This window comes from Acidobacteriota bacterium, from assembly GCA_035529075.1.
GTDB lineage: Bacteria > Zixibacteria > MSB-5A5 > GN15 > FEB-12 > DATKXK01.
In genome coordinates this window covers 173,015-288,357 of record DATKXK010000014.1, presented here as the reverse complement: position 1 = coordinate 288,357, position 115,343 = coordinate 173,015, and the positions used below count along the sequence as shown (strand labels likewise).

95 protein-coding genes (2 of these 95 running past the window's edge) are annotated in these 115,343 nt (G+C 59.4%); 35 read left to right on the top strand and 60 right to left on the bottom strand.

Annotation, left to right across the window (positions count from 1 at the left end):
• The 3 genes from VMY05_08795 to rpoZ all read right to left on the bottom strand — a co-directional run.
• A protein-coding gene (locus VMY05_08795; protein HUV31169.1) for a tyrosine-type recombinase/integrase crosses the window boundary here: on the bottom strand, positions 1-382 show its beginning. 533 nt of this gene lie to the left of the window's left edge; 382 of the gene's 915 nt are visible here — the first part of the coding sequence; the start codon lies at positions 380-382; its stop codon lies beyond the left edge, outside the window.
• A 126-nt stretch (positions 383-508) separates the two neighbouring features.
• A complete protein-coding gene (topA, locus tag VMY05_08790) occupies positions 509-2,794 on the bottom strand; it encodes a type I DNA topoisomerase (GenBank protein HUV31168.1) in 2,286 nt (761 codons plus the stop codon).
• Positions 2,795-2,832: 38 nt separating this feature from the next.
• On the bottom strand, positions 2,833-3,060 hold the full coding sequence (gene rpoZ / locus VMY05_08785; protein HUV31167.1) for a DNA-directed RNA polymerase subunit omega: 228 nt from the start codon (positions 3,058-3,060) through the stop codon (positions 2,833-2,835).
• Positions 3,061-3,086: 26 nt separating this feature from the next.
• Between rpoZ and VMY05_08780 the strand changes: the two genes are divergently transcribed.
• Entirely contained in the window at positions 3,087-3,602 is a 516-nt protein-coding gene (locus VMY05_08780) for a hypothetical protein (GenBank protein ID HUV31166.1), read from the top strand.
• A gap of 143 nt (positions 3,603-3,745) precedes the next feature.
• Here VMY05_08780 and VMY05_08775 read toward each other — a convergent pair whose 3' ends face one another.
• From VMY05_08775 to VMY05_08705, 15 genes are all read right to left on the bottom strand, one after another.
• Positions 3,746-4,621 carry a YicC/YloC family endoribonuclease gene (locus tag VMY05_08775; GenBank protein HUV31165.1) on the bottom strand — a complete coding sequence of 292 codons (876 nt, stop codon included), beginning with the start codon at positions 4,619-4,621 and terminating at the stop codon, positions 3,746-3,748.
• Positions 4,622-4,699: 78 nt separating this feature from the next.
• A complete protein-coding gene (locus VMY05_08770) occupies positions 4,700-5,407 on the bottom strand; it encodes a histidine kinase dimerization/phospho-acceptor domain-containing protein (protein HUV31164.1) in 708 nt (235 codons plus the stop codon).
• Positions 5,407-7,278 (bottom strand): ATP-binding protein, encoded by a 1,872-nt coding sequence (locus VMY05_08765; protein ID HUV31163.1) that lies wholly within the window; start codon positions 7,276-7,278, stop codon positions 5,407-5,409. The genes VMY05_08770 and VMY05_08765 overlap by 1 nt, the downstream gene beginning before the upstream one ends.
• Before the next feature lie 471 nt (positions 7,279-7,749).
• Positions 7,750-10,593, bottom strand: a complete 2,844-nt coding sequence (locus tag VMY05_08760; protein ID HUV31162.1) for an AsmA family protein — start codon at positions 10,591-10,593, stop codon at positions 7,750-7,752.
• Between the two features lie 162 nt (positions 10,594-10,755).
• Positions 10,756-11,433, bottom strand: coding sequence for a metal-dependent hydrolase (locus tag VMY05_08755; protein HUV31161.1), 678 nt, complete (start codon positions 11,431-11,433; stop codon positions 10,756-10,758).
• Positions 11,434-11,534: 101 nt separating this feature from the next.
• Positions 11,535-13,184, bottom strand: a complete 1,650-nt coding sequence (locus VMY05_08750) for a pentapeptide repeat-containing protein (GenBank protein ID HUV31160.1) — start codon at positions 13,182-13,184, stop codon at positions 11,535-11,537.
• 109 nt (positions 13,185-13,293) lie between these two features.
• The gene (gene mnmA, locus VMY05_08745; GenBank protein ID HUV31159.1) at positions 13,294-14,382 is read right to left on the bottom strand and encodes a tRNA 2-thiouridine(34) synthase MnmA; all 1,089 of its coding nucleotides are present in this window, start codon (positions 14,380-14,382) and stop codon (positions 13,294-13,296) included.
• A gap of 54 nt (positions 14,383-14,436) precedes the next feature.
• Complete coding sequence (locus VMY05_08740; GenBank protein HUV31158.1) at positions 14,437-15,606, bottom strand: IscS subfamily cysteine desulfurase; 1,170 nt, start codon at positions 15,604-15,606, stop codon at positions 14,437-14,439.
• An 82-nt stretch (positions 15,607-15,688) separates the two neighbouring features.
• Complete coding sequence (locus VMY05_08735) at positions 15,689-17,614, bottom strand: BamA/TamA family outer membrane protein (protein HUV31157.1); 1,926 nt, start codon at positions 17,612-17,614, stop codon at positions 15,689-15,691.
• The gene (locus VMY05_08730; GenBank protein HUV31156.1) at positions 17,614-21,132 is read right to left on the bottom strand and encodes a translocation/assembly module TamB domain-containing protein; all 3,519 of its coding nucleotides are present in this window, start codon (positions 21,130-21,132) and stop codon (positions 17,614-17,616) included. The genes VMY05_08735 and VMY05_08730 overlap by 1 nt, the downstream gene beginning before the upstream one ends.
• Positions 21,132-21,761 carry a carboxymuconolactone decarboxylase family protein gene (locus tag VMY05_08725; protein ID HUV31155.1) on the bottom strand — a complete coding sequence of 210 codons (630 nt, stop codon included), beginning with the start codon at positions 21,759-21,761 and terminating at the stop codon, positions 21,132-21,134. The genes VMY05_08730 and VMY05_08725 overlap by 1 nt, the downstream gene beginning before the upstream one ends.
• 83 nt (positions 21,762-21,844) lie before the next feature.
• A complete protein-coding gene (locus tag VMY05_08720; protein HUV31154.1) occupies positions 21,845-23,044 on the bottom strand; it encodes a S1C family serine protease in 1,200 nt (399 codons plus the stop codon).
• The gene (locus VMY05_08715) at positions 23,028-23,723 is read right to left on the bottom strand and encodes a zf-HC2 domain-containing protein (protein ID HUV31153.1); all 696 of its coding nucleotides are present in this window, start codon (positions 23,721-23,723) and stop codon (positions 23,028-23,030) included. The genes VMY05_08720 and VMY05_08715 overlap by 17 nt, the downstream gene beginning before the upstream one ends.
• On the bottom strand, positions 23,680-24,282 hold the full coding sequence (locus VMY05_08710; GenBank protein ID HUV31152.1) for a sigma-70 family RNA polymerase sigma factor: 603 nt from the start codon (positions 24,280-24,282) through the stop codon (positions 23,680-23,682). Before VMY05_08710 ends, VMY05_08715 begins: the two co-directional genes overlap by 44 nt.
• Before the next feature lie 172 nt (positions 24,283-24,454).
• Complete coding sequence (locus tag VMY05_08705; GenBank protein HUV31151.1) at positions 24,455-25,669, bottom strand: DUF401 family protein; 1,215 nt, start codon at positions 25,667-25,669, stop codon at positions 24,455-24,457.
• 250 nt (positions 25,670-25,919) lie between these two features.
• On the opposite strand from VMY05_08705, the gene VMY05_08700 reads away from it, so the two are divergent.
• On the top strand, positions 25,920-26,720 hold the full coding sequence (locus tag VMY05_08700) for a hypothetical protein (protein HUV31150.1): 801 nt from the start codon (positions 25,920-25,922) through the stop codon (positions 26,718-26,720).
• Positions 26,721-26,806: 86 nt separating this feature from the next.
• On the opposite strand, the gene VMY05_08695 is transcribed toward VMY05_08700, so the two are convergent.
• The 7 genes from VMY05_08695 to VMY05_08665 form a co-directional block, all read right to left on the bottom strand.
• Complete coding sequence (locus VMY05_08695) at positions 26,807-27,541, bottom strand: creatininase family protein (protein ID HUV31149.1); 735 nt, start codon at positions 27,539-27,541, stop codon at positions 26,807-26,809.
• On the bottom strand, positions 27,542-28,291 hold the full coding sequence (locus tag VMY05_08690; protein ID HUV31148.1) for a DUF2064 domain-containing protein: 750 nt from the start codon (positions 28,289-28,291) through the stop codon (positions 27,542-27,544).
• Between the two features lie 98 nt (positions 28,292-28,389).
• Complete coding sequence (locus VMY05_08685) at positions 28,390-29,136, bottom strand: cytochrome c biogenesis protein CcdA (GenBank protein HUV31147.1); 747 nt, start codon at positions 29,134-29,136, stop codon at positions 28,390-28,392.
• Positions 29,137-29,223: 87 nt separating this feature from the next.
• Positions 29,224-30,477: a hypothetical protein gene (locus tag VMY05_08680; GenBank protein HUV31146.1), complete on the bottom strand. Its 1,254-nt coding sequence runs from the start codon at positions 30,475-30,477 to the stop codon at positions 29,224-29,226.
• Positions 30,478-30,489: 12 nt separating this feature from the next.
• The gene (locus VMY05_08675; GenBank protein ID HUV31145.1) at positions 30,490-31,332 is read right to left on the bottom strand and encodes a rhomboid family intramembrane serine protease; all 843 of its coding nucleotides are present in this window, start codon (positions 31,330-31,332) and stop codon (positions 30,490-30,492) included.
• 339 nt (positions 31,333-31,671) lie between these two features.
• On the bottom strand, positions 31,672-31,998 hold the full coding sequence (gene trxA, locus VMY05_08670) for a thioredoxin (protein HUV31144.1): 327 nt from the start codon (positions 31,996-31,998) through the stop codon (positions 31,672-31,674).
• Between the two features lie 163 nt (positions 31,999-32,161).
• Positions 32,162-36,427, bottom strand: coding sequence for an acyl-CoA dehydratase activase (locus tag VMY05_08665; protein ID HUV31143.1), 4,266 nt, complete (start codon positions 36,425-36,427; stop codon positions 32,162-32,164).
• A gap of 123 nt (positions 36,428-36,550) precedes the next feature.
• Here VMY05_08665 and dtd point away from each other — a divergent pair, with 123 nt between their 5' ends.
• Genes dtd through VMY05_08625 form a run of 8 tightly spaced genes read left to right on the top strand, consistent with a single transcriptional unit; the run spans position 36,551 to position 44,623 of the window.
• On the top strand, positions 36,551-36,997 hold the full coding sequence (gene dtd, locus VMY05_08660) for a D-aminoacyl-tRNA deacylase (GenBank protein HUV31142.1): 447 nt from the start codon (positions 36,551-36,553) through the stop codon (positions 36,995-36,997).
• Complete coding sequence (locus VMY05_08655) at positions 36,984-37,589, top strand: Maf family protein (protein ID HUV31141.1); 606 nt, start codon at positions 36,984-36,986, stop codon at positions 37,587-37,589. The genes dtd and VMY05_08655 overlap by 14 nt, the downstream gene beginning before the upstream one ends.
• A gap of 17 nt (positions 37,590-37,606) precedes the next feature.
• Positions 37,607-38,563 (top strand): helix-turn-helix domain-containing protein, encoded by a 957-nt coding sequence (locus VMY05_08650; GenBank protein ID HUV31140.1) that lies wholly within the window; start codon positions 37,607-37,609, stop codon positions 38,561-38,563.
• A gap of 15 nt (positions 38,564-38,578) precedes the next feature.
• Positions 38,579-39,157, top strand: coding sequence for a hypothetical protein (locus tag VMY05_08645; GenBank protein HUV31139.1), 579 nt, complete (start codon positions 38,579-38,581; stop codon positions 39,155-39,157).
• A 15-nt stretch (positions 39,158-39,172) separates the two neighbouring features.
• Entirely contained in the window at positions 39,173-42,835 is a 3,663-nt protein-coding gene (smc, locus tag VMY05_08640) for a chromosome segregation protein SMC (protein ID HUV31138.1), read from the top strand.
• Positions 42,836-42,847: 12 nt separating this feature from the next.
• On the top strand, positions 42,848-43,762 hold the full coding sequence (gene ftsY / locus VMY05_08635) for a signal recognition particle-docking protein FtsY (GenBank protein ID HUV31137.1): 915 nt from the start codon (positions 42,848-42,850) through the stop codon (positions 43,760-43,762).
• Positions 43,759-44,160, top strand: coding sequence for a secondary thiamine-phosphate synthase enzyme YjbQ (locus VMY05_08630; GenBank protein ID HUV31136.1), 402 nt, complete (start codon positions 43,759-43,761; stop codon positions 44,158-44,160). Before ftsY ends, VMY05_08630 begins: the two co-directional genes overlap by 4 nt.
• Positions 44,153-44,623, top strand: coding sequence for a 23S rRNA (pseudouridine(1915)-N(3))-methyltransferase RlmH (locus VMY05_08625; GenBank protein ID HUV31135.1), 471 nt, complete (start codon positions 44,153-44,155; stop codon positions 44,621-44,623). The genes VMY05_08630 and VMY05_08625 overlap by 8 nt, the downstream gene beginning before the upstream one ends.
• A gap of 73 nt (positions 44,624-44,696) precedes the next feature.
• Here VMY05_08625 and VMY05_08620 read toward each other — a convergent pair whose 3' ends face one another.
• The gene (locus tag VMY05_08620) at positions 44,697-54,929 is read right to left on the bottom strand and encodes a T9SS type A sorting domain-containing protein (GenBank protein ID HUV31134.1); all 10,233 of its coding nucleotides are present in this window, start codon (positions 54,927-54,929) and stop codon (positions 44,697-44,699) included.
• Positions 54,930-55,737: 808 nt separating this feature from the next.
• Here VMY05_08620 and VMY05_08615 point away from each other — a divergent pair.
• The gene (locus VMY05_08615) at positions 55,738-56,370 is read left to right on the top strand and encodes a hypothetical protein (protein ID HUV31133.1); all 633 of its coding nucleotides are present in this window, start codon (positions 55,738-55,740) and stop codon (positions 56,368-56,370) included.
• 50 nt (positions 56,371-56,420) lie between these two features.
• Here VMY05_08615 and VMY05_08610 read toward each other — a convergent pair whose 3' ends face one another.
• From VMY05_08610 to uvrB, 3 genes are all read right to left on the bottom strand, one after another.
• On the bottom strand, positions 56,421-57,233 hold the full coding sequence (locus VMY05_08610) for a prohibitin family protein (protein ID HUV31132.1): 813 nt from the start codon (positions 57,231-57,233) through the stop codon (positions 56,421-56,423).
• Positions 57,234-57,399: 166 nt separating this feature from the next.
• The gene (locus VMY05_08605; GenBank protein HUV31131.1) at positions 57,400-58,350 is read right to left on the bottom strand and encodes a hypothetical protein; all 951 of its coding nucleotides are present in this window, start codon (positions 58,348-58,350) and stop codon (positions 57,400-57,402) included.
• Positions 58,351-58,385: 35 nt separating this feature from the next.
• Positions 58,386-60,428, bottom strand: a complete 2,043-nt coding sequence (gene uvrB / locus VMY05_08600) for an excinuclease ABC subunit UvrB (GenBank protein ID HUV31130.1) — start codon at positions 60,426-60,428, stop codon at positions 58,386-58,388.
• A gap of 239 nt (positions 60,429-60,667) precedes the next feature.
• Here uvrB and rplU point away from each other — a divergent pair, with 239 nt between their 5' ends.
• Genes rplU through lpxD form a run of 4 tightly spaced genes read left to right on the top strand, consistent with a single transcriptional unit; the run spans position 60,668 to position 65,058 of the window.
• Positions 60,668-60,982 (top strand): 50S ribosomal protein L21, encoded by a 315-nt coding sequence (rplU, locus tag VMY05_08595; GenBank protein HUV31129.1) that lies wholly within the window; start codon positions 60,668-60,670, stop codon positions 60,980-60,982.
• Positions 60,983-61,005: 23 nt separating this feature from the next.
• The gene (bamA, locus tag VMY05_08590; protein HUV31128.1) at positions 61,006-63,480 is read left to right on the top strand and encodes an outer membrane protein assembly factor BamA; all 2,475 of its coding nucleotides are present in this window, start codon (positions 61,006-61,008) and stop codon (positions 63,478-63,480) included.
• A 23-nt stretch (positions 63,481-63,503) separates the two neighbouring features.
• Positions 63,504-64,043: an OmpH family outer membrane protein gene (locus tag VMY05_08585; protein HUV31127.1), complete on the top strand. Its 540-nt coding sequence runs from the start codon at positions 63,504-63,506 to the stop codon at positions 64,041-64,043.
• On the top strand, positions 64,024-65,058 hold the full coding sequence (lpxD, locus tag VMY05_08580) for a UDP-3-O-(3-hydroxymyristoyl)glucosamine N-acyltransferase (GenBank protein HUV31126.1): 1,035 nt from the start codon (positions 64,024-64,026) through the stop codon (positions 65,056-65,058). Before VMY05_08585 ends, lpxD begins: the two co-directional genes overlap by 20 nt.
• Here lpxD and VMY05_08575 read toward each other — a convergent pair whose 3' ends face one another.
• Together VMY05_08575 and VMY05_08570 are read right to left on the bottom strand one after the other, a co-directional pair.
• Complete coding sequence (locus tag VMY05_08575) at positions 65,059-65,637, bottom strand: hypothetical protein (GenBank protein ID HUV31125.1); 579 nt, start codon at positions 65,635-65,637, stop codon at positions 65,059-65,061. It abuts the gene before it with no gap.
• A gap of 205 nt (positions 65,638-65,842) precedes the next feature.
• Complete coding sequence (locus tag VMY05_08570) at positions 65,843-66,262, bottom strand: single-stranded DNA-binding protein (protein HUV31124.1); 420 nt, start codon at positions 66,260-66,262, stop codon at positions 65,843-65,845.
• A 125-nt stretch (positions 66,263-66,387) separates the two neighbouring features.
• Here VMY05_08570 and VMY05_08565 point away from each other — a divergent pair, with 125 nt between their 5' ends.
• From VMY05_08565 to lgt, 4 genes are read left to right on the top strand one after another with little or no spacing between them, the layout of a single operon-like run.
• On the top strand, positions 66,388-67,197 hold the full coding sequence (locus VMY05_08565; GenBank protein ID HUV31123.1) for an NAD+ synthase: 810 nt from the start codon (positions 66,388-66,390) through the stop codon (positions 67,195-67,197).
• A 10-nt stretch (positions 67,198-67,207) separates the two neighbouring features.
• Positions 67,208-67,930 (top strand): 16S rRNA (cytidine(1402)-2'-O)-methyltransferase, encoded by a 723-nt coding sequence (gene rsmI, locus VMY05_08560; protein HUV31122.1) that lies wholly within the window; start codon positions 67,208-67,210, stop codon positions 67,928-67,930.
• Complete coding sequence (locus VMY05_08555; GenBank protein ID HUV31121.1) at positions 67,914-68,840, top strand: phosphatase PAP2 family protein; 927 nt, start codon at positions 67,914-67,916, stop codon at positions 68,838-68,840. Before rsmI ends, VMY05_08555 begins: the two co-directional genes overlap by 17 nt.
• Positions 68,830-69,654: a prolipoprotein diacylglyceryl transferase gene (gene lgt, locus VMY05_08550; protein HUV31120.1), complete on the top strand. Its 825-nt coding sequence runs from the start codon at positions 68,830-68,832 to the stop codon at positions 69,652-69,654. The genes VMY05_08555 and lgt overlap by 11 nt, the downstream gene beginning before the upstream one ends.
• Positions 69,655-69,674: 20 nt before the next feature.
• Here lgt and VMY05_08545 read toward each other — a convergent pair whose 3' ends face one another.
• The 25 genes from VMY05_08545 to VMY05_08425 all read right to left on the bottom strand — a co-directional run bounded on the left by VMY05_08545 (position 69,675) and on the right by VMY05_08425 (position 97,494).
• Positions 69,675-70,421, bottom strand: coding sequence for an SDR family oxidoreductase (locus tag VMY05_08545; GenBank protein ID HUV31119.1), 747 nt, complete (start codon positions 70,419-70,421; stop codon positions 69,675-69,677).
• 40 nt (positions 70,422-70,461) lie between these two features.
• On the bottom strand, positions 70,462-71,166 hold the full coding sequence (lipB, locus tag VMY05_08540; protein ID HUV31118.1) for a lipoyl(octanoyl) transferase LipB: 705 nt from the start codon (positions 71,164-71,166) through the stop codon (positions 70,462-70,464).
• Positions 71,166-72,500, bottom strand: a complete 1,335-nt coding sequence (locus VMY05_08535; GenBank protein ID HUV31117.1) for a dihydrolipoamide acetyltransferase family protein — start codon at positions 72,498-72,500, stop codon at positions 71,166-71,168. Before VMY05_08535 ends, lipB begins: the two co-directional genes overlap by 1 nt.
• Before the next feature lie 115 nt (positions 72,501-72,615).
• Positions 72,616-73,695 carry a quinolinate synthase NadA gene (gene nadA / locus VMY05_08530; protein ID HUV31116.1) on the bottom strand — a complete coding sequence of 360 codons (1,080 nt, stop codon included), beginning with the start codon at positions 73,693-73,695 and terminating at the stop codon, positions 72,616-72,618.
• Between the two features lie 6 nt (positions 73,696-73,701).
• Positions 73,702-74,784: an NAD(P)/FAD-dependent oxidoreductase gene (locus VMY05_08525; protein HUV31115.1), complete on the bottom strand. Its 1,083-nt coding sequence runs from the start codon at positions 74,782-74,784 to the stop codon at positions 73,702-73,704.
• Between the two features lie 85 nt (positions 74,785-74,869).
• On the bottom strand, positions 74,870-75,379 hold the full coding sequence (locus VMY05_08520) for a redoxin domain-containing protein (protein ID HUV31114.1): 510 nt from the start codon (positions 75,377-75,379) through the stop codon (positions 74,870-74,872).
• Between the two features lie 71 nt (positions 75,380-75,450).
• On the bottom strand, positions 75,451-75,951 hold the full coding sequence (locus VMY05_08515; GenBank protein HUV31113.1) for a ferritin family protein: 501 nt from the start codon (positions 75,949-75,951) through the stop codon (positions 75,451-75,453).
• Positions 75,952-76,040: 89 nt separating this feature from the next.
• A complete protein-coding gene (locus VMY05_08510; protein ID HUV31112.1) occupies positions 76,041-77,762 on the bottom strand; it encodes a glutamine--tRNA ligase/YqeY domain fusion protein in 1,722 nt (573 codons plus the stop codon).
• 173 nt (positions 77,763-77,935) lie between these two features.
• The gene (gltX, locus tag VMY05_08505) at positions 77,936-79,390 is read right to left on the bottom strand and encodes a glutamate--tRNA ligase (GenBank protein ID HUV31111.1); all 1,455 of its coding nucleotides are present in this window, start codon (positions 79,388-79,390) and stop codon (positions 77,936-77,938) included.
• 20 nt (positions 79,391-79,410) lie between these two features.
• Positions 79,411-79,896, bottom strand: a complete 486-nt coding sequence (locus VMY05_08500; GenBank protein HUV31110.1) for a DUF3566 domain-containing protein — start codon at positions 79,894-79,896, stop codon at positions 79,411-79,413.
• A gap of 108 nt (positions 79,897-80,004) precedes the next feature.
• Complete coding sequence (locus tag VMY05_08495) at positions 80,005-82,119, bottom strand: acetate--CoA ligase family protein (protein ID HUV31109.1); 2,115 nt, start codon at positions 82,117-82,119, stop codon at positions 80,005-80,007.
• Positions 82,120-82,353: 234 nt separating this feature from the next.
• Positions 82,354-85,170: a pyruvate, phosphate dikinase gene (ppdK, locus tag VMY05_08490; GenBank protein ID HUV31108.1), complete on the bottom strand. Its 2,817-nt coding sequence runs from the start codon at positions 85,168-85,170 to the stop codon at positions 82,354-82,356.
• A 144-nt stretch (positions 85,171-85,314) separates the two neighbouring features.
• Entirely contained in the window at positions 85,315-85,656 is a 342-nt protein-coding gene (locus VMY05_08485) for a hypothetical protein (protein ID HUV31107.1), read from the bottom strand.
• Between the two features lie 419 nt (positions 85,657-86,075).
• Entirely contained in the window at positions 86,076-86,912 is an 837-nt protein-coding gene (locus VMY05_08480; GenBank protein HUV31106.1) for a hypothetical protein, read from the bottom strand.
• A gap of 2 nt (positions 86,913-86,914) precedes the next feature.
• Positions 86,915-87,793 carry a hypothetical protein gene (locus tag VMY05_08475; protein HUV31105.1) on the bottom strand — a complete coding sequence of 293 codons (879 nt, stop codon included), beginning with the start codon at positions 87,791-87,793 and terminating at the stop codon, positions 86,915-86,917.
• A gap of 11 nt (positions 87,794-87,804) precedes the next feature.
• Complete coding sequence (locus VMY05_08470; GenBank protein ID HUV31104.1) at positions 87,805-88,620, bottom strand: hypothetical protein; 816 nt, start codon at positions 88,618-88,620, stop codon at positions 87,805-87,807.
• A gap of 13 nt (positions 88,621-88,633) precedes the next feature.
• Complete coding sequence (locus VMY05_08465; protein ID HUV31103.1) at positions 88,634-90,202, bottom strand: DUF6754 domain-containing protein; 1,569 nt, start codon at positions 90,200-90,202, stop codon at positions 88,634-88,636.
• Positions 90,203-90,232: 30 nt separating this feature from the next.
• Positions 90,233-91,048, bottom strand: coding sequence for a hypothetical protein (locus VMY05_08460; protein HUV31102.1), 816 nt, complete (start codon positions 91,046-91,048; stop codon positions 90,233-90,235).
• Positions 91,045-91,962 (bottom strand): hypothetical protein, encoded by a 918-nt coding sequence (locus tag VMY05_08455; protein ID HUV31101.1) that lies wholly within the window; start codon positions 91,960-91,962, stop codon positions 91,045-91,047. The genes VMY05_08460 and VMY05_08455 overlap by 4 nt, the downstream gene beginning before the upstream one ends.
• On the bottom strand, positions 91,955-92,632 hold the full coding sequence (locus tag VMY05_08450) for a hypothetical protein (protein ID HUV31100.1): 678 nt from the start codon (positions 92,630-92,632) through the stop codon (positions 91,955-91,957). The genes VMY05_08455 and VMY05_08450 overlap by 8 nt, the downstream gene beginning before the upstream one ends.
• A 7-nt stretch (positions 92,633-92,639) precedes the next feature.
• A complete protein-coding gene (locus VMY05_08445; GenBank protein HUV31099.1) occupies positions 92,640-93,905 on the bottom strand; it encodes a DUF6754 domain-containing protein in 1,266 nt (421 codons plus the stop codon).
• Complete coding sequence (locus tag VMY05_08440) at positions 93,905-94,528, bottom strand: hypothetical protein (GenBank protein HUV31098.1); 624 nt, start codon at positions 94,526-94,528, stop codon at positions 93,905-93,907. Before VMY05_08440 ends, VMY05_08445 begins: the two co-directional genes overlap by 1 nt.
• Before the next feature lie 16 nt (positions 94,529-94,544).
• A complete protein-coding gene (locus VMY05_08435; GenBank protein ID HUV31097.1) occupies positions 94,545-95,555 on the bottom strand; it encodes a hypothetical protein in 1,011 nt (336 codons plus the stop codon).
• 3 nt (positions 95,556-95,558) lie between these two features.
• Positions 95,559-96,206 carry a hypothetical protein gene (locus VMY05_08430; GenBank protein HUV31096.1) on the bottom strand — a complete coding sequence of 216 codons (648 nt, stop codon included), beginning with the start codon at positions 96,204-96,206 and terminating at the stop codon, positions 95,559-95,561.
• Between the two features lie 4 nt (positions 96,207-96,210).
• Positions 96,211-97,494: a fibronectin type III domain-containing protein gene (locus tag VMY05_08425; GenBank protein ID HUV31095.1), complete on the bottom strand. Its 1,284-nt coding sequence runs from the start codon at positions 97,492-97,494 to the stop codon at positions 96,211-96,213.
• A 677-nt stretch (positions 97,495-98,171) separates the two neighbouring features.
• Here VMY05_08425 and VMY05_08420 point away from each other — a divergent pair.
• Genes VMY05_08420 through VMY05_08410 form a run of 3 tightly spaced genes read left to right on the top strand, consistent with a single transcriptional unit; the run spans position 98,172 to position 101,951 of the window.
• Positions 98,172-100,025 carry a glutamate mutase L gene (locus VMY05_08420; GenBank protein HUV31094.1) on the top strand — a complete coding sequence of 618 codons (1,854 nt, stop codon included), beginning with the start codon at positions 98,172-98,174 and terminating at the stop codon, positions 100,023-100,025.
• A gap of 11 nt (positions 100,026-100,036) precedes the next feature.
• Positions 100,037-100,798 carry a hypothetical protein gene (locus tag VMY05_08415; GenBank protein ID HUV31093.1) on the top strand — a complete coding sequence of 254 codons (762 nt, stop codon included), beginning with the start codon at positions 100,037-100,039 and terminating at the stop codon, positions 100,796-100,798.
• Between the two features lie 31 nt (positions 100,799-100,829).
• Positions 100,830-101,951 (top strand): hypothetical protein, encoded by a 1,122-nt coding sequence (locus tag VMY05_08410; GenBank protein HUV31092.1) that lies wholly within the window; start codon positions 100,830-100,832, stop codon positions 101,949-101,951.
• 98 nt (positions 101,952-102,049) lie between these two features.
• On the opposite strand, the gene VMY05_08405 is transcribed toward VMY05_08410, so the two are convergent.
• Positions 102,050-102,265: a hypothetical protein gene (locus VMY05_08405; protein ID HUV31091.1), complete on the bottom strand. Its 216-nt coding sequence runs from the start codon at positions 102,263-102,265 to the stop codon at positions 102,050-102,052.
• 225 nt (positions 102,266-102,490) lie between these two features.
• On the opposite strand from VMY05_08405, the gene VMY05_08400 reads away from it, so the two are divergent.
• The 9 genes from VMY05_08400 to VMY05_08360 all read left to right on the top strand — a co-directional run bounded on the left by VMY05_08400 (position 102,491) and on the right by VMY05_08360 (position 110,272).
• Positions 102,491-103,207 (top strand): MotA/TolQ/ExbB proton channel family protein, encoded by a 717-nt coding sequence (locus VMY05_08400; GenBank protein ID HUV31090.1) that lies wholly within the window; start codon positions 102,491-102,493, stop codon positions 103,205-103,207.
• Positions 103,207-103,626, top strand: coding sequence for a biopolymer transporter ExbD (locus VMY05_08395; protein ID HUV31089.1), 420 nt, complete (start codon positions 103,207-103,209; stop codon positions 103,624-103,626). The genes VMY05_08400 and VMY05_08395 overlap by 1 nt, the downstream gene beginning before the upstream one ends.
• Before the next feature lie 16 nt (positions 103,627-103,642).
• Positions 103,643-104,338, top strand: coding sequence for a TonB family protein (locus VMY05_08390; protein HUV31088.1), 696 nt, complete (start codon positions 103,643-103,645; stop codon positions 104,336-104,338).
• A gap of 10 nt (positions 104,339-104,348) precedes the next feature.
• Positions 104,349-105,662 (top strand): Tol-Pal system beta propeller repeat protein TolB, encoded by a 1,314-nt coding sequence (tolB, locus tag VMY05_08385; protein ID HUV31087.1) that lies wholly within the window; start codon positions 104,349-104,351, stop codon positions 105,660-105,662.
• A gap of 166 nt (positions 105,663-105,828) precedes the next feature.
• The gene (pal, locus tag VMY05_08380; protein HUV31086.1) at positions 105,829-106,353 is read left to right on the top strand and encodes a peptidoglycan-associated lipoprotein Pal; all 525 of its coding nucleotides are present in this window, start codon (positions 105,829-105,831) and stop codon (positions 106,351-106,353) included.
• Between the two features lie 20 nt (positions 106,354-106,373).
• Positions 106,374-107,162 carry a tol-pal system protein YbgF gene (ybgF, locus tag VMY05_08375; protein ID HUV31085.1) on the top strand — a complete coding sequence of 263 codons (789 nt, stop codon included), beginning with the start codon at positions 106,374-106,376 and terminating at the stop codon, positions 107,160-107,162.
• Positions 107,159-107,701, top strand: coding sequence for a hypothetical protein (locus VMY05_08370; protein ID HUV31084.1), 543 nt, complete (start codon positions 107,159-107,161; stop codon positions 107,699-107,701). Before ybgF ends, VMY05_08370 begins: the two co-directional genes overlap by 4 nt.
• Positions 107,702-107,743: 42 nt before the next feature.
• Entirely contained in the window at positions 107,744-109,753 is a 2,010-nt protein-coding gene (gene ligA, locus VMY05_08365) for an NAD-dependent DNA ligase LigA (protein ID HUV31083.1), read from the top strand.
• A 42-nt stretch (positions 109,754-109,795) separates the two neighbouring features.
• On the top strand, positions 109,796-110,272 hold the full coding sequence (locus tag VMY05_08360) for a hypothetical protein (GenBank protein HUV31082.1): 477 nt from the start codon (positions 109,796-109,798) through the stop codon (positions 110,270-110,272).
• Here VMY05_08360 and VMY05_08355 read toward each other — a convergent pair whose 3' ends face one another.
• The 3 genes from VMY05_08355 to VMY05_08345 form a co-directional block, all read right to left on the bottom strand.
• Positions 110,273-110,875 carry a polyhydroxyalkanoate synthesis regulator DNA-binding domain-containing protein gene (locus VMY05_08355; GenBank protein ID HUV31081.1) on the bottom strand — a complete coding sequence of 201 codons (603 nt, stop codon included), beginning with the start codon at positions 110,873-110,875 and terminating at the stop codon, positions 110,273-110,275.
• A 75-nt stretch (positions 110,876-110,950) separates the two neighbouring features.
• Positions 110,951-111,352 carry a response regulator gene (locus VMY05_08350; protein ID HUV31080.1) on the bottom strand — a complete coding sequence of 134 codons (402 nt, stop codon included), beginning with the start codon at positions 111,350-111,352 and terminating at the stop codon, positions 110,951-110,953.
• A gap of 65 nt (positions 111,353-111,417) precedes the next feature.
• Positions 111,418-111,831 carry a response regulator gene (locus VMY05_08345; protein HUV31079.1) on the bottom strand — a complete coding sequence of 138 codons (414 nt, stop codon included), beginning with the start codon at positions 111,829-111,831 and terminating at the stop codon, positions 111,418-111,420.
• Positions 111,832-112,037: 206 nt separating this feature from the next.
• On the opposite strand from VMY05_08345, the gene smpB reads away from it, so the two are divergent.
• The 4 genes in view from smpB to VMY05_08325 are tightly spaced (at most 41 nt apart) and all read left to right on the top strand, a layout consistent with a single transcriptional unit that may run on beyond the window.
• Positions 112,038-112,508: an SsrA-binding protein SmpB gene (gene smpB / locus VMY05_08340; protein ID HUV31078.1), complete on the top strand. Its 471-nt coding sequence runs from the start codon at positions 112,038-112,040 to the stop codon at positions 112,506-112,508.
• Positions 112,505-114,016, top strand: a complete 1,512-nt coding sequence (locus VMY05_08335) for an N-acetylmuramoyl-L-alanine amidase (protein HUV31077.1) — start codon at positions 112,505-112,507, stop codon at positions 114,014-114,016. Before smpB ends, VMY05_08335 begins: the two co-directional genes overlap by 4 nt.
• Positions 114,017-114,057: 41 nt before the next feature.
• Positions 114,058-114,876, top strand: coding sequence for a glutamate racemase (murI, locus tag VMY05_08330; GenBank protein ID HUV31076.1), 819 nt, complete (start codon positions 114,058-114,060; stop codon positions 114,874-114,876).
• 18 nt (positions 114,877-114,894) lie between these two features.
• Positions 114,895-115,343, top strand: the 5' portion of a protein-coding gene (locus VMY05_08325) for an XTP/dITP diphosphatase (GenBank protein HUV31075.1). It continues 157 nt past the right edge of the window; only the first 449 of its 606 coding nucleotides appear in the window; its start codon is at positions 114,895-114,897; its stop codon lies beyond the right edge, outside the window.

The window sequence follows — 115,343 nt, the reverse complement described above, 5'->3', positions numbered from 1 at the left end:
GCGCGTTACGATGTTTGAAGAGGCCGGCGGCCTCGGCCTGCGGGATGAAACCGGGCAGATTCACGCTGTATTTGATCCGTGGGAGCTTGAAACAGTACACCCTGGCCCGAAGATCGACAGCCAGGAACTTCTGAAAGCTGGACAGCGCCGCAACGAAGCGGGCAAGCGAACGGTTGGATACCCCGGCTTCCGAGCGCTGTCTGAGGTAAACCCGCAGAAAGACGGGGTCATTTTTCAACGCGTGGGGTTGCCGGGCATGCTGCTCTTCGAGGAAGGTTAGCCACGGCGAGAGGTCCCGCCGGTAGGCTTCGACCGTCCGGGCGGAGCGGTGCTTTGTCTGGGCAAGGTCCGCGAGAAATCTGGAAAACTCTTCTTGCAGCATACAGGAGCATGATATTCAAATCACCAAAACAGGTCAAATTGTTTTGTGGCGCGATGCAGGCGAGTTCAACGGTCGCCGCGAAGGAATTAGGGAATAACTGCCGGGGGGACTTCGGGATTGCGCAGATCAACCTACGGGGTTCTTTTCTGCGGCTTCTTCGGCCACCTGGTGCTTGCATTCGGGACAGCGCAGGTGCTCGCCCCGGGCCTTGGAAACCTTCGAATACATGAACGGGTGTTTGCACACTGGACATGCCTGATTCACCGGCCGATCCCAACTGGCGTAATCGCACTTGGGATAGTTGCTGCAACCATAAAAGACACGGCGATTCCTGGATTGCTTTTCGACGATCTGCCCGCCGCAGCCCTCCTTGGGGCAGGCCACCCCCACCTTGATCGGCTTGGTGTTCCTGCAGTCAGGGTAGGCAGAGCAGGCCATGAACCGGCCGTATCGTCCGGTCTTGATGACCATGGCGGAACCACACTTTTCGCACTTCTCATCGGTGCGGTTCTTGGCTTCCTCTTCGGGCAGCGGCTTGGTGGATTTGCAGTCCGGCCACGTTGAGCAGGCAAGAAAGCGCCCGTTACGACCCCACTTGATGACCATCGGAGAACCACACTTCTCACAGGAAATGTCAGTCTTCTCGATCAGTGAGGCCTTGATCTGGGATTGCCTGGCTTTAAGGGCGTCAAGAGTCTTGACAAAAGGCTTATAAAAGTCGCTAACCACTTTGACCCAGTTGTCAGCACCCTCTCCCACCTGGTCCAGTTCCCGCTCCATTTCAGCAGTGAAGGAGACGTTGAAGAGCTTGGGGAAGTGCTTGACCAGGATTTTGCTGACGGCCTCGCCCAGTTCCGTGAGATGCAGCTTTTTCTGAACCAGCTCCACGTATTTCCGCTCCTTGAGCGTTGAAACGATCGTGGCGTAGGTGGAAGGCCGGCCGATACCGTCTGCTTCAAGGCGCTTAACGAGCATCGCCTCAGAAAACCGTGCCGGCGGTCTGGTCACTGACTCGACCGGCTTCAGCTCAACGAGATTGAGAGTTTCCCCGGTCTGAAGATCGGGCAGGGTTTCCATCGCACCGTTACCATTGCCGTTCTCGTCGGGTTCTCTGGCTTCACGGTACACGTGCAGGAATCCGTCGAAGACCAGCTTTTGGGCCGAGGCCCGAAACAGGTAATCGCCGGCAGAAATATCGGCGGTTTCGACGTGATACCGGGCGTTGGTCATCTGCGAGGCGACAAAGCGCTTCCATATGAGAGCATAGAGTTTTAACTGCTGCGGCGTCAGGTGCGTCTTCACCTCGTCGGGCGGAAGACTGACTGATGTCGGCCGAATGGCCTCGTGAGCATCCTGGGCCGACTTGCGCCGACCATAGACGTTGGCCTTGGCCGGAAGATACTCTTCTCCGAATTCGCTGGCGATGTACTTGCGGACGGCGGCCTTGGCCTCTGATGCCACCCTGGTGGAGTCGGTTCTCATATACGTGATCAGGCCCGTCGGACCCTTCTTGCCGATATCGATTCCTTCGTACAGGCGCTGTGCGATCGACATCGTCTGCTTGGGGGAAAAACCGTGTACTTTGGCCGCTTCCTGTTGCAGGGTCGAAGTTATAAACGGCGCTGCTGGCTTGCGCAGGCGACTGGTTCGCTTGATCCCGGTAACGGTGAAGTCCTGTTCCGTAAGATCAGTGATGAGCCGGTCGGCTTCGGCGCGGGAGTCAATCGTCATTTTGTTCTTCCCGCGCTGGCCCGCATTGACCACGGTTTTCTGGCCAATCCTGTAAAGCTGAGCCTGAAACTTCGCCCCGTCGCGGTTGGCCAAAACCGCAAAGATGTTCCAGTAGGCCTGCTGCACAAAATCCCGGATCTCGGTCTCCCGCTCACAGACGAGGCGCAAGGCTACGGATTGAACTCGACCGGCCGACAGATTGCGGGCCACGGTTTTCCACAGGAACGGGGACACCTGGTACCCCACCAGGCGATCAAGCACGCGGCGGGCCTGCTGGGCATTGACCAGGTTCAGATCAATGGCCCGAGGTTTCCGGATCGCCTCGGTCACCGCCGTCTTGGTAATTTCGTTAAAGGTAACCCTCAGGAAATCGGACTTGGCCCCCTTGAGGGCATTGGCCACGTGCCAGGCTATAGCTTCGCCCTCTCTATCCGGATCGGGCGCGAGGTAGACAGTGCCCGCCTTCCGCGCCGCCTTCTTCAGCTGCGCGATGATCTTCTCTTTACCTTTGATGACGGTGTAGGCGGGCTCGAAATCGTGCTCAACATCGACTCCCAGTTTCGATTTGGGCAGATCAACAATATGACCGACGGTGGACAGGACATCGAAATCCTTGCCCAGGAACCGGGCGAGCGTTCGAGATTTGGCGGGCGACTCTACAATAACTAAGTTTCTGGCCATTACCGTTCCTGTGCAAGTGCTCAGAAGTACGTCGATGGTTATTCGATATCGGAACGCTGGAAATTTACTTTACCTTCAATAAGATCCTTAAGTGCGACCATCGTTATTTTTCGCGCCTCGATGTCTACTTCCCCGCCTTCTTCAAGCTGCTCTAGCCTTCTGAGACGGCGGGCATTGAGGTGACGGGCATGCTGAGCGGCAATGATCACGGCTTCGTATCGATTCCTGGTGATCCTGTCGAGCTCATCCATAGGTAAAAACGGCATAACGGTATATCTCCTGCAAGACTTAGGTGTTAACCAATTATTCTGCTTATTTGTTCCGTATCGGCAAATTCGGTGCGGCACTCATGGGCGTGAATAATCGCCAATACCTGCCGTACTGCCTTGTCAAGGTCTTGATTGATAACAACATAGTCGAATCCGTAGCGGCGAAAGGCCCGCATTTCCCGCCGGGCGTTCTCGAACCGCACGCTCAGCTGCTCGGCCGTCTCGGTGCCGCGCTTTCTCAAACGCTGTTTCAGGGCGCTGATCGACGGCGGCAGAATAAACACGGCTATGGCTTCAGGATAGGCCCGCCGCAGCGACCGCGCACCCTTCACGTCGACGTCAAAGAGCATGACACCGCCGCGCCGTCGGACGGCTTCTATCGGAGCCCGTGGGGTGCCGTAACTGTACAGGTGGACGCGGAAGCTCTCCGCGAAAAACCTTCGCTTTTCAAGGCGGAGGAATTCTTGCTCGCCAACGAAGAAGTATTCGCGGCCGTTGCGTTCGCCGCGACGCGGACGGCGCGTGGTGTACGATATTGAAAAATTCCACCCTTTCCTGCGCCGGGTGGGGCTTAGCAGCTTTCGGCAAATAGAAGTCTTCCCGCCACCCGACGGCGACGAGATAATCACGATTTTACCCGGCTTCATATACATCTACATCATGAATCTCTCCGCGCGGAGAGTCATTCAACGTTTTGCACCATTTCCCGGAGTTTCTCGACCTCTTCCTTCAGTGAAATGACGGCACCGGCGATACCGAGGTCGGCGGATTTCGACCCGATGGTGTTGACCTCCCGGTTCATTTCCTGGAGAATGAAGTTGAGCCTGCGTCCCGACGCACTTTTCGCCTTGAGCGTAGCCGCAAACTGGTCGAGGTGGCTGTCCAGGCGGACACATTCCTCGGCGATATCGGTGCGGTCGGCGAAAAGGGCGACTTCCTCTTCGAGGCGAGCGGCGTCACAAACCGGTCGCTGGAGGAGACTTTCAATGCGTTCGTGCAGCTTGTCGGCATATACCTGCACCGAGTCTCTTGTTTGCCGTTCGACCCGCCGGAGGAGTCCGGCCATTGATTTCAGGCGTTTGTTCATATCAGCGGCCATCGCCCGGCCTTCCCGCTTTCGCATCTCGACAAGCTGCCCCGCGGCCCGGTGCAGGCCTTTTCGCAGGGTCTTCCAGATGCGTTCCGGGTCCGGTGCGTTGCGGTCCGCTTGAACCACGTCCGGCAACGATACCAGGCTGCTCAGGTTAATATCCCCATCCAGCTTCAACTCTCGGTGTAATTGACGAAGTTGACGTACGTAGGCTCGGACGGCCCGATCATTGATAGCATACTTCCCGGTCGCATCCTCCGGTTCGTCAAGATTGACCGTCACGGTCACCTTGCCACGACTAAGGATCTCCGAAAGGTATTCGCGCACGCGCGGTTCAAGTGAGAAATAAGGTTTCGGGAGCCGGACGGTGAATTCCAGAAAGCGGCTGTTGACCGTGGCTATCTCCACGGTCAACCTGCCCAACCGTCCGGGTATCTCGGCCCTGCCGAATCCTGTCATAGAGTACATAGCTTATCCAGCCCGTAAACAAGGCTCCAAAATAGAGGCTTTCATCAGAATGTCAACCGCAATTGTGGAGCGGATCGGCTAACCCTCAGGCCCGGAAGTGCCTGACGGCCGATTGGTGTCAATCAGGCTGCCGGCAGCCGTCGGCCGGAGAGTCGCTCTGGAAAGGCTGCCGAGGTGATGCAGGGCGGATTCAATACGCCTGGCCGACTCCTGTATCACGCGAACCTTCTGTTTCACCTCGGCATCGCAACCGTTGGAGTCACCGAGCAGCAGTTCCGTGATTCCGAGTATGGCCATCAGCGGGTTGTTTATCTCGTGCGCCAGGGTGTTGGCCGTGATATTGATCATATCGGCTTTCCTCCTGGCCGTGAGTCTCGGCCTGAGCGGCCGGCCGTCGCGGTAGAAACTGCCTTGCTCAAGAACGTGGGCCACGAGTTGCGGAATGAGGATATGAAAGGTACTGTCTTTGACAACGAAGGCGGTGAGCCCGTTATCCCCGGGGTATACATCCGGCAGAACCGTGCCCGGCGGGGTCGTCAGCAGGATCGGCAGGTGCCGGCGACAACGCCTCACGGCTTCTACTATGTTGCTGTCGCTGTTGGCGGCACACGTGCAGTCGATGACGGCGGCATCGTAGGTAGTCTTCTGGAGTTCCTCGATTGCCTGGTCAGCGGAGCGAAAAACGGCCACGATGGACGCAGCAAAGCGGTTGCGCAGGCCCCGCTCGATCAGCAGCGCGTGGTACCGGTTCTTATCGGCAATCAGGATGCGCAGATTCCGATCCATCAGGCCTCCTCCCCCGCGCCTCGACCGGCGGGGATCGAGACCGTCACGGTCGTACCCTGCCCGCTTCCGGATGTGACCGTGATATCACCGCCGAGACTCCGGGCCAGTTGCCGTGTGATGGCCAGCGAAGTGCCGTGTCCCGAAGGCGACGCCGCCTCCTGCCCCGGAGGTCTGGCGAAGAAACGGAAAGCGCGCCCGAGAGCGCCTTCGGATATGCCCGGCCCGTTATCCGATACAGTGATGGCGGCAACGCCGTCATCTACGGTAGCGGCGATTCGTATGTGCAGTTCTCCCGGGGCAAACTTAAAGCAATTGCTTACAACATTGCCGAGGATCAGGCAGAGCCGGTGCCGACACGTCACGATCTTCGGCAGTTGGCCGACCTCTGCCGACACCTTGACTGCCGGGTAAGCGGTGCGCTGATCGTCAAGCGCCTTGGAGACGACGGCGTCAAGATCCGTGAGATGCATATCCTCGGTGCGGGCGATATTCTCAATCAGACAGGAAAGGTCGGCCAGCATCCTGAAGTGTCGGGCGGTCTGACCTTCAAGTCGGCGCCGATGAAAACCGGCATTCTTGTCCGGGTCGGCATCGGGAAGACCGGGCAGCTGGTCGCAGAGTGACGTTACCACGTCATGAGACGTCTGAAGTTCGGTGACAATCTGCCGCAGCGCCGAGTTCTCGACGTGACAGTCAATCGTCTCTCGCCCGGGCAGCGCGTCGGGCACAAGGACAAAGCTGAAGCGACCTCGTGTCTCGCCGGCCGCCTGTCTTGTAATTGCCAGCCTGGCGGACCGGCCCGACGGCGTGTTCACGTTCGTCCGGAACTGCCCCGGGTCGTCATCAGCCGGGTCAGTTTCGCAGAAATTGCGGATAGCCTCAACAACGTGCGGCGGGTTGCAATCGGACAGGAGCTCAACGAACTCGTCGTAGTGACCGGCAGGTCGCCGGCCCTCGAAACTCTCGGACAGGACCGAATTGTAGGCCGCTATACGACCATCGGCACTGGTTTGGAGAAGCCCGATGCCGAGCTTGCCGAGCGCCTCTACAAGTCGCGTGACGTCGTGCGGGACACCCGTCTCACTCGCAGCGGTACCGAGCCGAGCCAGGCATCGCGAGGTCAGGTCGACGGCAAAGCGGGCACGCTGGATGCCGCGTGCGGCCGAACTCCTGTCCATGTCATCCTTGAACACCACCCGCACCAGCAGCGGCGACTCGCTCTCAGGTTGCAGGCACGAAACGAATTCGCTCGGCGCTTTTCCGTCAAGCTCAACCGCACGCTGAACGTCCTGCTCGGATGCAAAATCGTAGGCCTGGCCGGTTTCGGCCACGGCCTGGTGAATCTTGAGCAGAGAAGGAACCTCTTGCAGGGAGTCCCGCCCGATATCCTCAATAAGTTCCGGTTTGCCATCCCGAAGACGGTACAGCAGCACCTGATTGCCGCCACAGAACGTCCGCACGGCACGGGCGAGTTCGGTCCACTGGACGGAATCAGGAAAGCGCAGCAGTTCGGCTATGAGATCCTGCAGTTCGGCAAAGCGTTCACGTGGTGCACGACCGCGATCCGAGGACGTGCCGGCATTGATGATGAACTGGTAGTTGACCGGGCTGCCGGCGATGAAATTAAGCGAGATGACGACCGTGGCGGGGACCCGTTGCCCGTCCTTGTGGATCAATCCGATGCGGGTGGTCTTGAAGAAAGTCTCGAAGTGATAACGCCTGGATATAATGCTGTTGATCACTTCCTGATCGTCTTCGGCCAGGAAGTCAAGAAAGGGGCGACCGAACAACTCCTCGCGTGTAAAGCCGAGCAGCTCTTCGGTCTCGTCATCGATAAACACAAAACGACCTTTAAGGTCGATCTTGCACACCGCACAGCGAATGACCCGAGTGTTGTGTGAGCGGGAAGACTTCATTATGCGGAATCTGTTTAGATGCCCTCGTACACTATATAGGCCGGCCCGTGGCACGCCGCTTCCGACCCGCCCGGACATCCGACGTCCCGGCAGGCCGCATCACGGCCACACGGCGACCGAAGAACCTAACACTGTCTTATGGGATACATCGGCCTTTCCTGTGGAAAAGTTGACCACCGCACACCGGTTTTATGAGCGTGAGTGCATGCGGGATCACACCGGCGGGCAGGTGCGCCGTCAGGACTGACCGTAACACGAATACCACCACCTGAATAGCAACATTAACTTAGACTTGTTAAGTCACTGTTAAATAACATATTGCGGCGCGCGAGTAATTGAGGGCTACTTGCCCCCTGCGGGGGCTGTCAAGGCTGAGTGCGGGCGGGGCGAACCCCCCGGGACCGGCGCAAAGCGGCAAATGACAGGCTACTTCTTGTCTTTCTTCTTCAACAAGTCCTCAAGAAGGTTGCCCGCCTTCTTGCCGAGATCGTCGCCGGCGGTTTTGGTCAGCGCACTGTAGTCCAACTCCGCTTTGGGGCTGTCCGCCGTCCCGGATATTTTCAGCGGCAGTGCAAGGCGGGCCGTCGTCTTGTCGGTGAGCAGACCGGCCAGGCCGCCCAGCAGGCCGCCTTTCGAGACCAGCTTCTCCGTCACTTCCTGGCTTAACAGGAGGCTGCCGGAATAGCCGATGCTGCCGTCAAAACCGTAAAACCCGCCGATCTCGATATCGCCGACTTGCGTAAGCCGTGTCTTGAGATTGTCCAGCACAATCTTGCCGTCTTTGACGAGAATGTCCGTGCCAAGATTCTTGATCGGCTGTTCCTCGGAAAAGCTCTGACCGGCCTTGTCGGCCAGCCCGCTGATCAGCTTGTAGAGAGTGCCCGAAGTGACAATCTTGCCGTCGAGCATGTTCCCCCTGCCGTTCATGGTCAGCGAATTGAGAAACTCGTCCGGCTCCCAACCGCGCGCCGTATAGCCGCCGGTCAGATCGCACTTGCCGAAGACGTGACCGCCGAACCGGGTAAACCGGGACATGAAGTCGTCGACGTCGACCTGGTCGCCCTTGAACTCTCCGGTGTAAACGGGGTTGTCAAAGTCGTTCAGGTCGATCGTCGTAGTCCCGGAGACCTTGCCGGAGTATACGTTGCCGGTGACGTCGTAGCACTCGATCCGGCGATCCTTGATCCTGACCTTGCCATCCAGATCCGTGAACTCGACCTTGCTGTAGATCAGCGTGTCGACGTGCAGCGTCCCCCGACCGTCGATATCGGGAAGGATGACGAGGGACACCGAGTCCACCGGTTTTGACGCCCGGTTCTCACCGGAGCCGGGAACGGCCTCGGGAAAGAGCCGATCGGTGTCAAACCGCCGCGACGACAAAGTAAAGAGAAAGAGGGGTTTTGTCATCGCGGTGCGATCGAGACCCTTTACGGGCAGAAGGTACGGGAACGGGTTGACCAGCTTGCCGGTGAAAGTCACGTCGCTGGACGTGAACTTGAGATACATGCGGTCAATCGCGATGGTGTCCGGCTGGAGGGCCATCTCAACGGCAAAATTCGTGATCGGCTCAGGCATGAGCGAATCGGTGTAGGTACCCTTCGTGACCGTAAGCCTGCCCCGGGGCTTGATGTCCGCAAGGCGGGCGGCGCCGCCGGCAACCTTGACGTCAACCGCCAGCCGTCCGGTCAGTTCCGGCTGCCCTTTCTCAGGCAGGTAGCGGCCGAGCATGGCCAGGTCAAGCTCCCCTTTGAACGTACCGTCGACCGACGGTGAAACCTTCCGCGCCTGGACCGAGTCGGCCATCAGGTAGGCAACGAGATTGTCAATCCGGCCCGAGAAATTCACGTATCCGGATTTGAACCGCGCTTCGAACGTGCGTACGTTTACCAGCTTGTTGTCAAAGTAGGCGTCGACCGAGAGCGCCTCTATCGGTTCGGGCATCTGCGGTGAGTTGTACCGGCCCTCGGTGACGGTCAGATTGCCGGAAAAGCTCATGCTCTTGACGTCGCCGGTGCGGCCGGAGAATTTCAGGTCCGCCCTGGCCCGACCGGCCACCTCGTGCCCGCCCTCGGGAGGAAGAAACGGCTGCGCAAAGGCGAGATTGACCGACCCGGCCAGTTCGCCGTTGACGACCGGGTCGTCGAAATTGTCGACCACGAGATGCCCCTTGAACGGCTCGCCGTCAAAGGTGCCGTCCTCGATGTTCATGCGCAGGTTGTCCGGCTTGAAATCAAGGAGCGCCCGCCGGAACCGCAGTTCCCCCTCGATCCCTTCCCGGGCCATGGTCATGTCCGAAATGACCGCCGTGCCCGCGTAGGTGAGGGCGTTCTCGGTAACGGAGGCATCGTATTGGACGTCGACGTCAAAAGAGAAATCGCCGTCCAGCCTGAACTCGGCAATCTCGTCACGCTGTTTCTGCGGCAGAAGCTTAAACAGGTCGGCTACGGTGATACGGTCGGACTTGACATTGCCCGTGGCTCTCGGTTCGCCCAGCGGGTCGGACACTTCGGCGGTCATGTTGAATTTCAGGCCGTTGACCTGCAAATCAGCCTTCTCGACGGAGAGGCGCTTTTCATTCAGGTCATACTCACCGGCGTAGTGTAAATCGAGCGACACGGCCGGATAGGTCTGCCCACGCGTTACGGCCAGGCTGTCGATGCTCACCCTGCCCTGCGAGGCGTACCGGCCGGGCGCCGGGTTCTCCAGCGCCGTCGAGAGGTTCAGGTCGGTCAGGACCAGCGCAAGCCCGGAACTGTCGTCACGATAGCTGAGGCGGCCACCGTTGATTTCCAGGGCGTCGAACGACACCGCCGCTCCGGCGGCTTTGGCCGCTGCCGGCTGCTCGGCGACCTCGGGCGGCATTGCCGAATCCACCGTCGGGAATTCGTAGTTGGTGCGGCCCTGTTTCGTTTTCACGAGGGCAATGCGGGGGCGGTTGACAATAAACCGGTCGACCCGGATTTCGCGTTTCAAGAGCGGCCACAGCCGCAGTTTGACGTCAACATTGTCGGCCTCGAGCAGGTTGTCCGTCGTGATGTCCTCGGGACTGGCCACGGCCACGTCCACGAGCTTGACGCCGAGGCCGCCCCAGAGGGAGATGTCGATGTCCTGCACCGAGACCTCGCGCCCGAGGGCCTCGCTGCCGCGCTCGATGGCCAGTTGGCGGGCCCGCTCTTTCGGGAAAAAGAGTTCAAAACCGACAATGATCAGGATGACCAGCAGGACGATAATACCTGCCAGCCAGGCGAGAATCTTGAGTAATTTCTTCATCGTTTCTTCTACACGTGATTAGTCCGGCAATCGCCGTAATCTTAGCAAGGTCTTCTCGATCAATCAATATAAAACGGATTTCCACCCGTTTGGTTCACGGGCAAAGCAAGGCAGGCCACTCCGTTCGGGCGGCCTGCGGCATGCGCGCCGGTAGCTGAGAGTCTAAAAGTCGAGCGAGTCGCCGGGTTTGAGGATCACCACCTGTGATCCCTTGACCTTGTCGGAGAACTCCTGCGGCGAGGCCTGGATGACGTCGAAGGTGTCGTAGTGGACCGGGACCACCCGTTTGGGCTTCAGGAACTCGACCGCCTTGACGGCGTCGTCGATGCCCATAGTGAAGTTGTCGCCGATGGGCAGGAAGGCCAGGTCGATCTCGTTCATCTCCCCTATCAGTGTCATGTCGTAGAACAGGCCGGTGTCGCCCGGGTGGTAGACGGTGCGCCCGCCGATGTTGATGAGAAACCCGACCGCCGGGCCGGTGTAGACCGAGGCGTCCTCGCCGTAGCCGCCGCCGTGATGGGCGATAGTCAGCTTGACGCGGCCGAAGTCGAATTTCCGCGCGCCGCCGATGTGCATCGGGTGGATGGTCGCGCCCCCCCTGGCGCACAGGCTGGCCAGCTCGTAGTTGGCGATGATAGTCGCCCCGGTCCGTTGGGCGATAGCCAGGGCGTCCCCCACGTGGTCGCCGTGCCCGTGTGTCAGGAGCACGTAGTTTACGTCGATCTCCGTGGCCGCCACCGGCGCCTGCGGGTTGCCGGTGATATAGGGGTCGATGATCAGCCGGTGCTCTCCCTCGGTCAGCATGACGCAGGAATGGCCCAGGAATCTCGCTTGTGGCATGGTCAACTCCTCTGACAACTGTTATGTGTGTGCTGTGCCCGCAAAGTAATGCCGGTCGGGTCGGCTGTCAAATGGAATGGGCGGGCCTGCCTCTGCCCCGCTCAGAAGCTCTTGCGCTTGAAAGCCCGCCGCAGGGCCAGCAGGAAGAACGTAATCAGGATGATTATGAGAACCGTTTGCAGAACAATAATCGCCTTCTGGTACGGCTGAAACCCGTACAGGTTGATCGCCGAGCGGTCAAAAGTGATAAATGACAGGTGGTTGAAAAACGTGTTCCAATAGTCCCGCGTCAAGAACAGACAATCCCAGGGCCGCCAACTCCACGCATAATTGACCTCGTCGACGTGCAGGCCCTCTGCGTTAGGGTAGAGCTTTATCCCGTCGTAAAGGAAATACAACGGAAACGTAAGGCGCGCGAGCACCAGCCAGAAGAACGGCAGCAGGTAGCTCTGGCCGTAGTATGACACCAGTTTGTACAGAGAGCTGGCGCACAAGTACTGGCGCAGGCGACCTTTGGCCTTGCGTTCCATTTCCTGCTCGCCGATGTAGAAATCCCCGGCCTGTGCGTACTGAAGGTTCTCCGCGTAGTTCTTCTGAAGCTGGCGATTCAGGCGAGCAATAGCCCGGTAGTCAGGCCTGGGGGAGTCACCCTTCCCTTTCTGTGCGGCCCAAACTTCATCACATACGGCGCATCTGGGAAACCATTTGAAGAATTTCGGCACAGTTGGCCACGTGACGTCAGTAAAGCTGACTTTCGTGACATCCGTCTCAAGGAAGAGACATTTGGCGAGGTGTGTTTTCCGAAAACAAGGCGAGTCCTTCTTCTCGACCGTCATGTGGGAAAAATCCGCCCAATGCTCGAACATCTTCGGCTCTTCCGGAACCCAGGGGTAGAGCATGTGTAGCGAAGCCAACTGACGTTCAGGTTCTCTGTCGAAGCTCAATCTGCCGTTCTCAAGCACATGGCACTCTCTGAAATTCACCGTACTGCCAAAAGAACACCCGCCGAACCTGGCCAGACCCGAAAACCTGGCACCCTCGAAATCCGCCGGACTTGAAAACACCGCGTAGTTGAAATCCGTAACGCCGAGGAACTTCGCGTCACCGAAATCCGCCTTGCCGCGGAATAGGACGGCGTCAAAAACCGCGTTGCGGGAAAACTGCGTGCCGTGAAAATCCGCCGCGCCGAGAAACTGCGCGCCAGTGAAGTCTGCCTCGCCGGAAAACTGCGCACCGTGAAAATCCGCAGCGCCCGTGAACCGGAGATGGTCGAAAAACGTCGCATCGGAGAACTCTGCGTCGTCAAAACCGGCTTTACCGGAAAACTCCGCAAACGTGAAAAAGGCCTCACCGGAAAACTGCGCACCGTAAAAATCCGCGTTGCCGGAAAAGCTCGCTCCGTCGAAACTTGCCGTACCGGAAAACCGTGCCTCCAAGAATGTCACGTCGGTGGAAAACCGCGCACGAGAGAAACCCGCCTCGCCGCAAAAGCGCGCTTCGTAAAGGAACACACTCTTATTGAACTCGCTCGGCAGTCTCCAACCATCGACGGGAAACACGAACCGTCTCAGATCGTATAGCTCGGCCTCCTTGTCTGCAAAGATCTTGTCAAGCTCTTGCTGGAAAAGCTCTATATCCTTGTCTTGCTTGTCCGAGTGGCAGATGCACTTCCCGCCGTCATAGAGCGCGCGGCCGCAGGGCTTATCATTGAACATCAGTACCTGACAAGTGCCCTGCTGATTGAGTTCCATTATAGTCGCCTGCGAATAAAGGGCGCGCCGGCCGCCGGGTCAGAAAAGAAAAAGACACTAAAGGACAATTGTCACCCCGCATCTGACTGCCGGGGTGCGGAAAGCCCGCCTACGCGATAATCCCGCCGCCCGACAGGATGTCACCCTCGTAAAAAACCACTGACTGCCCCGGTGTGATGGCGCGCTGCGTGTTCTCGAAGGTAACATGGACGGAGCTGTCTGTCAAGGGCGTGACGGTGGCCGGTGCGGCCGGGTGCAGGTAGCGGATCTTGACGGCGGCCTCAAACGGTTCGCTCGACGGTTCCCGGCCGACCCAGTTGACGCGCTGGGCGGTCAGTTCGCTTCTGAAAAGGGTGTCGTTGTCGCCGACTATGACGCGGTTGGCCCTGGTATCGATCTCCTGCACGTACAGCGGGGTGGGGTGCGCAATGCCGAGTCCCTTGCGCTGGCCGATGGTGAAAAAGGCGGTGCCGTTGTGCCTGCCGAGCACGCGGCCGTCGGTGTGGACGATCTCCCCCGGCTCGTGGCGGCGGCCCTGCTTGGCCTCGAACTCGACAAGGAACCGTCGGTAGTCATCATCGGCGACAAAGCATATCTCGCGGGACTCGGGGCGTTCGGCGGTGCGAAGTTTGTGCCTGCGGGCGATCTGCCTGACCTCGGATTTCTCCAGCCCGCCCAGCGGCATGAGGGTCATCGACAGCGCCTCCTGCGACAGCCCCCACAGCACGTAGGACTGGTCGCGGGTAAAGTCGACGCCCCGACGGATGCGCCAGCGGCCGTTGCCGGCTTTCTCGACAAAGGAGTAATGACCGGTAGCGATATAGTCACAGCCTATTTCGCGGGCCTTGCGGAGGAATTCGGTCCACTTGACCTCGGAGTTGCAGGCCACGCACGGGTTGGGCGTGCGGCCGGAGCGGTACTCGGAGACGAAGTTCTCGATGACGGCTTTCCTGAAGTGCTCCGACATGTTCAGCACGTAAAACGGCGCGCCGATAGCGTCGCACACAAAGCGGCAGTCGGTGATCGATTCCAGCGTGCAGCAGCGGCCGTCGCGGTGGATATCGCCGCCGACGTCGACGTAGTCCCACAGTTTCATATGCGCCCCGACAACGTCGTACCCCTGCTCCCCGAGCAAAAGGGCGGCGACCGAGGAATCGACTCCGCCGGAAAGGGCAACGAGAACTTTCTTTCGAGCCATGATGACACGCAGCGGCGGCCGGGAGATACCGGACCGTCGTTGCCTACGGGTTTCCTATTTGCGTTGCTGGTAGATCGGCGACATGGCGCGCAGGCGTTCGATGATCGGCGGCAGGACGGCCAGGACGTGTGCCAGGTCGTCTTTCGTGGTCGAGCGGCCCATCGAAAACCGGATGGCGCCCTGCGCGGTCACGGCCGGGACGCCCATGGCGGTCAGCACGTGCGAGGGTTCAATGGCCCCGGAAGTGCAGGCGGAACCGGAGGCGACAGCGACACCTTCCATGTCCAGAGCCAGGACAATCGACTCGCCCTCGACGCCGTTAAACGAGATGTTGACGGTCGGCGGGATGCGGTTGCTCCGGGGGCTGTTCAGGCGGCAGTCGGGGATTTTGTCCAGCACGGCCTGGATAAAGAAATCGGCGAGTTGCCCCAGGCGGGCGGCATCTTCTTCCATGCGCTCTCCGGCAATCTCCAGCGCCGTGGCCAGGCCGACCACGCCGGGAACGTTCTCGGTGCCGGGGCGGCGCTTCTTCTCGTGCGAGCCGCCGAAAAACAGCGGTGATATCTTGATCCCCTGACGGATGAACAAGGCACCCGCGCCCTTGGGACCGTAAATCTTGTGGCCAGTCAGCGAAAGCATGTCGACGCCGAGGTCTTTGACGTCCACCTTTACCTTGCCGACCGACTGCACGGCATCGGTGTGGAACAGCACGTTTTTGTCGCGGGCCACGTCAGTGAGCGCCCGTATGTCCTGTATGGTTCCGGTTTCGTTGTTGCCGTGCATGACCGAGACAAGAGCGGTGTCGTCGGACACAAGCCCGGCCAGTTTTTCCGGCGAGGCGAATCCCTCGGAGTCGACCGGCAGCAGATCGAGGCGGAATCCCTCGTTGCGGGCCAGGTGCTCGGCCGGTTGAAGGACGGCGTGATGCTCGGTCGCGCCGACGACAAGGTGCTTGCGGCGGTTCTTCAGGTGATGCGCCGTGCCCAGGACGGCGATATTGTCCGACTCCGTGCCGCCGGAGGTGAAGTACAGTTCCTCGGGCCGGCAGTTGATAAAGGCGGCGATGCGTTCGCGGGCGGTCTCGAGGGCCACCTTTGCTTCGCGCCCGAACGAATGAACGGAACTGGCGTTGCCGAAACCGGTCTTGAAGTACGGCAGCATGGCCTCGATGACTTCCGGGTCGACCGGCGTGGTGGCGTTATGGTCAAGGTAGATCTGTTTCATAACCGTTTTTTCAGTGCTGTCCTGCTTTTACACAACAATACGTTCCGCTTTCGAGAGCATTTGAAACCGGCCGCGGGTACCTTTAGAACGCGTACAATATAGTAAAGTGCCAGCGTTCGTCAAAACCAAAACTCTCGTTGGGGATGCGGCGGGCGTAATCGACGCGGATCGGCCCGGCCGGCGAGACGATCTGAATACCCGTGCCGTAACTGAACGCCATGTTGTTGAAGCTCATCTCGCGGCGGGACCTGAAGCCGTTGCCCATGTCGAAGAACACCGACTGCCACAGGGGAAATGAGCGCATCAGGCTGCTGAGCACGGGAATAACCTTGAACACCTGCAACGTCCGCCAGCGGAACTCCTGGTTGAACACGAACGTGTACCTCGGGCCGACCGGTAAGTCGGCAACCGTGAAGCGGCCGAGCTGGTTTTCCGCGAAGGCGCGGATGGTGTTGGCGCCCCCGAGATAGATGACCTCGTCAAGCGGGACCTCGTCCGATTCGCCGAAGGCCTGCGAGCGGCTTCCCATGATACGGGTGGCGGCGATCCATCCGGGCCAGAAGACACCGTAGCGCGACCAGGCCGCCTGCACCTTGACGAAGTTCTCGCTGCCGCCGAGAAAACCGCCGAAGAACTGGGCGCTCAGGTCGGCGACGACGCCGCGTCGCGGGATGAACAGGTCGTCACGACTGTCGCGTCGGATCTGCGCGAAGATCTTGCGGCGCTCCCGGTTTTCGGTGAGCTTCTTGAGTGTGAGAATCTGTGCTTCGGGTACACCGGAGATCTTGACGTACTGGAACTCAATACCGAGACCGGCCAGCAGCTTTTCGCCGAAACGCATGCGCGTGGACGCGGAGACCGCCCAGGCGCGTTTGTCGAAGTTGTTGGTGGCGTCCTTCTTGCGCGGCTGCACCTCGAACGTCAGGCTCAGCGGCATGCGAAACCCGAGGAACCACGGTTCGGTGAAACGGAGACGGTAGCGGTGAGTGATCAGGCGCGAATCGGTGCCGACACTGAACGAGTAGTCGGCCAGCAACTCGTAACGCCGCGAGCCGAGGAAATTGCGCTTACCGAATCCCGCCGAGACGTCCCAGATGAGGTCACGCACGGGTGACTGGCCGGCGCCGGTCCGGAACGTCATAAACCTCGACTTGCGTTCGCGCACTCTCAGAACGAAATCCGGCCTGAGCCGGTCGGCGGTATTCTGCGCCATCTTCAACTGCAGGGTGCTGAAATACCCGGACTCAAACAGGCGCCGCTGCGATCCGAGGATGTCTTCACGCCGGTAGAGCGATCCGGGGCGAATCTTGAGTTCCCGCCTGGCGGTATACTCCGGGAATTCCTCGGTTCCCTCAACCGTAACCTCGCCGAACCTCACCAGTGAGTCCGGCTCGAGTGTAAACGCAATCGGCGTCAGTTCCCCCGGGGAGGTCGTGTCCAGATCGTAGGCAACCCGGGCGTACGGATACCCGTTGTTGGCCAGGTGTGTTTTCATGTCGAAGACGGCCTGACGCAGGTCAAAGCTGTTGATGGGTTCGCCGTCCTTCAGACGGTCGGCAATCTTCTGACAGTAGAACATGAAATTGTGCGCGGCATCGCCGGTGACGGTTTTGGGGCCGTACCTGAATTGCCGTCCCTCGTCGATAACGACCCGCACCAGGGCCGCCGAATCAAGTCCCAGCACCTCAAAACTCTCGCTGACGTGCACCGCCAGGAAGCCGTTGGAGAGGTACAGGTACTTCACCTCGAGCGTGTCGCGGCGGTACGTTTCTCTCTGCACACGGTAGCGCCTGTCGCCGCGGATGACCCGCCAGAGGTTTCCGGCGCGCGAATACATGCGCTTGCGGATTTCCGAATCCTTGAAGTACGCGTTGCCTTCAACGGCAATGGAATCAATGGGCGGTTTGCTTCGAATCCAGCGAAGGGTGGCGCGGTCGTCGGCACGGGCCAATGAAAAGGCCACCGTCAGAAGCATCCCCGCCAGGGCAACCGGTACGAAGCGTTTCACTAAAATTCCCAGTGCAGATTCAGGTTCAGGTGATACAGTTCTTCCTCGTCCCGCCGGCCTTCCAGCAGAAGCGAACGGCTGAAACGGTATTCGAATCCCAGGGCCTGGCCGCGCTGCCCGGAGAGGGCCGACCGGCCGTAAATATACAGGTTGGGACCGGTGTAGAAGCCGAGCGTCACGCGGGTGTCGGTCAATCCGTTCTCGCCGCCGTACGCCGGGTCTATTTCGAACGTTTCCACGCCCAGCTGGCTGAGCTGCTGAGACCCGATCCGGGATACCTGCGAGGATATGAGCTGCGTCATTCGCTGTTCGAACCGACCCGCGGAGCCGGCCTGCCCGCCGTAGTAGTTGGCGACGATAAGCGGGAGAATGTCCTCACGCGTAAAGGTGGTGTCATCGGCGGTGGTGTTGAACTCGGGGTTCTCCAGCGTGCCGGTGACGTGAATACCGAGTTCGGTGAAATCCTGCCGCTCCTCCTCCTGAAAACTGACCCCGGGGATGCGGGTATAGGCGGTAATGTCGAGCCGCGGATTCGGATACTCCGTGCCTTCGAAGATCACCTGGCTGTACGGTTCGATGCGGAAGGTCTTGTCAAAGAGAAAGCCGCGGCCGCGGAGTATGTCCATTTCCCCGACAAAGCGGTACCGGCCGTTCTCACGAATGAGGTTCATGAAGCCGCTGAACTCCGCGTCGATGTCGTCGTTCTTGATCCAGTAGTTGGAGAGGATATCGACGTTGATATTTAGGTCCCAGGTGTTTTCGCCCGAGAAGGCCGCCATGATCGGCGAACCCTCGTCGGCCGAGGCAAAGTTGGCCCGATACATGATGGAAATGAGCGTCAGATCGCCCGTCACGAGCGGAGGCGTATCGCCCTCAATGTGAAGCTCTCCCTCGACCACGCCGTCAATGTCGTCCAGGTCGTACTTGAAGGGGAACTCCTTCTGCAGCGTAACGTCGAGGTCATAGTGGAAATTCTCCAGCGACTTTACCGTAATGACTCCTTCAATCTCCGCGTAACTCCGGCGACCGCCCTTGCGCCTGTCCTTCACGTACGCGGTAACACCCTCGATGATGATTCGGTTGTCCTGCATGGTGACGCCGGCGGAGTCCGTGAAGATCGAATCGGCCAGGTCATAGTACTTCAGCATGCCGTGATTGAGATACGCCCGACCTTCGAGATGGGGCGCGGACGGCTTGCCGCCGATGCGCACGTCGGCGAAGAAGTCACCCTCAAGCTGCTCGACGGACGGCATGAACAGGCTGACCAGGTCAAACCGGTTGTCCCGGGCCGTGACGTGCAGATCAAACGGCTCGTCCAGGACGCGCTCCAGGGAGTCCGCGGTAAAGGCCAGATCAAGGTACAGGTATCCGGTGGCGCGGTAAACCCCGGGATCGGACAGGACCACGAAACTGTCGATGGTCAGCCGCCTGTTCTCGTAGCCGGCTATGAGGGTAAGGTCGCCCAGCGTCAATTGCTTGTACGTCAGGGAATCTACGGCACCGTACAGGCTGAATCGGGGGGCCGCGATGCTGCCGGTCAGCGACGCCTCACAGGACAGGTACCCGTCGAAGGGGAATTCCTCGTCACGCAGGCGCATCCACGGCGCCACGGGCACGCGCTCGACCGCCAGCGCCAGGTCCATGGTCTCGTCATAGTTGATCCGGCCCGTAACCGAGAGACCGGCGGTGTCGTCACCGATAGAGGCACGTTCAAACTCAAACCCCGTTGAATCGATGGCAATCCGGATAGACGATCGATTATAAAAGGCCCGTTCGAGAATGGACAGGCTGAAGGTATCGAGGACCAGGCGCTGCGGGTCGACTCCCCAGTCGAGCATTCCCCGGGCAACCGCCGAGGTGAAGTCGCCGGAGAAACACACGCTGTCAATAAAGGCGCGGGTCGAATCGAGAGTCAGGCGCACAAAGGCGCTGTCGTACGGCGCCTGCCAGGCCGAACCGCGCAGGAATCGTGTCTGGACGTATCCGTACTTGCCCGTCAGGAAACGTGCAATATCGAACGATGCCACTGCCGTGTCCGCATACAGACCGTACAGCCAGAGCGAGTCGGAGGTAAACGTCCCGCTCAGGTCCGGATCGGCGGTGCGGCCCGAAAGCCGGGCACTGACGACACCACGTCCGCCCGGCTGGTCGATGAACAGCTTGCCCCGGTAGCGGTCCAGGTTGTCCAGGTCGACCTCGACGGCAAGTTCTATGTCGTTCCTGAAGTCAATCTTCCCGGTGACGGAGAAGCGGTTCTCATAGTAGTCGATTCGAAAGGAATCCCGAAAGCGCAGCGAGTCACGCGTGAGGCGCACGGAGCCAAGGGCGTACTGGATAGGGTATTGACCAAACATCGACTCCATGAACTCCATGTCTATGTCAAGCACCATGGCGTCTTTTTGAAACGACCGCCCGTCGAGACTGATGCGTCCGGTGAGGTCGGAGGCGAAACCGCTGGCAACGAGGCGCTCGAGATTGAAGTCCTTGATCTCGGCGGCCAGATGATACGTCTCGGTGTCACCGGAGAGGTCGACCGTGCCCCGACCGTCCACGGCGCAGTTGCCGAGGATGGTCCCGTACAGCGTGTCGAGGGTCAGCCGCCGGTCGACGTAGCGAAAATCGGCCACAAGGTTATCAAAATGGGCTATGAGAAAGTCGCCGCCGAGGTCGACCGTCCCGGCAAGGCCCGCTTCACCGAACGACATCGTGCCGTTGACATCGAGAATCCCGCGAAGGTTCGCGCCCATCACCCGGGAGACCGCCGCCACGTCGAGGCGATCGGCGGCGAAGTCGACCTGGCCGGAGCCGTCGCCGACGTCGACGGTGCCGTTTGCTTTCAGGCGAGTCTCACCGGAGACGAGAGTGATATCCTGAAAGGCGACGTCCTTGCCGGTAAACGTCACGTTCCCGCTGGCGGCCGTCAGACGAAGGTCCTCGACGTTCGAGTCGAAGGCAAGCTGCTTGATCGACGCCGAGTAGGTCCCCTTCTCGGAGCGCACGGCGCACAGAAGGGTGAGGTCGCGGACGTCGATGGTGTCATACGGACCCACCACGGCCAGCCGGCAGCGATCCAGGTGCAGCTCGTCGACCACGACGTCGAGGGATCGAGCGCTGTCACCTTCGCCGGTGAAAGAGGGTACGACCAGGCGCCCGGAACCATCCTTCACCAGCGTGACTATCGCCGAATCGACGTAGACGTAGTCAAAAATGTAGTTTTTCCTCCAGAGATTGGAGAAAGAATAGCCGGCTGTCAGGCTCGCCACCGTGGCAAGCCGGTAGTTGTACAGGGAATCGGCATAGGTAACGATCACGTTCTGAACGACGACGCCCGAGAACAGGCTGCCCTTGATTTCCCCCACTCGCACCGACACCGGGGAATCCTCTCCCAGGCGGCCGGCGATCTGCCGATTGATGGTTCGTTCCAGCCCCCCGAGATGAAAGAAGTACGAGTACCCGGCGCCGACAAGCACAACGGCCAGGACAACCGCTACGATGAGCACCTTTTTCCAGCGACGCATCAGAACGCCCCCAGCCGTTCAAGGCATGACCGGGCCGCGCCATAGCCGTCGCCGACGGCGGGGCCGAGATCTTCCACGACCGACTGCAATCGCTCCCTGCCGGCACCTACATTGAGGGCTCCCCGCATGTGCGAGTACAACTGGACCGGCCGGTTCTCGGCCATGAGAAAGGCCACAATTGACAGTTCCCGGTCAACGATTTCAAGACCCGGCCGCGACAGCACCTTGCCGTACCCTTCGACGATCATCCAGGTAAAGACCTCGGGAGCCGTCGGCTCGACTTTGCCGCGCAATGATTCGAAAGCGTCTTCGTACACGCGCCGGCACAGTTGCAGCCCGTGGTCGTACCACACCTGCGTGTCCCCGCCACCCGGCAAGGCTGTGCCGGTCGGGCGCGAGCGGTTCGGTATGAGGCGATCCAAATGCAGGGCCGCCTGGAGCATACGGGGAAAACCGAGAAAGAGATATGACTGCAGGACGATCTCGTAGAACTCGTCCCGGACCACGCCGACATCTTTGCCGCGATCGATCGCCGCCGACATCAGGTCGTCATCGGCAACGGCGATGGCGGCGGAGTAATACGCGAGCGCGCGCGTCACGGGGAAGCGGTCGGGGGTAAAATCTGCCAAACGCCGCTGCAGGGCGCTGATATCGGGACCTTGACTCATGCACGTAATGTAACGGCGTTCCGCGGCGATAGGCAATTCATAAATTAATCTATGCCGTCAAGTTGGCGCTCCAGGCGAGTGACTTCCTCGCGGAAGCGTTCGAGCACACGGGAAAGCGAATCAACCAGTTGACGCTGCTCATCCAGCGACTGATCGGCCGTGTCCCTCGGCCTGCCCTGACGAAGGATCTCCCGGCGGCCGACGGTCAGCGGAACGGAGAAATGGGTGTTCAGCCGGACCACCTCAACGTTGATGACCATCCCGGACTCGCACTGCCTGATGATGCCGGACAATTCGCCACCGGTGCGGATACGCCGGTCACCGAGAGCGAAGATGAGATCACCCTTGCGAAGCCCGGCCTGCTCCGCCGGGGAGAATGGCAGCACGGCGGTGACCACCATGCCGGCATCGAGGGACAACTCGGTCTGCCCGCCGCCGTCGAGGGGCGAACGGGGAAGCTCGGTTCTGATCGGCGGGTCTATTTCTATTTCTCGCGTCCGGATGCCGGCGAATCCGGGATAGCGGTCGCCACGTGTCAGCAGGTACTGAACGACCGGCTCGACCCTGTAGGCCGGCACGGCGAGCACGATCCGGCCCTGGTCACCAAGACTGCCGGTGATCACGCCCAGAAGGCGACCGGAGAGATCGAATACACCGCCGCCGACGGCACCGGACGTCATGGGAATTGAGAATTGCAGATCGCCGTTGGCGCGTGCCCCGGCGCAGATCCCGAGCGTCGGCGATACCCGTAAACCGTAAGCATTACCCATGGCCAGCACCACCTGCCCGGCGCAGCCGTGGCCGTCGGAATAGACGAGCGGTTCACCGAGACGCCGGCCGGTCTCGAGCAGGGCCAGCATATTGTGGTAGTCTACGGCGACCAGCCGGGCCGGCGTCCGATTGTTCTCAAACTTCACCAGCACGCGGTCCTGCCCCAGCACCGTTTCAGCAGCCACCAGGATATGTCCCGCCGTATCCACAATCAGACCGGAAGCAATGAGGTTTCGCAGCACCTCGTGATGGGGCGCGCCGGGGCCTCCGACTGAAACCCGGCTGAACGACTCCACCGTCACCAAAGACCGAGAAAGCGAGTATATCAACTCGCCCAGACCGGTCTCCAGGGAATACAGGGAACTGTCGACCGCCCGAGCGGCCGGAGAAAAAAAGACCGCCAGCAGCAGCACCGCGGTGCTCTTCCTGACGGTCACCAGGAATGACGTTACCATTTTAGTAGACTTCTTCATCCTCCTGTACGCTCGTCCGGTGGGACGACTGGTATACTCGAATGATCGGCTGCACGCGGTAGTACGTCGTGACGTACGGGATGCCCGGCCCCAGGTCGCCGGCGCGGTCGCCGAGACTGCCGGCTAGGTGGAGATTACCGAAGCCGGTACGCTCGGTGATCGAGTTGGATATTCTGGCCATGCGGTCAGTCCACCTGAGTTGTTTGTCAAGCGACCAGTCCTTCTTCAACGCCCCGGTCAGGTTGGGGTTGTTTGCGGGCTGAACAGTCAGGTAGTCATCGCCGACAACGTACGGCGACGGGCCGACCTCGACCGGCCCGGTCGTCAAGCCACCCGCAAGCCAGTAGGCCGCGGCCAGCACCAGGACAGGCACGATGGCCAGCACGGGAACCGTTCGCGACCAGCGCACTACCGGCGCCCGACGGGGCACGTAGGCTCGCGTACGCGTTTCCCCGAACCGCTCCCGCGCGATGCGGTTGAGCAGTTGCGTGTTGAAGTCCGAGGACACGGATAGCCCCGCCAACTCGCCGGCGGCTGCCCTCATCGACCGGTAAAAGGCCTCTTCCCTTCGGCAGTCGCAGCAGGTCGAAAGATGCTCGCGAACAGCCAGCCGCTTCCGACCAGTAAGCTCATCGTTACAGTAAGCTGACAGGAAGGAGCGTACCTTTCGACAACGCATTATATTCCTCCAGTTTCGGCCGCAGTTTATCACGCAGCATGAGTCGCGCCCGGTTGACGCGGGACTTTACGGTCCCGAGGGGTACGTCAAGGATCCTGGCGACTTCTTCATATGGCTGTTCTTCTATATCCCGAAGCAGGAACGCCGTCCGGTACTTCTCGGGCAGCGATTTCACGGCTGCGGAGAGCACCTCCGGCAAACGACTCGGAATCTTCGCCTCGACGGCGAACTCCGTCTCATTCCCCTGCATCTCGGATATGTCGTAAAACTTGAATTTCCGTCTCTTGCGCAGCTCATTCCGGGCGAGATTCAGGCCGATCGTGTATATCCAGGTCGACAGGCAGTGCTGAAAATTAAACGATTGCCGGTGCTGGTATACCCGTATAAACGTCTCCTGCACAATGTCCTCGGCCTCCTCAGCCGACGACAGCATCCGGCCAATGACGTTCATCAGCCGGTTCTTGTACCGGTTGACCATCTCGTTGAAGGCCACCATGTCGCCCTTCTGAATGGCCCTCATCAGCTTGTAGTCGATCTCTTTTTCGGTCGGCTTTGACATTTGCCACCCGTTGCAAGTAGTTCTAACTATGGTACCGGGAAGAGCTTCAAAAGTTCCCAACCAATTCCTCGGCCATGCCAATATACTGCCTTGTACGACAATAAGTTAAGATTTTTGCTCAAAGCTGATCCGAATCCGTCACCGGTATCATCGGGAGACGACCTGATTGCCTTTAGAAAAGGGCCGGCCAGCCTGACAGGTAAAGGAGATAGCCGGCCAGACCGAGAACAGCGGCCGGGCCGACCAGCAACTTATAGACAGCCAGCAAATCGCTCCTGAAGTAGCTGTTGGTGACGATCAGGCACAAGTGGGCCGGCGACAGCATCATGCCCAAGTATCCGGACAGGTAGGCCAGAAAGATGTTAGCCGGGTTGATCACCGGCTGGTAGAGAAAACCGGCCAGCAGCGAGTACCCGATGGCCACGAAGGCGGAAAACATGCCGGTCAGAAGGCCGGCCGTGAAACAGACGATGATGATAATCACCTGCTCGGGGAAATGGTAGTCGACGGACAGACGTTGCAGCGACAGGATGGCGCCGGAACTGTCCAGCACGGTCTGGAAGGAGAGGATACCGAAAACCAGAAAGATGAGCTTGTAGGACAGACCGCTCCTGACCGACTGGACGATGAGGTTTCTTTTCGGCCGGGCCACCGCCATCAGCAGCAGGAGCGACACCAGGACGGCCAGCGACAGGTTCAGACGTACGACGCCGTACAAGAGTATCGCCGTAAGGATCGGCCAGACGGTCTGAATGATGCTGATAATTGGCCGTCTGAATTCGCCCGGGCCGCCGGAGTCCTTACGGATCCTGCGGATGAAGAATACAACGCCAATGGTCGCCATGGCAAGCGCGAGCGGTGACTGCATCATCGCCAGGCGTGAAACCGGCATGCCGGTAATCGCCTCGCTGAGGATCATGCCGGGATATATAGGCATGAAGTGTTCCACGATGTGCCGAAACCAGTAGTTGGTGGCACACTTGAGGTGGGGGGAATGTTCCGCGTCCGACAGGACACTGTCCACCAACGGAGCCGAAAGGAGCGAACCGCCGGGCATGGGCATCAAACCGATCAGCGGCGGCATCACCGCGGTGGCGGTCCGCCGACCGCCGCGAAGCGACCGGCACGCTTCGGAGAGCTTCTGCAGCCAGCCGAGTTCCTTAAGGAGCGACCCCAGGATGGTGATCAGGATTATCACCGAGGTCAGGGCCAGAAAGCGTTGCGACGAGACAAGCCCCCAGTAGCCGTCAACAAGCGCGGCTAACGTAACCCGGAAGAGAAGAGCAGTTAAGAGACCGGCGGCAAAAAGGGTCACACCCACCGAAAGCTTCTTCCTGAGCGCGATGACGATGGCAATGAAGATTACGCCCAGCTTCAGGAAATCCATTCTCTAGAATACATCATGGAGCAGAGTAAAGTCAACGAGCGACTGTGTCATAGCCGGGCATTGACGGAAACAGACGTGCCTTGACCGGTGACATGGCCACAGGAAAGACAGCAGCAGACCTCTGGGTCGTCCGTCGGCCGGGCGTTTTACCGGCGTGCCCTGTTTTTAGTTTGACTTGATCCCGGCCCACGGTATACTGCCGCCGGAGATGATCGTTAACCGATGGTAATTGAAACGGGGACGTGATGTTATGAGACAGGTCTACCGCCTCGCGCTGATCCTGCTGCTGATATCCGCATGCGCGTCAACACAGGGACAGGAACTTGAACCGGTGGGGCGCCTTACCATGTACGACGTGCCCCCGCGCTGGCTGGTGGACGTGCCGACCGCCGGGACTCTCCCCCGCGCGCATTACAACATCGGCGTGCGCATATTCCCGAACGGCGGCGGGCTGGGATACACGGACATCGGTCTGTCGAGCCGATTCACTCTCGGGATCTCGTACGGCGGAGAGAACATCGTTTCAAACACGGACCCCAACTGGAACAACCGGATCGGATTCAGCCTCAAGTTCCGCCTGATCGACGAGTTGGAGTACTTTCCTGCGATAACGGTCGGCTTCTCGGACCAGGGTTTCGGGGCATGGCTCGACGATCATGACCGGTATACGTTCAAGTCGCGCGGTTTCTATGGCGTGGCCAGCCGCAGCTTCTACTTTTACAAATGGACGGCCGGGTGGCACATAGGCATCAACCGATCCCTCGAGGACAACGTTGACGGGGACAACGATCTCAACGTATTCGGCGGCTTTGACGCCACCTTCAATTACAACCTGGCCCTGGTATTTGAGTATGACGCGGCATTGAACGACGATAGGAACATGCCGGCGGCGGTGACCGGTAAAGGGCGCGGTTACCTCAATACGTCGGTCAAATGGCTGTTCGCCGAGAACCTGGAACTCGAACTGGTGTTCAAGGACCTGCTGATCAACCGCCGCGAATCAGACATGTTCAGCCGTGAAGTCCGGATGACCTACATCGATCACTTCTGACGCCTTCCAGCCGCCTGTCTATTTGTCGGGATACCGGCAACCGCGACTTGACCGAAACGGCAGGTCCTGCCTGTGACTGTTGCCCCTTACGGAATGTATTTGCGCCAGCGGGTAACGACCATTTCGGCGAATTGCCCGACGTGTTCGATAACTTCCTCGCGATACGCGCGGGCTTTCGGCACGTCGAATTCCGGGTAGCCCTCGCCTTCCTTGTACAGCAGTATGGTTCCGGGCACCGGGTACACGTCTGCCCCGTCCCGGAAGTACCAGGCCAGGTCAGGGTCATACGCGTCACGGTCGATCAGATCGGGGTCGACCGCCTGCACCATGGCGCTTTCGTCGGTGCCTGCATGACCACCCCGGTGACCGAAGAACTCCCGCGTCATGTCGGCGCACAGCTCCCACCAGTGAATGACCGCGATGTTGCAGGCCCTTTCGCGGTGAAAGTCATGTGCCACGGTCTTGAGAGCATCATTGTTGCCACCGTGGCCGTTCATCAGGATGACGTGACGAAAGCCGATGTCGGAGAACGAATCCAGCACCTCGCGCACGTAAAGCTGAAGCGTGGACGGTTTGACGGTACAGCTGCCATTGTACCGATAGAGCGACCTGGTCACGCCGTAATTCACGGTAGGGGCGATCAGGGCGTTCAGGCGCCGGGCAATCCCGTCGGCGATTGTCTCCGGGATAAGATTGTCGGTACCCAGGCAGGCGGTCCCGTGGGCTTCGACGGTCCCGACTGGAAAGATGACGGTATCAACCTTGTCGGGGACCAGGTCCCTGACAGTGAGCCAGTTGAGCTTGTGCAGATGTCTTTCCAATTACAGCTCCAGTTTGTTGAGCAGCCGCTCCATGACGATCTCGGTTTCCCTCGCCGTACTCTCGTCTCCTTCAAACCGGTACTGGTTTATGTCACGAGCCATCAATTCCAGGTCATCCGGGCTCTCGACCGCGTACCAGATTTCCAGTTCCGACCAGGTCAATTTTCTCCCGTCGAACGCCCTGGCGACCTCGTTGTAGATAGACGGTGATTTCCAGTCAAACCTGGCGAAATCGATTCGCGGCGAGCCGGACATGCCGATCATATAGTACCGGCCCTCGGGGGTCGGGCCAAAGACGGCGTCGGATTCTTTTAACATTTTCAGGGCGGTCTTTATCATGCGGGTGGTGACAGTCGGGGTCCGGCTGCCGACAACGAGGACCTGCCCGTAGCCGGCCTTGAAGCAGTCGTCAAAGACGGCTTGAAGACGAATACCCCAGCGCTCGTGGGTCTGCTCGAACTTCTTGAACCGCGTCTTGTAGTTCTCCATCTTCTTGCCGCTCAGCTTTGAAGCCAGGTAGTCAGTGACAATCTGGACGAAACGTTTCCGCTCAGAAACGTCAATCGCATACAGCCGAACGTCAGTGCCGTTAATGCCAAGAACGCTGGTGATGGTGTCAGTAATGAAGGCTTGATGGAGGAACTTGAGCTCGTCCCCGGCGATGGAGCCGAGGTCCATTTGCGAACCGTCCTCGAGCGGTTCCTGAATGCATACTGCGACTACTGCCTCGGTCTTCTTCTTTGCCGTCATAGGTTCGGATGCTTAGGTGACTTCATTTGGCGCCAATATAAAAGCCGGCCGTACAGGCGTCAAGCCGGCACGGCTGCAAAAAGGGATTTTCTTCGGCGTTAACCAATCTCACCCAGTGAGGGGAACAGATCGAGCAGCAAGCCGGAGAGACGCTGCAGCCAATTGAAGAAGATCGCCACACCGACGGCCATGAGCAGACCGCCCGAGATGATCTCCACAGCCCGGAAGTGTCTCTTGACAAATCCGAAAGCCCCAATGAGATAGTTGAAAAGCAGGGCGGTCAGTATGAACGGCACGCCTAAACCCGCTGAATAGAAGACCAGCAACATCAGGCCCTGGCTGGAACTGTTCTGCTGGGCGGCCAGGGTGAGGATACTCCCGAGGATGGGTCCGATGCACGGCGTCCAGCCGAAGGCAAAGGCGATGCCGATAACGGCCGAGCCGATAACACCCCTCTTCTTGGCGGCACCTAAGTTAAAGCGTTTCTCATAGTTAAGGGCCCTGATCCTCAGCACGCCCGCCACGTGCAGACCAAACACGAAGACGAGGGCACCGGCGATCTTGTTGAACAGCGACAGGTTCTGGCGGAGCCAGCCCCCGATGCCCCCTGCAAACGCACCCAGGGTAATAAACACCAGCGAAAAACCCAGCACAAAGAACAGCGTGTTGACCACCAGCCGGCCCAGATGCGAAGCCGCTTTCCCCTTGGCGGAGAGCTCCTCAATTGAGAGGCCGGAGATAAAGGAAAGGTAGCCGGGAATGAGCGGCAGAACGCACGGGGACAAAAAGGACAAGAACCCGGCCAGGACTGCCGCCGGCACCTCTACCGTGGGCTGGTCAAACATAACTCTTTCACCACATTCGGAATAAGCAGGAAGTAAAGCAAACCTACGAGGACATGCAACAACATAAGCGGCAGAAGGTTCCGCGCATCAGGATTTCTCGCGGGACTGGCTGACTATTTCGCTCTTGATAAGCTGGAGAAGCTTCTTAGCGTCGATCTTGGCAGCGATTTTCTCGGCTATCTTTCCGGCCAGTTCGGCGGCAAAACGGCGTGTGAACATACTCACGTCCTCCACCGAGAGCTGCTCGAGTTTCTCCTCCCACGTGATCGGCGCGTCCGCTTCCCGGTGCGGCGCAGCACCCTCCTGAGCAACGGCGGTTTCTAATTCACTGGAGCGCAGCGCCTCCATCTCCCGCTTGAACTCACCGATGAACTTCTCAACGGTGCCGGACAACGGTTTGCCCTCGGGAGCGGCATCAGCCTGTTTTGCGGGACCGGCAGTGGTGGGATCAACGAGCGATGACGTCTCCGTTATGGTCAGCTTCTCCGAATCCTCAGGAGATTGCCTGGTCGGTTTGGCCGCCGCGGGCCCGCCGGTATGAGCCTCGACGTCCTCTCGCATGGATTTGATGAACCAGTCATAGTCATGGGCTGCACCTGCACTGTCGGCCTTGCCCGGCTTAAGGGCTTCGGGATTCGTCAGACCGTACTGGTCCTGCATTATCTCCAGCTTGCCGGTGGCCGAGGGTGCTGGCGCCTGCTTGGGCTCGGGCGGGCGGTTGACAATATCCGTGGCGTCCTCGGGGACAACGACGGACTCGATCCGCGAAGAATCCGACAGGCCGGTGTCCTCGTCAACAAAGTGATCGTAGCCAACCAACTTCTCAGGCTGGCGACCCTGCTTCAACTTGCCCGTGATGGCTGTTTTGTCCATTACTTCAGAATCAGTCACGTCGATGGCATCAAGCCCCAGGGCGGCATCCAGAAACGCGTCGTCAACCGGCTCCTCGGTCGGCGGGTTAGCAGCGGACTCGTCCTTCTGTGGCTTTCCGCGGCTCAGCACGAGATTCACTTTCTGGAGCAGTTGCTGGGGATCAAACGGCTGAGGGATGACGTACTCTTCGGGAAAAGGCGGGGTGGTGCCATCCGACGGCGCAAGCAGCAGAAACGGCACAGAGGCGGACTTCGGATTGGCCTTGACCTTCTCATAGAACGGGCGCTGGTCCGAGGCAAGCACGTCGCCGCCGACGATAAGGAGATCCGGCCGGGACAGCTGCAGCACGTCCGAGGCCTTCTCCGCCGTCGGTACCGATATCACTTCGAACCCGTTCTGTCTCAGAACGGTTTCTGCCACGCCCCTCGTGGCGTCAGCCGTCTCGACTACGAGTACACGTTTGCGCATGATGCCTTGTCCTTACCGCTTCTGTCTATCCTTCTGCCGGGACAGTTCCGAGGAAGCCTCCTGCAGGAATTTCCGATCCTCATCGCTGATATTATCGATGCCGACCTCGTTTATCTTATCGAGAATGGCATCGACCCGCTTCATTATATCTTCGGCCTGGTGGCGTTTCTTGTTTAGCTTAGCAGCCTGGCGACGATAGCGCAAGTCTTGAATCCGCCTGCCCACGTATACCCACCGCCAGTCCCATTTCAGATGGGCAAACCCCCACAGGGCGCCCCCGAGGTGTGTCATATGCGCCACTCCAGGCCCTCCGAAAAGGAAGCCGAGCAGCATCAGGCCGGGAATGGCCCACTTGACCCTGATGGGGAAAAGAAAGTACAGATAGAGCATGCGGTTGGGATACATCACCCAGTAGGCCACCAGGACCCCGTAAATGGCTCCTGAGGCGCCCAGAATGGGCGTCGGGTCGGCGGCAAACAGGCCGTGGGTAATCAGCGGCAACACGCCCCCGGCCAGACCGCACAGGATGTAGAACCGGGCAAAACGCCTCGTGCCCCAAACGTACTCGATCTCCGTGCCGAACATCCACAGCACGAACATGTTGAACAGCAGGTGCCAGAAGCTCCCGTGCAGGAACATGTAAGTGAAGACCTGGTAGACGTAATTCGGAAACTGGTCGAAAAACGCGCCGGGCGACAACCAGAAGATCGCCGTGAACCGAGCTCCGACGAGCGCCTGAAGCAGAAAGACGACCCCGTTGGCAATCAACAGCACCTTGATGAACGGGGATATGGAGCCGGGCCCGATGCGGACCCCGGACGCGCGGGGAGGTCTGTTGTCGCCGTAGGTTCTCATCTTCTCAATTCATCGGCAGAATATCAAAAGCCTTTGGCGCGGGAAACGCCCGGCCCATGCTGGTCCCTACGACTGAGAACTCTTGTCGGAGCCACTGCTTTGGCCTTGTTCCTCTTCCTCCGGAAGCCGGTGTGCTCCGACCATTCATGTCCCTACCCCAAAGCGGGGTAAAACCTTGGTTACGAGAACAAGCCACACGGCCAGAACCAGGGCCAGCCAAAGGATATCGTGCCAGTTCATTATACTACCATCAGGGCTGTCGATTGCCGACAGATATCAGGCAAAAAAGGCCGGTCCGGGCACTTGACCAGACCGGCCGATGGTCACCACGCATTGACATCAGGTCAGCACCTTCTCCAGTCGTTGCACCAGTTGCGCCTTGGGAATGGCGCCGGTCACCTGGTCAACCACCTCACCATTCTTGAAGAACAGCAGCGAAGGGATCGACATGATGTTGTATTTTCCAGCTGTCTTGTTGTTGGCGTCGACGTCGAGTTTGGCGATTTTCACCTGCCCTGCCATCTCCGAGGCGACCTCTTCGAGTATTGGGGCGATCATCTTGCAGGGACCGCACCAGGTTGCCCAGAAGTCAACAACCACCGGCAGATCAGACTGCAGCACCTCCGCCTCAAAAGTATCGTCGGTGATCTGTATCGGCTTGCTCATTTCATCTCCTCCACAGCGATTCAAAGCCTTTTTGATGCCTTTTCTAACAAGATAGAGACTCGCCGGTTCCGAACCTGGAGAGAATTCCCGGCCTTGCCTGCCTGTTTCGCGGGAAAGAGCATTCCTCCCGTGTTCCTATTATAGCATATCGTCACTTTGAAAATCAATCGGAATCCGTGGTCGATCTGATACTGCGAGACGACACCTCAGACTCTGTCGTCCGAGCCGGTTGTCCGGACAGCTCGCGCGCCGCACGGTCACGCGCGCGGCCGAAGGAACGCGCCTGCTCCGCGAAAGCCTCAAGACGCGTCTCCTCACCCGAATCACGGAGCCCCTCGTAACTTATGTTGAGCCACGGTATGCCGCCAAGGTCCTCGGAGATTTTCTCTGACAGCGAGCTGACGACCGTACCGGGCATGCAGTTAAACGGCATGGCGTTGACAATGCCTGAAGCACCCTCCCGGGTCATCTCGATCGACTTGCCGATGGAGAGTATCGCCTCGCCCTTGTAATCCCGTGAGATATAGTCTTCAGCCAGGGCCAGCACTTTCTCAACCAGGTAGTCGTGCCTGATGGCGTAGTGCCGTGAGAACCAGCCCGTTATGCGGTGCTCCTGCCATCGCTGCGTATAAACCTGGAGAGTGCTTTTCAGAATCGCTTTGAAGTCACGCTTTTGCCGGGAATCCTCTTTAAACGTCAACGAAGTGTACATCGGCCACTCCCCGAAGGAAGCCAGCCAGACTTCCATCCCCAGCGACTCGAGTTTGTCGATAAGGTGATTGTTGGAGAAGCGGTTATTGCGAAGGTAGATTTCTCCGACCACGCCGACCAGTGGCCGCTCGGTCGGAGCCACGGGGATGGCCCGGAACGCTCTGGCCGCTTCAGCGGCCAGATCAGCCAGCGACTCGTCTTTCAGGATGGCCTGGTCCAGCCGTTTGAGGTAGTGATAGTAAACCTTTTCCGTCTCTCCGGTGTTGATTCCGTAGGGTCGCGTCCGGTGCTTCATCTTGATAAGGCAGTCGACAAACACTATCCCCTTCCAGGCCAGAGAACGAAAGGCCGTACCTTCAAGCCCGAACTCGGCATACCCATCATCCGAATGCGGTGAGAATATCGGGACTTCCGTGAAACCAAGATCATCAAGGACGATCCGGTGGAACTGGCTGTACAGTCCGAAGCGGCACGGCCCGCTGGCGCCGGGCATGAAAAAGACAGTTCGTGCAGGGTCGAATTCTGGCTCCCGGGTTTTCTTGATCATGTCGCCGGTCGTAATCTGGCACGGGAAACATTCCTTGCCGCTCGTGAACTTCTTGCCCAGATCAAGCGTGGACTCGTCCGGTTCGTCCAGCACCTGGACCGTCAGACCGAACCGTCTCATGGCAGCCCCGATGGCATACGCGTGGTCACACATATTGGGAATGTAGATGGTCCTTTCGAACGGCCGAAAAGTGTCGGACGTGATCGAGAAACAGGTGACCGGCGACCTGAAACGGTAGAAGCGCAGGGAATCGATGAAAGCTTCAATCCTGGTAATGAGGCCGGCGTCAGCCGAGTGTTCGTCCAGTTCCAGTTGCAGGTACGGTTTGCCCGACATAACCTTGCGGAAGAAGTGCGTGATGAACGAATCCGGTCCGCATCCGAACGACGTGATGTACACGCCGTACAGGTTCGGGTGGTTCCTGATGTAATCCGCCGCCGCCAGAATCAACCGGCCGTACCGCCAGTACATGCGATCCATGACCACACCGTTGCCCGACAACGGCAGAAAATCCATGGGGATAACTCTCAGACCGAGGTTGCGGGCCTTGCCGGGGAGATCCAGCGAAAGGCGCCGGTCAAAACCGTTGTACGGACGGCTGACCAGCACCAGCACTTTCTCATCCGGTTCAAGGCTGGAGAGAATCTTCCGCCCCTCTTCCTGGAGCGACAGGCGATATTTCCGGTACGCCGTGAGGCCGGTACCCAGCGCCTTTTTGAGTTCCCGTTCGGAAAGGCCCAACGAGGACTGCACTGCCTTGAACCTGTGGCGAAGCTCGCTGATATCGTCACTGAGCGACACGGCGGGACTGACGAAGCGGACGCCGCTCGAGGCGAAGTCAAAACGGGCCCTGATCGAGGAGCCGATGGTCTGGACGTACGGGCAGATGTAACCTCCGTCGTCAATGTCCTCCGTCTCGTCGGCCACCTTTATCACCGACGGCATGAAAATGATATCGACCTTCTTGGCGATGAGGTTGGCAATGTGCCCGTAAACCATCTTGATCGGGTAGCACGTTTCGGCACTGAACAGCTCGAGCGAATCCTCCACGATGCGCTGGTTGCTCAGATCGGAATTGACGACGGTGTAGCCGAGGGAGTTGAAGAAAGCCCGCCAGAAGGGGTAATAATCGAAGAAGTGCAAAACGCGCGGCAGGCCTACCCGACCCCGCGATTTCCGGGGCCTGCGAATTTCAACGTACCTTTTGTACAGGCACTGCTGGCGAATCTTGGTATAGTCGGGGGGCAGGGCCGCCTTGCGATGGTTGTCCACCTCGTACTTCTCACAGCGGGAACCGTAATACAACGTGCATTCGTCCTCGATCTCCACCTGGCGGATCTCGCAGCGATTAGAGCAGTCCGGACAGGTGAAGGTGCTGAGGGTGTACTTGCGCTTGTAAAGGTCAAACCCGCGGAACCTGGTCACAAAGCCGGATTCGACGGCCTTCTCCATAGCCAGAATGGCCGCCCCTATGGCTCCCGTGACGTCATGATGGGGCGGTACCGTTATCTTCTTGCGGGTCAGTTTCTCGAAGGCGGCCACCACCCCCTTGTTCCACGCTACTCCGCCCTGGAAGAAAATATTGTCACCGATGCGCCGGTCCCCGACGACCTTGGTCAGGTAATTGGTGACGATTGAGTAGGCCAACCCGGCAATGAGATCATCCTGTCTGGCTCCCGAACGCTGGTGCGCCACCAGGTCGGACTCCATGAACACGGTGCATCGCTCCCCGCAGCCGACGGGGCACTTCGCCCCCAGGGCGCGGTCGCCGAACTCGCCCTCTATGTTGATCTTGAGCTTATCGGCCTGTTCCTGCAGAAACGAGCCGGTGCCCGCCGCGCAGGCTTTGTTCATTTCAAAGTCGACCACCGCCCTGTCGTCAATGGAGACGTACTTGGAGTCCTGTCCGCCGATTTCAAAGATCGTGTCAACGGTGGGATCGATATTGATGGCCGCGGTGGCCTGGGCCGTGATCTCGTTGCGGACGATGTCAGCACCAACGTAATCCCCGATCAGGTAGCGGCCCGAACCGGTGGTGGCCACGGCCTTGACACTAACCCTGTTGCCGACCTCCTGGCCGATTTCAGCCAGCCCGCGCCGGACGGCCTCTATCGGCCGGCCTTCGGTCATCAGGTATCGCCGGGCAATTACCCGGTGGCCGTCGTCGACCAAGACCAGATTAGTGGAAAGGGAGCCGACATCGATGCCAAGGTAGACTTCGAGGCCATCTATATCGTGCGGGCGGTCCGCCAGCGTAATGTCGTAGTGTTTGGATTCAGGAAAATCATATGACAGTGCCTCATGCCGGGAGCCGGTCACGTTCCGGTACTGCAGGTAGGTGTCGATCTTGTCCGGATCGAACGATTGGACCAGGGCGTCGTTCTCGCGCGCCAGCAGGGCGGCGCCGAGCGCCACGAGAACGTTGAAGCGCTCAGGGACGATCAGTTCGCCCGGCTCCAGGTCGAGCACCTCGGTGAATGCCCTCACCATGCCCGGGTTGGCGGCAACCCCGCCCTCGAAGGCGACAGGTTTGACGAAGTTCTTGCCGCGGGCGATGGAACCTTTGAAGTTGCGGGCCACGGCAAAGCACAGTCCGGCCACGATGTCATAATCGGAGGTCGCAGTCTGCTGCAGGTGAATCATGTCAGACTTGGCGAAGACCGAACAGCGCCCCGCTACACGCGGCGGATTGACTGACTTCAAGGCCAGTCGGCCGAACTCATCATCTATGGAAATACCCAGCCGCGAGGCCTGCTGATCCAGGAAGGAGCCGGTTCCCGCCGCGCACTGAGCGTTCATGGCAAAGTCAACGACGGTCTTGCGGGCGCTGTCAAGGATCAGCAGCTTGGAATCCTCTCCCCCCATTTCGACCACGGTCCGGGCCTGAGGCACAGCCAGGAAATTCCCCGCCGCCAGCGCCGCTATCTCCCCGAACGCCTTGCCGCCGAAGACGGTCTGAGCGGTCTTGCCGCCGATACCGGAAAGACCGAGAAAGACGGGCTGTCCTGTCAGTTCCGGAAATCTCTCGGAGAGGAGTTCGCGGAGCGTTTCAAAGGCTCCGGCCTGAAAACGCCGGTAAGCCGTCCGTACGATCCGGTCCCCGTCCATGAGAACCGCTTTAACCGCCACCGATCCGATGTCGATACCGAACGAGCGGAATACTCTGTCCATAAGGACTCCAATCTACGGTTGCAGGGATTCGCATAGCAAGTTAATAATGGAACGGCCGGGCGCGATAATCCGTTGGCCTTTTACCGGCGGCACGTTATATTCAGCGCTTTAGCGGCTGGAATCATGCGACTGATCATACAACGAACGAGCGGCGTTGAAGTGTGGCTTGAAGGGAAGTTACACAGCCGGACCGGGCCCGGCCTGCTGATCCTGTTCGGGACCAGGACGGACGACCGGGAGGATTCCTGCGGTGCGCTTGCCCATAAAGCGGTCAACTTGCGCATATTCGAAGATGAGCAAGGGAAGATGAACCTTTCGGCCCTCGACGTGAACGCCGAGATCATGGTGGTGTCCCAGTTCACGCTTTACGCCGATACGCGCAAGGGCCGACGACCGGCCTTTACGGAAGCCATGGAGCCGACCGAAGCCGAACGCCTGTACGAGTGCTTTGTAAAACGAGTTGCCGCCAGCGGGCTGACAACCGGCGCCGGCGTTTTCGGGGCCAGAATGGACGTTAAGTTCACCAACCACGGACCGGTCACAATCATCCTCGATCATGACGCCCGGTAGCCTGCACCGTCTGGCCGACACGGCCGACTTCGTCCTTGGATCAGCGTCCCCGCGACGGCGGAAGTTGCTTTCCGAGATGGGAATCCGCTTTCGCAACCTCATTCCTCGGGTTGACGAAACGCGTCAGCCGGGAGAGCCCTGCTACCAGTACGCGCAGCGCATGGCCGAGCAGAAAGCCCTGAACGTCTCGCGTCAGGCAGGCTCCGACGCAATAGTCCTGGGTTGTGATACCGTGGTTGTCATGAAAGATCAGGTTTTGCATAAACCGCAGAACGAACGGGAGGCCTTCGAGACTCTCATGACCCTGTCGGGCAAGGAGCACGTGGTCTGCACGGCCCTGGCGCTTGTGTCGGGCGGCAGCGTCCTGGCCTCGGGTTACGAGTTGACACAGGTGTTCTTCAACGTCGCGTCCGACCGGCAGATAAGGGAGTACATCGCCACCGGGGAGCCGATGGACAAGGCCGGGGCATACGGCATCCAGGGAATGGGGGCATTTTTAGTTGACAGGATAGAAGGCAGACTTGATAATGTTATCGGTTTCCCCCGGACGCTTCTGGAACGTCTTGCGGACGAGGCGCTTGCCCGGCTGTAGCAGGTTAGAGGCTGGAAATGAGTGAGTTACATACAAAACTTGGCAGATTGCTTCAACTCGAGCGACAACGTCAGGAGATCGACCTGAACGATCTCTCGGACGAACTGAAAATCTCCATACACAACCTCGAAGCGATAGAGAGCGGTGACGTTGCCGGTTTGCCGTCCGATCTCTATTTCAACCTTTTCGCCAAGTCGTATGCGGAACGTCTCGGGATCGATTACACGCGCACCGTCGAAGCCATCACTATGGACCTTAAGGAGTCTCCCGCCGGGAGCGATGAGGCCGCGGAAGCAGCCACGGACTCAGCCGCGGACGGGGAAGTGAACGCCGCTGATCAGGCCGAAGTTGCCGCAGCCGAGGCCGGATCGGCATTCGGCAAGCGCGTCATAGCTATGGTGGTGGCGGCAATTGTCGTCCTCGCGGCTTTTCTCGTCGTTTACGAGGTATTCCTCAAGAGCCCGGCCATGGAAGGTGAACGGACAACGGCTTCGGACAACGCACCGGGGTCGGCGTCTGAGGACGACTCCCCGGGTTCCGTGGCGGCCGCATATACACGTTATGAGTGGAACGTCCCGGCCTACGAAAAGCCGACCGGCCTGACACTCACCCTTACGGCGCGTGACGAGAGCTGGGCCACCGTTGTGGCCGACGGTGACACGGTGGTATATCGAAATCTGGTGCCGTGGCGGGAATATCAGCTCGAGGCCAAATACCGGTTTCTCGTATCGGTCGGTATCCCGTCCCGCGTGGAGACAAAGCTCAACGGACAGGTAGTCAACCTGCGAGATCCGGAGACCGGGAGAATCTCCCGGTCGGAAATCAACCAGACCAACGCGGCCTCTATTCTGACTCGCCCCATCGCGGCCCCCGAGGCGGTTCGTCCGCCGATGCGCCGACAGGACGCGGTCCGAACACAAGAGGCTGATTCTACGGGTGCCTCACCTGAGCAGAGAACGCCTGACAGCTTATAGCGGGAAGCAATGTCCATGGGATTGAAGGGTATCGTCGGTTCCTACCAAGTCAGCCGCATCCGCAGGAAGATGGCGCTGGTACCCATGTCCTTTCCGTCGGCCCTGCTTCATCCCCGCCACGTTCTTGTCTGTTTGCCGGGCGGCTTGCGGGAGCTGACTCTCGTGAAACAATTCCTGCCGGCGATCACACAGCTGTTCAAGCCCGCCGATATCACGCTGCTGTCCATGCCGGGTATGCGTCTTTCGGACATATACCCGCGCAAGGGCTTCCAGATCCTGACACCGACAGCCGACCAGGTCACCTGGCTCGGCCTTCCGAAACGCAACTACCTCGAACACCTTCGGTCATACAAGTTTGACACCGTGCTGGACATGAACCTGGAGATGTCCCTTTTCACGTCAACCATTCTGCTCAGTTTCCCGGACGCCACGCGGATCGGCCGGGGGAACCACCTCGGAGTGCCGTTCTACAACCTGGAGATCAAGACCAGGTACCTCCGGGACGAGCGCAACATCTACCGTTCCCTGCTGGAAACGCTGAGCAGCATAATGAACAGGTCCGTCGATGGATTGACGCCACGCGCAACCCGGTAACTGCATGGAGGCTTCGTGTATCTCAAGCGACTGGAAATACTCGGCTTCAAGTCCTTTGCAATCAAGACATCGTTAACGTTTGCCGACGGTCTGACGGCCATAGTCGGGCCGAACGGATGCGGCAAGACAAATATCCTCGACGCCTTGCGCTGGGTGCTCGGTGAACAGAAGCCTTCCCTGCTCCGCGGCGGCAAAATGGAGGAAGTGATCTTCAACGGCACCAGCAGTGCCAAACCGCTGGGGATGGCCGAAGTCACGTTGACGGTAGTCAACGACCGCGGACTTCTCGCCACCGAGTATAACGAACTGCAGGTGACGCGCCGGTTATACCGCAGCGGCGAGTCGGAGTACCTGCTGAACAAGGTCCCCTGCCGGCTGCGGGACATCACGGACCTTTTCCTGGACACGGGAGTCGGCACCCATTCCTACTCGGTGATCCAGCCGGATATGATCGAAGCCGTCATCTCGGACCGGGCCGAGGAACGGCGTTACCTGTTCGAGGAGGCGGCCGGCATCACCAAGTACAAACTGCGCCGCCGGGCCGCCCTCAGAAAACTCGAGGCTACCGAACACGATTTCCTGCGCCTGAAGGACATCTACGCCGAGGTCAAGACGCGGGCCAACTCTCTGTACCGACAGCACAAGAAGGCCGAACGGTACCAGAAGGTTGTGGATGAAATAAAGCAGTGGGAGTTGTACCTGGGCGCCTCGCGAGTCGGCGCCCTGAAGGCTGAGAAGCGCACGCTGGGGAGGCAAGTCGAGGACCTGAGCAGGCAGAAGGTCCAGTGTGAGACCAGCCTGGATCAGCACGCGGCACAATTGGAAGCCGAGCGCAAGGAACAGGTCGATATCGAACGGCGGCTTAATGAAATCGGCCGCGAGATCTATACTATCACCGAGTCGGCTCACTCGTTCGAGCGGGAGATCTCCATCCTCGGCGAAAAGAAGACGAACGCGGAGCGGCTCATCGAGAAGAACGAATCGGAATACGAAGCCCTGAGCAAACGGCTGGAGTCTCTCGCCGATCAGATCAAGGCTGCCCGGCAGGAAGCCGACGGCCTGGCCGAAACGCTTGAAGAGAAGTCGACGGGGTTGGCGCAGGCGGAGAGCGAGCAGGCCGAGATCGACCGGCGCCTGCTGGAGGCAAGGTCGGCGCGAGAGGGCGAGAACCGAAGGCTCGTTGAACTGGAGGGCAGGCTGTCATCGGAAATAACCGAGGAGCGCAGCCTCAAGCAGCAACAACGGGAACTGAGCGACCGCATAGCCGAGATCGAATCCCAGATTTCGGCCAGAGAACAGGAGCAAAGCGAGCTTGTGACCCGGCTGCATGAACGTCGTCACGCTCTGGACGACCAGATCGGCCGGAAGAAACAGGTGGATGAGCGTCGGACCGCCCTGACTGAGGAGATGGAGACTCTGGCCGAAGCCGGGGAGGCGCTGTCGCTGGACATGGCCAACCTGAATGCCTCCATCGAGGCCGCCCAGGCACGCCGCAAGCTGCTCGAAGACATGATGCTGCAGCATGAAGGGTACGAAGCGGGCGTCGTGTCGGCCATGGACGAGAAGGATCGCTGGCCGGGGATCGCCGGCACGGTGGCGGAACTGTTTGTCCCGGCCGAAGGCATGGAGACGGCCACCGAGGCGGCCCTGGGCGAGATGGCCAGGTTCATCGTCTGCCGCGATCGAGCCACCGCCGAGGATATTATCCGCTTCCTCAAAGACAATTCTAAGGGGAGAGTCGGCATCCTGGTCCCCGACACCGGGACCATTACTCCTGCCGTGAAACGCCCGCAGCTTGACCTGCCGGGGGTCGTCGGCTGGCTTGACAGCTTCGTCTCCACCGAGGAGGGCATGCGATCTCTTAAAGACGCCGTGCTTTCCCGCACCATCGTGTTCGGTTCCGAGACGTCCCCTTCCGAAATTCTCGAACACCTCCCCTATGGCTTCACGGCCGTCTCCACCGACGGCGTTGTCTACCGGAAGAACGTCATCTCGGGCGGTTCAGACGACCGTTTCCCGTTGTTCAGACGCCGCGAGAAAGTGCAGCAGCAGGAGGAGATCGTTGCGCAGTTGAGCGAGCGCCTGAAGGGTATCAGTGATGAGAAGGGCAGAACGCTGGCCCGCCTGGCCGCGGCGAGAGCGGAATCCAACGAAGTCGGTTCCCAGCTTCAGGAGTTGAGCGAAGAGATCGAGTCCGTTCAGAAGGACGTCAATGAGAACGACTTTGCTCACCGCAGCCTTACGTCCGAATTCGAGCGCCTGAACCGGGAGAAGCAGGCGCTTTCGGTCAAGCTCGAAGACATACAAAGCCGCCAGTGCAGCCTCGAACTGGATTCGTCGAAGCTCGCGGACCAGAAGGACCATCTCATCGGCGATATCACGGCTGCCGGCAACAGGCTGGAAGACCTTGAACGCGACGCCGCGGCCGCGGTCGACCGCGTGTCCAGACATCAAGTGGCCGTGATCGAAACACGAAGCCGCCTGGAACAGACCACCAGCCGCATAACCCACCTCAATGAGCTTACGTCAAGCATCGAAACCGGCCTGAGCACGAATACGACGGAAATAGAGAAGGCCCGCACCGATATCCGCCAGGCTCAGGAGCGCACCGGCACGCTGGAACGTGATCTCGAAGCGGCCTTTCGGTTCCGCGAGGAGAAATCGGAGCAGCAGGAGAAATTCCACGAAACTCAGGCTGAGCTACTTCGGCGCGTGTCGGGCCACGAAAAGGACATCAAGCGCCTGCGCGACGAACGAGACGTCTTCGGCGAAAGGCTGCACGAACTCGACATCAGGCTGAACACGATCGATGCTGAGATCCGCTCCATCAGCGAGAGGATTCGTGAAGACTACGAGGTCGACATCCACACCGCCGCGGTCGCCAAACCGGATGACGGTCTGGCCGACGAGGGGGCCGCGCAGCACCTGGGTGAACTGAGAGACCGGCTGAAGAAATTCGGAGCCGTCAACCTGCTGGCTATCGAGGAATATCGCGAGGCCAGTGAGCGCGAGAAATTCCTCCGTGAGCAGCTGAGTGATCTCGAGACGGCCAAGGGTGACCTGAACTCGACCATCGCCAAAATCAACCAGACGGCGCGCCGACTATTCAACGACACGCTGGAGAAAGTGCAGAAGAATTTCCGGGAGTTGTTTGCCGAGCTGTTCAGCGGCGGCGAAGCCGGCATCAGGCTGATCGAACCGGATGATCCGCTTGAATCCGACATCGAAATCACGGCCCGGCCGCGCGGCAAGAATCTGCTCCCGATAACAATGATGTCGGGCGGTGAGCGCGCTCTGACGGCCATCGCCCTGCTGTTTTCGCTCTATCTCGTGAAACCCTCGCCCTTCTGCATTCTTGACGAGATCGACGCGCCGCTTGACGACGCCAACTGCCACCGGTTTCTCAAGATCATCCGCAACTTCTCCCACCAGACGCAATTCGCCACCATTACGCACAACAAAATCACCATGGCGGCCTCGAACAACCTGTACGGGGTCACGATGGAAGAACCCGGGATCTCCAAACTGGTGGCGGTCAGGTTCAGCTCCGACGACGGTGACGAGGACGCGGTCGTGAGCGTGGAAACCGCCAACGACGCGTATCCGGAGCAACTCCCTGAGAGTATCCAGGAGCGGATAGGCCCGGAGATATCTCTCACTCGCGACGAGGACACGTAATACCGGTTTCTTATGCGCAGCGGTTTCGAAAAGCTCAGAGAATCGCTTTCCAGAACGAAAGAGAACATTTTCGGGAAGATCTCCCGGGTCGTCAGCCGGCGCCGGCTCGACGATGACCTGCTGGAGGACATCGAGGAGATTCTGATCGAAGCTGACGTCGGCGTCAGGACAACCCGGCAACTGATCGAGCAAGTACGGCAATCCGCCCGCGAGCGCCGCCTGACCGACGGCGAGAGCGCCGTGGCGCTGCTCAAGGAGAATATAGCCGCTATCCTGTCCCGGGAAAACGGCGCGCTGTTCCACGAGAGCGACCCGAAACCCGTCGTGTGGCTTATCACCGGAGTGAACGGGGTCGGCAAGACGACCACCATCGGCAAGCTGGCCACGCGATTCGCCTCGGAGGGGAAGAAGGTGATTATAGGGGCCTGCGATACGTTCCGGGCGGCGGCGATCGACCAGGTGGCAATTTGGGCCGAGCGGAGCCGCGTGGAACTGGTACGAGCCCAGGAAGGTACGGATCCCGGGGCGGTGGCGTTCGATGCGGCCAGCGCCGCACGAGCCAGAGGCGCCGACCTCCTGCTGATCGACACGGCCGGGCGTCTCCACACCAAGAGCAACCTCATGGAGGAGTTGAGGAAGATCCGGCGGGTCATACAGAAGGCGGCACCGGAAGCGGCGATTTACAACAAGCTTATCATTGACGGCAACACCGGCCAGAACGCCCTGACACAGGTGGGAGTGTTCACCGAGGCGGTCGGCTGTGACGGACTGATCATAACCAAGCTGGATGGCACCGCCAAAGGAGGCGTGGTCATCGCAGTCGCCGAGGAGCTTGGCGTGCAGGTCGATTTCATCGGCATCGGCGAAGCTATCGACGATTTGCAGCGATTCGACTCAAAACAGTTTGCCGAGGCCCTGTTCACATGATCCAGGAACTGCCGGTCAGAACGGGTCAGCGTGAGGAAATCCTCGACGTCACTGACCTCGTGCAGAGGGCCGTCTCGGCCAGCGGGCACTTAGCGGGCATCGTCTACTGCTTTGTCCCGCATACGACGGCCGGGATCACCATCAACGAGAATGCCGATCCCGACGTCAAGCGCGACATCCTGTACAAACTGGGTAAGGAAATACCGCGCGAGGACGGCTACCGCCACGCCGAGGGCAATTCCGACGCCCATATCAAGGCCTCACTTCTTGGGTTCTCGCAGCAGGTATTTTTCGAGAACAAGCGGCTCGTCCTGGGCCAGTGGCAGGGCATTCAGTTCTGCGAGTTCGACGGGCCGCGAAACCGCCGCCTCCTTGTCAAGGTAGTCGCCCTTGCTTGAAGTCCACGTTATTAGTCTGGGCAGGGACAAGGAGCCGTGGATCACGCAGGGGAGCGAACACTACCGCAAGCTGCTCTCCCGCTTCGCCCGCATATCGCTGACCGTCATACCGTCGCCGAAATTCTCCAGCGCCCTCTCCCCCGATGAGATTCGCGTCCGCGAATCCGATCTGCTGGTCCGCCGGAGGAAGGGCGGCTACGGCATCGCGTTGAGCGACCGGGGTCCCACCTGCGATTCAGAAGCTTTCGCACGGCTGATCGAGCGGCTGCAAACCACCAGCGGCGGACGCGTCGAATTCCTCATCGGCGGCCCCCACGGACTGGCCGACCGGCTGGTGGGCGAGGCCGACGCGGTGCTGTCGCTGTCCCCCCTGACTTTCCCCCACCATCTGGTCCGTGTGATTCTCCTGGAACAGCTTTACAGAGCCTTTACGATTCTGCACCGCACCGGTTACCACAAGTAAAGGAAACGTCCCGTCAGCGTGACGCCAACGGGACGATCTGAGAGGAAAGATAGAAAGGGTAATATTAAAACGCTTACTTCAGCAAGATCATTTTACGTGAGGCGCTGAAACCGCCCGCCTCGAGACGATACAGGTAGATGCCCGAGGCCACCGTACCATCGTCCTGATTCCGGCCGTCCCATACCACCTCGACGGTGCCGGCACCGTCCGACCCGTTAAACTCCCGGACCAGCCCGCCGGCCACGTTATAAATTCTCAGGCCCCACGCGGTCGGCTGCGGCAGCGTGAAGCGAATCGTCGTGGACGGGTTAAACGGATTGGGATAGTTCTGGCCCAGCGAGTAGCTCTCCGGCAGCGTAGCCTTCAGGTTTACAGTCGGATAGGGACGTCCGTAGTAGTCGCTGATCTCAGAGTAGACCAGCCGCAGTGAGCCGTCCCCTGAATACGGTATCTCGATAATGCTGTTGTTGCCGGGCGCTATTCGTCCCGGACCGATATCAAACACGAGCAGTTTGAGTTGCCCGTCGGTCACGCCGTACATCAGGTCGAGCTCCTGAGCCGCAGCGGACAGCCGCACGTCGTCGACGCGGATTCCGGGGTCGAGGTCATAGACCAGGTACATCGCGCCTATGTCGCCGGGAGCCTCCGTCGATATTCGGACGAGATCGGAGCCGATGGCGGTCGCCACCAAAACCTCCTCGCTGTACGGCACGGGTCGCGGAATCGGGTCGGCGTCGCCGATCACCACTCGGATGAGATACGACAGGTCGGCCACCGTCAACGTCAGGCCGTCGGCGTTCACGTCAGTAGCCGCAATCTGTCCGGCGATGTTGACCGTAAACGCGCTCAGGCCTTTGATGAAGTAGTTGGTGAACGTTACGACGTCGGAGATTTCATACGCCAGGCCGTTCAGATTGATATCGCCACGGTCATCAATGGAATCAGGGTGGGTGATACAGACGCCGCCGTTAACGTACTCTATGCAGCGGAGAGGCTCCGACTTGTCTCCTCCACTAATACAATCGTCGGGGGCGCCGAGGCCGAACGGTCGCGCGCTTTCGGGGAACTGAACGTCGTCCGTCTCATCCCACAAGATTACACCCTCGTAGGTATAAATGCGGCGATCAATGAACAGGACACCGCCGGATGGGTCGGAGAACGAGTTGTCGGCACAGGCGTACCAGACGAAGTTGATCGGGATGAAGAAGCCACCGATATTCTGATCGTTGGCGACCTGGTACTCAATGAAGACCGACGGACCGCTGGGGCCGTACGCCGAATCGGGCGGATGAGCCGCGCCGTTGTTCTGGTCCGCGATACCCACGAAGCGGACGATTCCGGAAGGACAGGCGGTACCGCAGGCGCCGCCTCCCAGGTTCCATGTAAAGTACTCCCAATCCTCAATAACGCCACCATCGATGGTGGCATTCTGGAAACTCAAGATCGAGGCATCATAGCCCATCAGAATTGAGAATCCTCCAACCTCTTCGTTGCTCTCAAAGTTCATGGCGACCGTCTTGCGCAATCCGACCGGCGTGCACTCGCCGCCGTCGATAGTCACGCGCAGGCAGACGTCGCAGTCATCCTTGAGCACGACATCGACAAGGAGTGTATCCTCGACCGTGTTGCAGCCGTCATCGGCCTCGAAACAGAAGGTATAGGTTCCGAAAGTGTCAGGGACGAAGCACAGCTGGCCGCTGCCAGGATCGGCCTGAGCGAAGCCCCCGATACCGCATACCTTACTGACGGTCACCTCGGATTCCGCATCCATAGCGAAGACGCCGTTGATACAGATAGGATCAGTGTCTCCCGGGCAGCGCTCAAATGTCAAGGTCGGCGGCAACGTGAGCGCGGGCGGCTGATCCGCCTGAACGTCGATTTGCATCAGGCAGGTGTCAGCTCCGCAATTCCCGGTCGCGATTATCTCAATGGCATAGTCGCCGGGCCCGGTCACCGGGACGCACACGAACCCGGCCGCATAGTTTCCAATCGGGCTGACAGTGACATTGGTGATGGTGCCGGTGATTTCTACCGGGACACACAGTGTTTCCGGCTCGGCCAGGCATAAGAGCGTATCAACTGTCTCGGGACACGTCACGGCCGGCGGCTCGGCCATGTTCACTTTCAGAGTAAACTCACACGTATCGCTGACGCACTGGGCCTCGGCGATGACCTTCACGTCATAGCTCCCGCCGGTGTCGGCGTAGATGCATATCGTACCGGTACCCGGATCGTAATAACCACTCGGACTGACCGTAACCTTGGCATCAGGCGGCGAGATCGGGGCAATCACGCATATGTTGCCGGGCCCGCAGATGGAATGGTGCTGCACGTCGTCAGGACAGAATATGGACGCTGCCTCTCCTTCGCTGACCGTCACAGTGACGGTGTCGGCGTCCTTTTCGCCGCAGGCATCGAAAACCTCTACGACAATCTCGTAGGTGCCGAAATCCGGCGGCGTGAAGCAGACGGCACTGTCACCCGAGACGTTGCCCAGGGAGGCCGTTATCGATTCGATATTGTCATCCGCGTCGGTAACCTGAAGATCGATACAGATTTCAGCCAGGCCGCATTCCGTCAGTGAAGTATCGGGACCGGCCACGATCACCGGCGGCTCGTTAAACTCAGCGCTTACCGTGAACGAACAGGTATCGGCTCCGCAGTCGCCTGAGGCGATCATGGTGATTTCAAGCACACCCGGCTCCAGAATCGGGACACAGACCTCACCGCCGCTGATGTAGGCAGGGCTCGTGGCCGTCACCGTCAGAGCCGAAGAGGACGCCTCAAAGGGGTAGCATACGGTATCCGGGTCGCACAGGGGCTCGTTCGCGTCCGGCGGACAGGTAATCGTCACGGGCCCGGGAATATCTACGGGTATGGCAACAACGCAAGTGTCGCGGTTGCACTCCGCATCGGCGACCACCGTAATCTCATAAAGTCCCGACGTGTCGGCCTGGAAACACAGCGTACCGTCGGACCAGCCGCCGAAGCTGGTTGAGACCGTATAGCTCTCTCCGGTGACTGCGAGCGGGACGCACACCTGGTCCGCCGCGCATAGCTGAACGGAGGGGAACGGATCCACGGGACAATCAATTGCCACCGAATCACCCGCGGCCACCTCGACGCAGACCATGATGGAGTCTTTCAGCCCGCAGGTATCGGTGGCGATGATCGACAGGCAGGCCTGCCCGAGATCCTGCGGCGTGAAGCAAACCGTACCGCCGGCCTCGTCGTAGCGACCGCCAACGACGTTGACCTGATCCAGGTTGCCATCGGGATCATCGATATCGACCGGCAGGCAGATTTCCTCAAACTCACATACCGTTACCGCCCCGGGCGACTCATACGTGATTACCGGCGGCCGGTTCAGCGTGACGTCAACGAGGATTTCATCACTGTCCGACAGGCCGCAGGAGTCGGTGGCGGTCACGGTGATTTTATACAGGCCGGAGGTGTCCGGGGTGAAGCAGACCAGGTCACGGTAGTCGTCAAACACTCCCCCATCGGCGGTCACCAGCAGGACGTTGTTGTCCACGTCCGTAATCCCCACCGGCAGGCAGATTTCCTCGAACTGGCACTGAACAACCGCCTTGTCCTGTGGCAGGATCACCAGCGGCCGGCTGTTGGTCTGCACCGTAACGGTAAAGTCGCAACTGTAGGTGCCACAGGCGGTGGCAACGTTTACCGTAATCGTGTTTTCCAGGCAACAATCGGAGTAGAAGCAGGCCGAAGAGGTGGCCTCATCCCACCAGACGTTGGTTCCGTTGACGGTTACCTCGGCTCCCTCCGGGATACCGTCAACCGGGAAGCAGAGTGTATCGGCCTCGCACAGGAACACGGTCGTGTCGGCGGGGCACTTCAGGGACAGGCTTTGATCGGTTTCGATGGTAACTACCGCCGTCACCACGGTAATCGCTCCGCAGACATCCTCGGCGGTCAGAGTAAACTGGTACTGGCCCATCGAGAACGGGATAAAGCATATCAGGCCGTCCTCGTAAGTCCCCGGGCCGTCAAAGGTCACCGACACCAGATTGCCGTCGGCATCCACGACTTCGGTGCTCAGGCAGATCTCCTGCGGCGAGCATATGTAAATCGACGTATCCGTCAAGCCGCTGATCACCGGCACCTGGTTGACCTGGATCGTCAGGTCAGCCGTATCCGCCGCCACGGCGCCGCACGAATCGGTCACCTGCACAATCAGCGTGTAGACTCCGCTCGTATCCGGGATAAAGCAGACCTGGCCCGCCTGAGCATCGTAATCGCCCATGCTGGTGACGACGGTGGCGATGTTCTCGTCAACAACGTCAACGGCAACGCAGACCTGAGGCTCTTCGCAGATGAAGTACGTCCCCGGCTCTGCGCTGACGGTGGGAGCGGCGTTCACGTTCACGGTAACCACGGCCGTATCGATGGCCACGTTACCGCAGGAATCCGATACGCTCACGATTATCGTATACACGCCGGTTGCCTCGGCGTCAAAGCAGATTTGCTCGTCGACGTCGTCATAGGTGCCGAAGCTGACGGAATACTCCGCGATGTCAAAATCAGTGTCCTCGAACACAGCCGGCACGCAGACCTCGGCCGGATCGCAGAGCGCGAAAGTGAGGCTGTCGGGCATGTCAATGACGGGCGGACGGCCGAGTGTCACCGTTAACGACGAATAACATGTATCGGCCTGCGCCTCGTTGGCGGCGATTATCTGCAGCTCGTACGTGCCCGCGGTGTCAACGTCGAGGCAGACGTAACCGTCGGCGTATTCACCCACGGGCAGGACATCCACGGAAATGGCGGTGCCCGAAACCGTGACCGGCATACACAGGGTCTCGGGGGTGACCAGGCAAAGCACTGTATCAACGCTTCCCTCGCAGACGACCAGCGGCGGGATGTACTGGATTACCTCGACCTCCACGACACACGTATCACTGCTGCATTCGGCCGCCGCAATGATCGTAAAGGTGTACGTGCCGGGTTCCTCGATATAGGCAATCAACTCACCGGTGCCGAAATCATAGCGGCCGAACGGCAGAACCGTGACCTCGGCGTCAACCGGCGTAATCGCAATAGGTATCATAAGAGAGCCGGGAAGATCGATGGCCAACGACATGGGCGCGGGCGGGCAATCTATCGCGGCGTACGTTCCCTCGCTCACCGCAATCAAAACGGTATCTTCAGCCACCGCGCCGCACGAATCCGTCGCCGTAATGACCATTTCGTAGTCGCCGAAAGCCTCCGGCGTAAAGCAGATTATCGTATCGTCGATCAGGCCGAGCGTCGTTCGAACCTCGACGAGGTTGTCGTCGGGATCGAACAGGTTGAACCCGATGCACACCTCCCCCAGTTCGCACAGCACCGCCAAGGTGTCATTACCCGCCACCAGGACGGGCGGCTCGTTGGCATCTACATTGACCACAAACGTGCAACTGTCGACGTTACAGTAGCCTTCAGCAATAACCACAACCGTGATTTCCCCCTCGGCGTCGACCGGAATGAGCACGGAGTTACCGTCGGCGGAAGTCCCCTCCGGCAGGGCGGTGATGTTCTCCACGTCGCCGAGAATGGTCAGCGGCAGGGAGATTGAACGCGGCAGATCGCAGAAGAACAGCGAGGTGTCGGAAACCGGGCAGACCACCTGGACGGAATCGAGAATGTGCACGTCGAAGGTCAGGTCCAGCGTATCCTCGTTACACGCGGCGACGCCGATCATGGTTATGGTATACAGGCCGCTCGAATCAGCCACGAAACACATGCCGTCCTCGGCATCGTAGGTCCCGTACGACACGACAATCCCGGTCGGATCACCGATAACAGTGACCGGCCAGCAGATCGTCTGGGGGCCGTCGCAGAAGAGGAATGGCTCGACCGGCGGGTCGGCCTGAAGGTCCACCCACGCCGCAGCGGAGACCGAGACAACGACCGTATCGTAGCCCTCGGCGCCGCACTCATCTATAGCCGTAAGGATAATTTCATAAGTGCCGAATGCCTCGGGCGTAAAGCAGACCTTGCCGCCGATCGGCGGTGAGGCAATCTCGCGCACGAAGTCAACCGCCGTCGCTCCGCCGGTCTGACCGCTCGCGCCGCTCGTATAGCTGATCGTCACGGAGCCCAGCGAGCTGACCACCTCCAACAGGTTGTCGTCCGGGTCGGAGGCTTCAAACGGCACGCAGATCTCTTCAAGCTCACAGAGCGTAAGGCTGGTATCACGCGCGCTGACCGTCGGCGCACCGTTGAACTCGGCGGTGACCGAGAAGGTGCAGATATCCACGTTGCATTCGCCGTCAACCCCGCTCAAAGCCCGCGCCGTGACCACCTGAGCGCCCGGTGCCAGGACCGGCACCATGATCATGCCGTCTGCGAGATAGGCCGGCGGGTCAACCACGACCTGGCCCTGCAGCCCGCCGTCACCGACCGTCTCGAACGGGAAGGCCAGCGTATCCGGCCCGCAGACAAGAACCGTTGTATCCGGCGGGCAAGTCGTGAACAACAGCCAGTCTATCACCTGGGCATTGACCGGGACCTTGCAGGTATCGCTGTTGCAGTCGGAGGAAGCAGCAATCTCCAGCAAGCCTACCAAGCCTTCCTCACCCACGTAAAACTTGATAAAACCGTCTTCCAGCACGGCCCACGGGCTCAGTACTTCGACAACGTAATCCTGCCCGGCGAACCAGCCGGAGACGTCCATGTACACAGAGTCCGGCGTACAGAGCAGGGTGTCGAGGCCGGGCGGGCAGTCGATGGATACCCAGCCGGGATTCTTCACCAGCGAAACCACGACGGTATCAGCCCCGACCAGCCCGCAGTCGTCGGTCGCGGTGAGGATAATCTCATAATCGCCGAAATCGGTGGGGACAAAGCAGACGCTATTGTCCGCTACGCTGCCGAGCGTGGTTGAGACACCGACGAGGTTATCGTCGGCATCAAACACCGTGAACGGCAGGCATACTTCGGCCGGCAGCTCGCACAGGGGCTCCATTGGAACATCCGTAACGGCAATCGTCGGCGCGGTGTTCATCTGAACCGCGACCTCAATCAGGTCGCTGTCGGCCAGGCCGCAGGAATCAATCGCCGTGACCGACACGATGTAGGTTCCGGACGTATCGACGTCGAAGCAGATCAGGTCCCTGTAATCGTCAAACACGCCCTCGCCGACCGGAGTACCCCCGGCATCCACCAGGAGTACCGATACCAGCGCGGGGTTGACGTTGCCGTCCACGTCCGTAATGCCTACCGGCAGGCAGACCGTGGTCGGCTCGCAGAACTGCATGGCCGTATCCTGCGGCAAAATGACCAGCGGCTCGCTGTTGGTCTGCACCTGGACGGTGAACTCGCAGCTGTAGGTGCCGCAGGGGGTGGTGACGTTTACCGTAATGGTGTTTTCCAGGCAACAATCGGAGTAGAAGCAGGCTGAAGAGGTGGTGTCGTTCCACCAGACGTTGGTCCCGCTGACTTTCACCTCGGCGCCGTCCGGGACGCCCTCAACCGGGAAACAGAGCGTGTCCGGTTCACACAGGAACACGGTCGTGTCCGGCGGGCATTCAAGGGCTACAGCCTGGTCGGTCCGTATAGTCACGATCGCGGTTTCGGTCACGGAAAAGCCGCAACTGTCGGTGGCCGTCAGGGAAATCGCGTACGTGCCCTGGTTGAAGGCCACAAAGCATATCCGCCCCTCGCTGAGCGTGTAGGGTTCGCTGACCGTAACCGTGGCCAGGTCACCGTCCGGGTCACTCACCAGGGGCTCCAGGCATATCTCCTGCGGAAAGCAGAGATACACCGTCGTATCCTCGAAATTCGCTATTACCGGGGCACTGCCGATCTCGACCGTAACGGCGACGGTGTCAGCCGCGACAAGACCGCAGTCATCCTCGGCCCGCACCCATACCGTGTAAACACCGGCGGTGTCGGGCATGAAGCAGAGCCGTCCGGACTCGGGGTCGAACCCGGGCACGTTGGACGTGACCAGGCCGATGTTGTCGTCGTCTATGGTAACGTCGATGCACACCTCCGACGGCTCGCAGCCGGAAACCGTGAAGTCAGGCCCGAGATCGATCAGCGGTGTCTCGTTCAGTGTTACCGTGACCAGCATCGTATCACTGTCAGTCCAGCCGCAGGAATCCACGGCCGTCAGGATGATCGTGTACAGACCGGATGTATCAGCCGTAAAGCAGACGCGATCACTGGCGTCGTCGAACTCACCGAAACTGACGGACACCTCGGCGATATTGAAGTTCGGATCGTCAGCCGTCGCCGGCAGGCAGAGTACCTCCGGCTGGCAGAGGGAGAACTGCTGATCATCCGGCAGGGTCGCGACCGGGGCTTCGTTCAGCGAGACGGTCACGGTCGCCGTGGCCACGCCCATGAAGCCGCAACTGTCGGTGACCCCCAAGATAATTATATACTGCCCGGCGGTGTCCGGCGTGAAGCAGACACTGCCGTCGGCGAAGCTAAACGGTTCGTCGACCGATATGGTCGCTATGTCACCGTCGGGGTCCGTGATCTGCGGAGTCAGGCACACTTCCTCTGCATCGCAAAGGAAGACCGACGTGTCCGAGAAGTCCGTGATGACCGGCGGCCCGCCGATTTCGACGGTAACCACGACGGTGTCCGACGCGGTCAGGCCGCAGTCGTCTTCCACCGTCACCCAGACCGTGTAGACTCCCGACGATTCGGGCACGAAACAGACACGGCCCGTCTCCGGATCGTACACGCCAAAGTTGCTCGTAACCGATTTCACGTTGTCGTCGGCGACGCCGTCGTCAATGCAGATCTCGGTGGTCGTGCACTCGTCAACCGTGAAGTCATCGCCGAGGTCGACCAGTGGCGGCTCGTTGAGTTTGATCGTTATGATCGCCGTATCACTGTCAGTTGCGTCACAGGAGTCAATAGCAGTCAGGACGAGGGTGTACTGGCCGGAGGTGTCGGCGGGAAAACAGAAAATGTCCGAGGCCTCGTCATATGACCCGAAGTTGACCGAGACCGCGGCAATATTGAAATCCGGGTCGTCGGCCGCCGCCGGCAGACAAACGATCTCCGGCTGGCAAAGGGATATCTCACGGTCATCAACCATCGTAACGTACGGCGAGCGATTCAGCCGTACCGAGACCGGCATGGAGCACGTGTCCGCGCCGCAATCGTCGACGGCCTCGATGACCACGACGAGCTCGGTCGATTCGTCGGCCGTCACGCAGACCGTGGTGCCGTCGATAGTCGCGTTCCCGGACAGGACGTTCAGCGTAACCTCGTCCGGATGATTGTCGATCAACTCTATGTCGAAGCAGAAAGTGCCCGGATCGCAGGACCAGAAATCCTGAGTTTCCGGACACACCAGCTGCGGGGGATCATCGATTATCACGATAACAGTCACGGTGTCAAGGCAGCACTGGGGCTCCGCCTCCTCCAGTCCGGAGGAAAGCTCATCGGCCGCCAGCACGCAACTGTCGGCGGCACGGTAGATAAACCGGTAAGTCGCCGAGTCAACCTCGGACGGCCAGAAGCAGGTCCGACCGGAGGTGTCACTCAACCGGGTGAACGAACCGAGGCCCTCGAGCTGCTGAAGCGTTATGGGATCACCCTCCGGATCGACGGCAAGGACGTCAAAGCAGACTTCCTCAACCCCGCACAGGAAAATCGTGGTGTCGAACCCGACGCAGTACGGCGGCAGGTTAAGCACGAGGTTGTCGGTGATCGTGGCCGTGTCGGCGCCACAGGCGTTGCCTACAGCCACCTCGAACACAAAGACCCCGGACGTGTCAGGCTGGTACGTTATAGCTCCGGTCAGGGGATCCACGGTACCGGGACCCGAAACCAGTTCGAAGACCCAGTCACCCTGCGGGTTGTCATAGCTCAGGAGGAGGACTCTCTCCTCCTTGAGACTGCACAGTTCGGCGGCGAATGACTGATCCGATAAAACGGGTGGATTGCCGAGCTCCACCGTAAACGTTACTGAACCATAGGCCTCGTGCCCAAAGCGGTCTTTTACCATGAACTGGAATTCATAGACACCGGCGCCGTCGGCCTGGAAACAGACGGTGGTCGTGAAAACGTTCGGAAACGTGTCCGGGGGCATGTCAATCGGGCCGGATACCAGCGTCAGGACCAGCGTGTCATTAGCGTCGGGGTCGCTGGCGCTAACCTCGAAACAGACTTCTTCGGGGCCGCAGAGGTACAGCGTGGTGTCGTTCGGAAGTGTCAGGCTGGGCACCCAGATGTCGTCTGAACCGCCGCCCTCGGCGGCCGTGATCCAGGAACATGAGATGACAACGAAAATCGAGGCTATCAGAAGAACTTTATTGGCTGACCCTTTCCTCAACATCTTTCCTCCAAAACGTCGAACACCTACGGGTTGACCGGCGCTGGATCGTCTGCCGGAGTCCCTCGGAACTGCCAAAGCAACTCGCCGCTAAAAGCCAGCCCCTTTGCAGGCCGCAAAACTCTGGTGCCGATCTGATCGCTATCAACCGTTCGGTGACTATAGGGCAGTAAATGGTCGCAGTAAACCCGTTGTCTTGTCGCCATAAATATATCTATTTCTGCTTGCAAGTCAAGCACCTAAGTCACTGCCGACAGTTGACGCAAGAATCAGGCCAACTCTGTTTCAATGCTAACCCGAAACGCTTCCCCTTTCCATCCCCCTGCTTTTGCAGCCGGATCGCGTTTTTGTGAATTGGAAGGACAGTTTTGTGCCGACCGTTTCCTATTCTGTCGCCGATCATGGCATATAGACTCCGGGTTTGCCCCGGCCGGCCCGTCCGCGCAAAACCGAGCGAAGCCGTCAGAGCGGCCAGCCTGAATATCCAACAATATGGACCTCGTGGGGGCTACTTCACAATTCCGGGCGATGATCTTGGTACGGCTGCGTATGGTGGATGGACGCAGAAGCTGCGACGTGCAGACCTGGCCCGTCCGCCGTGCACCTTCGGCTGCCGGCCGTCAGCCAACCCGTACGGGATATATCCCCTTGACTTAGTCCGCAAGATGCATAGCTTTAGTCCGACGGGGACGTGATGTTACCCGTCGATGCCCACCTTTCAACCACGTGCGGGGGCCGTCGGAATCCACGGGACCCGCGACCGGGTGAAAGGGAGCGCCGCTGCATGCACACAACCGGCAGGAGGCCTCGCGTGTTGGACAACTACCCACTCTTGAATACTCGCTTCACTACCCGGCTGGCTACGCTCGTGTTGGCCATCACCCTGCTATGCCTTGACGCCTGCCCCGCCTCGGGACAGGAACTGCAATACAATCCACGGCACCGCGGTTCGTGGTTCAGCGCCGGTCTGGGCGGGGGCAACTTCGCCTACGCGGCGGGCGCAACACTGTCCGCGCGCAGAGACGGTAAGCTGGTGACGCTACGCTGCATGTGGAACTCGCAGACCCGTTTTTTCGATTTTCCCGAGGAAACGGTCTGGGATGTCGGCCTGCTGGCCGGGCTCATCCGGCCCGGATCTCGTATCACGATCTCGCTGTCGGCAGGAATTGCCGTGGTCGGCGGGAGCCGACTCGGACGGCAACTGCCGGGGTATCTCTTCCCCAAGTACGAGGAGGATGAATTCACGACGGTGGGAATGCCGTTGGAAATCCAGGTGACTTCGTTACCCGAATCCCGCCTGAGCGGCAGTCTTCACCTGTTCGCAAACCTCAACCCTGAGCGGTCCTTCCTGGGCGCCCTTGTCTGTGTAAGGTTCGGCAAGCCCGTCTACACGGGGCGGACTGACCCCGAGGAGTCAGAAGCGGCTCGCCGCTATCACCCTTAAGCGAGCCCCCGTACGGACCGGCTATCGAATCGCGGCACCGCTGCCTTTGATTACTTGTCCCCGCCGAGTATAATCGGCAGATCTCCGGACGAGTTGCCGATAATCACGACCTTGGTGTTCGGAGACTCGGCAATCTTGAGAGTTGCCTCGATCCCCTTCCATTTCAGGTAGGATGGCGTGATGCCTTCTGCCACGATCGTCTGGAAATCGGCGACGCCCCTGGCCTCGATCCGTTTTCGCTCCGCCTCGAGTCGTTCCTTCTCGATGGTGAACTGCATCTTCTGGGCTTCCTGGTCGGCCGTCAGCTTGAAATTGATGGCCTCGGAGATCTTGGCAGGAATCTGGACGTCGCGAATAAGGACGCTCTGGACCTCGATAAACTTGCCTGATATCTGCAACGTCAGTTCCTGGACAATCTCGTTTTGGAGCTCTTCGCGCTTTGTCGAGTAAATCTCCTCCGGCTTGTAGCGTCCCGCGACGGCGCGCGCGACCGCTCTGAGGTTCGGCGCCAGGGCTACGTCGTAGTAGTTGGGCCCTATCGTTACCTGGAGAGAGTCAAGCTTGAGCACAAGCGGCACGTACAGGACCGATGCCTCCATGCGAATGGTGGCGCCGTCCGACGAAAGTACCGTGAGGTCCTCCCGCCGCTCCTGGATCTGCACCTTGTAGACCATCATCTTGTTCCACGGCAGGTGCCAGTTGAATCCCTCATCATAGATCTTGCCAAACTCCGTACCGTCGCCGAAAGTGCTGAAGAAGACCCCCCTGTGTCCGGACGGAATCTGCGTGCCGCAGCCGACCGCGCCGAGGGCCACAAGTACCACTGCCAGAAGCGGTAACCCGGATATCCTCCGTGCTTTCATACTACCTCCATGTAATGTTTGATATTGAGACAACTCTGCTTTGTCTACCTAAAGTACCACCCGGCACACCGGCTATTCAACTAAAAACGAGCCGCGATGACCGCGACCGGCCATATGCCGTTACGGTGGAGGCAGAATTCGGGGCTGTCGGCGGCGCGCCGGCGCCTCAGAACAGCCGGTAGGGAACGCACCAGCGCCGGGTGGGGAAGAATTCGTCGTCGTGAATCGACTGGAAGAACAAGAAGCCGTATCTCGCTTTGCTGCCGTTTCTCGTGTCCACGCTGCCGCTGTAGCTGTCGCGCGACTGCTGAACCTGGTCGAGTGTCTGTGTGCGAAATCCCTCCTGGCTGTCGGCCGCGATGAGCGGATAGTCGCGCTTCGCGCTCGTCACCGAGCCCGCCCACTGAGTGACCACCGACAGCACGCCGCCGTTGTTTATCTGAACGATATCTTCCAGCTTGACGTAATCCCGGACGCCAAATGCAGCCGAGACGGTCAGGGACCGATTGGTGTAAAGGTTGAGGTTACCCGTGAAGCTAGTATCACGATCACCGCTGGGAGCGGTGATCGACACGTACAGCGGCGCATTGACCGACCCCAATCCGTTGTAGCCGTAAAGCTTCCAGCCGACATAGTCCTGCGCGTCACTGCCGAGCTTCAGGAAGAAGCCGTACCTGACGAACTCGCGGTCGGACGTGTCCACGAGTGTCTCAGCGGCAAAAGCGCGCGTGGTCTCGATGCTGAACTCGTCCGTAACCGTCGCCCATGCCTCGCGCAATCGCCCGAGCAGGCCGTAGTCTGCATACACATCTTCTTCCGGCCTGGGACTGCCGTCCGGCAGTCTCAGCGGCACCAGGCCCACGTCGATGGTCCGTTTGTGGCTGAGTATCCTGTCGCGGTACGTGGCGGAATCCTGGTGCCCGACAACATACGGTTCGGTCGGGAACAGGCCGCCGGTACGGAACAACTCACCGGCTTCCGGTGATTGCTGCACGTACGCGGCAACCTCGTCGGCATCGATAACGAACGGGACGTCCTTCTCCCCGCAGCCGGACATGCCGGCAAAAATCGCGATTGCCAGGATGACCGCGTACCGGATGTGCCTTCGTCTCACCATAATTGAACCGCCAAAACGTACCATAATATATACTGTTACCGCCTCCGTTTTGTTTTGTTCTTTTTGACTTTGTCCTTGAGTTGCTTGATCTCGTCGCGGATCAGAATAGCCGTTTCAAACTCGAGATTCTGCGCGGATCTCCTCATGACCTTGAGCATGAAGGCAAGCTGGTCCTCGTGGGACATCATAGCAAAGTACTCCGGTTTCTCGTACTTCGCGTCGACAACCGTCCTGCTGTCGGCGAAGCTGGTCGACCTCAGGATTTCCTCGCGCGTCTTGTGAATCGTCTCCGGATTGACGTTGTGCTCGAGGTTGTAGGCCGTCTGTCTGGTGCGGCGACGGTTGGTCTCTTCCTGCGCTTTCCTCATGGAGTCGGTGATCTTGTCGGCGTAAAAAATCACCTCCCCGTTCTTGTTGCGTGCCGCGCGTCCGGCCGTCTGAATAAGCGAGCGCTCCGAGCGCAGAAAGCCCTCCTTGTCGGCATCCATGATGGCCACCAGCGAAACCTCCGGCAAATCCAGCCCTTCCCGCAGCAGGTTCACGCCGACCAGCACGTCAAACTCGCTCAGACGAAGGTCACGGATAATCTCCGTCCGGTCAATGGTGTCAACCTCGGAATGCAGGTAGCGGACGCGAACGCCCATCTTGCTCAGGTAGGCGGTCAGGTCTTCGCTCATCCGTTTGGTCAGGGTAGTGGCAAGGACGCGTTCGCCCCGGGCGGCACGGCTGCGGACCTGCTCGAGCAGGTCGTCGACCTGGCTCGACAGCGGCTTGACGGTGATAAGCGGGTCCAGCAGACCGGTCGGGCGGATCACCTGCTCCACAACCACGCCCTCGCACTCTTGAAGCTCGTAGTCGGCGGGCGTGGCGGAAACGTAGATGGTCTTGTTCATCAGCCCCTTGAACTCGTCGAAAAACAGCGGCCTGTTGTCGAGGGCCGAGGGCAGCCGGAATCCGTGAGCAACCAGCGTCTCCTTGCGCGTCCGGTCACCGGCATACATGCCGCGCAACTGGGGCACGGTCTGGTGGGATTCGTCAATAATGGTGATAAAGTCGGCGGGCAGAAAATCGATCAGGCACTTCGGCCTCTCCCCGGCCTCCCGGCCGGTCAGGTAGCGCGAGTAGTTTTCGATGCCGCTACAGTAGCCGATTTCCCTGAGCATCTCCAGATCATAGCGCGTACGCATCTCCAACCGCTGGGCTTCAAGCAGCTTGCCCTGCGAACGGAAAATCTCCAGCTGCTCGACCAGCTCCGCCTCGATCTGACCGATGGCTTTCTCCAGGATCGGACGTGTCGTCACGAAGTGCTTGGCCGGGTAGACTGCGACCTTCGTGCGCTCAGCCAGGATTTGCCCCGTCAACGGATCGATTTCCGTAATGCGTTCGATCTCATCACCGAAGAACTCCACCCGCAGCGCGGTTTCGCGGTATGCCGGGATCAACTCTATCGTGTCGCCGCGCACCCGGAAGTTGCCACGGGAAAAGTCTATGTCGTTGCGCCTGTAGTGAACGTCGATCAGGCTGCGAATGGTCTCGTCCCGGTCGACCTGTGTCCCTGTCTCCAGAAACAGCATCTGACGCTTGTACTCCTCCGGCAGGCCGATCCCGTAAATGCAGGAGACGGAAGCCACAATTATAACGTCGCTGCGCTCCAGCAGGGAGGCGGTGGCACGCAGCCTCAACCGGTCGATATCTTCGTTGATCTTGGTGTCTTTCTCGATAAACGTATCGGTGGTGGGAATGTACGCCTCCGGCTGATAATAGTCATAGTAGCTGATAAAGAACTCAACGGCATTCCCGGGGAAAAAAGCCTTGAGCTCGCCGTAAAGCTGCGCCGCGAGCGTCTTGTTGTGAGAAATGACCAGGGCCGGACGCCCATACCTGGCAACCACGTTGGCGATTGTAAAGGTTTTCCCCGAACCGGTGACACCCAGCAGCGTTTGATGCCGCCGGTCAGCCTGAAGGCCGGAGGTCAACTCTTCGATGGCCTGTTGCTGATCGCCCCGGGGTGGGAACGGGGCTTGAAGCTCAAACACGGTCTTCTGATCCTGTTGCGTCTGGTTGGTCCTTACTGCCATCGTTTGGCCGGTTCTGCACCTTTGCTCTTAATATACCGGCTGCCGGCCCTGCGGCAATCACTAATAGCCGGGGACAGTCTGCTGGAACTTCACGCCGGAAAAGGCGTCTAAAGTCAAACCTTGTTTGCCTCGGGAGTTGGGTGAATGGAAAAATGCCTTGACTTGACCGGCATATTCGTTAGATTCTTGGGCTTAAGTCTAAATCCGTTAACGGCTTTTGAATGTTTGGAGGCTGCGTGATGTATGCAGTTTTTGAAGTTTCCGGCTTTCAGTACCGCGGCGAAGAAGGCGAGGTGCTGAAAATCGCCCTGCGGCCCGATGCCGAGGGCGAAAAGCTGGATATCGATAAAGTCCTGCTCGTGAAAACCGGGGACTCCAGTATCGTCGGCACACCTTTCATCGAAGGTGCCCGGGTGGAAACCGAGGTGCTGAAGCACGGAAAAGGTGACAAGGTTGAGATTTACAAGTACCGGCGGCGCACCAAGTACCGTCGCCGACAGGGACACAGGCAGGATTATACGGAAGTCAGGATCCGCAAAATAGTCACGCCGTAGGTGGACGGCTGGTTGGTGGACTGATGACTTGCAGAGTACGGACGGCTCTCCTTCTGGCATTCGTGCTTTTCCTGGCCGCGCACGATGCTCCGGCGCAGACGGAATACAACGTGGTCGCGCTGGACATAGAGGGCAACCGTATCGCCACCAAGTCGCTTATCCTGGGCGTCTCGTCAATTCACCTCGGTTCGCCGCTGACGCAGTCGGCGACACAGGAAACCTTGCAGCGACTATACGGCCTGGGTATTTTCTCAGACGTCCGCATTGAGGCCGAGGAAGCCACCGGCGGGCTCAGGGTGACCATTGTTGTCAAAGAGTTGCCCAAGCTCGAGGGGCTCACCATAACCGGCAACAAGAAGATCAAGACCAAGGCGATCAAGGAGAAGCTGGCCCTCGGTGTCGGGGGTTACATTTCGCCGTACCTGATTCATCTGAAGCGGCAGGAGATTCTCGATCTCTATGCCGAGAAGGGCTATTTCCGGGCCGAGGTAAGCTCCGCGCTGGAGTACAGCGAGGACTCCACGGCCGCGTCTCTCACGTACAGCATCGATGAACGTTCCAAGGTGAAAGTGGAACGGGTCGTAATGACCGGCAACGTGCGCGTAAAGGCAAACGACCTGATCAAGAAGATGCGTAACCGCAAACGCGGCTTCCTGAAAAGCTCTGATTTTGCCCAGGAGGAATACGAGGAAGACCTCCAGAAGATTGTCGAGGAATACCATAAACGCGGTTTCATCGACGCTCATCTCGTGTCCGATTCCACCCACATCAACCCCGAGACGAACCGGATGACCGTTTATCTCGAGGTTTACGAAGGTCCGCTGTATTACTTCGGCAACGCGGAATTCAAAGGCACGGACATCATGGGCGAGGAGATTCTGAGGGCGGGCCTGAAGTTCCATACGGGCGAGACCTTCAACGCCGAGACATACGAGGAGTCGCTGTACGAAATCTACACCACCTACCAGGAAATCGGGCACCTGCACGTGCGCGTCCTCGATGAAAAGCTGACCCGCAACGATTCCATCATTGACATCAGCTACGACGTTAACGAGGGGCTGCCCTCCCATATACGCCTGGTCAACATTGTGGGCAATACCAAGACCAAGGAGAAGGTGATCCGCCGGGAACTCAGGGTCTTCCCCGGCCAGGTGTTCAACCGGTCCCTGCTGCTGCGCTCGATTCGAGAGGTAATGGCGCTGAACTACTTTGCCAACGTCGAACCCGTGCCGGTCGACCTGCCCAGCGGCGACGTCGACCTGGAATTCAAGATCGAGGAGAAGCAGACGGGACAGGTTTCGGCCGGCGCCGGGTACAACAGCCAGGACAAGCTGGTGGGGTCGCTCGGCATGGGCATCCCCAACCTGAGGGGCAACGGCCAGGATATCTCCTTCAACGTCGACTTCGGGAGCCGGCGAAACTCCTTTAACGTGTCGTTCACGGAGCCGTACCTTTTCGGCCGGCCGACGCTCCTGGGGGCTGACCTCTTCCTGCTCAATCGTCGCTGGTTTAACGACTACACCGAGGGTCGCCAGGGCGGCGCGATTCGGCTGGGTCGGCGGCTGCGCTGGCCGGACAATTACGTCCGCGTTTACACGTCGTACCGGCTCGAACGAAACCGCTTCTACGACTTTGACGACTTCTTCCGAAAGGAAAACTCTTACAAGACCACGTACATGTGGGCGGCGGATTCGGTTGACGGTGAGTACGTCGCGGCTCGTGACACCACTATCATCGGCGGTGCGATTCCCGGTTCAGTGCTCGCCTACGACGAGAAGTGGAATGCGGCCTCCCGGTTCAGCATGACCGTCACGCGGGATTCGCGCAATCTGCCCGAATTCGCGACCAGAGGATCGGTCCTTTCGTACACCTTTGCCCAGACCGGAGGCATTCTCGGGGGCTTCTGGGAGTATCAGAAGCACTCCGTTTCGGTGGCCAAGTTCATTCCGCTGTTCTGGAAGTTCGCGGTGGCCGCCAAGGTGGAATACGGCGTCATCACATCGCCGGCGGGGGATAACCGGATCCTGCTGTCCGACCGATTCACCCCCGGCGGCACGACCTTCGACGGGATCGTCCGCGGCTACGACGACGGCAGCCTGACGCCCGATTCGACGGTCACCCAGTCTGACACGACGTTCCTCTACCTTGACCCGAACGCTCCGATAGGTTCGACCCCGGACAGCACCAGCTTTCTTCCGTCGTTCAAGACCCGCGTGCGCGGCAAATACATGCTGGTCACCAACCTGGAGCTGCAATTCCCGATCGCGGAACGGTCGGTTTACGCTCTACTGTTCTTTGACGCCGGAAACAGCTGGCTGCAGCGCAGGGATATCAGGCCCTTCACCGATCTTTTCGCCGGTGCCGGGTTCGGTTTTCGCCTGGTGGTCCCGGGAATCGGGACCATCGGCTTCGATTTCGGCTATCCTCTGAACCCGCCGCCAAACGGTGAAGAACAAGCGTGGAAACCGCATTTCCAAATAGGCACGACTTTCAGATAACCGTAAGTCAGGAGATACAGAGCATGCGAAGAATCCAGATAGGGATGCTCACGGCTCTCGCCGTGGCCCTTGTTTTTTCCGTCCTGGCCTCGACGGTCTCGGCGCAGGCACTCAAAATCGGCTTTGTCGACGACGAGAGAATAAAGCAGGAGTACAAGGCCTGGCAGCGCGCACAGGAGCAGTGGGAGATCGAGCGCACGGCCTGGGATGACGAGGCGACGACCAAGCAGACGGAACTGCAGGAGATCATCGACGAGTACGACAAGCAGAAGCTGATCCTGTCAGAGGAAAAGCGGCGCGAGCGCGAGGCGACAATCCGAACCAAGAGCGAGGCCCTGGACGCATACACCAAGCAGATCTATGCACCCGGGGGAACGGCCGAGCGGAAACAGGAAGAACTGATCGTCCCGTTGCTGGAAAGAGTGACCGAGGCCATCAGATTGCTGGCCGAAGAAGAGAGTTACGACGTTGTGTTTACCATGCAGAGCGGTCTGGGGTACATCAGAGAGTCCTATGATGTAACCGACAAAGTTCTTGAATACCTTGATAAGCTCGAAGAATAGAACGACCCTTTCACTGGCGGAAATCGCCTCCCGGGTGGGAGGGGAGTTGGGCGGCGACGGCAACGTGCAGATCAGCGCCGTCGCCCCGATCCAGCACGCCGGCGACGGCGACATCAGTTTTGTCGCCAACCGGGCGTACACGAAATTCATCGAGACCACCGGTGCCTCCGCCCTCGTGCTCGACCCGGACACCGCCTGCGGCCGCTGCCCGGTCATCCGTCACGAGAACCCCTACCTGACGATCGCCCGCATTGTCGATCTCCTGTATCCGGAAACTCCACTCGTTGCCCCCGGCTGCCACGACAGTGCGGTAATAGCGCCCGACGTTCACCTTGACGAGCCTGTGGCCATCGGCCCCCTCTGCCACGTCCGCGAGGGAAGCCGGATAGGCAGGCACGGCCAGCTTGTCTCTTCGGTATTTGTGGGTCGCAACGTTACGATAGGCAGCCACTGCCTGCTGTATCCCGGCGTGCAGATTATGGATGGATGCACGGTCGGCGACAACGTTATTATCCACTCAGGCGCCGTCATCGGATCGGACGGCTTTGGTTTTGCCCAGTCCGAGTCGGGCCTGAAAAAAGTCCGCCAGGTGGGCTGGGTGGAGATCGGCGACGACGTTGAAATCGGCGCCAACACGACAGTCGACCGGGGCTCCATCGGGCCTACGAGAATCGGCCGCGGGACCAAGATTGACAACCTGGTGCAGATCGCGCACAACGTGGAAATCGGCGAAAACTGCATCATCGTGTCCCAGGTCGGTATCTCCGGATCGACCAGGATCGGCGACGGCGTCCGTCTTGCCGGCCAGGTCGGGCTGATAGGGCACATCGAGATCGGGCACGGTGTTCGGGTCGGGGCGCAGTCCGGGGTTGCCAAGTCCGTCCCGGCCGGCAAGACGATGTTCGGCAGTCCGGCGCGGGACATCATGGAAACCAAGAAGATCGAGGCTGCCCTGGCCCATCTCCCGCAACTTCTGAAACGCGTCAGGGATATCGAAAAGAGATCGCGGGAGTAATCACGTCACCAGGACGCGTTCTATCTCGGCGATCCGGTCCCAGTTCTTCTCCATCTCCTGTACGAAGTGCAGCACGTCATCGCAGTCGCCGTGCTCGGCGGCCATGCGAACCCGGCAGAGCGCACCCCACTGAATCCGGTTCATCAGTTTCCACTGGGTAACCTGCTGGTTAAGGCTTTCAACGGCCATGTTCAGCTCGTTGGATACGTCGCGAAGAGGGTCCTCGGTCCTGGCTCTCAAGTGGGTTGTCAGATTACCGCTGGCTAATTTCCTGAGAGTTGCGACCAGGTGAAGCGATGGGCCCACGTAACGGGTCGCCGGAAGGATGGTCAGCACCGCCGTGGCCGTAAGCGCCGCAATCACGGCGGAAATCATGTACGGCATAAGAGTGACGGCGGCCAGCTCGGCCCGGGTGAAAAACTCGGCGACAGCCGCCGAAGACAGGGCGGTGTTGAAATAGATGATGATCGACCCGCAGGCCACGGTCGCGGAGGCACCCATAAACACGACCGTTCGGTAAAGGCGCACCCGCTGTACCCGGGCGCATTGAACCGGACTGATTGCTACTTCGTCGGCCATGGTATCCACTCCTGTTTTCGTTTGTTCATATGTCGTTCCGCGCCGCCGTTCGGGTCCGGCGCTCTTCCGCGCGGTTTCCGCAACTGGAATTCGGTCCGGCGGAGGTCAATCCTTAGTCCAATGTCGGAACATTCGGTGTGTGGATCCTGGACAGAAGAAAGCCCCGACCGGCGGGGCTGATCAAAGTTGCATGTTCAGGTTCTGCTCAGAACGGAAGGTCGTCGTCGTTGCCGCTGTCGGGCGGCTGAGCGACCTCGTCGGCGGGAGGCGGTTCCGATGCCGGCACTTCCGCGTCCGCCCGCGAACCGATAAACCGGAACTGCTGGACGACCACCTCGGAGACGTACTTCTTGTTGCCTTCCTTGTCGTCATAGCTGCGATTGTCGATTCGCCCCTCGATATAAACTTCCCTGCCCTTGCGCAGGTACTCCTTGATCACCTCAGCCTGTTTCCCCCAGGCCACGATGTTGTGCCAGGTGGTAGACTCATTGCGCTGTCCGTCCTGGCCCTTCCACGCCTCCGAAGTCGCCAGCGAAAATGAACAGACCGCTCTGCCGCCGGGCGTATACCTGAGATCGGGGTCCCGCCCCAGCCGGCCGATCAAGATAGCTTTGTTTACACTCATTCTGCCCTCTACCGCTTGATTTTGCACGAATATACCAGCGCGCCCAACGGGTGTCAAGCACAAGGGGATTTTCCTTGTTCGCCCATGGCGAATTGCCTATCGTACTGGCTGTTGCGGGCCAGACCATGGGAATACCATTCGACCAGGATACGGCAATAACCACCATCAAGAGGTTTATCACAGGCCAGTTGAACCAGTCCGGTCTGTCGGGCTACGTGGTGGGATTATCGGGCGGCCTTGACTCGGCGCTGGCCGCGACCCTGGCGGTGCAGGCGGTCGGCGCGGATAAACTGCTGGCGGTGCTCATGCCGTACCGGACGTCATCCCAAAGCGCCATCGATGATGCCGCCGACCTGGTCGACCGGCTCGGGATTGATCACCAGTTGATCGACATTTCGCCCATGATCGACGCCTATTTCAAGCAGATCGACGAGTCGAATCGGCTGCGGGCGGGCAATAAGATGGCTCGCGAGCGCATGTCGATCCTTTTTGACGTCGCTCACCGAACCGACCGGCTCGTGCTCGGCACCGGCAATCGGAGCGAAATCTGTCTGGGGTATACTACCGTTTACGGCGATTCCGCCTGCTCCGTCAATCCCGTAGGCGATCTTTACAAGACGGAAGTCCGGCAACTGGCCGCGGCACTGGACATACCGGAGGCGATTCGCAGCAAGGTCCCGAGCGCCGACCTCTGGGCAGGCCAGACGGACGAGGGCGAGATAGGCGTTACGTACGACGTGATCGACCGACTGCTCATGCGCATCGTAGATGACGGCGTGACGTCCCTGTCGCAGCTTGAGAGCGAAGGGTTCGACCCGCTGAGCATCAGCCGCGTCGTGTCTCTGTTGAATCGCAACGCCTTCAAACGCCGCATGCCGCCGGTCGCGCCGATCGGAAAGCCGCCCGTCCCGGAGTATATCCAGCTTGACCGTTAGGCTTCCGTCCATGGCAAACCCGCCCGGCAAGATATACCTGGTCCCCACGCCTATCGGCAACCTGGGAGACATCACCAGGCGGGCGATTGAAACCCTGCAGGCCGTCGATCTCGTCGCCTGTGAAGATACGCGGGTCAGCGGTCGGCTTCTGAAGAGCCTCAACCTGAAGAAGAAACTGATCAGTTATCATGAGTTCAATGAACGGGCCCGTTCGGCCCAACTGGTCAGGGACGTCCAACAGGGAAAGACAGTGGCTGTAATCACCGATGCCGGGTCGCCGGGCATCTCCGATCCGGCCTACCGCATCGTGAAGACAGCGATCGAGAGCGGTCTGCCGGTTGAGGCCCTCCCCGGACCCTCGGCCCTGCTGCCGGCGCTGACGGCCTCGGGGCTCCCCACCGACCGGTTCACCTTTGAAGGCTTTCTGCCGAACCGAACCACGGCTCGCCGCAAACGCCTGACCGAGATTAAACCGTACCCGCATACGCTGGTCTTTTATGAGTCCCCGCACCGGGTGCACCGTTGTCTTGACGATATGCTGCTGGTTCTGGGGGATCGGCCGGCGTGTCTCGCCCGCGAAATCAGCAAGAAGTTTGAAACCTACATCCGTGGAGCGCTCAGCGGCATTATTGAAGAAATAGGCCGGAAGGCCGTCAAGGGTGAGATCGTGCTGGTGGTGGCCGGTGACGTCACGGCAAAGAGGAGGGGTTCGAAAGTTGCCGCCGACGAGTAGTCTTGCATCTCGCCTGTATCCGTACGACTGGCTCGTGGCGGGTTTCTGCCTGCTGTTGATTACGCTCGCGCTGGCCCTCGGCCGCCCGCTCGTCGATTATACCGCCCAGCTCGCTTTATACGGTTCGGTCATCCTCCTGATAGTGGTGATCGTTCAATTCGCGGATGCGCGCGCCGGCGGCGTGCAGGGGTTCCTGCGGCTGTTGTACCCGGTCCTTTTGTTCGGTCTGTTCTACCGCTCCATGGGCGGCATGGTGTTTCTTTTCTCCGACGGGTTCTTCGACTGGCAGTTGACGACCTTCGAACACATGATCCTCGGCGTCAACCCGACGCTCTACATCGATCAACACCTGCTTAGCGTCCGGCTCAACGAGCTTTTCTCGCTCTGTTATCTCAGCTATTACCTGATGGTTCCGGGGCTGTTCATCGTGCTGTACGTCAGGAAGGAATACGATTTCATCCGGCGGGCGCTGACCGCAATCTGCCTGGCCTTTTTCCTCTCGTACGTCATGTTCATCCTCTACCCCATCGAGGGACCTCGTTTCCACTTCGCGAACGAATTCATTCACGACGTGGCGGGCCCGCTCTTTCGCCCCCTGACCGAGTTCGTGATCACCAACGGGGCGTTTCACGGCGGCTGCATGCCGTCGTCACACGTCGCCGTGGCGCTGGTGGTCATGTTCTACGGTTTCCGTCTGAGCCGAGCGGCAGGGCTGGCCCTGCTGCCGGTCACTGTCGGCCTGGCCATAGGTACCGTCTGGGGGCGGTATCACTACGTCTCGGACGTCGTTGCGGGGGCCGCAATCGGCGTCCTTGCCTATGTCCTTGTTTTGAAGTACTATGACGCGTGGTCCGGAGCCGGTGGCAGGGAGCCCGCGCGAACGGAGACGAGAACGGAATATGTTACCTGAGTTGTTTCACATCGGCCCTTTGCCCATTCGCAGTTACGGCCTGATGCTGGCCTTTTCCTTCCTCCTCGGGGTCTACTACATCTACCGGGTGAGCAGCCGCGACGGCAAGCCATTCGAACAATACCTGACAGTGGCCTACATACTGGTTTTCGGCGGCATCATCGGGGCGAGGCTGGCCTATATCGCTTTGCACGTGTCCGAGTTTGCCGGCAACTGGGGGGCTGCCTTCAACCCCCTGCATTCTGACCGGTTCGGCATCGCCGGGCTGAACCTGTACGGCGGCGTGCTGCTGGGCCTTGCCGGTACCATCGTATACTGCCGCCGCAAAGGTCTGCCGGTGCTGGACGTGTTTGATTACTTTTCCCCGACCCTCGGCATCGGCCTGGCCCTGACCAGGATTGGCTGCTTCCTGAACGGCTGCTGTTTCGGCACCCCGACCGAGCTGCCCTGGGGCGTGACTTTTCCGGCGGGGTCGATTCCGTTCGCCGTCTTCGGCCAACAACATCTCCACCCCGCGCAGATCTACAGTTCGCTCTACGGTCTTCTGCTTTTTGTCACCCTGCACTACCTGATGAAGCGGAGACGATTCACGGGGCAGTTGATCGCCGTCCTCTTCATGGCGGAGGCAACCTTCCGGTTCGCTATCGAATACGTACGGTATTATGAAGAGGCGATGGTGTTTTCGCTGGGCTCGATTCAGCCCACCTACAACCAGGTGGTGTCGGTAGTGCTCTTCCTGACCGGTGTTATCATCTACGTTGCCGGGAGCAGGCGGGTAGCACCCGGTGCTCGCGTGGACGCCCGTTCGTCGTAGGCTGCGCCCGCGCCGCCGCCTCACATCAGGGAATAGCCGCCGTCGACAATGACGGTCTGGCCCGTGATCCAGCTCGCCCTCGGACTGGCCAGGAACGCGACAACGTCCGCAACCTCTTCCGGTTTGCCTACCCGGCCGAAGGGCGTGCGCTGTTCGACTTCCTTCTTCATATCCTCGTAATTGGGAAAGCCCCTCAGGGCCGAGGTATCGATGAACCCGCCGGAGACGCAATTGACCGTAATCTTGCGGGGCGCAAACTCAATGGCCGCGTACCGAACGATGTTCTCGAGGGCCGCTTTCGAAACGCCGATGGCGGAATAGCCGGGAATGTACCTGATGGAACCGAGAGACGAAAGTGTCACGATCCGCGAGTGGTCAGGCATAATGCCCGCGCCCAGCTGGATACAATGCAGGAAGGCCCGGGCGTTGGTGTGCATAGAGAGATCCCACGCCTTGTCGTCGATATCCAGAAGCGAGGTGTACAGGCCGAGGGCGGCGTTGGAGATCATGATGTCCAGTTTGCCGAATCGCTCCTTGATGCTTTCGAATATGCCCGGGATCTGGTCGTGATTGCCCATGTTCGCACGATGCGTGTAGCACTGAACCCCGTGCCCTTTTATTTTTTCCTCGGCGTCTCGGGCCGCCTGGCGGCTGCGGAAATAGTTCAGAACGAGGTTGGCCCCCTGCCGAGCCAGCCTCTCAGCTACCGCCAGGCCTATCCCGCGCGTCCCCCCGGATACGAATGCAACTTTTCCCTTTAACTCCATTGGGTGTCTCCCGTTACACCAAGCGGTGTGTGTCTATCCGTCAGATTTCGTAGCCGCCAGCCTGGCTTTCGACATCTTCGGCCAGATCTTCCAGCGCCACCGGCGTGAAAGTGGTCTTGAAGGTGTTCGCGTACTTCTGAACCAGCAGCGAGCCGAACGCTTGCAGGTCTGTCGGCCTGCCGGTGATCGCCTGTACCGAGGTCATGACATCGGGATCCAGGCCACACGGCCGGATTCCCGCAAAGTCGGCCGAGGACGTATTCAGGTTCACGGCCGCCCCGTGGTACGATATCCACCGTTTGACGGCCAGCCCGACCGAAGCGATTTTCCTGTCGCCAACCCAGACGCCGGTATGCTCGCTGTCTTTCCTCGCGGCGACCTCGTAATCGGCCAGCGCCGCAATGACGCCGTCCTGAACGTCCCCCATGAACCGGTGCAAATCGCGGTGCCGGCGGTCCAGGTTGAAGATGAAATAGACTACCAGTTGACCCGGCCCGTGGTACGTAACGTCGCCGCCCCGTTCCACAAAGACGGGTTGGCACTGCGCCTCGCTGAAGTTCCGGGCGTGGCCGTCTCTGCCCACCGTGATTACCGGGGGATGCTCGACGGTGATGATGGTATCCCGGGCCAAGCCCTGCCCGCGCATCCTGACCAGCCCGCGCTGCCAGTCGAGAACGCGCCGGTAGTCGACACGGCCGAGTTGCAGGTGCCATCCATAGAGACAGCTATTCTCCCGAGAACTCATCAGCGAAGGTTCAACAACAGCCTGCTGGTGTCGGCCAGGTATCCGTGAACGCGATGCAGGAACTGTACGGCCGTGTGGCCGTCTATCAGCCTGTGATCGAAGGACAGACCGAAGGTGGAAATATCCCGGACTTCAATCTGGTCCTCGATTACCCAGGGCCGTTTCATGATTGCGTGCACTCCGAGAATGGCCACCTGAGGCTGGTTGATTAACGGGGTGGACGCGCTGGCTCCGAACATGCCCGCATTGGTGATGGTGAAAGTGCCGTCGGCCACGTCATCCGGCAACAGCTGGTTGTTGCGCGCCCTGGTACCGATGTCGGCAAGCTCCACCGCCAGCTCTGTTATCGTCTTGCGGTCGGCGTCCCGTATCACGGGCACGATCAGACCCTCCTCGCGGGCCACCGCCACGCCGATATGGTAGTAGTTTTTCAGGACGATCTCTTTCTCGGTCAGAGACGCGTTCATCTTCGGGAATTCCTTCAGGGCTACGGTGACCGCCTTGATAATGAACGGCATGAACGTGAGGTTGGCCCCGTAAGTGGCCATGAACGATTCCTTGGCCCCGCGGCGGAACCTAGCCAGTTCGGTCATATCGATGTCCTCGAAGGTAGTGACATGGGCGGAGATATCCCTCGAGCGGGTCATATGATCGGCGATCATCTTGCGGACGCCGACCAGGGGCTGGCGGGTTTCACGAAGGTTGGCCGGAAGCGGCTCGAACACCGGGATTTCTACCCTGACTTTCGGCTCCGGCGGCACGGCCGGTCGGGCTTCCGGAGGAGCCGGGCCAACAGGCGGAGCCGCAGGCGGAACCGGGCCGGCAACAAAGCCGGCCGCCGCCGAACGAACATCGACGGCTCGCAGCACGTCCGCCACGGTCACCTGTCCCTTCTTACCGGTGGGCGCAATGGTAGCCGGGTCCAGACCGTATTCCCGTATCATCATCCTGACCTTGGGAGACATTTTGCCCTGGCCGACGGGGGCGGTAGTCTTGATTTCAGGCGGAGCGGGGGCAGGCACCGCCGCCGGCGCGGCCGGCTCTGCCGCGACTTCTTCGGCCGCGGGCGGGGCAGCTTCGACGGCGTCACCGTCAAGGCCGTCATCGATAGTGGCGATACGGGTGCCGACCGGCACCACGTCGCCGTCCCTGGCAAAGACGCCCGTAAGGACGCCCGCGCTCTCGGCCGGGATTTCGACGTTGACCTTGTCAGTCATGAGTTCGACCAGCGACTGGTTGAGTTCAACCCGGTCACCCACCTTCACCTTCCATTCAAGGACGGTGCCCTCGAGGACGGATTCTCCCATCTGTGGGACCAGTACGTCAACTACCATCTCGCTATCCCCTGCTTGGTTTTTGATTCGGCTTGCCTGATATCTGGTCGGAATATATGTCCACGTTGCCGATTCAGTCAAACACAATAAGGAGCAGGTGAAACACCCTGTCTGGTCAGGATATTTCCAGCATCTTCTCGAGGGCGAGACGCGCTTCGCCCCGATCGGGCTCCGGCACCGTAACCGGCTTCAAGTCAGCGTAATTCTCCAGAGTGTAAGCCAGGTCGTTCAGCGTGGTGCGGTACATGTTGGCGCAAACCGGGCAGATATTCCCGGACAGCTCAAAGATGGTTTTGTCCGGGTGATCGTGAGCCATCCGGTTGATAAGATTGATCTCGGTCCCGATGGCGATGGCGGCTCCCGGCGGCGCTTTCCTGCAGTAATCGACAATGAAGCTCGTCGAACCGGCGGCGTCGGCCAGCGCCACCACGTCCGGCGTGCACTCAGGATGCACCACGATCCGGACATCAGGGTGCTTCGCCCGGACCTCCCGGACATGCTCCACCGTGAAATTAGTGTGCACGTGGCAGTGGCCTTTCCAGAGAATGACCCTGGCCCGGTCAAGCTCGTCATCGCTCAGCCCGCCCCGCTCACGCGAGAAATCCCAGATCACCATCTGCTCAGGCGTGAGCCCGTGTTTAAGGCCGGTGTTATAGCCGAGATTCTCGTCCGGGAAGAAAAACACCTTGTCACGTTTTTCAAAGGCCCAGCGGAGCGCCGCTGAGGCGTTGGACGACGTGCATATCAGTCCCCCGTACCGCCCCGTGAAGGCCTTCAGCCCGGCGGCCGTGTTCATATACGAGATCGGCATGATTTTCTGCTCGGCTCCGAACGGTTTGAGATACTCCCAGGCTTCGAGCACATCCGTCATTTCCGCCATGTCAGCCATCGGGCACCCGGCCAGCGGGTTGGGCAGGTAGACGAGCTGGCGTTCACCGGTGAGAATGTCGGCCGACTCGGCCATGAAGTGGACGCCGCAGAAAACGATAATCTCGGCGTCGGCCTTCTGCGCCGCAACCTTTGACAGCCCGTAGCTGTCACCTACGTGGTCGCCGAACCTGACCACCTCCAGGCGCTGGTAGTGATGCGCAAGGATGCAGAGCCGGCGGTCAAGTTTCTTCCGGACCGCCGTGATCCGGTCCTGGAGTTCTCCGGTCGTGGCTTCCCGGTATTCCTGGGGCAGGGTAAAGTACATGGCTCCTTATTCCTTGTCGGTTCGGGGTGACGACCCGTCCGGCTCTTCGGACCGGCGGCCTGCCCGCGCCCACTTGCGCCTGGCGATCTCGTGTTTCTCCGTCGAGTGGCCGGGACTCACCTTGGCCTTTGGATCAATATAACTCTTGGCGTTGTTCACCGCGACCGCAACCTCGCCGCAGCCGGTAGATATGAGCTTCAGTTTCCCGTCATACGTTACGATGTCACCGGCGGCGTAGATGCCTTCTATATTCGTACGCATTCGGCTGTCAACGAGTATGGCGTTACCCTCCAGCTCAAGGCCCCAGCCGGCGATCGGCCCCAGGTTGGTCAGGAAGCCGATGTTGAAAATGATGGCGTCAACCGGCAACGTTCTCTCCTCGCCGGTGCGTGATTGCAGTATCGTCACCTCCCGCACCCAGTCATCACCGGCGATCCTCTTGACCTCCCAGAACGGGTAGAGAAGATCGACGGAGGATTCCCGCACCTTGCGCACGGAATCCTCATGGGCGGAGAAGAAGTCATTCCGGTGGATGTGGGTAATCGATCGGGCGACCGGCTCGAGCATCATCGAGTAGTCAAACGCTGAATCGCCGCCGCCCACGACAAGGACGTTCTTGTCCCCGAAGTCGTTGATACGGCGTACGAAGTAGAACACGCCGGCGCCCTCGAGTTCGCGCACGTTGGGCACGTCCAGCCGCTTGGGAATGTACGCCCCGAGACCGGCACAGACGATGACCGTTTTCGACAGGTGAACCCCTTTGGTCGTGCTCAGCCGAATAACGCCGTCGTCCTGACGTTTCAGATCGACGACTTTTTCGCCGAGGCAGAGAGTGTGCGGATACTGCGTGGCCTGTTCCTTGAGCAGCCGGGTGAGCTCCTTGGCCATGACCTTGGGAAACCCGGCCACGTCGTAGACGTACTTCTCCGGGTAGAGCGCCATGAGGCCGCCGCCGACCTCCCCCAGCATATCGATGACCTTGAACCTCATCATGCGCAGGCCGGCGTAATACATTCCGTACAGGGCGACCGGTCCGGCGCCCACGAACGTAACGTCGTAAAGCTCGTTGTCGGCGTTGAGATCTGTCATGCCTTTGCCCGATCAACAACCGTTCTGTCGGTTAGTGCCTGCCGACGGGACGTTTTTTCTCCTGCGGCCGAGGGCCCGGCCGATGTCAGCGGGCCTCGCTGCGCTCAGCCTGAAGCTCGGCCAGGACCTTGAACAGCTCGGCGTTATCAGGGATCTCCAAGACGGGGACACGCTGGATATGACGGATGATTCCCCGCTTATCGATGACAAAGACCACCCGGCCGGCGTATCCTTTGTCCGTGAGCACACCATACAGCCTCGCCACGCGGCCGTGCGGGTAGAAATCGGACATAAGGGGAAAAGAGATTCCTCCCAGAGACCTGGCCCAGGCGACGTGCGACGGAATGGAATCGATCGAAACGGCCAGCAACTGGCAGTCGTACTTCTCGAACTCGTCGAAAACATCCTGGTAACCCGGAATCTGCGTGGCGCAGACGGGCGTCCAGTCAGCCGGGTAGAAAGCGAGCACGACAATCCTGCGCCCACGATACCAGGACAGATTCAACTCCCCCTCGTTGTGCGTGGGCAGGGTGAAATCCGGCGCCGGATCCCCCACGTTCAGCCTTATCGATTCCGTAGTACCATCTGACGTCATCGGTATGCCCGCCTGCCTGGATTTGGCGCAGAGAAGATCCCCGGGGCCGCCGCTCAGGAGACGACAGGAGCTTAGTCTTCGAGCGGTGCTCCTTCCTCGTACCCGAACCAACTGTAATTGCCGCCGAGGGCGTCTTTCTCGGCCTGCAGCAACTGGAAGTGGCTGTGCTCCTCCTCGGCCAGTTCATCGAATACGGCCTTGAACGAAGGGTCGTCGATCAGATCCCTTTCCTGCTGGTAGTACTTTGTGGCCGCCAGTTCGGCTTCGATGGCCAGCGATATGTACTCCATCTCCGTCCTGCTTTCGTGCAGCTGTCCTTTACTGAAAATCTCGGACAGAACGCTGATCCCCTCGTCGGGAAGCCTGCCGACGTCGCCGCCGACGTGTTTTTCGAACAGGCCGTGAAGCGTTTGCCGGTGCCTGAACTCGTCATCCCGCAGGCCTTCCAGCTTTCGCTTGGCATCGGCGTTGGCGGCCTTCTCGGCCAGGAGTTTGTAGAAACGGTGTCCGTCGACTTCTCCTTTGATGGCCCGCCTCAGGACCTCCGCAACGTGCTGTTTTGCCTCACTCATGATTCCCCGCCACCGGTCAATCTGTTATGTTATAAGTGTTGTTGCTCGGTTATGGCCGGCCGACCGCGCCGCCGCGGTAGACCGCTGGCTCAGGTCTTGTTCTGCGCCTTCTCGATCCTGGCCCACGCGTCGCGCAACGGCACTGTCCGATTGAACACCAGTGCCTGCTCAGACGAATCGACCAAATCGACGCAGAAATACCCCTGCCTCAGAAACTGAAAACGGCTTCCGGGAGCCGCGCCGGCCAGACTCGACTCCACGAGGCACGAATCAAACACCTCCAGCGAGTGCGGATTCAGACTGGCCATGAAGTCCTCATCCTCGACCGGATTCTCCTTCAGGAAGAGCCGGTCGTACAGCCGCACCTCCGCCTTGATCGCGTGTGGTGCCGAAACCCAGTGCAGTGTTGCCTTCACCCGTCGCCCGTCCTGTGCCTCGCCACTCCTGGTTGCGGGATCGTACGTGCAATGCAGCCGGATGACCTCCCCGGTCCGCTCGTCTTTGACAACCTTGACGCACTTGATGAAATACGCGTGCTTCAGGCGGACTTCGCTACCGGGAGCCAGACGGAAATACTTCTTGGGGGGATCCTCACGGAAGTCATCGCGCTCGATGTACAGTTCGCGCGAGAAGGTTATCTTCCGCGTCCCCGCGCCGGGATCTTCCGGGTTGTTGACGGCTTCCAGCGTCTCCTCCTCGCCCTCGGGGTAGTTGTCGATCACGACGTGGAGCGGCCGCAGCACGGCCATCACCCGTGGCGCCCGCCGATTGAGATCCTCACGAAGACAGTGTTCGAGGAGAGCAAGGTCGACCGTACTTTCTCTTTTGGCCATGCCGATGCGATCGCAGAAGGTGCGAATCGACTCCGGAGTGTATCCACGGCGACGCAGTCCGGACAGGGTGGGCATACGGGGGTCATCCCAGCCCGGAACGTGTCCCTTCTCGACAAGCTGCCGCAGCATGCGCTTGCTCATGACGGTGTAGCTGAGGTTCAGGCGCGCGAACTCTATTTGCTGCGGATGGTGGATATTCAGCTCCTCCAGGAACCAGTCGTACAGCGGGCGATGATCTTCAAACGACAGATCACACAGGGAGTGGGTGATTTCCTCTATGGCATCCGACTGCCCATGGGCCCAGTCGTACATTGGATAGATACACCATTTATCGCCGGTGCGGTGATGACGGGCATGAAGCACGCGGTACATGACGGGGTCGCGCAAATTCAGGTTGGGCGCGGCCATATCGATCCTGGCGCGCAACACGCGAGAGCCGTTCTCGAACTCCCCGGCCCGCATGCGTTCAAAAAGGTCCAGGTTCTCCTCGACCGGGCGGTCGCGGTACGGGCTCTCCGTGCCCGGGCGGGTCAGGGTACCGCGATACTCCCTGATCTGATCGGGACTCAGGTCGTCGACGTAGGCCTTGCCCTCCTTGATCAACCGTACCGCATAATCGTAAAGCTGATCGAAGTAGTCCGAAGCGTGGTACAGGCGGTCTCCCCAGTCAAAGCCAAGCCAGCGGATATCCTTCATGATGGATTCCGCGTACATGGCTTCCTCTTTGATCGGATTGGTATCGTCAAAGCGCAGGTTACACAATCCGCCTTCGTATTCGGCGGCGACGCCGAAATTGAGGCAAATTGACTTGGCGTGCCCGATGTGCAGGTAGCCGTTCGGTTCGGGAGGAAACCTCGTGTGTACGCGTCCGTCGTTCTTGCCGGCCGTTACGTCCCGGGTTATGATTTCACGAATGAAATCAGCCGGCCCGGCGGCAGAGGGCGCCCCCGTCGACAGTTTTTTCTTTGCGTCTTTCACGTCGCGGTCAGCGGATCTTCTCGACGATCCCGTTGCTGTTTGTATCGATTTCCGTCCCACTCACGGTTGGTTCACCCGGGGCCCGGTCCCAAGGCCACAGAGAGACAATACGCGGGAGCCTCGGGGATAGCAAGAGCTTTCCAGACGGGTCGCCGCTGAGACCGACGACCCATTTACTGCCCGTACTTCCGCCTGATATAGGCGGCCCCCTTCCTAAGTCTCTCCAGGACCACCGGGCGGCCGAGGGAGGCGAGCATCTCAAACAGACCCGGCCCGGCGGGCGTGCCGGAGACTGCAAGTCGAACGGCATGAATCAGCCTGGCCCGCTTGATCCCCTTTTCCTCGGCTGTCGCCCCGACCGCCTGTTCGGTCGACTCAACTGTAAACTCCGGCAGAGCTTCGAGACAGTCCGCCAGATCAGACAGCAGACGGCCCGCCTCGGCGGAAAAGTGCTTTTCTTCGGCGGCAGCATCGTACCGGTAGTCAAAGCTGAAGAAATAGCCGCCCAGGACGGCGAAATCGGTCAGGCGGCGAACCCGCGGCTTGAACAACCGGACCACCTCCCGGAGGTAATCCCACCGCGTCTCCAGCCAGTACCTGGTCGTCACTCCGGCCTCAACCAGCAGCGGCGCGACGAGGGTCGCGAGTTCGTGCTCGGTCATACGCTGCATGTACTCGAAGTTGAACGCGAGCAGCTTTTCTTCGTCAAAAACGGCGTTGGACCGGTTGGCATTGTTCTCGTCGAAAATTTCGATCAGTTCCGACCGCGTGTAGATTTCGCGATCGGTCTTGGGGGACCAGCCGAGCAGACTTAAATAGTTGAACAGCGGTTCGGGAAGGACCCCTTCCCGGCGATATTCACTAACGTCCTTGTCGCCCAGCCGCTTTGAGACTTTTCTTTTATCGGGGCGGAGAATCAGCGGGACATGGCCGAAGGCCGGCACCTCCCAGCCCAGCGCCCGGTAGATATGAATCTGTTTGAAGGTGTTTGTGATGTGATCGTTACCGCGTACCACGTGGGTTATACCCATGTCGTGGTCGTCGATCACGACGGCCAGGTTGTACGTTGCCGACCCGTCGGAACGAGCGATTATGAAATCCTCGATTTCCGTGTTTTCGCGCGAAAGCTCGCCCGAAATCATGTCAGTGTACGCAGTCTGACCGTCAGGGATTCTTATACGGATGGCGCAGGGCCTGCCGGCGTCGGCCAGTGCCTTTTTCACCTCATCGGCAGGCAGCCTCAGGCAGCGACGATCATACTGGGTCGGTCGCTTGTCGGCACGCGCCTGCTGCCGCATCTCGGCCAGAAGCTCGGGAGAACAGAAGCACGGATACGCATGGCCGCTCTCAAGCAACCGGCGGGCGAACTGACGGTAGTGATCGAGCCTTGCGGACTGGTAGACAATCTCCTCGTCCCAGGAAATGCCGAGCCACTGCAGGGCTGACAGAATGGGATCGATAAGCTCCGCCCTGGACCGTTCAGGATCGGTGTCTTCGATGCGCACCAGAAACCGGCCGCCGTAGTGCCGGGCGAACAGGTAATTGAAAATGGCCATGCGGGCCGTACCGACGTGCAGGTACCCGGTCGGGGAGGGCGCGATGCGGACTCTTACACTTGCGTGTGACATCGATCAGATCCGGACGTCGGTCAGTGACTGTCTGTCCCGGGAGGATTGTCCCCCGGTTCGCGGGTCCTCGGGTAATCGCCGGAGGGGGGCGGCGGTGTATAGGGCGGCGGCACGTATGGACCGGCTGCCGGGCCCGGAGCCATGGGTGGCCGGGGGACCGACCGAACACCGACCATCTCGGTCACTGCCGCTAGGTCAAACTCGTAGCCTCCCAGCAACCGGGCAACGGCGTTGTAAATCAGCGCCACGACCGCGCAGAAAAGGGTCAGGAAGACAGCCCCGCCCAGGGCACAGAAAATCGGGAAGAGAAGGAAAAGGAAAGCCAGAGAGATTTCGGCCGGATCGAATTCCAGACCGGACGCAAACGGCAGACTCGGCGCGATAGCCAGAATCATGCTCATGATGAAGGCATTCACCAGGCCATAGAGGAACCCGAGCACCAGGTTCAAGAAAAACGAGACCTTGACCAGCGGCCAGATCCCGATGGTTTTCAGTTCGTAGCGCATACCACCCTCACCTCCATGCACGCCGGTTCCCTCTCCTGCGACGGAAACGATCGACATGCATTAGTTTGACGGAAGATAGAGCCGGTGCCAGGAAATCTCAAGCGAATATTAGGCCGGTTCGTACCTGCAGATAAAGCGCGCGTCAACCGCCTTGCAGTTCTTTCGATCGGGTGAGACAATGAACGGGTTGATGTCTATTTCCGAAAAGCAGTCAAAATCCCGGACCAGTTGGGACAGGCGGAGCAGCGTCTCCTGGATGACCTCGAGATCAACGGGCGGCGCCCCGCGAAAGCCGGTCAGGAGCGGGTACGAGCGAAGTGACTTGATCATCTCCCGCGCCCCTACGTCGGTCAGCGGGCTGATGCGGAAAGCCACGTCCTTCATGACCTCAACGTAGATCCCCCCGAGACCGAACATGAGCAGCGGCCCGAACGAGGGATCGGACATCATACCGATGACAGTCTCCACGCCGCCGGTGAGCATCTGCTGAACGGCGACGGAGAACTTCTCATCTTTCTTCAGCTTGCCGATACGCCGCTGAAGCTCCTGGTAGGCCTCACGAACTTCCTTATCAGACCGCAGGTCAACCATTACCCCGCCCACCTCGGTCTTGTGAAGGACCGGGGGCGAGGCAATCTTCATCACCACCGGATACCCGGTTTTCTTCGCTGCCTGGACGGCTTCCCGGGCGCTGAAGGCGTAATTGTACCCGGCGGCGGGAATGCCGTAGGCGGACAGGATTCTGATGGCATCGTCGCCGGCAATAACACCGTCACGCCCCTGGACGGTCCGTTCGACAATGCGCCGGACGCGATCGGTATCGACTTTGTACGTCTTCGTCTTGCCCCGGGGCCGGCTCAGCCACTGACGATACCCGTAGATGGTGGCCAGCGCCTCGGCCGCCGCCTCGGGGAATATATACACGGGGATTCCCTGCGATTTGAGGTAATTCATGCCGACCGGTTCCTCGCCGGCGCCCATGAAGCAGGCGAGCACCGTCTTGTCCGTGTCGGCGAGAGCCGCGTGAATGTTTCTGGCCACGTCAAGCTGATCTACGGTCACGGGCGGGACGAAAATCGGTATGATGGTATCGTAGCGCCTGTCCAGCTTTATCAAGTCAAGCGTTTTCTTGAACTCAGGGCCCCTGGCGTCACCGACCATATCCATGGGATTTGAAAACGACGCCGCCGTGGAACTGAATGTTTTCAGCTTCCTGACGGTCGTCGGCGCCAGAGGGGGCATTTGCATTCCGTTGTTGATCAGTGCATCGGTCGCCAGTATACCGGGGCCGCCGGCGTTGGTGACCACGACCACCCGGTTGCTCTTCGGGATCGGCTGCGAAGACAGCGCGGCGGCCACGTCAAACAACTGCTCCATGGTGTTAACGCGCATGATTCCGGTCTGCTCGAAGAGGGCGTCAACCGTGACGTCCATCCCGGCCAGGGCGCCTGTATGCGAGGACGCCGCCTTGGCGCCGAGCTTGGTCCGACCCGATTTCACCGCCACAATCGGCTTAAGCCGCGAGACCTCGGTGGCGATGCGCGTGAAATTCCGGGGGTTACCGAAGTTCTCGAGGTACATCACGATAACGTCGGTCCGGGGATCATCCTTGAGGTACTCAAGAATATCGTTTGAAGAGATGTCGGCCTTGTTGCCGATCGAGGCCACAACCGAAAACCCGATACCCAACTCCTTGGCCTGGCTCATAATCGCCTCGCCCATGGCCCCTGATTGGGTGATAAAACCGACGTTGCCCTCCTTGGGGAAGGTCTTGCCGAACGTAGCGTTGAGGCTGATATCCGGATCCGTATTGACAACGCCGAAACAGTTCGGCCCGATCATGCGCATGCCGTATTGCTGCGCAATGCCAAGGACCTCGAGTTCGCGCGCTTTGCCTTCCGGGCCGACCTCCGAAAAGCCCGCGGAGAGCACCACCAACCCACGCACGCCCTTCTCCCCGCACTGCTGCACGACCTCCGCCACCACCTCTTTCGGCACAATGACGATAGCAAGATCAACGGAGTCAGGTACGTCAAGAACAGTTGAATACGACTTCACCGAGTGGATAACAGTTGCCCCGGGATTGACGGGAAAGACCTTGCCGGTAAACTCAGCCCTGAAGATATTGTGAAACGTTTCACGACCTATGGCACCTTTACGGCTTGTAGCCCCGATGACCGCAACCGAACCAGGCCGAAAGATATAGTCTAACTGTTGCTTCATAAGATCACTTATAACAATCGGTTACGATGGTCGGACACCGGGCGCCCGCCAACTGCAAGAGCTTCGAACCAATCCATCTCACTCTCGCTGAGTGATCCTGCTCACCAAAAGAACATATAAATCCAGGCTTCAGAAAGTCAAGCAATTATCTGCCGGAACGTCGTGTACCGGCCTTAATGAAAAGGCCACCACGTCGACCGAGATGACCTTCTTGATACAGATACCCGCTTGTGCCTAACGCTTGCGGGACGACTTACTGCGTGTCTTCCCGGGCGAAGTCTTTTCTGCCGCAGCGCTAGCCGCACGCACCGCGGCTTGTGCTGCTGCGAGACGGGCGATTGGTACCCTGTACGGAGAGCAGGAGACATAGTCGAGTCCCACCTCGTGGCAGAATTCGATCGAGTCAGGATCGCCGCCGTGCTCGCCGCAGATACCCACCTTGAGATCCGGGCGGGCCGCGCGACCTTTCTGGGTGCCCATCACAATCAACTGACCCACACCGGCCCGGTCAATGGACACGAAAGGATCCTGAGGCAGGATTTTCTTGTCCAGGTAGTGCCGCAGGAATTTGCCCGCGTCATCACGAGAAAATCCCATGGCCATTTGCGTCAGGTCGTTGGTGCCGAAACTAAAGAATTCGGCTTCGCTGGCGATCTCGTCGGCCGTCAAAGCGGCCCGTGGAATCTCGATCATGGTACCCACGGAATACTGCAACCCTTTCGCCCGCGTCTTGGTGATCACTTCGTTAGCTACGCGCACCGCCAACTCCCTCTGGTTCCTGAACTCGTTGACGTGCCCGACCAGGGGAATCATGATCTCCAGAATGACTTTCTTCTTGTGCTTGTGAAGGTCGACGGCCGCTTCTACGATGGCTCGGACCTGCATCTCGGTGATCTCCGGATAGACAATACCCAGCCGGCATCCGCGGTGGCCGAGCATGGGATTGATTTCCTTCAGCTCGTCGATGCGCTTTATCGTCTTCTGAAGCGCCTCCAGGTCCTCCTCGTACCCGTCGCTCTTGCGATCGAGGGCTTCAATCTTGGCTTCGATCTCCTCCTTGGTCGGCAGGAACTCATGCAACGGCGGGTCAAGGGTGCGGATAGTCACCGGCAGGCCCTGCATCACGTCAAACAGGCCCTTGAAGTCCTTTTTCTGCATGGGCAGCAGCTTGTCAAGAGCCGCTTGCCGTTCCTCGGGCGTATCAGCCAGAATCATCTGCTGCACGATCGGAATCCGGTCGTCGGCAAAGAACATGTGCTCCGTCCGGCACAGCCCGATACCCTCCGCTCCGAACTCGAGAGCCTGCCGGGCGTCACGTGGAATATCGGCGTTGGCGCGCACTTTGAGGCGACGGACTTCATCCGCCCAACTCATCAGCTCGGAGAATTCGCCGGAGAGTTTGGGCTCGACGGTCGAGACCTCGCCGATGATCACCTCGCCGGTGGAGCCGTTCAGCGTGATTATCTCCCCTTCCTTTATCGTCAGTCTGCCGACCTGGAACTGTTTCTTGGCGGCGCTCACCCTGATCGCCTCCGCCCCGCTCACGCAGGACTTGCCCATCCCGCGCGCCACGACCGCGGCGTGCGACGTCATTCCTCCCCGGGACGTCAGAATTCCCGCCGAGGCGTACATGCCTTCGATATCATCCGGGTTGGTCTCCTCGCGCACCAGGATGACGGACGCCTTGGCTCCGTGCTTGACGGCATCTTCGGCCGTGAAATAGACCTTTCCGGAAGCGGCGCCGGGTGACGCTCCCAGCCCGGTGGTAATGACGTTAAAGTCGGCATCCGGGTCGAGCGTCGGGTGCAGCACTTGATCGACGGACAGCGGATCGATCCGCATGAGAGCCTCTTCTTTTGAGATCAATCCTTCCTTGACCATGTCGACCGCAATCTTGATGGCTGCCTGTACTGTGCGCTTGCCCGCCCGGGTTTGCAGCATGTACAGCTTACCCTTCTCGATCGTGAACTCAAAGTCCTGAACGTCGCGGTAATGTTTCTCCAGCTTGGCGGTAATGCCACGGAGCTGTTTGTATATCGCCGGCATATCATTATTAAGATCGTAGATGGGCTGAGGAGTCCGCACTCCGGCCACGATGTCCTCACCCTGGGCGTTGAGCAGATACTCACCGTAGAACTCGTTATCGCCGGTCGCAGGATTACGCGTAAAGCCGACCCCGGTGCCGGAATCGTTGCCCATGTTGCCGAACACCATCGCCTGCACGTTTACTGCCGTCCCCAGATCGCCGGGGATATCGTTAAGCCGCCGATAGCTGATGGCGCGGGGGGTGTTCCAGCTGCGGAACACGGCGTCCCGGGCCATGCGCAGTTGCATCCAGGGATCCTCGGGGAACGGTTCGCCGGACTTCCGCCGAACGATCTGCTTGAATCGCCGGACGATATCTTTCAGGTCATTGACCTGCAGGGAACTGTCCTGCTTGATGCGCCGGTCCTTCTTCTTCTTGGTAATGACGTCCTCGAAGATATTCCTGTCGATACCCAGTACGACGTTGCCGAACATCTGGATAAAGCGACGGTAATTGTCGAGCGCAAAACGTTCGTCACCGGTTTTGATCGCCAGCCCCTTCAGGGTCTGCTCGTTAAGGCCCAGATTGAGGATCGTATCCATCATGCCCGGCATGGAGAACCTGGCCCCTGAACGGACCGAGACCAGAAGCGGGTTATCCGGATCTCCGAATTTCCGTCCGGCCGCCTGCTCCACCCTGTCCACGAACGACTCAAGCTGTTGGTCAATGCTTTTGGGAACGCGCATGCCTTTCTCGTAATAGATATGGCAAACGCCGGTGGTTAAGGTGAACCCGGCCGGCACAGGCACTCCCGCGTTGGTCATCTCCGCGAGGTTGGCTCCTTTACCGCCGAGCAGGTCGCGCATATCGGCCGACCCTTCCGCCTTGCCCCCTCCGAAGAAGTAGTAGTACTTGCCGGAGAATTCCGCCTGACCGGCGCCGGCTGCAGCCTTCTTGGTGGACGGCTTCCTGCTTGGAGATTTCGAAACGGCCTTTTTGGCTCGGGGTGCTTTCTTCTGCGCCATATTATCCCCCAAGGATTAGCTCAGTGGAGTTCGTTTTTTCAGACCGGGATGGTAACGCAATTCGGTGTTCAAGGCAACAGAAAAGGCGGCCCCCGTTCAAAAAAGGCGACGGGTCGCCCGAGGAGGTTTCTCAGTGCGTGCAGCTCACATTGTAAACATCCGTTCGCCCCTGATGATCTTTTCGAGCATCTTCAACGTCTTCTCGACCGGAGAATGCATAATGTCCGCCGTATTGAACGTCGTCCGTAACACTTCACGCGGTGCCTCAATGTTGGACTTACCGCGACTTCGCGTTTTCTTCTTGTGCTTCAGATTGTACTGGCGCTGATACTCTTTGGCCTTTTCCTTGTGCATTTGGTAGTACCGCCGCTGGTATTCCCGTCGCGCTTCGGCCGTCGAGAGCCTCCCCCCTCCGGTATATCCCTCAGTGCCACGGGCAGTCTCAGTGCTGGTTTTGGCCTCGGCCGACTTCTTGTCCCGAGCCATAAACCACCTCACTTTCCCTGTGCTTTTCAGTTCCTACCCTGGTCTCCGAAATGCGCTACTAGTGGTGGTTCCTCACACCGAGAACAAATGATGGAAATATTTGCCTGTATGTCAAGTGAAATATTCGAAAATCGTAAAAATTCCTCCTCTAAGTCTCAGGGTTCCTATGAGTTAAGATTGCCGTGTTTTTCGCTCTTTTGTAATTTCTTGCGCAACAGCGACTTGCGCCGCAGAAGCTGCACCGCCCCCGGTCCGCTTCACTGTCGCTCATCACGCTTCTGAAACCTCACGCATGCATTTATTATACGTTTCAAAACCGCACCAGCAAAAAAAATATCCGTGCTGATATGGAAACTGCAACATAAAAAAAGACCGCCGGGTTGACGGCCCGGCGGTCTCGTTAGTTGTCAGCGTCGTCGTCATGCGGCAGCTTCGCCTGTACCCTTGCCTTTACCGTAATTGACAAGCTCCCTGATAATATACCACAGAAGAAGGAGCATCATGAGCCAGAAGACCACCTGGTACCAGGCGTTGTAGTTCGGGTTGGCCGAATTAAACGCGTTCTGGATCCAGTTCTGATCGAGAAACTGCACGCGATTGATGAACAGCGAAACACGCGCCATAACGGTAAAGCCGAAGGAAGCTCCGAACCCGATCATAAGGATCCAGATACCGAACGTCGCAAGGCCCCCGAATAATCCCGTGTGGGCCTTCGAGAAGAAGAAGTAAACCAGGGCGGCCAGCGCACCTACGAAGATAATCAGTTGAGAAAGCCCGGAACTGATATCCAGGAGGTTAAAGCCGCCGTGGCCGAAAAAGTGCGCCCAGTCGAAACCGGGGCTGTTGGGGTTCATGACCATGGTGGCGTACAACTGCTTGCTGACCCGATTGGACATCTCGAGCGGGATCGCGATACCGGTGGAGATGCCGATGTACAGACCCATCGGCCAGCGCGAAACCCACGACCACTTCTTGGAGAACCGGGTCCACATGAGCATACCCAGAACGGTCGGGATGAGATACCAGGGTCTCGAGGAGTTGAGCCAGAGCACATACCAGTCGCCGTCGGCCAGCCGCTGAAACAGGTTAGGGACCAGCCCGTTGTGCCAGAGAATAATCACGAAGTAGCCGGCTGACACGCCCACGACCAGGTGCTCGGCAATCTTGTAGAAGGGGTTGTCCTTGTACAGGAAGGAGAAAGTCGCCAGCGTCACGAAGGCCGCGAAGGTCGTCCAGAGGAATGTTCCGAAGTCCATGTCTATTCCCCCCCCGCCAGTCTGCGTTTCCGCTTATCCATGAAGAACCCTATGTTGCCGACAATTATAAACAAGATGATCACCATGTGTGCGTACAACTGAACGCGCATCCCGTCCTTGGCCAACCCGGGATTGTCGGCCAGCTCTTCGTACTGGGCCGCGCCCAGCAGGCCGCCCATGATTCCAAAGACCTGACCCGAACCCAGGAAGGGGTAATACTGGGCCGTCATTACGCCGGTCAGGCCAAGGGCCAGGGGGAAGTTGAACCGGTTCTGCCCGTAAGAGATCCAGTAGTCGGTTATGTTACCGCCGGACACGTCGATCACGCACGCCACGTCGTCATAGTTGAGCACGCCTTGCATCATGGGTATGGAATCCAGCGGCGTGCCGTAGTAGTCGTTCGGGAACGGCAGGCGGAAGTCCTGTCCCATACCCAGGATGACCAGGGCGAAGTAGGGTTTGTAGCCCAGGAACGTGTAGTCGATCCCGTTGACGATTTCCCGGCCCGGGTACTCCACGCCGTTGTACGTTTTGGTGAGGGCCAGAGAGTCGGTGATGTCACGGAGGGCCTGATCCGCCATGCCCGGGCCGTTCTGGGACAGGGAAGTGATTATCACCTTCAGATCCTTGCGCCAGCACTGTTCGACGATCACGTACGTCATGGGGTGCAGTTCGGCCAGGTTGTTGGGGTCGTAATCGATGGCAACCATGACTATTTCACCGGGTGAAAGACTGTCGATGAAGTCGTAGATCCGTTCCACCTCGCTCTCCACCAAAATAGGGACCTGGAAGGGAATCACGTAAGTCACGATACAGACGATGATCAGTAAGAGAAACACCCACCGTCTGTCAAGCCGCATCAGTTTGTCAAAAATATTCATCGCCCGTCTCCTTACCCTCTTCCCATGTAGCCGCGTTCAATGCCCAGAATCACTTTAAGGGCAGTCGAAACAATGCCGAGCCCGACACCGATAACGATGGCTCTCTGGGCGGCAAGATTGGGCACGTTCATGAGCCAATTGGAAGTTTTGGCCGCGTAGTCGCCGAAGATCGGTGTGAGATACGGGTTGAACCTGAGCATGACGATAAGAGCCGCAGCCAGCAGGAGGGACGCCAGCAGGTTGCGCGCCCGGAACGCCCGGTAGGCCGCCGAGGCTATGAAGAAAGCCAGAAGCGAAAACACCGTGGCCATAATGGGCATCATGACGAAGTCAAAGAAAGCGCGGAACATGAAGTTACGAAGGCCCTCAGCCGTGTAGAAGTAGAATTGCCAGGACCGGTCGAAGATCGCAATGACTAAGGAAACGACCAGGAAGAGCCCGGCCAGGCCAAGGAACAGCCCCTTTTGCGATCTCGACACCGTGGCCTGGATGATCATCCCGATAGTCAACAGCACGGTCGCGATAAACACGAAATACCAGCCCCACGACTCTCCGGTTCGGGAGGTAAAACCGAACATGATCATGGAGAAAAGTCCGGCCAGCGTGATGTACGAGTACCCCCAGTTGGGCTGGCGGTTCTTGATCTTGCCGACCGACACCGCGTAGAGCGACCAGATCCCCAGGGCCAGGGCGAAGATGCCGATAATGTATATCCAATCCAGGAGGAACTCGTAGATCCACTCGGACGATTCATGGGGGACGAAGTACTGAAAGATCATGAACAGCCCGAAGACGAACACCAGTATCAAAGGAACTTGTCGTTTCATCTCTGGCCTCCTCTCAATTGGACACGTGGAACAGCGCTGTGAAGGCCGTCCAGTCAAGGTTGGACGCGACCAGCCCGGCAAGGGCCAGGAAAATGACCGCCGCTTTAGCCCAGTCCTGAGCCTTCAGTGAGCCCAGAAGGATCGGCTCGCGCCCGAGGTACGCCGAGGCGGCATACAGCTCTTCACCGATCAGCGTGTAGTCGCAGGCCACGATAAAGAACGGAATCTGCGCGATTTCATCGGTGCCGGCTATCTGAATGGAACCGGCCAGCGCACCCGTCTCGGCCAGGATGAGCGATTCGGCGAAGAACTTGCCCATGTATACATTGGTGGCCGGCAACTGCCGCAGCATGATGCCGTTGACCGCCGCCACGTATGCGAACTGAAGGTTAGTCACGAAGAAAACCGTGTTCTCGTCATAATCATCCGGCCGGCCGGCATCAAGGTACGCGGACTTGACCACCTCCTGCGCCACGGACATCACGATCGGCTCATACGTGGGAACAATCAGCGACGTCTGGTATTCCGCGACACGCTTGGCCACTCTGCCGAGGATAGTGAACGAAGCGATGGTGGCGATGTCGGCCGCCGTGCCGAGGCCGAGCACGTATAGAATCGGACGACCCATCTCCGTCGCCCGGCCGATGGCATCGTCCACCGCCTCAATCCCCGCAAGCGGTCGCACGTACAACTTGGCGCCTCTGCGCGCCCGGCTGACGAAGTACACCGTCAGAATAGCGAATATGATAACGGCCACAAAGACCGGATACCTGCCGGTGTTGAACCACTGCCCGTAACTCTGGACGGGCCCCACAACCTGCGAGAGGCTGCTGACAGCCGGGTCCGTCGTCCACGCCTGGACGCGGTAGTAGTAGTCGGAGAAGTCCGGAAGGAAATCGCCCGAGAACTTGTCCTTGGAACCCGAGTTCTCGAACTGGGTCGCCCCGGGGGCCGCCACGCCGATCGAATCCCAGGTCCCGCCGTTGGGGTACGCGGCATGGGCGGCGGGAAGTTGATCGCTCATGTCCCGGATCTTCTGTTCAGTCGGCCGGATACTGTCGTCGAGCGGCCCTATCCCGGCGGACATGATGCGGATCGTGTCCGTCAGGCCCCGGTCAACGAAATCGCGATTCAGCACGAACGTCGTATCGTCAACCGGCCGGGCCACCTGAAACGGCAGCGAGTCCAGGCTCACCTGGTCCGCCCGCAATTGTCGAAGGGCTTCCCGTGCCTGCGGCAGACCCGCCTCGTACGCTGCCAGGGTCATTCGAATCCCGGCCAACTCCGCGCGCAGTGAGTCCACGCTGTGCATCAGGAAGGGAACCCAGCGGTAGACCGTGTATCCAATCACGGTGCCCGCGCCGGTCGTATCCGCAAGATCATCGACCGACGGTTTCCAGTTCAGGACGATGGCATGGCCGTGATCGTTGTCCTTATCGGAGACCGTCAGGTCGGTCACCGCAGCAGGCAGCAAGGCCGCATCGACGAGAAGGCTATCCACTGTCGCCGCCGGCTCTTGTGCCGCCGCCTGCCCGAGGCATACAATCAGGACCACCGCACCCAAAATCAGTTTATGTTTCATACACATTTTCCTACCAACCCAGGAATGTGTTCAGCTTATTAGTCCCAGCCAATCTCTGAAAAGGAAGGTGATGCGCCCCACCAACAGCGAGATCCGGCCCATCACCGTATAACCAAAGGACGCTCCAAACGTAATCATCAGAATCCAGACACCGACCCGGGACGCCCTTCCGAAAAGGCCGCTGTGCTCCCGCGAGAAATAGAAGTAGATAAGGCCGCAGAAAACGCCCAGGAATATGACCCAGTTGGCCGCTATCATGACGAACTGCCCGGTGGCCGACAGGTCAAGGGTGGAGAAAAAGACACCCACCCCCTGCCATTCTCTTCCGAGCAGCGGCACAAATGTCGAGGAGATCTGCTTTATGAAATCCGTGCGGAGATATCGCGAAAAATTCAGTCCCGCCGTCGTGCCGACGATAAACGCCAGCGGCCAGCGGGAGATCCACCCGCCCTTCGGCGAGAGCCGCATCAGCAGGAGGATACCCAGGATCACCGGGATGAAGAAGAAAAAGTTATACGTGCCGGGCAGGTAGGGCACTTTGAAAAAGCCGGACAGCCCCTCCGATATTCTCGGGATCAGGTTCTGCACGATGGTGGTCCAGAATCCGACGCACATCCAGAAGGCCGCCGATATGCCGACGAAAAGATGCTCGGCGAACTTGTAGAACGGATTGTCCCGGTAGAGGAACGAAAGCACGGCCAGCGTCAGGAAGGCCGAAAACGTTATGAGGAATCCCCGTATGATGTAGTGGTCGGTGTCGGGCTGAAAGCTCAGTGCCTTGACGACCCAACTGATGAGAAACAGCCCCAGGACAACGGCCATGACGATGTACGTGGACCGCCTCATGTCTTCTGCTCCCGGCGACGCGTTCTGAAGAACACAATGTTGCCGATGATTATGAACGACATGATGACCACGTGAGCCAGCGTCTGCGGACCCATCATGCGGAGTCCCGGGGTATCCATATCGGCAAACCGCGGGTGCACCCGCATCAGTTCGGATTCATACTCAGCCGCACCCTTGACCCCGCCCAGAATGCCGATGACCTGCGCGGGGTAATACGGGTATAGCTGGGGAGCCGTAACGGCAGCCACGCCGACTCCGACCGGCACGTTCCCCGGGTCTCCGACGAAGAGCACCCACTCCTTCGGTCCGGGCTGTCCGCCCCCGATGGCGATAACAAGGTCAAGGTCCTTGCACGACCTGACGTCGTCAAACACGGGGATGCTGTCGAGCGGAACACTGTTGACGTCGGTCGGGAACATCTTCCTGAAATCGGTGATGATGACGTTAAGGACGCCTTCGTTGCCGGCTTTGTACCCGACGTTGACGTAATCCACGAGGTTCTGCTTGTCCGGGAAACCCGGCAGAATGGCTTCTTCGAGCAACTGCGTCAACAGCGCCTGACCGGTCGCCCAGAGCGACATGAAAATGACCTTATGCCCCTTCTCCAGACAGTGCCGGCTGATGGCGTTGGCCATCGGTTGCACTTCCGGCGCCATGGCGGGGTCGAAATCGAACGAGATCAGCACGTTGGAACCGGGCGGCAGGTTCTCTATCCGGTCGAACACCGACTTGACAACCTGCGTGGCTTTCTCGGAAAACGTTATCGGGAACAGGATCGGCGCCGCCACGGCCAGAAAGATGAACAGGAAGATTATTCGCCGGTCGACTTCGCGGGCCATCACCGATCTGAACAACAGGGCCAGCATGCCGCCGAATATGATCACAAGTGAGATGACCACGCCGATGTTAGCCACGGTCGTCCCCCAGGTAGGTACGTTCTATTCCGAGGATGAGCCGCAGCGACATCGACACCACGCCGAGGCCGATGCCGATCATAATGGCGCGCTGGCCGGCCAGGTTGGGCGAGTTCATGATCCAGATGGCCAGGTTCGGGATCTGCAGCACCGACAGCGACTCGGGCACCCATGCAGTCACCATCATCCCGAACGGCGTGCGACCCAGCAATATGATAAAGGCCGCCACCAGTAACATCGTCGCCTCGCGGTTCTTCGCCCGGAAGGCGCGGTACGACGCCGAGGCGACGAAGAACGCCAGCAGGGCGTACATAGTCGACTGAAGGGGCGTGATCAAGTAGCGAAACATCTCCTGGAACCAGGAGCCTTCAGCGGTTACGGAAGCGGAAATGTCACCCGGGTTCCCGATCTTGAACAGGCCGATTATCAGCATGAAGCCGAAGCCGACCAGTGTCACGATGGAAAACGGCCAGTCGGTTTTGCGGCGCTGGAGCTTGCTGATGTGAACGCGCATCAGATTGCCGCCGCCGAGAAAGAAGGCAAAGACGGCAATGATGTCAAAAAACAGCGTGAAGTTCTCCCCCAGGGTCTCCATCGGCGGGATGAACACCGACACGATCAGGAGCGTGCCCACAAGAAACGTGATTGCCAGCGGTACGTACCGTTTCATATCCGGGTCACCTGGTAGAGAAGATGTCGTTCAAGGTTCCGACCAGCCAATGCATGGACTGGACGTTCCACGCCAGGTCAATCGTAATGCCGATCACGCCGACAAAGATGGTCACCATCGCTATCGCCTTGCCCACGTCCTGCCCCTTGAGCGAGCCAAGGGCCTTGGGCTCATTGGAAAGATAGGCCGAGGCCGCGAACAGTTCTTCACCGATCAGCGTGAAGTCGCAGGCAGCGATGAAGAAGGGCAACTGCGCCGGGCGGGCGGTGCCGGCAATCTGAATGGCGCCGATGTAGTTGCCCGTCTCGGCCAGAATCAGTGACTCGGCAAAGAAGGCGCCGAGCAGGAACACCGTGGCCGGCTTCTCGCGGACCATGATACCGTCGACCGCCGCCACGTAACCGAACTGTTCGTCGGTAACGTAGCTGACCATGTCGTCGCTGTACTTCTCCGGTCGGCCGGCCGACTGATATGACGCCTTGATCGTTTCTCTCGCCGCCGTCATGACAAGCGATCGCGAAACGGGCATGAATATCTGCGTATCGTAGTCGGCAATGACTCTCGAGACGCGACCGAGAATGGTCAGCCCGGCCAGCGTCTGCACGTCGTTCATATCCAGAATGCCGGGGACAAAAAGAATGGGCCGCCCCATCTCGGTGGCCCTGCCCACGGCGTCGTCAACGGCCTCCAGCCCGGCGATTTTACGCACGAACAGCTTTTTCCCCCGGCGCGCCGTCTCAATGAAAAAGACCACCGAGCCGCCGATAATGAGCGCAATCAAAAACAGGTATTTCTTCTCGTAATTTATCCATTCACGCCCGGGTGAGATCGGGGCCGTCCTGAGGGAGGCGAACTCAGCGTTCGACGTCACGGCCGAAACGTAGTAGACGTAGCTGCTGTCGCGGTGGGCGGACTGATCCAGGAAAAGGTAGGACCGCGGCGGCAGTTCGGCCACAATATCCGGGGCGCCGTCGTTGACGATTCGATAGACGCGGTACCCCTTGACCGTCCCCCCGAGCAACTGGTCGTCGATGGAGGGAACCCATCCAAGATCGATCATCTCGCCGTCGTCATACTTGTGATCGGAGGCAATTACCGACGTAACCGGTTCGGCTATAATGATATCGGTGGAATCATCCAGGGCGGCTTCACCCGGCGGCGCCAGATCAGTTTGCGCGGCGCACGTGCCCGAGAGTGACACGTTGAACAGAATGGTCAGAACAAGAAGAGAGGCGAGAATCCATCCCCGGGTTTTGACCTTGCCGGACGACACTACAGCACCAACCCCAGCCAGTCGGAGAAAAGGAAGTCGATACGGCCGATCAGGAGTGACATACGACTCATGACCGTGTAGCCGAAGGAGGCACCGAAAGTGACCATGATAAAAAATATCCCCACTTTGGCCGTCGCGCCGAACGCCCCTTTGTGCTCCTTTGAAAAGAAGAAGTATACAAGGCCGCTGAACGTCCCGATTGCCACCACGACGTTACCGACGATTGCGTACGGCGAGGCGCTGAAGCCCGGGCCCAGCAGCGGGATCATGGTGTCCCTCACCTGCAGCATGATGTTCGAAGAAAAGTAGTTCATCATCCACAGTCCGGCCGTGGCGCCGACAATAAACGACAGCGGCCAGCGCGAAATCCAGCCGATCTTGGGCACCAGCCTCATCAGCATGAGGATTCCCAGCACGGCGCCCACCCACAACCACGGGTCCTCCCCTTTGCCGATCCAGAACTTGCCGTAGAAGTTGTCCCAGTACAGCGACACCACCCAGTAACCGGCCGAGATGCCGATGAATATCGCCTCACTCAGCTTGTACCAGGCGTTGTCACGATACAGGAAGGAGTAAATCCCGAGTGTCAGGAAGGCGGCGACCCAGAGTCCGAAATGTTCCATGCGTGATTGCTCCGATCTAACCTCGCAGCGCCGATTTCCGGCCGCTCCGGAAGAAGGCCACGTTCCCGATGATAACGAACGCGATGACGATAATGTGCGCCAGCGACTGGGACAGCATGAACTTGGTCGCCTTTGACTGTGTGCTCGTCAGCCGCTCAAACTCCGCTCCGCCGTTCATACCACCTATCAGCCCGACAAGCTGGCCGGAGCGCAGGTAAGGATAAATGGTCGGCGCCTGCACCGCGGTATTGCCCGCACCCATTCTCAAGCCGTAGCGGTCGACGGCCACCTGAACCCATTCCACCGTGCCGGGAAAGCCGGCGGATAAGTTGAACGAGTAATCTATGTTGGAGAAATTCCTTACGTTTCTGACCAGGGGGATGTCGTCGTACGCCTGACCGCGATAGTCGGTCTTGAACATCGACTTGAAGTCAGAACCCATCCGCTGAATAACGAACTCGTTGCCCGCCTGGTATCCCAGGTTGGCGTAATCAATGCCGTATTTGAGATCCTTGCCGGCGATCTCCTCCCGGGCCAGCGCCTTCGCAATGGCCATGTTCGCCTGCTGCGGTCCCTGGGGCCACAGACCCATGACGACCACCTTGATGTCCCTTCTGAAGCACTCCGTCATGAACGATTCCGCCATCGGCTGAAGCTCCGGAGCGGACGCCGGATCATAGTCAAATGATACCAGAACCCGGGATCCCGGTGACAACTCCTGAACCGCCTCGTACACCGCCCGCACTTCATCGGAAACGATGATATCCTGCGACAGCGGCATGAACAGAGGCAGGGCAACGGCTATACCGACGTAAAGGAATACCACCCGGCGTTCCACCAGGCGACCCCTGACGGTCCGGACCAGCATCCACAGCAGGGACAAGCCTATGACGGCCAGCACCACCACGGACAACCAGACCGGGAACTGAAACCCATGCGTCCAGCCCGACACTTTGCCTATGTACATAACCACACAGAAAACAGCGATTAGGGACATGGCGATGATTTCCCTGACCTTCGTGCTCATACGCTAATCCCCCCCCAGGTAGGAGCGCTCAATCCCGAGGATAATGCGCAACGAGGTGGACACCAGACCGAGCGCGATACCGATCATGATGGCGCGCTGGCCGGCCGTCTGCGGGAAATTCATGATCCACGAGGCCAGGTCGGACAACCGCGCCCCCTCCGGCATAAACCACGTAAGGACATTGCCGATCGGCACCCGGCCGAGCATCACGAAAAACGCCGCCAGCAGCAACAGGGTCGCCTCCGCGTTGCGGGCACGAAAAGCCCGGTAGGCGGCCGAGGCAACAAAGAAGGCCAGGATGGCATACATTGTCGCCGACAGCGGGATGTAGATGAAAACATACAGCCAGTCGAAATTCGTCCCCGGTTCGCGGAATCCCTCACCATCGGCAAACCCGATGATAGTGATCAGGGCAAAGGAGAGAATGATCACGAGGGCGTATCCCCAGTCCGGCTTCCGCTTGATAATCTTCTGCCCGGAAATCATCATGAGGTTGAGGGCGCCCAGGACGATCGCGCAGGCTGCGACAATCGAGAACCAGTCGGAGAACCAGCCGTTCATGCGGTTGAACGGATAGTGGGGGATAAAGTACTGGACGACAAACACAACGCCTACAAGGCCGGTTATGAAAAGCGGGATCTCTCTGCGCATAAGATTACTCGATCACTGTAAACAGGCTCGAAAGACTCCAGATACCGAACGTCTCCAAAATAATCCCCGCAATAATGGCAAAAAGAATAACCGCCTTGCCCATATCCTGACCCTTGAGAGAACCGAGAAGTTTCGGCTCCTTGGAAAGGTAGGCCGAGGCGGCGAACAATTCTTCTCCTATAAGGGTGTAGTCGCAGGAGGCCACGAAAAAGGGTAATTGCGATGGCATCGCCGTGCCCGCTATCTGAATGGCCCCGGTGGCATTGCCGGTCTCCGCCAAAATCAGCGACTCCGCGAAAAACGCGCCCATGTAAAAAATGGTGGCGGGCTTCTCCCGAACGACCATGCCGTCGATGGCCGCGGCGTAGCCGAACTGGTCGTCGGTCAAGTAGTGCACCTGGTTCTCCTGGAAGGCTTCCGGACGGCCGGCCTTGGCGTAGGCCTCGCGGACCACCTCTTTGGCCGTGACCAGCACAAGCGAACGGCAAACAGGTACCTCGAGCCAGGTCTCGTACTGCGCGGCCAGCTCGGCGACCCGCCCGAGGATCGTAATCCCGGCAATCGTCTGAACGTTATCCATGTCGTTGATACCGGGAACAAAGAAAATCTTGCGACCCATCTCGGTGGCTCGGCCGACGGCCTCATCTACCGCCTCCATGCCGGCGATCTTGCGTATGAACAGCTCTTTGCCCGATTTGGCCCGTATAATCATGAATATGATCAAGAAACTGAGCAGCATCGTACCCACGAACACGTTGATCCGGCGGAAATCGAACCACTGGGCAGAAGAGCTGACCGGATCGGTGAGGTCTGCCGCGTTCAGCATTGCCAGGAGCGCTTGCTCCGGTGCGCCGGGCCCGGCCACGGGCACCACTTTATAAAAGTAAGTACGGCCGTCGACCGTGTTGCCGTCAATAAGCTCGAAAACACCCTTCGGCACGTCGCCCACCTCAACAAAGAGGCTGTCCGGGGACTCGGAACGATAGACAATGTAGGTCGTAACCGTTCCGGCCTCGTGGTCGTCAGGAGAGTGATCCCATTTGATCAGGGCGGCGCCGCCGCCGTCATCCGGGTTGTCCTCAGCTCGGGCGTTCGTCACCGGCCGGGCGATCTGAAACGCGGTCAGGCTGTCGAGCCGTTCGGCCGACACAAGAGTGTCGCCGGCCGGGGACTCTTCTTCAGCCGTGGCCGGGCCGACGGCGATCAGTATGGGGATAACGAGGACAGAAAAACAGAGAAAAAGCGCCACGCGCATCTTGCGGCTGCCTGAACGGAGTCTTTTATACAATGTCCAATCCTTACGCGTGGGCTAGTCAAGCCATTAACCGGCCACAACCATACATAAAGACGAACCCGAGGCTGAGGCATCAAATGCCAATTGACCGTAACGCGTTTGCCCAGGCCCGCTGCGGCGAAATCCTGATTCTGCACATACTCCAGTTGCAGAGCTTCGAATCTAGGACTCAGGACAGGTCAAGTCAAGCGAAAAAACAGACCGGCCACGTTGCACGCATACTCCCGCAAGGTTCGCACTTCAATCCGGTTCCCGTGTTTAGACCGGCAGGCAAAGCTGCTCACGAACCTTTGCACGCCGTCGGAATTAAACTGCACTATACCTGGTAACCGCTCGACCGCCAGCACGGTACCGCTGACCGGGGCGAAGCGGAATACACCGGTCACCGTGGGCGGAACGTGCTGACGCGGCGCAGAAAGGACATGATCCGGTTACCTCCAGGCAATATGGCAGCCGGAGAGACCGGGGCCTATAAAGAAGCGGCAGCGGCGGGGTCGGGTCGACAGGCGGCGGCAGGCGGGCCGGCAGACGGCGGGAAAATGTGGCTTTACAGCGGGCCGGTGTTGTATTATACTAACCGGCTGTGTGACTGAATCGAGCGCCAGGCGGTCTCGCTCAGCACGCTGCACCACAACAACATACCCAGGAGACTGGCTGAGAGCAGGAAAGCGATGGCAGATTTCGATAACCCGAACGAGATACGAGTTATAGTCGCGACCGACTGCGGCTCGACCACCACCAAGGCAATCCTTATTGAATACATCAACGGTGAGTACCGCCTCATTTCGCGCGGAGAAGCTCCGACGACTGTTGAAGCCCCGTTTGAAGACGTGACGATGGGCGTGCTCAACGCCGTGGCCGAGCTTGAAGAGTTGACGGGTCGAAAGCTGCTCGACGAATCCGACAAGTTTATAAAGCCTTCGGAGGGCAATGTCGGCACGGACATCTATATTTCCACTTCGTCGGCCGGCGGCGGATTGCAGATGATGGTGGCCGGAGTGGTGCGGTCCATGACGGCGGAATCAGCCGAGCGTGCCGCGCTCGGCGCCGGCGCGATCGTGATGGACGTGATCGCGTCCAACGACAAGCGCCTGCCGCACCAGCAGATCGAGCGCATCCGCCTCCTCCGCCCCGACATGATCCTCCTCTCGGGCGGTATCGACGGCGGGACCCGAACCCACGTCGTGGAGATCGCCGAACTCGTGGCCGCGGCCGACCCTCGTCCGCGCCTCGGCTCCGGCTACAAGCTGCCCATTATCTATGCCGGCAACAAGGATGCGATGGAGGACGTCAAAAGCACCCTGGCCGACAAGGTCGATCTGCGCACGGTCGCGAACCTGCGTCCGGTGCTCGAGCGCGAGAACCTGGGTCCTGCCCGCGAGGAAATCCATGAGCTTTTTATGGAGCACGTCATGGCTCAGGCGCCGGGTTACAAAAAGCTTATGGGGTGGACCGACGCCCCCATCATGCCCACTCCGGGGGCGGTCGGGTTGATCATACAGACAATCGCCAAGCAGTATAACATCGAAGCCCTCGGTGTTGACATTGGCGGGGCCACCACCGACATCTTCTCGGTATTTCGCCCCGACGGCTCAACACCCGAGTTCAACCGCACGGTGTCGGCCAACCTGGGCATGTCGTACTCGATTTCCAACGTCTTTGCCGAGGCGACCTTGCCGATGGTGATGCGCTGGGTGCCATTCAAGATGGACGAGCGGGACCTTCGCAACCGCGTAAAGAACAAGATGATCCGCCCGACGACCATTCCCCAGTCGCTGGAAGAACTCGTCTTCGAACAGGCCATTGCCAAAGAAGCTCTTCGCCTGGCCTTAAAGCAGCATCGGTCCTTCGCCACCGTGCTCAAGGGAGTGCAGCAGCAGAGGACCATCGCCGATGCCTTTGAGCAGTCTTCGTCCGGTCAGACAATCGTCAACATGATGACTCTCGACATGCTCATCGGCTCGGGCGGAGTGTTGTCGCACGCGCCGCGCCGGCAGCAGGCGGCCCTGATGATGATCGACGCTTTCATGCCCGAGGGCGTGACGCGCCTGGCCGTGGACTCGATTTTCATGATGCCGCAGCTCGGCGTGCTGACCGAGGTACAGCCAAAGGCGGCCACCGAGGTGTTTGAAAAGGACTGCCTGATCCACCTGGGAACCTGCGTCGCAGCCGCAGGTACGGCCAAAAAACGCGGGCCCGTGATGAAGTACCGGATCGAGCTTCCGGACGGCCCCGTCTCGGGCACTCTGGACTACCTCGAAATGAAGCACTTCCCGCTCGGTCTGGGTGAAGACGGGCTGCCCCTGAAAGTGCGGGCGGTGCTCGAACCGGAGCGCGGTTTTGACCTGGGTGCCGGCAGGGGAGACAAGGTCGAAAGGACGCTGTACGGCGGCGTGGCCGGCGTTATCCTCGACGGCCGCGGCCGGCCGTTTAACCTTTCGGTGCTCGACGAGGAAGAGCGCGTATCATACCTGAAGACGTGGATGAAAGAACTGGATATCTATCCCGATATCGACAAACTCTAAGGCAGAACATGTTGATAGCAGGCAAATCTAGCGGGCGACTTGTTCGCCTGGCGTTCGCCAGCCTGGTGCTCGTGTTGATCGTTTCATCGAGCCCGGCCGCCGAAGTGTTCATCAGTTTCAACGGCAAGTTCCACTTCACCTATCCGGATACGTGGATCCGTGCCGATTACCGCACCGTCGACTACTACCTGCAGAGGGGAGGCACCGACCCGTTGACATTTCAGTACGACGTGGTTCTCTCCCCCCATGAAGGAGCACGGTTTGCGGATGACGTGTATCTTATCCTGACGGTAGACACTGTGGGACAACTGAGCGAGAGCCAAATCGATTCGGTCCTGTCGAATCTGGGCGACATGTTCGGCGAAGAGGTCGCCTACTATCCGGTGGGGAACTTCATGACCAACATGAAGTCGAACGCGCCGCTGTACGATGCTCAGACGCATACGGCGGCGATCGTCACCGACATCCTTGAGGACGGCGAGGTCTTCAAGAAGAACCTCCTGATGCTCAAGTTCTATGAGCACGGGATCGCCAACTTCTACTTCTATTCGCCGGATTCGCTCTTCGAGGAGAGCAAACAGCTTTTCGCCGATATCGTGACATCGTTCTCAACCGAGGAGATCGAGGCCTCCGTGCCCGTGGAAGAGGTAAAGGTGGCGGACCTCGAGTCCCGGCAGGGAAAGAAGTCAAGGGGTTTCGTTCCCATCGGGATCGCCGTGCTGGTGGTTATAGCCGCCGTGGTAATCCTGAGTCGCAGGCGCCGCAAACGGTAAGGTAAGTAAACAATGAGAGAAAGGGACGCCGATGGCCCACGCCTATACTCCCGGCCTTAAAGTTACTGAGCGCATCATTGTCCGGAAGCACCGCATCCTTCCACTCAAGGGCGAGGTGATGGTGAAGGTCGGGGACAAAGTGAAGCCGGATGACGTCGTGGCCCGGACGCTGCTTCCGGGAAACGTCGTGCCGATCAACGTCGCCAACAAGCTGGGCTTGCCGCCCGAGGACATCGAGATGGTGATGCTCAAGAAGGTCGGCGACCGGATCACGGAGAACGAGCCTATCGCGCTGTCCCGAACGCTGTTTATATTCAAGAATTACTGTTACGCGACGATTGACGGCGCTATCGAATCCATCTCGCACGTGACCGGCCAGATCCTGCAAAGGGGCGAACCGGCGCCGGTGGAAGTCAGGGCCTATCTGCGGGGGGAGGTTACGGAAGTACTGCCCAACGAGGGGGTGGTCGTGAGTTGCCAGGCCTCATTCGTGCAGGGCATCTTTGGCATAGGCGGCGAAACGTTCGGGAACATCCGGGTGGCGACACCCGACAACGCCACCGTCCTGTCGGACGACCTTATCAGCAGTGATCTGGCCGGCAAGGTGGTCGTGGGGGGATCGCTCGTCACGGCCTCGGCCCTCAAGAAGGCGATCAGTGCCGGCGTCCGCGGCATCGTGGTGGGCGGGTTTGACGACAAGGACCTCCGCGACTTTCTGGGCTATGACATCGGAGTGGCCATCACCGGCTCGGAGGATATCAACATCACTCTCGTCGTAACGGAAGGATTCGGACAGATCAATATGGCTCAGAAGACGTTCGATCTGCTCAAGCGGCACGAGGGTGAAATGGCCTGCATCAACGGCGCCACGCAGATCCGAGCAGGGGTGATTCGTCCGGAGGTGGTGGTCCCCGTCGTGTCTGAAAGCAGCGAGCAGGTGGCAAGGACGGCAACCATGGGCGGCCTGACCGTCGGCTCACCGGTCCGGGTCATCCGTCATCCGCATTTCGGACGCCTTGGCAAGGTCACCGATCTGCCCGCTCCCCTGCAGGAACTGGAATCGGGGTCCAGGGCACGTGTCCTGGAGGTAGAGTTTGATGAAGGCACCCGCGCCGTCGTGCCACGAGCGAACGTGGAGATGATTGAAGACTAGTACCGGCCGCAGCGCCCATGAATAGAGAGGCCTCCCGCCGACGGCGGGAGGCTTTTTCATTTTTACCTGGCGAGTATGGGTCAGGGCCGCGACAGCTTTTACGGAGTCGTGGGCGGCTCCTCAGCGGGAGCGGTTGCAGTCGTGTCGACGTCAGCAGCCCCGGGCATTGCCGAGTCCATGCGAGTGGTGTCCGCCATCTCTTCGGGCTGTCCCGCGGCACCCGTTTGTTCCGGAGACTCCTCCTGCGACGAACAGCCGCCGATGATCGCTATGGCCAGAAGAAGGCAGACAAAAACCACGAACAGTCTTTTCATATCTTCCTCCCTGAGATTTGAAGGTTCGCGTACGAAAAACGGTCCATATATGGACCGCCGTGAACCGCAAGTCAAGTTTTATGTTGAAAGTGCCGCCGATTGTTCGTAGCTACGAGTGATTTCGGTTGGCAACCCGGCGAAATACGGCAGGCCCGCCCGGTACGCTCTTTTTCCCGGGGATAAAACGACGGCGAAACATGTATAAGAGGTAGACGTAGCTCGATTATGGTCAGAATTATTCTACTCGGGTTGTTCTCGGGGTCGGTCTGGCAGATCGTCGGCCAGACTTCGGCGTTCGGGATTTTCATTCTGCTCGTCCTGGTGGTCATGTCGCTGGTCTCCTGGGCCATCATCTTTCAGAAGTGGCGCCTGTTTCGCGTCGTCGATCAATCCAGCAGCGGCTTTGCCCAGCAGTTTCAACGGTCCCGCAGAATCGCCGACATAGCCGGTCAGGCCAAGGTATACCGGCTCTCACCGCTGTCGAACATCTATCTGGCCGGTCAGAACGAGATCAGCCAACTCAGGGAGAGGCGGAACGAGGCGGGCGGCCTGAGAGAGAAAACCGTACCGCTCAACCACGACGATTTCGAAATAGTCGAGATGACCATGGAGCGCAGCCTTACCGAGGAGTTGTCCAGGCTGGAGCGGCGGGTGATATTCCTTGCCACTACCGGCAGTTCGGCGCCGTTCATGGGGCTCCTGGGCACGGTGGTCGGCATCATGGACTCATTCTGGTCGGTGGGAGAGCGCGGGTCGGCCTCGCTGGCGGTGGTGGCACCCGGGATTGCCGAGGCCCTGCTGGCGACAATCGTCGGGCTGGGAGCGGCCATACCGGCCGTAATCGGCTACAACTGGGCTAACAACAAGGTCAAGCAGCTGAACGACCGCTCCTTTGCCTTCATTCTCGATTTCATCGCCCGGGCCAAGAAGGAAGAGCGCTGATGCGTCACCGCCGTCGCACATACCGCGCCGTTGCCGATATCAACATTGCAAACCTGGTCGACGTCGTGCTGGTCCTGCTGATCATATTCATGATTTCCGCCCCTCTCCTGCAATCCGGTATCGAGATCGAACTGCCCAAAACCCGCGCCGCCGCGCTCGATAAAGAGGCATCCGGTGTTGTCGTGACCATTGATGCCAGGGGGGGAGTCTACGTCAACGACGTCTGGACGCGGCTGGAGAACTTCGAGCAGGCGCTTGACCGCGAACTCCGCGCCAAAAACACGGCCTCCGTCTACCTGCGGGGGGATTCAACCATCGCCTACGGTACCGCGATCAACGTGATCGGCCGTATCAAGGAAATGGGCATCGAATCGATCGGCCTGGTCACGGCCCACGAAGAAGGGCAGCCCAGGCGGTAGCGGGAAGGAGTTCCGTATGAAGCAGGGCGTAGTCTTCTCGATAGGACTTCACCTGCTCGTGGTGACGGTCACGGTCATTGTTTCGCCCCTGAATGTCAGGCACCAGATGCAAGGGGAAGTGATTACCGTCTCCCTGACCTCTGCTCCTTTCATGCCGGCCGCCGAACCGGTCGAATTACCGCCGGTGGAAATCCCCCGAGCACTGGAACCGGAGCCCGTCGAAGTGCCGATAAACGAGCCGACTACCGCACCCGCGGCGGAGATTACCGAACCCGAAGACGAGCCGCAGGCGGAGGAGGAACGCGAGGAAAAGCCTTACCAGCCACAGGCGGAGCAGGGCGCGACCCGACAGCCGGGCAGCGACTCGGGTTCCGCGGAGGTCAGCGCCAGTGGCGGGACGCCCTTTGCCGGCGCTACTATCGACAACGCTTCATTTGACTACCCGTACTGGTTTACCCAGGCATTTTACAAGATTCAGTCCAACTGGCGAAATCCCATAGCGGCGGACTACAGCATAGTATGCGACGTGTACTTCCAGGTTCTTAAATCCGGTCGGGTCATCGAACTGCGGGTCGAGGAACCATCAGGCATACGGGCCTACGATGAGGCCTGTGTGCGGGCCGTCGAGCGCGCCGCCCCTTTCCCTCCCCTGCCCCAGAGTTTCCCCGATGAGATCATCGGTATAACCCTGCCGTTCAAGTATGAGCCGTGAAGGAGCCTCTATGAAACGTCACCTGTTGCTCGTAGTCCTGTCCCTTGCGGCCTTCGCGTCCGCCTCCGCGCAGGACGAACGCGTCCGCAACGTCCTCTTCGATACCCTTCGCACCGGCGACGTCCAGCCGACGCCGATTGGCGTGGACGAGATGAAGTACGTCGGCAACCGCTACATCACGGCTGACGACTCCGCCCTGATGCGCTACACTACTACCATCATTCAGCGGGACCTGGATTTCTACGCCGACTTCGATCTCGTGCCGCTCGACAGCTTCTATCTGAAAACCTACGAGATTTTCGAGCTTGATCTGCTCGGCTGGGAACGCCTCGGTGCCGATCTCGTGGTCAAACTCGAGGCCGAGTTCCCCGGCAGGAACCTGCGCGTGGCCTGGAAACTCTTCGAAACCGTGCGTCGACGGCAGGTGGCAAATGGCCGACTGGAATACAACCGCGCCTACTGGCGCGAACTCGGCCATGACATCGCCAACGAGGTAGTCTACAACCTGACGGGCGAACGGGGGATTTTCCGAACGAAGATAGCCTATATCCGAAAGATCGAGGCGGCCAAGGAACTGTTCGTCGCCGATTACGACGGCGCCAACGAGCGACAGCTCACCAGTAACGGGTCCACTAACCTCTCCCCCGCCTTTGCTCCCGACGGCGACGAGCTGTACTTTACGAGCTATGTCGAGGGAGATCCCCAACTTTTCAAAGTGGACATATCCACCGGCGAGGTCACAAAGGTGGCTTCCTTCCCCGGCCTTGTCGCGGCAGCGGCGGTCTCCCCGGATGGCGACAAGATTGCCTGCGTTCTGACCAGGGACGGCAACTCTGAAATCTACCTGATCGATCGGGACGGCCGAATAATCAAGCGCCTCACCCATCACTGGGCAATAGACACCGCCCCCACCTGGTCTCCGGACGGGCGGATGATCGCCTTCAGCTCCGATCGCACGGGCTCGCCGCAGGTTTATATCATGGATGCCTTTGGCCTGAACGTCCGGCGGCTGACTTACCGGGGCGGCTACAACGATTCTCCCGTCTGGTCGCAGCGTGGCGACCGGATAACGTTTGTGAGTCGCGACAAGCGGGGACGTTTCGATCTGGCCTCCACAGACACCTCCGGCACCAGCTACCGTATACTGACAGAACTTGGCATGAACGAGAATCCCCATTTCTCCCCGGACGGTAAGCACATCATCTTCTCGTCCAACCGCCTCGGCCCCCGGGAGGTGTTTACCATGGACATCTCAGGCCGCAATCAGCGCCGTCTCACTCGCTCGGGCGGCTGCTCCAATCCGGACTGGGGGCCGCTCCGCTAAGAAAAGCCTGCCGCCGGCGCGAATAACCCCGTCCCCCGGCAAAAACCCAAAACGCCTCCCCCTTTTTTATTGACCGACTTTTGAGCAATGCGTAGATTCGAGCGATCAGGGATCTGAAAAGAACAAACTGAACAATACCGTGACCCACCAGGGAGGGATCAGGAAGATGAAAAGGCTTCTGTTGGTTTTGATGCTCGGTGCCGCCGTGATATACGCGGCCGGGGTCTCCTGCGGCGGCAAGAAGGAGGTTGTCCCAGAAGTACCGATAGACACAATGCCCGTCGTCGTTGAAGACACGACGACGCCGCCTCCTCAGCCACCTCCTCAGCCACCACCCAAACCGGTGCTGAAGGAGAGTCAGTTCAAGACGGTCTACTTTGACTTTGACAAGTTCAACCTTCGCGCTGACGCCAAGGCGTCACTGGATGCAAACTACGCCCTGCTCAACGAATTCCCGGATGTCATAATCAAGATCGAGGGGCACTGCGACGAGCGCGGTACTATCGAGTACAACCTGTCGCTCGGCGAGAAGCGTGCCAAGTCGGCCCAGGATTATCTGGTCGGCCTCGGCATCACTGCTGCGCGGATCTCGGTGATCAGTTACGGCAAGGAACGCCCGGTCGACGCTGGCCATGATGAAACGGCCTGGGACAAGAACCGCCGGTGCGAGTTTAGAATCATCTCGCAATAGCGACGGCGAGTATAACAGGTATGAGCACGAGGCGAACCAGAAGGATAGCCGTCATCGGCGTGATGGCGGCTGTCTGTTTCGGCCTGGCGGCAAGCGGCTGCATCACGAAGCGAGACATTGAAGAGGTCAAGAATCGGCTTACCGCCATTGAGGACCAGAACCAGCGGACTCTGCGGATGGTCCAGAGTATGGATTCGACCGTAATCACCGGGGCCGAGTCCGACAACCGGCTCCGGAACGAGATCCGCGTCTCCAGCGAGAACATGCAGCAGCAGATCGCGCAGCTTCTGGAAAACTACAACGACCTCATGGCGAGAATCGACCAGATGAACCAGCAGGAGGTGATAAAGCTGCCGCCCAGAAGTTCTCCCGGCTCGCAGTCGGAGGCACAGAATGCCGATACCGCCTCACCGCCTCCGGCGCAGGCGCTCGAGGCTGACTGTATCGCCGCCTACGACGACGCCTTTATTCTGACACGAAACAGCGAATACGAAAAGGCCATCGGCCGCTTCCAGGAATTCCTGCAGTCGTGTGAGAAGCACGAGAACGCTTCCAACGCTCACTACTGGATCGGCGAGTGTTATTACGCCATGGGGGATTTCGCCCAGGCCGTGGCCGAGTTCGAGCTCCTGCTGAATGATTACCCCTCCTCGGCCAAGGTGGCTCCGACCCTGTATAAGCTGGCCCGCTCCAAGCAGGAACTCGGCAAGACCGATGAAGCGCGGCAGTTGTTCCAGAGGGTTATCGAGGAGCACCCCGGCACGCTGGAGGCCGAACAGGCCAAGCAGCGCGTCAGAGATCTCAGATGACAAGCCCACCGGCGCTTAAACTCAGAATCGATTCCCCGATCGGTGAACTCTCAACCGGTCGGGGTTTTTATCAATTGGAAGAAGATACGCTGTACGTGCAGGTAGCGCCCTTCTCCCGCCGGCACCGGTTCTTTTCCTACCTCGAATCGGAATACGTGCGGCTGGATCTGGACATGCACGGGCGGCTGCTGTTCATCGAGGTCTCCCGACCGCGACGGCACTGGCCGGTCCGGGATGGTCTGGCCCTGCCGGCCGACCCTTCACCGGCTGATGTACGATGGCTCGACTTCCGCCGCCGTATGGCCGACCCCAAGCTCATGGCCAATCCCCAACGTACCGCCCTGCTTCTCCGGTTTGCCCGGCTCCCCCGCGCCGTGCGCAGTTATCTCCTTGCCGAATCCGTCGTGGCCGACGTCGCCCAGGACAACTCGCTGGTCGGGATCTGGGTCGGTGACATCGTGGATGACATCGCGGGGCAGTTCATTTCCAGCTTTCGCAAGCAGGTGCGACGCCAGCACCGGGAACAGCATGCCACCTGATAGTGGTTGACAGTCTGCGGCGCCCGGTCGTTAATTGATTCCATGCCAGGTCCCGACAAGAAGGCCGCCGCCGAACACAAGCGGCTGATTCAGACAATCAACTACCATAACCGTTTGTACTACGTCGAGGACAGTCCGACGATCAGCGACGCGGACTTCGACCGGCTCTTTGACAGGCTCCTCGAGCTGGAAAGCCTGTGTCCGGAGCTCGCGACGCCGGACTCGCCGAGTCAGCGAGTGGGCGCCGAACCGTCGAAACGGTTCGAATCGGTTCGTCACCGCCTGCCCATGCTGTCACTGCAGAAAGTCACCAACCGGGAGGAGTTTGCCGACTTCAACCGCCGCGTCACCGAGGGCCTGGCTGAGTCAACCGAGATCGAATACGTCACCGAGCCCAAGCTCGACGGTCTGGCCGTCGAACTCGTGTACGAAGACGGGCTGTATGTCCTGGGCTCAACGCGCGGCGACGGCACCACCGGTGAAAACATCACCGCCAACATCAAAACAATCCGCAACGTCCCGCTGAGGCTTTCGGAAAAGAGCGGGCGCGCCTACCGGCGCCTGGAGGTCCGAGGCGAAGTCATCATACGGCGGTCGGCCTTTAAGCGACTCAACCGCCAGCTGGTTGCGGCGGGAGCGGCCCCGCTGGCGAATCCTCGAAACGGCGCCGCCGGGTCGCTACGGCAGCTTGACCCCAGGGTGACTGCTTCCCGCCCGCTCATTTTCTACGCCTATGGGATCTCGGACACGCGGCTGCCCGGGCTGGCCTCGCAGTCCGACGTAATTGAACTGCTTAAGACAGAAGGCTTTTCGACTAACGAACATATCCGGTTGTTACGCGGCATCGAAAACGTGGCCGCGACATTCCCGGAACTGGAGGCCCGACGGGCGGAGCTCGACTACGAGATCGACGGTATGGTCGTTAAGGTGAACAGCTTCGCCCAACAGGAAGCGCTGGGACAGATATCACGCGCTCCCCGCTGGGCGGTGGCTTGGAAGTTCACGGCCGAACTGGCCGAAACGGTTTTGGAGTCAGTGGAGTTTTCGGTGGGGAGAACCGGCGTGGTAACGCCGGTGGCCAGGCTAAAGCCGGTGCGGGTTTCGGGCGTGACAGTCTCGAGCGCGTCGCTGCACAATGAGGATGACATCAAACGGCTGGATCCCCGACCCGGCGACACGGTCGTCGTCAGGCGGGCCGGAGACGTTATCCCTGAGGTCGTCGAGGTTGTCACGGACAAGCGGCCAAAAGGCAGCCGTAAGGTGGTCTTCCCAAGAAATTGTCCATCGTGTGGCACGACCGTCGTGCGGCCGGAAGGTGAGGCGGCCCATCGTTGTCCTAATGCGGCCTGTCCCGCCCAGCTCGAGGGCCGGCTGTTTCACTTCGCGTCCAAGGCGGGGTTCGACATCGAGGGGCTTGGTGACAAGCTGGCCCGCCAGCTGATACGGGAGAAACTGGTCAGCGACCCGGCCGACCTGTTCTTTCTCACCAGGGAGCAACTGCTCAAGCTCGATCTGATGGCCGACAAGAGGGCGCAGAACCTTCTTGACAACATCGATCGCGCCCGGCACGCCGAACTCCCCCGAATCATCAATGCCCTCGGCATTATCGGGGTCGGTGAGACGGCCTCGCTGCTGCTGGCCGAGTACGCAGGTTCATTCGACAAGCTGGCCACGGCCGATATCCCGGAGCTTACGGAAATCGACGGAATTGGGCCGATAATCGCCCGGAACATCTCCGAATTCTTCGCCGGCGAGGAAAACCGGGGCATGATTGAAAAACTGCGCCGGGGCGGCGTGGCGTTTCCGGAGTACCGGTCGGCAAAGAAGAAAGGCCGGCTGAGCGGCAAGTCAATCGTCATTACCGGCACCCTCTCGCGCCCGCGGGGCCATTTCAGGAAACTGGTCGAGAAAGCCGGAGGAAAAGTAACCGGTTCGGTATCCGGGGCCACCGATTTCCTGCTGTGCGGCGCTGACCCCGGCTCCAAGCTCGACAAGGCGAAGGCGCTCGGCGTTACGGCGATCAATGAAGACGAGTTCGGGCGGTTGCTGTAGGCGAACCGGCCGTCCGGGCCGCTCCGACGGTAGTGTATAAAGGTGAAGGGATATTCTCGAAGGTTCGCTTACGCAGCCCTGGTATACCTCGGGCTGGCCGCCGCCTGTGAAGGGCTGGGCTATCTAACTGATCTCGGTCCCGCCGCCGGGTTTGCCCACCTGCACTTCAATCTACTGGGATTCATTTCCATGGCGGCTTACAGCCTTGCGTATTTCGCACTGCCGTCATTTGCGGGCCGCGCCCTGCGGTACCCTCACTGGATACCGTGGCACTTCTGGCTCGCCAACGTGAGCCTTATCAGTATGGTAACCTGGCGCGGCCTGGAACTCTCTTACGGTTCCGTGGCCTATACCTGGTCGTTCGCCGTTTCGGCGGCGGTTCAGGTGGCAACCGTCGGGCTGTTCGTGGTCCATGTCTGGCTGACCCTGACGCGCCCCGGCCGGGCACAATCAAATGCGCTGGTCCCGCGCCCGAGCCAGGCTCCCGCTGAACGAACGAAGGAGCGACCGACCGACTGATCAGCCGCTCTGGCCGCCGATCTTTTGCTCGAGAGCTTTGACCGCCTTGGCCAGTTGGTTGACCCTGGTTTCCAGCCTCTTCAGGTCATTGTGCCGCGCCCAGTTGAGATCCCTGGCCAGCCTGGAGGCGCTTTTCTGCGCCTTTCCGGCTTCCCTGAGCACCTTGTCCTTGAATTCGCCGGTCGACTTCTCGGCTTTTTCGAGAAGCTCCATGATCGCCTTCTTGCGATCAGACTTGTCAAGATCACCTTTCTTGATAAGGTCGTCGATGATCTTCTCAGCCTTGGCCTTCGTTACCTGCAGGGCGCCGATAGAGGCCAGCACCGTGTTCTTCAAAAGCGACATTGATCTGTCACCTCCCAAATAGATTATCTCCTGCAACAGCTCTCTGGATTCCTTAAGGTCGCGCCATCGGGATGATTCCGCCAGCAATACCCGTCCCAGCACAGCCAGCGTGATGTCGCTCCCGGTGGTCGAGTCGACCACCTTGACGCGGTGGCCTTCCTTGATCATACCGGCAAGATCGGCCTGGGTGATGGTCCGGCTGGCCTGCAAATCGTAAAGCCGCCGGTTTCGATAGCGCTTTATGAGTCGGTAAGCCATGTGTCACCAATATAGTGCACTGCACAATACATGTCAAGAGAAAAAAGTTCCGGTGCCGGCGGCAGCCGTGCCGGTTTACGGATGGCTGGTAGACATGACCACGATATTGACAATCTCCAGCAGCCGTTCGCACGAGAACGGTTTCTTGATGAACATATCGCCGCCTGACTTAAACGATCGTCCCATATCGTCGGTCCGGTCTTTGCCGGTAAGAAAGATGACCGGGACGGCAGCGAGTTTGGGGTCTTTTTTGAGTGCCTGGCAGGTATCATATCCGTCCTGGCCGGGCATCATGATGTCCAGCAGAATGACATCCGGACGGAACTCTCTGGCCTTTTTGATGGCGTTGGTTGAGGCATTTTCAACGGCGACGGTGTACCCGGATTCGGTAAGGAACGTTTCGACAATGTCGGTTATTTCCGGCTCGTCGTCTACCACCAGCACTTTGGCCGTCTTAAGTCTGATTTGGTGCGACATCTGGATTGTTGTAACCTTTTCTACTGTGAAGTCGTTCGTTGTATCGGTCAATGGCGCACATTCCTTTACCCGGTCTCCCCGGACTCATCCAGCGATTGAAGGGTAAGTGCCACCAGGTCAGTAAGTTGCTGCGTGGAGAAGGGCTTCCTCACAAAGGTCAGTCCCCCGTGGGCGAACGACCGGCCGGCGTCCTCGCCGGTCGACCGGCCGGACAGGAAAATCACCGGTACATTCTTCAGGTGAGGCCTCTCCCTGAGCCGCCGTGTAGTCTCGTAGCCGTCCATCTCCGGCATAACGACATCCATAAGGATCAGATCCGGACTCGTCTGCTCCGCGGCGGCCAGTCCCTTGGTCCCGTCCCTGGCGGTCAGGACAGTATGGCCGCATTCGGACAGAATGGTCTTTATAGTCTGCAGGATCGCCTCGTCATCATCGACGACCAGTATAGTTCCGGTGATCCTGGCCTGGTCCGTGCTCATGGGTAGCAAACCATCCTCTTGTCATGCTGACCGGATTACTCGTATGCCCAGCCTTGTTTCCGTATATCGGCGGTCCTGCCCGATAGTTTACGGACAGGTCGCCAGAGCGGCCGTCGCCTCCGGTCAGCCGGGCCAACCGCATGCACACCACCCCCGGCCGGCCTTTTTAGATTGCGATAGTATCCGGCTTCTTCTATCGTGAGCCGATGGTCAAGCAGGACGCCACCGTCAGGATGATTGCCCGGAACCGCAAGGCGCGCTATGACTACCATATAGAGAGCACCGTCGAGGCCGGTCTGGAACTCAGGGGTAGCGAAGTCAAGTCCGTCCGGGAGGGCAAGGTCAATCTGTCCGACGCCTATGCCGTGGTTGAGGACGGGCAGGCAGTGCTGAAGAACCTGCATATATCGCCGTACAAGATGGCGCAGGAAGACCATGACCCGATCCGGCCCCGCCGACTGCTGATGCACAAGCGGGAGATCCGTAAGCTCGCCATCCGTACCCAGCAGCGAGGCATGACCCTGGTGCCGCTGGCCGTGTATTTCCGGGGAGCTTACGTTAAGGTCGAACTGGGGCTCGGCCTCGGCCGTAAGAAGTACGACAAGCGTCAAGCCATCGCCCGCGCTGAAGCCGACCGAAAGATCCGGCGGGCCGTGAGAAAGGACGTCGACAAGTGAAGCCTCCGGCAGGTCGAGTCTACCGAAACCTGGTAAAGCTGCTCCCGATGCTGGTCGTTCTGTTGGCCGCCCGCGCCGGAGCCACCGTCCGGGTGCAGCTGGCCGGCGGGTACGAGGAGATCAACTCTTTCACGGACGGCGGGACCGAGTACATATCGCTCTCTGAGCTGGCGGATATCCTCGGCGGCAGTCTCGGCTGGGAGACCATCGGCCACGAGGTCAGGTTCAAGGACATATCGTACCGCTTCGACTTCCTGATTGAATCCCCTTTCTTCAAGCTCAGTGACAGCGTGTACAACATGACGTACCCGGCCCGATTCAAAGAGGGTCAGTTGTACGTTCCGGCAGAGACGTTTCTTCCCTTCCTGGACAGGGTCAACGACAGGAAGATCACCTGGGACGCTCGGTCCCGGTTCGTGCGGGTGGATGCCGAGTACTTCAACGTCACCGACATCTCGTTCTCTCCCAAAGCCAACGGGCTCCTTATCGAGATCCACCTGACCACCGCCCTGCCTTACGAGGTATTTATGACGGAGGGCAATTGGGTCAACGTCTCCATCCGCGATGGCCTGCTGAACCGGTCGCGCCTTCTCTCCCGCATCGACAAACGGTACATGTATCGTCTGGAAGCCCACCAGGTCGAGAGCACGGGTCAGGTGTCGATTCGCCTCAAGCGCAACGTCGAGAAATGGCACGACAAGCTCGTCCAGGATCCGCCGCGCATACAGATTTCGATAGCCGACGTCGACTTCCAGCTAGACACGGCCGACACCAATCCGGTTCTCGGTCCCGATGACAAGATCGACGTCATAGTCATCGATCCCGGGCACGGCGGCAGGGATTACGGTGCCATCGGCCCCAGGGGAACGCGCGAAAAGGACGTTGCCCTGAGGATCGCCCGCGAACTGGCCGGGCTGATCCGAAAGGACAAGGAATTCAAGGTGATCATGACCCGGGATCGGGATCGGACGGTCAGCCTCCAGGATCGTGCCGATGTCGCCAACAGGGCCGGGACCGACCTGTTCATATCGATTCACGCCAATGCCTCGCCCAACCAACAGGTCCGGGGGTGGAATGTCTTCTTCCTGGCCCCGGCCCGTAACGACTCAGCCCGCGCCGTCGAGCAACTGGAAAACAGCTACTTCCTGCGCGAGCTTTCGGCCTTCGAGGCGCACACCGAGGGACAATCCGCTTCGGACGGCTTCGATCCCGTTATCAGCATTCTCAACGAGATGATCATGACGGAATTCCAGGTGGAATCGCACGACTTTGCCATGATGGTGAACCGTGAGTTTCGCCGTTTCAGCAGTACGCCGGCTCGCGGCATCGATCAGGCCGGGTTCTTTGTGCTCAACAAGGTGTTCGCGCCGTCGGTGCTGGTGGAATCGGCTTTTATCTCCAACAAGACGGACGAACAGCTGTTGCGAGACAAGAAATACCAGCGCAACATTGCCACCGGCCTGTATGACGCCATCAAGCGGTTCAAGGCCAAGTACGAGAGTCTCTGATCGATCCGAACAGGTATAAACGCGGGAGGACACAAGCAGGTATGGACGCGCCAATCGGCATCTTTGACTCGGGAGTGGGGGGCCTGACAGTGGCACGCGAGGTGTTCAAGCTGCTGCCGGCCGAGGATATCGTGTACTTCGGCGACGTGGGGCGTTACCCCTACGGCGGTCGGTCCCGGGAGATCATCACGAAGTTCACCGCCCAGGACATCTCGTTCCTGATGGAGCACAAAGTCAAATTCATCATTTGCGCGTGCAACACCGCCTCCGCGGTGGCGCTCGACGAGATTGCCCGTAAATTCCCGGTCAAAATGGTCGGCGTGATCAGACCGGGTGCGACGGCGGCCGTGGACGGCACCACAAACGGACGCATCGGCGTCATCGGAACACACGCCACCATCAGCTCCAACGCCTATGCGCGGATGATCCACGAAATCAGCCCCGATCTGAAAGTCTTCTCACTGGCCTGCCCCTTGTTTGTCCCCCTGGCCGAGGAAGGTTACATCGACAAGGAAGCCACGTACCTGATAGCGCGTGACTATCTCCAGACCATGCACGACGTCGGTATCGACACCCTCATCCTCGGATGCACCCACTACCCCCTGCTCAAACACGTCATTGCCGACGTCATGGGAGACCGTATCACGCTGATCGACAGCGGCGAAGAGGCTGCCCGGGCCGCGTATCAGGTCCTGGCCGAGGACAACCTGCTGACGCCACGCACGTCGCAGAAACCGGCCCCCGAGGGAGAGCATAAGTTCTTCGTGTCCGACGTCCCCGAGAAATTCTCGCAGGTTGCCACGCGGTTTCTCGGGAAGGTGGTGGAGAAAACTACGAGAGTGGATATCAACGCGTATTGAAGTGCCGTCGACCGCCCCATGCAGCTCGTTCTGGCGACAAATAACCCCGACAAGGTCAGGGAGATAACGCAACTTCTTGGCGACCTGCCGGTCACTATCCTGACCGCCGACGATTACCTCGAATTCCCGGAGGTCGCGGAAACCGGAACCACGCTGGAAGAGAACGCTGTTCTCAAGGCCAGAACGGTCGCCGAATTCTGTGAACATCCGACCCTGGCCGACGACTCCGGTCTACAGGTGGACGCCCTGGGCGGCGCTCCGGGTGTCCTCTCATCCCGCTTTGCCGGAGAGGGTTGTACGTACCGCGACAACAACGAGAAGCTGTTACGGGAACTTGAGGGCGTCCCCGCCGAGCGCCGCACCGCACGTTTCCGTTGCGTGATCGCCATCGCCTGGGACAGCGAGGAAGTCCAGACCGTTGAAGGGACGGCGGAGGGCCGCATAACAGAGGACATCGCCGGGGCCGA

Excerpts from the sequence above, each read along its gene's own strand:
- VMY05_08475 (HUV31105.1), bottom strand. The coding sequence starts at position 87,793 with ATGAATATTTTTGACAAACTGATGCGGCTTGACAGACGGTGGGTGTTT.
- pal (HUV31086.1), top strand. The coding sequence starts at position 105,829 with ATGAAAAGGCTTCTGTTGGTTTTGATGCTCGGTGCCGCCGTGATATAC.
- VMY05_08440 (HUV31098.1), bottom strand. The coding sequence starts at position 94,528 with ATGGAACATTTCGGACTCTGGGTCGCCGCCTTCCTGACACTCGGGATT.
- VMY05_08435 (HUV31097.1), bottom strand. The coding sequence starts at position 95,555 with ATGAGCACGAAGGTCAGGGAAATCATCGCCATGTCCCTAATCGCTGTT.
- VMY05_08715 (HUV31153.1), bottom strand. The coding sequence starts at position 23,723 with ATGCGTTGTCGAAAGGTACGCTCCTTCCTGTCAGCTTACTGTAACGAT.
- VMY05_08525 (HUV31115.1), bottom strand. The coding sequence starts at position 74,784 with ATGACAGATCTCAACGCCGACAACGAGCTTTACGACGTTACGTTCGTG.
- VMY05_08495 (HUV31109.1), bottom strand. The coding sequence starts at position 82,119 with ATGAAGCAACAGTTAGACTATATCTTTCGGCCTGGTTCGGTTGCGGTC.
- lgt (HUV31120.1), top strand. The coding sequence starts at position 68,830 with ATGTTACCTGAGTTGTTTCACATCGGCCCTTTGCCCATTCGCAGTTAC.
- VMY05_08515 (HUV31113.1), bottom strand. The coding sequence starts at position 75,951 with ATGAGTGAGGCAAAACAGCACGTTGCGGAGGTCCTGAGGCGGGCCATC.
- VMY05_08465 (HUV31103.1), bottom strand. The coding sequence starts at position 90,202 with ATGAAACATAAACTGATTTTGGGTGCGGTGGTCCTGATTGTATGCCTC.
- VMY05_08675 (HUV31145.1), bottom strand. The coding sequence starts at position 31,332 with ATGAGAACCTACGGCGACAACAGACCTCCCCGCGCGTCCGGGGTCCGC.
- tolB (HUV31087.1), top strand. The coding sequence starts at position 104,349 with ATGAAACGTCACCTGTTGCTCGTAGTCCTGTCCCTTGCGGCCTTCGCG.
- VMY05_08430 (HUV31096.1), bottom strand. The coding sequence starts at position 96,206 with ATGCGCAGAGAGATCCCGCTTTTCATAACCGGCCTTGTAGGCGTTGTG.
- bamA (HUV31128.1), top strand. The coding sequence starts at position 61,006 with ATGACTTGCAGAGTACGGACGGCTCTCCTTCTGGCATTCGTGCTTTTC.
- VMY05_08700 (HUV31150.1), top strand. The coding sequence starts at position 25,920 with ATGAGACAGGTCTACCGCCTCGCGCTGATCCTGCTGCTGATATCCGCA.
- VMY05_08460 (HUV31102.1), bottom strand. The coding sequence starts at position 91,048 with ATGAGGCGGTCCACGTACATCGTCATGGCCGTTGTCCTGGGGCTGTTT.
- VMY05_08705 (HUV31151.1), bottom strand. The coding sequence starts at position 25,669 with ATGGATTTCCTGAAGCTGGGCGTAATCTTCATTGCCATCGTCATCGCG.
- nadA (HUV31116.1), bottom strand. The coding sequence starts at position 73,695 with ATGTACTTTACCCTGCCCCAGGAATACCGGGAAGCCACGACCGGAGAA.
- rpoZ (HUV31167.1), bottom strand. The coding sequence starts at position 3,060 with ATGCCGTTTTTACCTATGGATGAGCTCGACAGGATCACCAGGAATCGA.
- rplU (HUV31129.1), top strand. The coding sequence starts at position 60,668 with ATGTATGCAGTTTTTGAAGTTTCCGGCTTTCAGTACCGCGGCGAAGAA.
- VMY05_08630 (HUV31136.1), top strand. The coding sequence starts at position 43,759 with ATGATCCAGGAACTGCCGGTCAGAACGGGTCAGCGTGAGGAAATCCTC.
- lipB (HUV31118.1), bottom strand. The coding sequence starts at position 71,166 with ATGAGTTCTCGGGAGAATAGCTGTCTCTATGGATGGCACCTGCAACTC.
- ppdK (HUV31108.1), bottom strand. The coding sequence starts at position 85,170 with ATGGCGCAGAAGAAAGCACCCCGAGCCAAAAAGGCCGTTTCGAAATCT.
- VMY05_08740 (HUV31158.1), bottom strand. The coding sequence starts at position 15,606 with ATGAAACAGATCTACCTTGACCATAACGCCACCACGCCGGTCGACCCG.
- rsmI (HUV31122.1), top strand. The coding sequence starts at position 67,208 with ATGGCAAACCCGCCCGGCAAGATATACCTGGTCCCCACGCCTATCGGC.
- VMY05_08610 (HUV31132.1), bottom strand. The coding sequence starts at position 57,233 with ATGAAAGCACGGAGGATATCCGGGTTACCGCTTCTGGCAGTGGTACTT.
- VMY05_08755 (HUV31161.1), bottom strand. The coding sequence starts at position 11,433 with ATGCCACAAGCGAGATTCCTGGGCCATTCCTGCGTCATGCTGACCGAG.
- VMY05_08690 (HUV31148.1), bottom strand. The coding sequence starts at position 28,291 with ATGACGGCAAAGAAGAAGACCGAGGCAGTAGTCGCAGTATGCATTCAG.
- VMY05_08750 (HUV31160.1), bottom strand. The coding sequence starts at position 13,184 with ATGGAACTCAATCAGCAGGGCACTTGTCAGGTACTGATGTTCAATGAT.
- VMY05_08645 (HUV31139.1), top strand. The coding sequence starts at position 38,579 with ATGGGATTGAAGGGTATCGTCGGTTCCTACCAAGTCAGCCGCATCCGC.
- smpB (HUV31078.1), top strand. The coding sequence starts at position 112,038 with ATGGTCAAGCAGGACGCCACCGTCAGGATGATTGCCCGGAACCGCAAG.
- VMY05_08345 (HUV31079.1), bottom strand. The coding sequence starts at position 111,831 with ATGAGCACGGACCAGGCCAGGATCACCGGAACTATACTGGTCGTCGAT.
- VMY05_08410 (HUV31092.1), top strand. The coding sequence starts at position 100,830 with ATGGCCCACGCCTATACTCCCGGCCTTAAAGTTACTGAGCGCATCATT.
- murI (HUV31076.1), top strand. The coding sequence starts at position 114,058 with ATGGACGCGCCAATCGGCATCTTTGACTCGGGAGTGGGGGGCCTGACA.
- VMY05_08730 (HUV31156.1), bottom strand. The coding sequence starts at position 21,132 with ATGCGTCGCTGGAAAAAGGTGCTCATCGTAGCGGTTGTCCTGGCCGTT.
- VMY05_08710 (HUV31152.1), bottom strand. The coding sequence starts at position 24,282 with ATGTCAAAGCCGACCGAAAAAGAGATCGACTACAAGCTGATGAGGGCC.
- VMY05_08545 (HUV31119.1), bottom strand. The coding sequence starts at position 70,421 with ATGGAGTTAAAGGGAAAAGTTGCATTCGTATCCGGGGGGACGCGCGGG.
- VMY05_08605 (HUV31131.1), bottom strand. The coding sequence starts at position 58,350 with ATGGTGAGACGAAGGCACATCCGGTACGCGGTCATCCTGGCAATCGCG.
- VMY05_08350 (HUV31080.1), bottom strand. The coding sequence starts at position 111,352 with ATGTCGCACCAAATCAGACTTAAGACGGCCAAAGTGCTGGTGGTAGAC.
- VMY05_08665 (HUV31143.1), bottom strand. The coding sequence starts at position 36,427 with ATGGACAGAGTATTCCGCTCGTTCGGTATCGACATCGGATCGGTGGCG.
- VMY05_08585 (HUV31127.1), top strand. The coding sequence starts at position 63,504 with ATGCGAAGAATCCAGATAGGGATGCTCACGGCTCTCGCCGTGGCCCTT.
- VMY05_08470 (HUV31104.1), bottom strand. The coding sequence starts at position 88,620 with ATGAAACGACAAGTTCCTTTGATACTGGTGTTCGTCTTCGGGCTGTTC.
- ligA (HUV31083.1), top strand. The coding sequence starts at position 107,744 with ATGCCAGGTCCCGACAAGAAGGCCGCCGCCGAACACAAGCGGCTGATT.
- VMY05_08620 (HUV31134.1), bottom strand. The coding sequence starts at position 54,929 with ATGTTGAGGAAAGGGTCAGCCAATAAAGTTCTTCTGATAGCCTCGATT.
- VMY05_08370 (HUV31084.1), top strand. The coding sequence starts at position 107,159 with ATGACAAGCCCACCGGCGCTTAAACTCAGAATCGATTCCCCGATCGGT.
- VMY05_08720 (HUV31154.1), bottom strand. The coding sequence starts at position 23,044 with ATGAAGAAGTCTACTAAAATGGTAACGTCATTCCTGGTGACCGTCAGG.
- VMY05_08775 (HUV31165.1), bottom strand. The coding sequence starts at position 4,621 with ATGTACTCTATGACAGGATTCGGCAGGGCCGAGATACCCGGACGGTTG.
- VMY05_08355 (HUV31081.1), bottom strand. The coding sequence starts at position 110,875 with ATGGCTTACCGACTCATAAAGCGCTATCGAAACCGGCGGCTTTACGAT.
- VMY05_08520 (HUV31114.1), bottom strand. The coding sequence starts at position 75,379 with ATGACGTCAGATGGTACTACGGAATCGATAAGGCTGAACGTGGGGGAT.
- VMY05_08770 (HUV31164.1), bottom strand. The coding sequence starts at position 5,407 with ATGGATCGGAATCTGCGCATCCTGATTGCCGATAAGAACCGGTACCAC.
- VMY05_08480 (HUV31106.1), bottom strand. The coding sequence starts at position 86,912 with ATGGACTTCGGAACATTCCTCTGGACGACCTTCGCGGCCTTCGTGACG.
- gltX (HUV31111.1), bottom strand. The coding sequence starts at position 79,390 with ATGTCACACGCAAGTGTAAGAGTCCGCATCGCGCCCTCCCCGACCGGG.
- ftsY (HUV31137.1), top strand. The coding sequence starts at position 42,848 with ATGCGCAGCGGTTTCGAAAAGCTCAGAGAATCGCTTTCCAGAACGAAA.
- VMY05_08575 (HUV31125.1), bottom strand. The coding sequence starts at position 65,637 with ATGGCCGACGAAGTAGCAATCAGTCCGGTTCAATGCGCCCGGGTACAG.
- trxA (HUV31144.1), bottom strand. The coding sequence starts at position 31,998 with ATGAGCAAGCCGATACAGATCACCGACGATACTTTTGAGGCGGAGGTG.
- VMY05_08680 (HUV31146.1), bottom strand. The coding sequence starts at position 30,477 with ATGCGCAAACGTGTACTCGTAGTCGAGACGGCTGACGCCACGAGGGGC.
- VMY05_08760 (HUV31162.1), bottom strand. The coding sequence starts at position 10,593 with ATGAAGAAATTACTCAAGATTCTCGCCTGGCTGGCAGGTATTATCGTC.
- VMY05_08565 (HUV31123.1), top strand. The coding sequence starts at position 66,388 with ATGGGAATACCATTCGACCAGGATACGGCAATAACCACCATCAAGAGG.
- VMY05_08405 (HUV31091.1), bottom strand. The coding sequence starts at position 102,265 with ATGAAAAGACTGTTCGTGGTTTTTGTCTGCCTTCTTCTGGCCATAGCG.
- VMY05_08655 (HUV31141.1), top strand. The coding sequence starts at position 36,984 with ATGACGCCCGGTAGCCTGCACCGTCTGGCCGACACGGCCGACTTCGTC.
- VMY05_08390 (HUV31088.1), top strand. The coding sequence starts at position 103,643 with ATGAAGCAGGGCGTAGTCTTCTCGATAGGACTTCACCTGCTCGTGGTG.
- VMY05_08420 (HUV31094.1), top strand. The coding sequence starts at position 98,172 with ATGGCAGATTTCGATAACCCGAACGAGATACGAGTTATAGTCGCGACC.
- VMY05_08400 (HUV31090.1), top strand. The coding sequence starts at position 102,491 with ATGGTCAGAATTATTCTACTCGGGTTGTTCTCGGGGTCGGTCTGGCAG.
- VMY05_08395 (HUV31089.1), top strand. The coding sequence starts at position 103,207 with ATGCGTCACCGCCGTCGCACATACCGCGCCGTTGCCGATATCAACATT.
- mnmA (HUV31159.1), bottom strand. The coding sequence starts at position 14,382 with ATGGCTCGAAAGAAAGTTCTCGTTGCCCTTTCCGGCGGAGTCGATTCC.
- topA (HUV31168.1), bottom strand. The coding sequence starts at position 2,794 with ATGGCCAGAAACTTAGTTATTGTAGAGTCGCCCGCCAAATCTCGAACG.
- uvrB (HUV31130.1), bottom strand. The coding sequence starts at position 60,428 with ATGGCAGTAAGGACCAACCAGACGCAACAGGATCAGAAGACCGTGTTT.
- dtd (HUV31142.1), top strand. The coding sequence starts at position 36,551 with ATGCGACTGATCATACAACGAACGAGCGGCGTTGAAGTGTGGCTTGAA.
- VMY05_08535 (HUV31117.1), bottom strand. The coding sequence starts at position 72,500 with ATGGTAGTTGACGTACTGGTCCCACAGATGGGAGAATCCGTCCTCGAG.
- VMY05_08685 (HUV31147.1), bottom strand. The coding sequence starts at position 29,136 with ATGTTTGACCAGCCCACGGTAGAGGTGCCGGCGGCAGTCCTGGCCGGG.
- VMY05_08570 (HUV31124.1), bottom strand. The coding sequence starts at position 66,262 with ATGAGTGTAAACAAAGCTATCTTGATCGGCCGGCTGGGGCGGGACCCC.
- VMY05_08450 (HUV31100.1), bottom strand. The coding sequence starts at position 92,632 with ATGAAACGGTACGTACCGCTGGCAATCACGTTTCTTGTGGGCACGCTC.
- VMY05_08500 (HUV31110.1), bottom strand. The coding sequence starts at position 79,896 with ATGCGCTACGAACTGAAAACCATCGGGATCTGGCCGCTGGTCAAGGTC.
- ybgF (HUV31085.1), top strand. The coding sequence starts at position 106,374 with ATGAGCACGAGGCGAACCAGAAGGATAGCCGTCATCGGCGTGATGGCG.
- VMY05_08650 (HUV31140.1), top strand. The coding sequence starts at position 37,607 with ATGAGTGAGTTACATACAAAACTTGGCAGATTGCTTCAACTCGAGCGA.
- VMY05_08485 (HUV31107.1), bottom strand. The coding sequence starts at position 85,656 with ATGGCTCGGGACAAGAAGTCGGCCGAGGCCAAAACCAGCACTGAGACT.